At 29.8% G+C, this 115,343-nt stretch carries 89 protein-coding genes and 2 riboswitches (2 of these 91 only partly in view); of the genes, 46 read left to right on the forward strand and 43 right to left on the reverse strand.

The genetic code is table 11. The annotated features are described in order from the left end of the window. The 19 genes from ACKTTQ_RS07885 to ACKTTQ_RS07975 form a co-directional block, all read right to left on the reverse strand. Positions 1–191: the 5' portion of a T9SS type A sorting domain-containing protein gene (locus ACKTTQ_RS07885; RefSeq protein WP_299134706.1), read on the reverse strand. The gene continues 1,270 nt to the left of window position 1, outside the view; 191 of the gene's 1,461 nt are visible here — the first part of the coding sequence; its start codon is at positions 189–191; the stop codon falls past the left edge of the window. 364 nt (positions 192–555) lie between these two features. Beyond that, on the reverse strand, positions 556–1,716 hold the full coding sequence (locus tag ACKTTQ_RS07890) for a sensor histidine kinase (protein ID WP_408048869.1): 1,161 nt from the start codon (positions 1,714–1,716) through the stop codon (positions 556–558). Next, positions 1,667–2,731: a tetratricopeptide repeat protein gene (locus ACKTTQ_RS07895; protein WP_408048870.1), complete on the reverse strand. Its 1,065-nt coding sequence runs from the start codon at positions 2,729–2,731 to the stop codon at positions 1,667–1,669. The genes ACKTTQ_RS07890 and ACKTTQ_RS07895 overlap by 50 nt, the downstream gene beginning before the upstream one ends. A 384-nt stretch (positions 2,732–3,115) precedes the next feature. Further along, on the reverse strand, positions 3,116–3,283 hold the full coding sequence (locus ACKTTQ_RS07900; protein ID WP_299134710.1) for a hypothetical protein: 168 nt from the start codon (positions 3,281–3,283) through the stop codon (positions 3,116–3,118). A 14-nt stretch (positions 3,284–3,297) separates the two neighbouring features. Further along, a complete protein-coding gene (locus ACKTTQ_RS07905) occupies positions 3,298–5,544 on the reverse strand; it encodes a T9SS type A sorting domain-containing protein (RefSeq protein WP_408048871.1) in 2,247 nt (748 codons plus the stop codon). 121 nt (positions 5,545–5,665) lie between these two features. Beyond that, a complete protein-coding gene (locus tag ACKTTQ_RS07910; RefSeq protein WP_176974420.1) occupies positions 5,666–5,836 on the reverse strand; it encodes a hypothetical protein in 171 nt (56 codons plus the stop codon). Between the two features lie 10 nt (positions 5,837–5,846). Beyond that, positions 5,847–15,476 carry a M4 family metallopeptidase gene (locus tag ACKTTQ_RS07915; protein WP_408048872.1) on the reverse strand — a complete coding sequence of 3,210 codons (9,630 nt, stop codon included), beginning with the start codon at positions 15,474–15,476 and terminating at the stop codon, positions 5,847–5,849. A 181-nt stretch (positions 15,477–15,657) separates the two neighbouring features. Continuing rightward, the gene (locus tag ACKTTQ_RS07920) at positions 15,658–17,520 is read right to left on the reverse strand and encodes a hypothetical protein (protein WP_408048873.1); all 1,863 of its coding nucleotides are present in this window, start codon (positions 17,518–17,520) and stop codon (positions 15,658–15,660) included. 208 nt (positions 17,521–17,728) lie between these two features. Continuing rightward, the gene (locus tag ACKTTQ_RS07925) at positions 17,729–18,952 is read right to left on the reverse strand and encodes a MalY/PatB family protein (RefSeq protein WP_408048874.1); all 1,224 of its coding nucleotides are present in this window, start codon (positions 18,950–18,952) and stop codon (positions 17,729–17,731) included. 17 nt (positions 18,953–18,969) lie between these two features. Further along, positions 18,970–19,872 (reverse strand): phosphatase PAP2 family protein, encoded by a 903-nt coding sequence (locus tag ACKTTQ_RS07930; RefSeq protein WP_408048875.1) that lies wholly within the window; start codon positions 19,870–19,872, stop codon positions 18,970–18,972. Between the two features lie 25 nt (positions 19,873–19,897). After that, positions 19,898–20,614 carry a cytochrome c biogenesis protein CcdA gene (locus tag ACKTTQ_RS07935; protein ID WP_408048876.1) on the reverse strand — a complete coding sequence of 239 codons (717 nt, stop codon included), beginning with the start codon at positions 20,612–20,614 and terminating at the stop codon, positions 19,898–19,900. A gap of 5 nt (positions 20,615–20,619) precedes the next feature. After that, complete coding sequence (locus ACKTTQ_RS07940) at positions 20,620–21,282, reverse strand: hypothetical protein (protein ID WP_408048877.1); 663 nt, start codon at positions 21,280–21,282, stop codon at positions 20,620–20,622. 116 nt (positions 21,283–21,398) lie between these two features. Further along, positions 21,399–22,190, reverse strand: a complete 792-nt coding sequence (gene arsM, locus ACKTTQ_RS07945) for an arsenite methyltransferase (protein WP_408048878.1) — start codon at positions 22,188–22,190, stop codon at positions 21,399–21,401. Between the two features lie 77 nt (positions 22,191–22,267). Then, positions 22,268–22,813: an RNA polymerase sigma factor SigZ gene (gene sigZ, locus ACKTTQ_RS07950; protein ID WP_093871548.1), complete on the reverse strand. Its 546-nt coding sequence runs from the start codon at positions 22,811–22,813 to the stop codon at positions 22,268–22,270. Between the two features lie 116 nt (positions 22,814–22,929). Further along, positions 22,930–24,003 carry a 2Fe-2S iron-sulfur cluster-binding protein gene (locus tag ACKTTQ_RS07955; protein ID WP_408048879.1) on the reverse strand — a complete coding sequence of 358 codons (1,074 nt, stop codon included), beginning with the start codon at positions 24,001–24,003 and terminating at the stop codon, positions 22,930–22,932. 9 nt (positions 24,004–24,012) lie between these two features. Then, positions 24,013–25,266 (reverse strand): aromatic ring-hydroxylating oxygenase subunit alpha, encoded by a 1,254-nt coding sequence (locus ACKTTQ_RS07960; protein ID WP_408048880.1) that lies wholly within the window; start codon positions 25,264–25,266, stop codon positions 24,013–24,015. Continuing rightward, positions 25,232–25,621, reverse strand: a complete 390-nt coding sequence (locus ACKTTQ_RS07965) for a DUF2147 domain-containing protein (protein WP_408048881.1) — start codon at positions 25,619–25,621, stop codon at positions 25,232–25,234. Before ACKTTQ_RS07965 ends, ACKTTQ_RS07960 begins: the two co-directional genes overlap by 35 nt. 74 nt (positions 25,622–25,695) lie before the next feature. Then, the gene (locus ACKTTQ_RS07970; RefSeq protein ID WP_143032807.1) at positions 25,696–25,956 is read right to left on the reverse strand and encodes a hypothetical protein; all 261 of its coding nucleotides are present in this window, start codon (positions 25,954–25,956) and stop codon (positions 25,696–25,698) included. Between the two features lie 22 nt (positions 25,957–25,978). Then, entirely contained in the window at positions 25,979–26,272 is a 294-nt protein-coding gene (locus ACKTTQ_RS07975) for a DUF6787 family protein (RefSeq protein ID WP_408048882.1), read from the reverse strand. A 151-nt stretch (positions 26,273–26,423) separates the two neighbouring features. Here ACKTTQ_RS07975 and ACKTTQ_RS07980 point away from each other — a divergent pair, with 151 nt between their 5' ends. Genes ACKTTQ_RS07980 through ACKTTQ_RS08005 form a run of 6 tightly spaced genes read left to right on the forward strand, consistent with a single transcriptional unit; the run spans position 26,424 to position 30,104 of the window. Continuing rightward, positions 26,424–26,801, forward strand: coding sequence for a hypothetical protein (locus ACKTTQ_RS07980; RefSeq protein WP_408048883.1), 378 nt, complete (start codon positions 26,424–26,426; stop codon positions 26,799–26,801). A 16-nt stretch (positions 26,802–26,817) separates the two neighbouring features. Continuing rightward, positions 26,818–27,969, forward strand: a complete 1,152-nt coding sequence (locus ACKTTQ_RS07985; RefSeq protein WP_408048884.1) for a hypothetical protein — start codon at positions 26,818–26,820, stop codon at positions 27,967–27,969. 4 nt (positions 27,970–27,973) lie between these two features. Continuing rightward, positions 27,974–28,315: a hypothetical protein gene (locus ACKTTQ_RS07990; RefSeq protein ID WP_408048885.1), complete on the forward strand. Its 342-nt coding sequence runs from the start codon at positions 27,974–27,976 to the stop codon at positions 28,313–28,315. Positions 28,316–28,343: 28 nt separating this feature from the next. Next, positions 28,344–28,886, forward strand: coding sequence for a YceI family protein (locus ACKTTQ_RS07995; protein ID WP_093871556.1), 543 nt, complete (start codon positions 28,344–28,346; stop codon positions 28,884–28,886). Continuing rightward, positions 28,864–29,247: a hypothetical protein gene (locus ACKTTQ_RS08000; protein WP_408048886.1), complete on the forward strand. Its 384-nt coding sequence runs from the start codon at positions 28,864–28,866 to the stop codon at positions 29,245–29,247. The genes ACKTTQ_RS07995 and ACKTTQ_RS08000 overlap by 23 nt, the downstream gene beginning before the upstream one ends. Further along, positions 29,232–30,104, forward strand: a complete 873-nt coding sequence (locus ACKTTQ_RS08005; protein ID WP_408048887.1) for a DUF5777 family beta-barrel protein — start codon at positions 29,232–29,234, stop codon at positions 30,102–30,104. Before ACKTTQ_RS08000 ends, ACKTTQ_RS08005 begins: the two co-directional genes overlap by 16 nt. A gap of 55 nt (positions 30,105–30,159) precedes the next feature. Here the strand turns inward: ACKTTQ_RS08005 and ACKTTQ_RS08010 are convergent, their stop codons facing one another. The 4 genes from ACKTTQ_RS08010 to ACKTTQ_RS08025 form a co-directional block, all read right to left on the reverse strand. Continuing rightward, complete coding sequence (locus ACKTTQ_RS08010; RefSeq protein WP_093871558.1) at positions 30,160–30,720, reverse strand: Crp/Fnr family transcriptional regulator; 561 nt, start codon at positions 30,718–30,720, stop codon at positions 30,160–30,162. A gap of 36 nt (positions 30,721–30,756) precedes the next feature. Next, positions 30,757–31,638 carry a hypothetical protein gene (locus ACKTTQ_RS08015; RefSeq protein WP_408048888.1) on the reverse strand — a complete coding sequence of 294 codons (882 nt, stop codon included), beginning with the start codon at positions 31,636–31,638 and terminating at the stop codon, positions 30,757–30,759. Positions 31,639–31,708: 70 nt separating this feature from the next. Next, on the reverse strand, positions 31,709–32,209 hold the full coding sequence (locus tag ACKTTQ_RS08020; protein WP_408048889.1) for a hypothetical protein: 501 nt from the start codon (positions 32,207–32,209) through the stop codon (positions 31,709–31,711). A 229-nt stretch (positions 32,210–32,438) separates the two neighbouring features. Further along, on the reverse strand, positions 32,439–32,651 hold the full coding sequence (locus ACKTTQ_RS08025; RefSeq protein WP_093871561.1) for a hypothetical protein: 213 nt from the start codon (positions 32,649–32,651) through the stop codon (positions 32,439–32,441). Positions 32,652–32,863: 212 nt separating this feature from the next. On the opposite strand from ACKTTQ_RS08025, the gene ACKTTQ_RS08030 reads away from it, so the two are divergent. Then, positions 32,864–34,447, forward strand: a complete 1,584-nt coding sequence (locus ACKTTQ_RS08030; RefSeq protein ID WP_408048890.1) for a right-handed parallel beta-helix repeat-containing protein — start codon at positions 32,864–32,866, stop codon at positions 34,445–34,447. Between the two features lie 107 nt (positions 34,448–34,554). On the opposite strand, the gene ACKTTQ_RS08035 is transcribed toward ACKTTQ_RS08030, so the two are convergent. After that, positions 34,555–36,537 carry a GTP-binding protein gene (locus tag ACKTTQ_RS08035; protein WP_408048891.1) on the reverse strand — a complete coding sequence of 661 codons (1,983 nt, stop codon included), beginning with the start codon at positions 36,535–36,537 and terminating at the stop codon, positions 34,555–34,557. A gap of 1,280 nt (positions 36,538–37,817) precedes the next feature. Between ACKTTQ_RS08035 and ACKTTQ_RS08040 the strand changes: the two genes are divergently transcribed. The 33 genes from ACKTTQ_RS08040 to ACKTTQ_RS08200 all read left to right on the forward strand — a co-directional run bounded on the left by ACKTTQ_RS08040 (position 37,818) and on the right by ACKTTQ_RS08200 (position 82,508). After that, positions 37,818–38,147, forward strand: coding sequence for a nucleotide pyrophosphohydrolase (locus ACKTTQ_RS08040; RefSeq protein ID WP_408048892.1), 330 nt, complete (start codon positions 37,818–37,820; stop codon positions 38,145–38,147). After that, positions 38,148–40,340 (forward strand): DNA/RNA helicase domain-containing protein, encoded by a 2,193-nt coding sequence (locus ACKTTQ_RS08045; RefSeq protein WP_408048893.1) that lies wholly within the window; start codon positions 38,148–38,150, stop codon positions 40,338–40,340. Positions 40,341–40,346: 6 nt separating this feature from the next. Next, complete coding sequence (locus ACKTTQ_RS08050) at positions 40,347–42,215, forward strand: AAA family ATPase (RefSeq protein WP_408048894.1); 1,869 nt, start codon at positions 40,347–40,349, stop codon at positions 42,213–42,215. After that, positions 42,208–43,491 (forward strand): 5-methylcytosine restriction system specificity protein McrC, encoded by a 1,284-nt coding sequence (locus ACKTTQ_RS08055; RefSeq protein ID WP_408048895.1) that lies wholly within the window; start codon positions 42,208–42,210, stop codon positions 43,489–43,491. Before ACKTTQ_RS08050 ends, ACKTTQ_RS08055 begins: the two co-directional genes overlap by 8 nt. Positions 43,492–43,500: 9 nt before the next feature. Then, positions 43,501–44,451: a hypothetical protein gene (locus ACKTTQ_RS08060; protein WP_408048896.1), complete on the forward strand. Its 951-nt coding sequence runs from the start codon at positions 43,501–43,503 to the stop codon at positions 44,449–44,451. Next, positions 44,451–45,794, forward strand: coding sequence for a hypothetical protein (locus ACKTTQ_RS08065; protein ID WP_408048897.1), 1,344 nt, complete (start codon positions 44,451–44,453; stop codon positions 45,792–45,794). The genes ACKTTQ_RS08060 and ACKTTQ_RS08065 overlap by 1 nt, the downstream gene beginning before the upstream one ends. A gap of 28 nt (positions 45,795–45,822) precedes the next feature. Further along, positions 45,823–46,170 carry a hypothetical protein gene (locus ACKTTQ_RS08070; protein ID WP_408048898.1) on the forward strand — a complete coding sequence of 116 codons (348 nt, stop codon included), beginning with the start codon at positions 45,823–45,825 and terminating at the stop codon, positions 46,168–46,170. Then, positions 46,154–48,124: a hypothetical protein gene (locus tag ACKTTQ_RS08075; protein ID WP_408048899.1), complete on the forward strand. Its 1,971-nt coding sequence runs from the start codon at positions 46,154–46,156 to the stop codon at positions 48,122–48,124. The genes ACKTTQ_RS08070 and ACKTTQ_RS08075 overlap by 17 nt, the downstream gene beginning before the upstream one ends. 536 nt (positions 48,125–48,660) lie before the next feature. After that, positions 48,661–48,876, forward strand: coding sequence for a hypothetical protein (locus tag ACKTTQ_RS08080; protein ID WP_408048900.1), 216 nt, complete (start codon positions 48,661–48,663; stop codon positions 48,874–48,876). A 145-nt stretch (positions 48,877–49,021) separates the two neighbouring features. Beyond that, positions 49,022–50,485: a cobyric acid synthase gene (locus ACKTTQ_RS08085; protein ID WP_408048901.1), complete on the forward strand. Its 1,464-nt coding sequence runs from the start codon at positions 49,022–49,024 to the stop codon at positions 50,483–50,485. Then, a complete protein-coding gene (locus ACKTTQ_RS08090; RefSeq protein ID WP_408048902.1) occupies positions 50,479–51,486 on the forward strand; it encodes a pyridoxal phosphate-dependent aminotransferase in 1,008 nt (335 codons plus the stop codon). Before ACKTTQ_RS08085 ends, ACKTTQ_RS08090 begins: the two co-directional genes overlap by 7 nt. Continuing rightward, positions 51,477–52,418: an adenosylcobinamide-phosphate synthase CbiB gene (gene cbiB / locus ACKTTQ_RS08095; protein ID WP_408048903.1), complete on the forward strand. Its 942-nt coding sequence runs from the start codon at positions 51,477–51,479 to the stop codon at positions 52,416–52,418. The genes ACKTTQ_RS08090 and cbiB overlap by 10 nt, the downstream gene beginning before the upstream one ends. Beyond that, entirely contained in the window at positions 52,411–52,938 is a 528-nt protein-coding gene (locus ACKTTQ_RS08100; RefSeq protein WP_408048904.1) for an AAA family ATPase, read from the forward strand. The genes cbiB and ACKTTQ_RS08100 overlap by 8 nt, the downstream gene beginning before the upstream one ends. A gap of 11 nt (positions 52,939–52,949) precedes the next feature. Beyond that, positions 52,950–53,155: riboswitch (cobalamin riboswitch) on the forward strand. Positions 53,156–53,248: 93 nt separating this feature from the next. Further along, positions 53,249–55,540, forward strand: a complete 2,292-nt coding sequence (locus ACKTTQ_RS08105; protein WP_408048905.1) for a TonB-dependent siderophore receptor — start codon at positions 53,249–53,251, stop codon at positions 55,538–55,540. Between the two features lie 5 nt (positions 55,541–55,545). After that, complete coding sequence (locus ACKTTQ_RS08110) at positions 55,546–57,021, forward strand: PepSY domain-containing protein (protein WP_408048906.1); 1,476 nt, start codon at positions 55,546–55,548, stop codon at positions 57,019–57,021. Positions 57,022–57,074: 53 nt separating this feature from the next. Next, a riboswitch (cobalamin riboswitch) is annotated at positions 57,075–57,280 on the forward strand. Positions 57,281–57,360: 80 nt separating this feature from the next. Then, positions 57,361–59,610: a TonB-dependent receptor gene (locus tag ACKTTQ_RS08115; protein ID WP_408048907.1), complete on the forward strand. Its 2,250-nt coding sequence runs from the start codon at positions 57,361–57,363 to the stop codon at positions 59,608–59,610. 3 nt (positions 59,611–59,613) lie between these two features. After that, positions 59,614–60,414 (forward strand): (2Fe-2S) ferredoxin domain-containing protein, encoded by an 801-nt coding sequence (locus tag ACKTTQ_RS08120; protein WP_408048908.1) that lies wholly within the window; start codon positions 59,614–59,616, stop codon positions 60,412–60,414. Positions 60,415–60,416: 2 nt separating this feature from the next. After that, on the forward strand, positions 60,417–61,961 hold the full coding sequence (gene cobA / locus ACKTTQ_RS08125; protein ID WP_408048909.1) for a uroporphyrinogen-III C-methyltransferase: 1,545 nt from the start codon (positions 60,417–60,419) through the stop codon (positions 61,959–61,961). Between the two features lie 4 nt (positions 61,962–61,965). Continuing rightward, entirely contained in the window at positions 61,966–62,898 is a 933-nt protein-coding gene (locus ACKTTQ_RS08130) for a sirohydrochlorin chelatase (RefSeq protein WP_113787323.1), read from the forward strand. Next, positions 62,895–63,605 carry a precorrin-2 C(20)-methyltransferase gene (cobI, locus tag ACKTTQ_RS08135; protein WP_093871572.1) on the forward strand — a complete coding sequence of 237 codons (711 nt, stop codon included), beginning with the start codon at positions 62,895–62,897 and terminating at the stop codon, positions 63,603–63,605. Before ACKTTQ_RS08130 ends, cobI begins: the two co-directional genes overlap by 4 nt. Beyond that, entirely contained in the window at positions 63,602–64,978 is a 1,377-nt protein-coding gene (gene cobJ, locus ACKTTQ_RS08140; RefSeq protein ID WP_408048910.1) for a precorrin-3B C(17)-methyltransferase, read from the forward strand. The genes cobI and cobJ overlap by 4 nt, the downstream gene beginning before the upstream one ends. Positions 64,979–64,980: 2 nt before the next feature. Next, positions 64,981–65,622 carry a 5,6-dimethylbenzimidazole synthase gene (gene bluB, locus ACKTTQ_RS08145; RefSeq protein WP_408048911.1) on the forward strand — a complete coding sequence of 214 codons (642 nt, stop codon included), beginning with the start codon at positions 64,981–64,983 and terminating at the stop codon, positions 65,620–65,622. Continuing rightward, positions 65,623–66,822, forward strand: a complete 1,200-nt coding sequence (gene cbiE, locus ACKTTQ_RS08150) for a precorrin-6y C5,15-methyltransferase (decarboxylating) subunit CbiE (protein WP_408048912.1) — start codon at positions 65,623–65,625, stop codon at positions 66,820–66,822. It abuts the gene before it with no gap. Next, positions 66,823–68,664: a precorrin-4 C(11)-methyltransferase gene (gene cobM / locus ACKTTQ_RS08155; RefSeq protein ID WP_299134804.1), complete on the forward strand. Its 1,842-nt coding sequence runs from the start codon at positions 66,823–66,825 to the stop codon at positions 68,662–68,664. Between the two features lie 18 nt (positions 68,665–68,682). Further along, positions 68,683–69,474 (forward strand): precorrin-6A/cobalt-precorrin-6A reductase, encoded by a 792-nt coding sequence (locus ACKTTQ_RS08160; RefSeq protein ID WP_408048913.1) that lies wholly within the window; start codon positions 68,683–68,685, stop codon positions 69,472–69,474. Next, positions 69,465–70,550 (forward strand): cobalt-precorrin-5B (C(1))-methyltransferase CbiD, encoded by a 1,086-nt coding sequence (gene cbiD / locus ACKTTQ_RS08165; protein WP_408048914.1) that lies wholly within the window; start codon positions 69,465–69,467, stop codon positions 70,548–70,550. Before ACKTTQ_RS08160 ends, cbiD begins: the two co-directional genes overlap by 10 nt. Next, complete coding sequence (locus ACKTTQ_RS08170) at positions 70,547–71,263, forward strand: hypothetical protein (RefSeq protein ID WP_408048915.1); 717 nt, start codon at positions 70,547–70,549, stop codon at positions 71,261–71,263. Before cbiD ends, ACKTTQ_RS08170 begins: the two co-directional genes overlap by 4 nt. Beyond that, positions 71,260–72,903 (forward strand): AAA family ATPase, encoded by a 1,644-nt coding sequence (locus tag ACKTTQ_RS08175; RefSeq protein ID WP_408048916.1) that lies wholly within the window; start codon positions 71,260–71,262, stop codon positions 72,901–72,903. Before ACKTTQ_RS08170 ends, ACKTTQ_RS08175 begins: the two co-directional genes overlap by 4 nt. A gap of 10 nt (positions 72,904–72,913) precedes the next feature. Continuing rightward, positions 72,914–74,230: a cobyrinate a,c-diamide synthase gene (locus ACKTTQ_RS08180; RefSeq protein WP_408048917.1), complete on the forward strand. Its 1,317-nt coding sequence runs from the start codon at positions 72,914–72,916 to the stop codon at positions 74,228–74,230. Next, a complete protein-coding gene (locus tag ACKTTQ_RS08185) occupies positions 74,227–74,817 on the forward strand; it encodes a cob(I)yrinic acid a,c-diamide adenosyltransferase (RefSeq protein ID WP_093871582.1) in 591 nt (196 codons plus the stop codon). The genes ACKTTQ_RS08180 and ACKTTQ_RS08185 overlap by 4 nt, the downstream gene beginning before the upstream one ends. A gap of 64 nt (positions 74,818–74,881) precedes the next feature. Then, the gene (cobW, locus tag ACKTTQ_RS08190) at positions 74,882–75,958 is read left to right on the forward strand and encodes a cobalamin biosynthesis protein CobW (protein ID WP_408048918.1); all 1,077 of its coding nucleotides are present in this window, start codon (positions 74,882–74,884) and stop codon (positions 75,956–75,958) included. A 63-nt stretch (positions 75,959–76,021) separates the two neighbouring features. After that, positions 76,022–79,768, forward strand: coding sequence for a cobaltochelatase subunit CobN (gene cobN / locus ACKTTQ_RS08195; protein ID WP_408048919.1), 3,747 nt, complete (start codon positions 76,022–76,024; stop codon positions 79,766–79,768). A gap of 103 nt (positions 79,769–79,871) precedes the next feature. Continuing rightward, positions 79,872–82,508, forward strand: a complete 2,637-nt coding sequence (locus ACKTTQ_RS08200) for a T9SS type A sorting domain-containing protein (protein WP_408048920.1) — start codon at positions 79,872–79,874, stop codon at positions 82,506–82,508. Positions 82,509–82,583: 75 nt separating this feature from the next. Here the strand turns inward: ACKTTQ_RS08200 and ACKTTQ_RS08205 are convergent, their stop codons facing one another. Further along, entirely contained in the window at positions 82,584–83,915 is a 1,332-nt protein-coding gene (locus ACKTTQ_RS08205; protein WP_408048921.1) for a leucine-rich repeat domain-containing protein, read from the reverse strand. 278 nt (positions 83,916–84,193) lie between these two features. After that, positions 84,194–86,386, reverse strand: coding sequence for a tetratricopeptide repeat protein (locus tag ACKTTQ_RS08210; RefSeq protein ID WP_408048922.1), 2,193 nt, complete (start codon positions 86,384–86,386; stop codon positions 84,194–84,196). A gap of 250 nt (positions 86,387–86,636) precedes the next feature. Between ACKTTQ_RS08210 and ACKTTQ_RS08215 the strand changes: the two genes are divergently transcribed. Continuing rightward, entirely contained in the window at positions 86,637–87,197 is a 561-nt protein-coding gene (locus ACKTTQ_RS08215) for a Crp/Fnr family transcriptional regulator (protein WP_408048923.1), read from the forward strand. Between the two features lie 119 nt (positions 87,198–87,316). Further along, positions 87,317–87,733 carry a DoxX family protein gene (locus ACKTTQ_RS08220; protein ID WP_408048924.1) on the forward strand — a complete coding sequence of 139 codons (417 nt, stop codon included), beginning with the start codon at positions 87,317–87,319 and terminating at the stop codon, positions 87,731–87,733. Between the two features lie 146 nt (positions 87,734–87,879). Here ACKTTQ_RS08220 and ACKTTQ_RS08225 read toward each other — a convergent pair whose 3' ends face one another. Further along, positions 87,880–93,567: an endonuclease gene (locus tag ACKTTQ_RS08225; protein ID WP_408048925.1), complete on the reverse strand. Its 5,688-nt coding sequence runs from the start codon at positions 93,565–93,567 to the stop codon at positions 87,880–87,882. Between the two features lie 376 nt (positions 93,568–93,943). Between ACKTTQ_RS08225 and ACKTTQ_RS08230 the strand changes: the two genes are divergently transcribed. After that, positions 93,944–94,819, forward strand: a complete 876-nt coding sequence (locus ACKTTQ_RS08230; protein ID WP_113787342.1) for a neutral zinc metallopeptidase — start codon at positions 93,944–93,946, stop codon at positions 94,817–94,819. A 111-nt stretch (positions 94,820–94,930) separates the two neighbouring features. Here ACKTTQ_RS08230 and ACKTTQ_RS08235 read toward each other — a convergent pair whose 3' ends face one another. Further along, on the reverse strand, positions 94,931–96,082 hold the full coding sequence (locus tag ACKTTQ_RS08235) for a response regulator (protein ID WP_093871597.1): 1,152 nt from the start codon (positions 96,080–96,082) through the stop codon (positions 94,931–94,933). A gap of 213 nt (positions 96,083–96,295) precedes the next feature. Here ACKTTQ_RS08235 and ACKTTQ_RS08240 point away from each other — a divergent pair, with 213 nt between their 5' ends. Both ACKTTQ_RS08240 and ACKTTQ_RS08245 read left to right on the forward strand, forming a co-directional pair. Next, positions 96,296–96,655 carry a hypothetical protein gene (locus tag ACKTTQ_RS08240; RefSeq protein WP_408048926.1) on the forward strand — a complete coding sequence of 120 codons (360 nt, stop codon included), beginning with the start codon at positions 96,296–96,298 and terminating at the stop codon, positions 96,653–96,655. Further along, on the forward strand, positions 96,656–97,051 hold the full coding sequence (locus ACKTTQ_RS08245) for a YchJ family protein (protein WP_408048927.1): 396 nt from the start codon (positions 96,656–96,658) through the stop codon (positions 97,049–97,051). 1,418 nt (positions 97,052–98,469) lie between these two features. Here ACKTTQ_RS08245 and ACKTTQ_RS08250 read toward each other — a convergent pair. From ACKTTQ_RS08250 to ACKTTQ_RS08290, 9 genes are all read right to left on the reverse strand, one after another. Continuing rightward, positions 98,470–99,081: a porin family protein gene (locus tag ACKTTQ_RS08250; protein WP_093871599.1), complete on the reverse strand. Its 612-nt coding sequence runs from the start codon at positions 99,079–99,081 to the stop codon at positions 98,470–98,472. A gap of 46 nt (positions 99,082–99,127) precedes the next feature. Beyond that, positions 99,128–100,078: a transketolase family protein gene (locus ACKTTQ_RS08255; RefSeq protein WP_093871600.1), complete on the reverse strand. Its 951-nt coding sequence runs from the start codon at positions 100,076–100,078 to the stop codon at positions 99,128–99,130. Between the two features lie 52 nt (positions 100,079–100,130). Next, the gene (locus ACKTTQ_RS08260; RefSeq protein WP_408048928.1) at positions 100,131–100,712 is read right to left on the reverse strand and encodes a Maf family nucleotide pyrophosphatase; all 582 of its coding nucleotides are present in this window, start codon (positions 100,710–100,712) and stop codon (positions 100,131–100,133) included. Next, the gene (locus tag ACKTTQ_RS08265; RefSeq protein WP_408048929.1) at positions 100,699–101,598 is read right to left on the reverse strand and encodes a UbiA family prenyltransferase; all 900 of its coding nucleotides are present in this window, start codon (positions 101,596–101,598) and stop codon (positions 100,699–100,701) included. The genes ACKTTQ_RS08260 and ACKTTQ_RS08265 overlap by 14 nt, the downstream gene beginning before the upstream one ends. After that, positions 101,598–102,056: an SsrA-binding protein SmpB gene (gene smpB, locus ACKTTQ_RS08270; RefSeq protein WP_176974423.1), complete on the reverse strand. Its 459-nt coding sequence runs from the start codon at positions 102,054–102,056 to the stop codon at positions 101,598–101,600. The genes ACKTTQ_RS08265 and smpB overlap by 1 nt, the downstream gene beginning before the upstream one ends. A 192-nt stretch (positions 102,057–102,248) precedes the next feature. Then, positions 102,249–103,499 (reverse strand): aminotransferase class I/II-fold pyridoxal phosphate-dependent enzyme, encoded by a 1,251-nt coding sequence (locus ACKTTQ_RS08275; RefSeq protein ID WP_093872071.1) that lies wholly within the window; start codon positions 103,497–103,499, stop codon positions 102,249–102,251. 75 nt (positions 103,500–103,574) lie between these two features. Then, positions 103,575–107,027, reverse strand: a complete 3,453-nt coding sequence (locus tag ACKTTQ_RS08280; protein WP_093871602.1) for a pyruvate carboxylase — start codon at positions 107,025–107,027, stop codon at positions 103,575–103,577. Between the two features lie 283 nt (positions 107,028–107,310). After that, complete coding sequence (locus ACKTTQ_RS08285; RefSeq protein ID WP_408048930.1) at positions 107,311–109,470, reverse strand: xanthine dehydrogenase family protein molybdopterin-binding subunit; 2,160 nt, start codon at positions 109,468–109,470, stop codon at positions 107,311–107,313. Positions 109,471–109,481: 11 nt separating this feature from the next. Then, positions 109,482–109,943 (reverse strand): (2Fe-2S)-binding protein, encoded by a 462-nt coding sequence (locus ACKTTQ_RS08290; protein ID WP_093871604.1) that lies wholly within the window; start codon positions 109,941–109,943, stop codon positions 109,482–109,484. A 167-nt stretch (positions 109,944–110,110) separates the two neighbouring features. Between ACKTTQ_RS08290 and ACKTTQ_RS08295 the strand changes: the two genes are divergently transcribed. Next, entirely contained in the window at positions 110,111–111,349 is a 1,239-nt protein-coding gene (locus ACKTTQ_RS08295) for a mechanosensitive ion channel family protein (RefSeq protein WP_408048931.1), read from the forward strand. A gap of 1 nt (position 111,350) precedes the next feature. Here ACKTTQ_RS08295 and ACKTTQ_RS08300 read toward each other — a convergent pair whose 3' ends face one another. The 6 genes from ACKTTQ_RS08300 to ACKTTQ_RS08325 form a co-directional block, all read right to left on the reverse strand. Beyond that, positions 111,351–111,827: a hypothetical protein gene (locus ACKTTQ_RS08300; protein WP_408048932.1), complete on the reverse strand. Its 477-nt coding sequence runs from the start codon at positions 111,825–111,827 to the stop codon at positions 111,351–111,353. An 84-nt stretch (positions 111,828–111,911) separates the two neighbouring features. Next, positions 111,912–113,099, reverse strand: a complete 1,188-nt coding sequence (fabV, locus tag ACKTTQ_RS08305) for an enoyl-ACP reductase FabV (RefSeq protein ID WP_408048933.1) — start codon at positions 113,097–113,099, stop codon at positions 111,912–111,914. A gap of 19 nt (positions 113,100–113,118) precedes the next feature. After that, complete coding sequence (locus ACKTTQ_RS08310) at positions 113,119–113,487, reverse strand: glyoxalase (RefSeq protein ID WP_299134888.1); 369 nt, start codon at positions 113,485–113,487, stop codon at positions 113,119–113,121. Continuing rightward, a complete protein-coding gene (locus tag ACKTTQ_RS08315; protein WP_408048934.1) occupies positions 113,480–114,427 on the reverse strand; it encodes a phosphoribosylaminoimidazolesuccinocarboxamide synthase in 948 nt (315 codons plus the stop codon). Before ACKTTQ_RS08315 ends, ACKTTQ_RS08310 begins: the two co-directional genes overlap by 8 nt. A 40-nt stretch (positions 114,428–114,467) precedes the next feature. Beyond that, entirely contained in the window at positions 114,468–115,067 is a 600-nt protein-coding gene (locus ACKTTQ_RS08320) for a hypothetical protein (RefSeq protein ID WP_093871610.1), read from the reverse strand. A gap of 1 nt (position 115,068) precedes the next feature. Next, on the reverse strand, positions 115,069–115,343 hold the 3' end of the coding sequence (locus ACKTTQ_RS08325; RefSeq protein ID WP_093871611.1) for a PhoH family protein. It continues 676 nt past the right edge of the window; 275 of the gene's 951 nt are visible here — the last part of the coding sequence; its start codon lies beyond the right edge, outside the window — the gene reads right to left on this strand; its stop codon occupies positions 115,069–115,071.

Here is a 115,343-nt window from a genome sequence, read left to right on the forward strand (position 1 = left end):
GTTCCTGAGGAGGTATCTTGTTTTAACATCACAATATCATTTATAACTTTATCTCCAGAATCATTTTGAGAAAAATTACCTGAAACTACATAGTCTATAACATTCTCTGTTGGGTCGAAATAACAATCTTGAGCAAAAATTGAATTCGTTATTATTAAAAAAATGCCTATTAATTGTATTCTTTTTTTCATATTATTAATATTTTTTTGGTTCTTATTTTAAAAGATTTAACTTAAATAGTATATGAAACTATAAAATGTAACCTTTTAATTATAGGAATAAAAATATAGAGCAATTACGAGTTCTAAAACAAGGAATAAATTTTTGATGATTTTGAAGTAATAAGTGATGGTTTTAAATAAAAAAGCGTTTTTATTTAAATTAATGAACTTTATTTAAGCTAAAAAATCAGATTGAAAAACTGTCTTTTATTACCATTATTTAAATGGATAATAACAGGTTTATAAAACTCACAAAACATTAAATCATATAATTCTATTAACTTAAACGAATCTTAAATCGATAATTTAGTTACTTTAATGATTCCAATTAAACTTATTCAATTTTATATGGAATCATTAAAGTAACTAATGTTCCTTCTTCTCCAAATATTTTTCTATTTTGTACTTCTATTGCTCCTTCATTTTTAAATTCTTTAGATAGCATTGCTAAACGTTCAGAAGTAATTGTAGTTGCCAAAGAATTTTTGTTGTTTTCTAATTTCTGATTAATTTCATCAATCCCAATTCCGTTATCTTCAATAGTACAAATTAATTTTTCTTCTTTAATCATTAAAGTTACCTTAATTTGCTTATTTTCTATTTTATTAGGAAAAGCGTGTTCAATAACATTTTCTATGAATGGCTGAATTAACATTGGTGGAATTTTAAAATTAATTGTGTCTATCTTAGAATCAACAGTTAATTTATATTCAAAAGGAGGGGATACATCTAAATTTTGAAGTGCCATATAGCTATCTATTGCTGATAACTCTTCAGACAACACTACTATTTTATGTCTTGAATTTTCTAAAATTGTTCGCAATAATTTTGAGAATTTAGATAAATAAGAAATCGTATTTTCTTCTTCTTTATTTAGAATCATCCCCTGTAAAACGGAGAGAGAATTAAAAATAAAATGAGGTGTCATTTGCGATCGTAATAATTTTTGTTCGATAACTATATTTTGAGTTTTAGATTTTTCGTTTCTTAATTTTAAAAAGAAAATTACTCCTACTAAGATTAATGTAGTTATTAAAAAAGCAATAACACCTAGTAATAAGTTTCGTTGTGATTTCTCTAAATTTTCATTAGTTGTCTTTACCGTTTTAGTTAATTGTAATTCTCTAATATTTGCCGAATCTATTGCCTGCTTATATTTATACTCATATTCTAATTGAGCAACTTTTTCAATATTCTCTTTATTAAAAAGACTATCATTCAATATTTTGAATTGTTCATGACTTTCTAAAGCTTTTTTGTACTTGCCTGTAGCTTTATAAATTTTAGTAAATAAATTATATGCATCTCTTTGATAGTTAAGAAGCTCTAGCTTGTCTGAAATTTCTTTACTTTTAACAACACTATTCAATGCTTTATAATGTTCTTTTTGATTTAAGTAAACTTTAGCTAACCCTAAATATGAATTACATAAAGAACGTTGATTTTTAACTTCTAATCCGTTTTTTTTTTGCTTGTTTAAAATATTGATAAGCAATACTGTATTCTTTTAAATCTAAATAAACATCACCAATATTATTTAAAGGAGAAGTTAAGTTGAATTTGTTATTCATCTCTTGATGAATTTTTATAGATTTCTTGAGGTTTTCAATAGCTCTCTGGAAGTTTTTTCTCTCTTTATGTACTAAACCTATATTATTTAAAGTAAAAGCTTTGACTTTTTTATCAGTAGTTTTTAATATTTTTTCATAATAAAATAAAGCCTTCTCATAATCTTCTTGATAATGATATATAGCCCCAATATTCCCTAGAGTAGCATTCACTAACCAATCATCCCTATTCTTTTTTGCTGTTTTATAAGATTTATTATAATGCTCTAATGCCTTAATATAATTTCCTTGATTCATAAATATCAATCCTAAATTGTTATAACAATAAGCTATTCCAATCTGATTATTAACTTCTTTATGAATTGACATTGATTTTTTGTAATATATAGTTGCATCAGGATAGTTTCCTAATTCAGAATAGGCTCTACCTATATTATTTGTAATTATAGCAACTGCCTTTTTATTACCTATTTCTTCAAAAAAATATATTGATTTTTTGTAATAGTTGATGGCTTTATTTTTATCCCCTTTATAGTAGAATAATACACCAATTCCATTATAACATCTAGCAATTTCTGATTTTGAATTAATTGTTTTATTTAATTGTAGAGCTTCGTTTATAAATTGAAAACTTTTTTCAAAGTTTGATTTATCTCTATATACCAAACCTTTTAACCTTAAACTTTTTGCTTTTCCTTTGGTATAGCCTAAAGAATCTGAAATTTTTTCAGATTCTTTAAGGTATTTTATGGTTTTATCAAAACTCCTTTTTCCGTATAATTTATTACTTAAATCATTCAATAAATTTACTCTTGTAGTGTCTTTTTTAGAATATTTTTGTAATTTAATTTTAAGACTATCTATTTTCGAATTTTGAGAAAAAGTAACTCCATCTAAAAAAAAGAAAAAGAGTAAAAAAAAATATTTACAGGTAATTTTCATATTTAAATAATAGTGTAAAATTTAACAGAAATAGTTAAAAATAAACCTCCAAGATAGTTTTAAAAAAACTATTTATTATGTGAAAATTTATTTTCAATACTTATAAACCAATAAATGTAAGAGTTAATCTGTTATTTGTAACATCTTTTCATATTATGAAAATAAAACAATAGAAAGAAAAGCCTTCCACCACTACTCCACTTCATACCGCTATAACATCTGTATTTTAAGAGATTTTACTTTCTGAACTGGAAAGTAAATTTTATAACATATTTCATCAATTAGCAAGAGCTATAAAATAAATAATAAACAAAAAAAGACAGCTTTCTTGCTGTCTTTTCTTCATTTAAACTAAATCCCCATTCAGTTTATCTATTCTCTTATTTAATCCCATCCTGGAGCTTCAGGGCTCTGAGCTTGAGCTTTTTTGGGGTTTAAAAGAATATAAGTTCCTAAGGCTGTTAATGCTGTGTATTTACCATATTTTCCTATTTTTTTTAAAGCTTCCTTTCTTGTAATTTCTTCTACTTTATTACTTAAATCTCTTTTCATCTTTCTTAAGGGAATTATTTAATTATGATTTTTTGAGTTTTCTTTCCTAATTCAGAGTTCACCTCAACAACATAAACTCCTATTTGTAATGATGGAAGAGCTATTGAATTGTTACCCAAACCTTTTACACTTTCATTTAGTAATAAAACTCCATTAACAGTATATAAATTAACCTCAAATTCTTCATCCGAAATTCCATTAACTATTAATGTATTCTTAGATTCTGTATAAATTTTAACATCATCAATATTTGTATTTACTGTTTCTATTTTACTTTGTTGGGTGTGTAAATAAAAACGACCTACTCCATTTAGTTTTTCTTTAATAACTATCGTATAAATATCATTTTTTGAAGTATCTAATTTTGTAAAAGTCTTTAACTCTCTATCTTCTATAAAAACTTCAAGTCCTTGTGGTAAACCTTGAGTTTTGATAGTAAAACTTACCTCTTCTTCTGATGATATCTTTAAACCTATTGGCAAAATTGTTGTCTCAATACTTTCAATTGGCAAACATTGAATTGTAAAATCATCACCCTCTTCATTGTTCAATAACCTTGTATATACATCAAAGTTTGATCTAGAATAGTTTCCTAAATCATATCCTGGATCTAATCCTAAAGTAGCATTCTTAAGATATTTGATATTCGTATCTATTGTTGTACTTTTTGAAGTTACCAATAATTGAATACTTGGTCGAATAGTTTTTTCTCCTCTAGCAAAAATTCCACCTGTGGTAGGCTGAATTTTTCTTTGTGATTGATTAAAAATTATATCAGTTACTCCTGTAGTTGTCTTCACAAAAAAACCTTGCCCAGGTGCTAAAGAAGCCTCTGAACTGGCTAATGATTTACCTACATATTTAGACTGAGCGTTATCCCAAACGTATACACCTACATTTACTGGATCAAACTTACTTAGATTACTATTTATAAAGTTTGTTCCTCCATTTTCATTAATTGGTAAAAAAGCTGTGTAGGGATTTCCAACAGCATTCCATTCTGAAACTGTTACTGATTTTGTTACATCTGACTTTTCTATTGTTCCTTTAAAAATTACAGTTCCATTTGCTGCTCTTGAAATAGCATACGACTTCCCTTTTTCAAAAGTTTCACTTGGATTAGCTGCTAAATAATCAACATCATAATATACCCATTTAGATCCTGTAACTTTACTGTCATCATAATAAGAAATTGCATACCTGTTTGGAGTTGTTGAAGTATTTTTACGGATAGCATTTTCTGAATTCTCAGCAAACTCCTTTATACTTTGACCATGAACAGGTGCAGAAATTATACTCCATGCATTTGCTAGCAAGCCTCCTCGCTTATAAACTACTTCACCATTTGTTGTTCCTTTTACTAATAAACTTGAACTATTACTTGCTGTAGATAACATGGTAAATGCACCATTATTTACTAAATTTCCTTCAATAGTTACTGAGCCATTTTCAGAAATATCAAACGATGAAAGTGATTCTACTGTTAAGTCATTTATCTGCACAGAAGAATTTACTTCAGGAGTATTAACTACATTAGGAATAATAATATCATTTGTAATTGTTGGCACAGTTCCACTATCCCAATTACTATTATTTAACCATGAAATACTGGTGTCTCCATCCCACACTATTTCATCTATTCTTGAGGCTCCTATTGAGTTGAAAGTAGCCCCTAACAATTGAGTTCCTTCATAGTCTACGCAATTTGCTCCATCAAATGGACCACTTGATGCTGATCCACAAGCTGTATAAAACAAATTTGTTGATTGACTTATTCCTGTTTCAAAACTAACCATCGGGTTTTCATTTATATTTACATATTTTATTTTAATATGAAATAGCTTTGTAGGTATGGAAGTAACGTTATTAGTTGCAAAAGTACTTGAAGAAAAAGTTTGTACAAATGAAACTGAAACTCTAGAGCTAATATTATCAATTACTATAAAATCTGAATAAATCTTCGCACTACTAGCAGCATCTACTCCTTGTCCACAAATATAACCTTCAGTATTTAAAGCTGTAATTTCTACTCGATTATTTGCTTTTACATTATTTCCGAAGGCTGTAGTATTATAATTAAAGTAAATTTGACCTTTACCTAATTTAAAATCAACTGTTGATGATATATAAACATCTGCTTCATAATAATCATACGTTCCATCATTAGTATTTTGTGCATTAACAAATGTAAAACTTAAATCTTGTCCTAACATTATTGTATTTATAAACAATAGTATTATTAATGGTAATTTTTTTTTCATTTTATAATTCTTTATTTTTTATTACAATTAAGCAATCAAATACTCTCTACTTCCCTTAAAATTATGGCTAATCTTAATATTTTCAAGAGTATGAGATTACTTAGGGGAATTTTTATTGATATTAAATTTTTTGAATATTTACAATACGCATCGTTATTCCATTAAATGTTTTTTCCATTTTTATTTTGGTTAACCAAAACAAATTTCCACGATGGTAAATAGGTAGGTATAAAAACTTATTTATCTCTTTTCGTACCTTGAATCTCTTGTTTTTCTTTAAAAATAATTTCATCTGACTTGTTTTAAAATTGTTGACCTTTTCCTACGTTTTTATTTATAATATTATCAACATCTGTAGTTTGTACCTGACTATTCATATCCATATCAGCTTTATGATATCCTGAAGACCCTAAAATTGAAATTACATTACTTGCATCAATCGTTTGTATTTGACCATTACTATCATAATCTCCTGATGGTATTGCATAAATGCCTTCATCCATACTTATTAAAGCATTTGTTCCTCCAGAAACTGTAGTTGTTGTGCTACTAAAGTTTATGTTGGTTATTGTTGTAGATAAGCTAACAACTGAAGCACTTTGAATAGCTAAATGATTACGATGATTTATTACAATATAATAATCGCCTTCGGTTTGTTCAAATGATACATTTGAAACGCCATCTATAGTTACAATATCTCCATCTCGTTGTAATAATGCAGATTGTTTATCTATAATAATACTTGTATCTGTAGCATCTCTTAATTCAACCCAAATCCAATCTACTATGGCGTTTTCTCCTGTAACATCAAAGACAGTGCTTTCACAGGTTAATGCATCTGAATACGGACTCGTAGTTGGTATTAAATCTGAAATTCTTAAATCATCGCGCATTAAAGTTTCTTCTCCTGAATTTGAATCTGTAAAGGCACCTTGTAAATAGGCATTTGCTGCTAATAATAAAGTAGCACTACATGATACTTCGTTAAAACTTGCCGAATCACCTTTTCCTAAACTCCAATAGGTATCACTATACGTTTGACTATCTACTAGAATACATGTTAATTCAGAATTATTTCTGGCATTAAGTACAGTAATATCAGTATTAGTACCATTTTTAACATTTAAACTGGTTAATGCATTATTAGATACTTCTATAAATGTTAATGCTATATTTAAACTAAAATCTAAACTCGTTATGGAATTATTTTGACATTGTATGCTTTCAAGGTTTACATTATTACCAAGATCTAAAGCTGTTAGATTATTATTATAAATCGTTAAGATTTTTAATACTCTATTATTACTAAAATCAACAGTTGTTAATCCACTATTATTTGCAAAAACCTCTTCTAAAGCTACATTATTTGTTACATTAAATGATGTTAGATTTGTATTATCTGACACATCTAACACTTTTAAATTAAGATTACTACTTAAATCTAATGTGGATAGTGAATTGTTAGACACATATAATTTTTCTATGGCTGTAAAATCTTCAATTCCTGTTAAATTGCTAATCGATTGTCCATGAAAACTTATTGATATAATGGTTTCAATAAGTGCTGTAGGTACTTGTCCGTCATTACTAATATCATCAAAACCTAAACTATATAACCTTGCTTCAAAATTAGCATCTGGTATGGCTGTATAACGGCAATAAGTATCTGAAAATACTGTAGTATCGTCTTTTGCCCATGTGGTATAATCATTGGTTAAATCATCTACCAAAATACAGGTTAAATTTGCGTTTCCTGTTGCATCAAAACTTGTAACATTTGCATTGTTACCATTTTTGATATTTAAACTTTCTAAATTACTATCATTAACGTCTAATAAGCTTAACGCTGTATTTAAAGAAAGGTTTAAACTTGTTAAGTTAGTTTTGTAACAATATAATTGTTCTAATAATAGATTTTTTGACAAGTCTAGCGTTGTAATATCTGTATCAAAACATATTAACCTTTTTAATAACGTATTATTGGTCACGTCTAAAGATGTAATATCTGTACCTCTACAATTTAACTCTATTAACTGTGTATTATTCGTTAAATTTAAACTTGTTATTGGATTTGCAGTACATTGTAATGCTGCTAGATTTACATTATTACTAACATCTAAAACAGCTATATTGTTTAAGTTACAATTAAAAGTTTCTAAAGCAGTAAAGTCTGCTATTCCTGTTACATCAGTAATTCCTTGATTTTTTATATCTAAACTAGTAACCACTTCAATTAATACTGTTGGTACTTGTCCGTCTCCATTAACATCGTCAAAACCTAAAGCTTCTAAACGCGCTTCAAAATTGGTATCTGGTATGGCTGTATAACGACAATACGTATCCGAGAAACTTGTTGTAATGTCTTTAGTCCATAAACTATAATCGTTATTGGTTACATCATCAACTAAAACACATGTTAAGTTCTCATTATTAGCTGCTTTAAACGAAGTTATATTGTTATTATTTCCGTTTCTAACATCTAGATAACTTAAGTTGCTATTATTCTGACATGAGAATATTGTTAATGCAGTATTATTACTCAAATCTAAACTTGAAACATCATTTTCATCAACATATAATGTGTGTAATAACAAATTATTAGTAACATCTAAACTTATTAAATCATTAGCTAAAAGATCTACACTTAACAGCTGTGTATTTTGTGAAACATCTAAAGCCGTTAATTTATTTCCGTATACAAGTAAACTTTGTAAACTAGTATTATTTGAAATATCTAAGCTTATTAATCCGCAATTAAATGCGCTTAACGATAATAAATTTGTATTGTTAGAAAGGTCTACAGAAGTAAGTGAAGCATTGTTAGCACTAACTAAAACTTCTAAAGCTTCAAAATCTTCTAACCCTGTTAAATCTGTTATATCTTGGTTTGAAACATTTAAGTTGGTTACTCCTTCAATGAATCGTGTTGGTACTTTTCCGTCTCCAGAAATATCATCATATCCTAAGGCTTCTAAACGTGCTTCAAAATTAGCATCTGGTATTAATGTATAATTACAATCTGTATCGCTAAAGTTTACATCTCCGTCTATGTTTAACCAAGTGGATGCTGCATACTCAGCATCATCTACCAAAACACAACCTAAAAGTGCATTTCCGGTTAACTGAAAGTTTGTACCACCTGTAATATTGGTGTTAGCTCCATTTTGAAGATTTAAAGTACTTAAACTATTGCTACTTGCTCTAAAGGAAGTTAATGCTGGATTATTACTTAAATCTAATGTAGTAAAGTCATTGCCACTTCCCCAAAAAGAGGTTAATGCTATATTATTACTTATATCTAGGCTTGTTAAATCATTACCAGTAACCCATAATACTCTTAAATCTGTATTTTTAGTGATGTCTAAACTAGTTAATCTGCAACTTTCAGCTTTAAACCCAACCAATAATGTATTTTTTGAAAGGTCTATAGTTGTAAAATTATTACTTCTTACAATTAATTGTCTTAACTCAGTATTATTTGTAAAATCTATCGTACTAAGTGAGTTGTAACCTACATCTAAAATTTTCAAGGCACGGAAATCTTCTATACCTGTTAAGTCTGAAATACTTTTACTTTCTACATCTAAAGATTCTAATTCTTCAATTAAATAAGAGGGTACTTTCCTGTCTCCAGAAATATCATCATAGCCTAAAGCTTCTAAAGCGGCTTCAAAATTAGTGTCTGGTATACTTGTGTAACGACAATAAGCTCCTTCGTTAAATGTCACTCCTGCATCTACATTATTTGCCCAAATAGTATTGCTATTACTATAAGCTACATCGTCTACCAGAATACAGGTTAAATTAGGATTTTCAGTGGCATCAAATTCGCTTATCAATGTATTACTACCATTCTGAATGTTTAAGTTATATAAATTGGTTTCAGCACAATTTAAAATACGTAAACTGCTAAGTGTGCTTACATCTAAATCTTCTATTGGAGTTTGATTGATGCGTAGTTGTACTATAGCTGTATTGTTACTTAAATCAATACTTGTAAGCCCCGTATCGTGTATCGCTAATTCAGTTAGTAATAGATTATTTGATACATCTAAAGAACTAATATTTGTACTACTTACAATTAATCGATTTAGCAAAGGATTATTACTTACATCTAAACTGCTTAGGTTAGCATTGGTAAATGCACTTAACTCTTCTAAGACTACATTATTAGTTAAGTCTAGATTGGAAATATTAGTCGTATTTGCTCCTAGTTTTTTTAAAGCTGTGTTATTTGAAATATCAAGAGTTGATATATTGTTGGCACTAACATATAATTCTTCTAAAAGTACGTTGTTTGAAACATCTATACTTGTTAGATTATTAAATTCACAGCTTAATTTTTTTAATGCGGTAAAATCTTGTATTCCTGTTAAATCAGCAATAGATTTTAATGTTAAATTCAAATTAGCTACATTTTCAATTAAGGCTGTTGGTACTTGTCCGTCATTTGATATATCATCATAACTTGATAAAGCAGCTTCAAAATTAGCATCTGGTATCGCTGTATAACGACAATAGGTATCTGTAAAAGATGCTATGAAATCTTTTATCCATGTACTGTAATCATTATCAAGATCATCTACTACAATACAACTTAAGTTTGAATTTCCTGATGAATTATAATACGTAACATTAGTATTGTTACCGTTTTTTACATTTAACCCTGTAATATCATTTTCCTCAAAAGCTAGTACGACCAATTGTGTATGACTACTTAAATCAATAAACCCTGTAACATTATTTCTTTCAAAGGCAAGAAAGGTTAAGGCTGTATTATTAGTAACATCTAAACTCGTTAATTCATTATCGCTTAAATCTAATAATGTTAATGCTGTGTTTTGTGATACATCAAGAGTTGTTATTGCATTCTCATCTAAATCTAATTCTTTTAAAGCCGTATTTTTAGAAACATCAATACTAGAAAGTTCATTGTCTTCAATAAACAATTCTTCTAATAAAATATTATTACTGATATCAACATTAAGAATACTATTATCCGAAATATTTAACTCTACTAAAGCTGTAAAATCTGCAATACCTGTTATATCTGAAATACTTTTATTACGTACATCTAACAAGGTTACTACTTCAATAAGTTTTGTTGGCACTTGCCCATCACCAGCAATATCATCATACCCTAAATTATATAATGCTGTTTCAAAATTAGCATCTGGTATCGCTGTATAAACACAATAGGTATCGCTAAAATTTGTTGTAATATCTTTAGTCCAAAAGGTATAATCTTTGTTTAAATCATCAACCAAAACACAAGTTAAACTAGCATTACCTGCAACATCAAAATCTGTTATATTTTGATTAAATCCGTTTTTAAAGTTTAATAAACTTAAATTATTATCTGCACATTCAAGTTGGGTTAAGGCAACGTTTGTAGTAAGGTCTAATTCGGTTAAATTATTTCCCGAAAGTCTTAATATTCTTAAAACTGTTTGATTAAATACATCTATCGTTGTTAAATTACTATCCGTTAAATTTATATTTTCTAACAACGGATTTTGTGAAATATCCAAACTTGATAGTGAATTACCGCTTATATATAAATAGGCTAAATCTGGATTATTAATTACGTCTAAACTTGTAATACCGGTTTGATTTAGATTAAGCGTTCTAAGAATTGTATTTGCTGATACATCAACAGTACTAAAGCTATTATTTCTTAAATTCAAATTTGTTAAACCTGTATTTGCACTTACAGATACACTTGTTAATTGATTATACCTTCCTGATACTTCACTTAATACTGTATTTGTTCCTAAGGATAAAGTAGCTACGTCATTATTATCAAAATTTACCGTTTCTAAATTTTCGTTATTACTTACATCTAAACTTGTTAAAGTATTATCATTTACATCTAAATCTATTAAGGCTGTAAAATCTGCAATACCTGTTATATCCGAAATCGACTGACTACTTATATCTAAATCTGTTACTACTTCTATTAAAGCAGTTGGTACTTGTCCGTCATTCGAAATATCATCATAACCTAAAGCTTCTAGAGCGGCTTCAAAATTTGCATCTGGTATAAGTGTATAATTATCACAGTATAAACCAAAACTAGAAGCTTCATCTTTATTAGTCCAATTGATAGCACTCCATTCAGGATCATCTACACGTATACAACTTACTGGAGTTCCTGATGTGTTAAAACCTGTAATACTAGTATTTGCACCATTTTGAATATTTAAACTTGATAAAGTTGTTATATCATTAGCTATTAACTTCGTTAATAATGTATTATTAGATAAATCTAATACTGTGAGGTTAGTTGAATATACATCTAATGTTGCGAGATTTATATTTAAACTTAAATCTAATGATGTAATCTCAGAATTCCATAAATCAAGAGCACTTAAATTTACATTGGCACTTGTATCTACAGTTAACAAATCACAACTTGTACAGTTAAAACGGGTTAAAGCAGTATTTGCTGATAAATCTATTGTAGTTCCTGAATATTGTCGTAATCTAAAGTCTTCTAGTGCAATATTATTACTCACATCTATTCTACTAAAAATATTTCCACTAGCTGCCCAAAGCGTTTTCAAATTTATAAGATTCGATACCTCTAAGGAGGTTAAGCTATTATTATTCAATTTTAATGATTCTAGTGCTACAAAATCCTGGATTCCTGTTAAATCAGTGATACCTTCATTAGAGACATCTAAACTAGTAACCACTTCTATTAAAGCAGTTGGAACTTGCCCATCACTCGAAATATCATCAAGCCCTAAAGTTTCTAAAGCTGCTTCAAAATTAGCATCTGATATCTTTGTATAATTACAATATGTACTACTATAACTAGCGCCACCATTATTGGTCCAAGTAGTTGTACTAAAATCTACCTCATCTACAATAATACACTCCAAATTTGAATTTCCTCCTGCATGGAAGTAAGTGAAATTAGCGTTATTTCCGTTTTTAATATTTAAACCTGTTAAGTCGTTTCCTTGAACAGTAAAATTTGTTAAAGCAGTATATGCTGAGAAATCATAATCTCCAGATAAATTACAATTTGAAAGTGTTAGTCTTGTAATAATAGATGCATCTGCTACTTTAAATGATACTAAATCAGCATTGTTATATACGATTAACTCTTTAAACGCAGTATTACTACTAACATCTATAGTTGTTAAATCATTATTATCAGCAAAAAGAGTTTCAAGCGCTGTAAAATCTTCAATCCCTGTTAAATCTTCAATATTTTCTACACGAACATTTAAAGAAGTAACACCACTAATTAACGATGTTGGAACTTTATTATCTCCTAAATAATTATCATAACTCAAATTATACAATGCATTCTCAAAATTAGTATCTGGTATTTGTGTATAAGCTATTTCATTTAGCGTATAATTCCCTATTTTTTTAGCACAAGATTCATCTCCAAATGTTGCCCAAACTTCATAAGTATCAGCAGCCAATCCTGTTAATTCACCACTACCAATACTGTCGTCAAATACATAAGGATATGAAATTCCACCATCTACACTAAATTTAATACTGGTTTGTGCTGCTTCATTAGGAAAACTAACCTGTATAATCCCATCAATTTCAGCGATATCTGGTTCAATAATACCATCTACTGTAGCAGTAATTGTAGCTACTCTAGCTACAGTATAGGTTCCTACTTCTCTTGGACAATCATCTCCTCCTCTTCTTACCCATACATTATAATTTCCTGCTGCTAAATCTGATATAGTTTGTGATTTTGAGGTATTATCATAATTATAAGGATAAGTAGTACCTCCATCAATACTAAATTCAATATTATTTAATCCTGAAACTTCATCAAAATTTACAGTTAACGAACCATCTGCATCACTTGAACAACCAGCCCCACTAGAAGTTACACTTGTTACATTTGGTAATGTTTTTACGTTAAGATATCTATTATTAGTTGTTGAAGTAGTACCACAATTATTAGAAAACAATAATCTAAAACGCACCCCATCTAATGCTTCTGTTGGATTAGTAATGGTTAACGTATTCGTTCCTACTCCTGAATATGCATCATCATTACTCAAATCTGCCCAACTTCCACTGGCATCGTTTTGCCAAATCATGCTATCTGCTTCATCTGCTTCGGCTGTAAATGTTGCTATTTCATCAGCACATACTGTTTGATCTGAGGTATCTGTTGTTATTACAGGATTATTACCACTAAATTCAGTACCTATTCCAACTGCATAAAAAGCATTCGTAACCGCTTCTTCTTCTGTAGCACAATACCCATATAAATCTTGTGCTGCTTGTATTGCTGCGTCTCTTGCATCTTCAAAATCACTAGTAGCTGTTAAATAAACCTCTTGCATTCTATAAGTAATTGCAGCTGCTTTGGTTATTCCTATTCCTGAAACATTAAAACTATTTCCTATGTCGTTAGTTCCTGAACCACCTTGAGATAATAACCAAAACCAATAGTTTAATACACCACTATTTGTATGAACACCACAATAATCATTATTTGTACCGTCTGGTGTACAAGAACTTACATCATACCAATAAGTTCCTCCATAAGTATCTGGCTGACCATAAGTATTTGGATTAGACATTGAACGAAAAGCACCACCCCCATTCTCTTCGTTTATTAATGAAATATCTTTTGATGTACCATAATTAGTATTTGAATAATTTTCAATTACCATAGCCCAAATGTCTGATAACCCTTCATTTAAAGCCCCCGACTCTAATTCATAATCTAAATTAGAGGTTGCATTATTCACTCCATGCCCTATTTCATGAGCTACTACGTCTAATGTTGTTAATGGCGTAAAAGAGCCACCTCCATCACCATAAACCATAAAACCTTGAGTATCGGTTTGTGCAACCCAACCAGCATTTGTATAATTTGTGTCATAATGTATATAAGAAGCTATAGCACCATCTGCATCATCGTAACTATTCCTACCTTGCTCATTTTTCCAGTAATCATAAACAACTTGCGCTCCCCAATGTGCATCTAAAGCATACTGATCTTCATTTGAACTCATTTCTGCTGCAGTCCAATTATTATCTGTATCAGTAAAATCAGTTACATAGTTTGAGTTATGATCTGCTAAGTTATCATGGTTATTAAAATTTACCGTTATAATTCCATTTCTTTGACCAGATCCAGTATTTTTTGATCTACCTGTGTTAGCACGTGTTTGATCATATAGAGTATAATTAGTTCCATCAAAAGTTGTTTCTATATTTTTTGTTCCAGAATATGCCGTAACTCCCGACCCTGAAACTAGTGGAGCTTTTGAGTTTGTTTTATTTTCTTTATGAGGGGTTATAATATTTTTATTTTCTTCAAAGCAAAAAAACACTTGGCTTTTAAACTTCAAAATACCCCCAGTTTGTGCGTCTATATATACATACCCCATTTTTAGTTCTCCTTCAGAACTACCAATACCGATTTTATATGCTAATTGTAATACACCATCTTTTCTTCTAGGTAGTATAATTAATTCAATACTTGGGATATTAGTTTTTGAAATTCCTTGTTCATCTAACCAAAAAACTTTTTCACTACCTATAAATTTTTTTACATTAGAAACAGCTAACCGTTTAGAAATTTTAGGAGATGTACTTATAGTATTTGTATTATAATATGCACCACTATAAGATTTAATTAATCCGTTTTGTTCATGAAACTTTACTTTTCCAAACTCTACTTTAACACCATTATAGTATTGCTGATAAGTTGTGTGTCTAAAATTCTTTTTATCTGTTTTACTTTTTACTTTTCTAAATTCAGTTCCAAATACTGGTTTTAGTTTTGATGATAATAAACTTAAAGGAGAACTTTCTCCTTGCTTTTCATCAACTTTAGTAAACCTTATTTTATGTTTTTTTTTGATAATTTGTGCATGTAATGATATAAATGCACTACAAAAAATTAAAGTTATAAGTAATCTTATTTTCATAATTTATTGATAATTAAAATCGAATTCAAAAAAATGAATTTGCTTCTAATTACTCAAAAAATCGAAAGGACAAAAAACGGACAAAAACAAAAAACCCTTGATTTACAAGGGCTTTAACAGGTCTCTATAAAATTACTTTTGATCAATAAATTTTATGATAATAAAAATATTGTGTGAAAAATTATGATGCTTCTAAATAATTCAGGATAGAAATACCTTTAGGCGCATTAATTTTTTTTCTTAATCTAGATCTACTTTTAGTCACACTATCATTAGAAATGGCTAACATACTTGCTATTTGATTTGTATCTAAAAACAGTTTTTCTAATGCTAATAAACGTTCTTCTGCTTTTGTTAAAGAATATCCTTTTTGTTTAATTTCTCTAAAAAAACTTGGGTATACATTAATAAACTTTTCTTTAAAAGTATACCAATCTTCATTGGTTAGAATTTTAACAGAAGTTAGGTTTTGAATATCTTCTGAAGAATTTATTTCTCCTATTTCTTCATTCAATCGTTCTATTTCTTTTGTTAACAATTCTTGAACTCTTCTTTTCTCTAATAATTGATTTGTAAACTCTTCTAATGATTTTTTGTTTTTGGCTAATTTCTTTGCTAGCGCTTTTCTTTTTAATTTTCCTCTTTTCCAAACAAAATATAATATACTAGCCAACGCTAGAATTATTGATATAAAAATAACTAAAAACATTTTTCGTTTACTAGCTACTAATTCTTTATCTTTTTCTAGTAGCTTAATAGCTGTTTCTTGTTTTAAAATTTCATTATCTTTTCGTTGTGTTTCAAATTGCGATTGATAATATAAAAAAGTATTATTTTTTACAAGGTTATTACTTTTTTCATCTAATTTTAAATATGCTCCTAAATGAGTAAATGCTTTTTTATACTTATTTTTTGCAGCATACACTTCAGCTATTTCTTTTTCAGCTAATTTAATTAGTTTGTCTTTACCTTCATTTTCTTTTAGACTTAATACTTTTTTAAGAACTGTTTCCGCTTTTTCATATTGATTTTTTAAAAAGAAAATTTTTGCTTCATAAGGCAATAAATTATTTAAAAAATAATTTTGAGCACTTGTTTTTCTTGCTATTTCTTTACATTTTTTTAAATATATTTCAGCGCTTTTAACATCTTTCTTTTCTAAACTATAGTCTATTCTTAAATTATTAATAAAAAGTTTTACTAGGTTTTTTTCTGATTTATACTTCATACTATCCAAACAAAAAGTAGTTGAATCTATGTAGCGATTCATCAATTCATAATTCTTATTTTCAGAATATGATTTAGCTAAATCTCCATACGCAAAGCCTATAAATTTATAATTTCTCCCTTTTTTTGCATTTTTTAGGTTCTTTTTTCGTTCTATTAATGATTTATCATGAAATCCATTTTTTGAATATAAAGCTGATAACTCACTTATAACTATATTTTTATAATCATTATCTCCAACAATATCATACAGTTGATATGCTTTTTCATAATACTTAACTGCGTTTAAAAAATCATCTATTTCATTATAAACCTGACCAGCAAAATACCTTGCATCTGCTGTGTATAATGTATCTTTTTCTTTAAAAAAAATGTCACCAGATGTATTATAATCAAGTATTGCCTTTTCATATTGATCTGTATTAAAAAAATAACTTGCCCTTTTTAAGAGTAAATGTGCTTCAGTAATTTTTTTTGTAAACTTATCTTTATCCGTAAGCATTTTATCAACAATGTACTTTGTTGAATCTAGTTTTCCTTGATTTGTATAATGTTGAATAATTGAACGAGATTTTTGTGCAGCGGCATCATATAATTTCAATTCTTTTGCTAAAAAAACATATTTATTCAGGTAGGTAAGTTTCTTTTTAGAATTCTTCTTTACTAATATTTTAGTTATATCATCTAAAATTTCTAATTGCTTTTTTTTATCTGAAGTATTTTCTAATTTTTGAATTAACTCTTCTGTTGAGTTTTGTGAAATACTTTGTCCTATTGAAAATAAAAATATCAATATTAATAAAAAAGTTTTCTGCATGGTGCTATTGTTATAATTTAAAAATTACTTACCCTAAATATATCTTTTTTTTAATAGCATTATCTTATTTTTCCTTTTTTTTAATATTAAAAACAAAAATCATTATTAAGGTATTAGTAATAATATCCAATAAATTATATCTGAAAAAAGTAGTTAACTAAATAATTAACTACTTTTTGTAAAATCTAAAAAAACTTAAATTAATCTATTAGCAAGAACAACAATTCTCAGTAGATTCTTCTTCATTGAAAGAACAATCTATCCCGTCACTCAATGCTTGCTTTAACTGATTAAATGCTTGTTTAATTTTTGACAAAGGTGAAGCAATATTCATTCGCATAAATTGTGTATGACTTCCTTCAAACCAATCTCCAGGTGTTAAAGCTAATTTGGCTTGATTAACAATTACATGTTTTAGAGCTTTATCTGATAATTTCAACCTACTAAAATCTAACCATACTTGATATGTTCCCTCGGGTTTATACATAACAACTTCTGGCAACTCCTTTTGTACATAGTTTTCAATCCAATTCATAGTTGTTTCAAGATAAACTAATAAATCATCTAACCATTTTTCACCTTTTGTATAAGCTGCTATTGTTGCATTTGCTGAAAGTATATTTCCATGATCCAAGTATAAAGATTCTACTGTTGTTTTTACTTGTTTTTTGAAATTATCATTAGATATATACAAATAACCATTAGAAATACTTTGCATACCAAATGTTTTAGCTGGTGAACCAATAACTGCAATATGGTTCTCATTATTATTTATAGAAGCTATACTATTAAATTTTGATGCTAAATACACTATATCTGAATGAATTTCATCACTAATAATAGTTACATTATACTCATTTGCTAAATTTACCAACTTTTGTAATTCTTCTTTACTCCATACTCTACCTACAGGATTATGAGGATTACATAGTATCATAGACTTAATATTTAATGTTTTAAACTTACGCTCTATATCTTCAAAATCCATTTCATAACGACCATCAATAACCTTTAACTTATTTCTTACTACTTTTCTACCTGCAGATTCAATAACTTTAAAAAACTGATGATAAACAGGTGTTTGTACCATAATACTATCACCTTTTTTAGATAATTCTCTTATTAAAACACCTATTCCAGTTAGCACACCTGAAACTTGAACAAATGATTTTGGATTTAAAACTAATTGATGACGCTTAAAATTCCAATCGGAAATTGCTTTGAAAACATCTCCTGTATTAAACTCATAAGCATAAATATTTCTTGTTACCAACTTCTGAAGAGCTTCTTGTATTGGTTTTGCTATTTCAAAATCCATGTCCGCTATCCACAAAGGCATCACTTCTGTTGTTCCAAACATCCCCTTTAAATAAGTAGGGTTATTTTTTGCAAAATTATTTTTCACCGAATGTATACTATCAAATTGACTCATTTTTTTCTTTTAATTTATTATTTTCTCCACTCAGCTTTAGCTGCTTTGAAATCTTTTTGAAACGTACTTGTATTCCACATTAGCAATAACATTCTATGTGCTATTTGCCTAGCAGTTTCATCATCACTTGGAAAGTGTACTCCCATTATTTCTCGAGATAAACCAACCTCATAAGCTAAAGATATAAACTCTTCTCTTTTTTCTGGTATCAATTCACTTAATGCGTATGCTTGTATGTATGCCCATAATGTGTGCCCGCTAGCAAATGAAGGCGTTGGAATTTCTTGTAATGGTTTTATATTTGAATCAAGATGATATGGCCTAGCTCTAATTTTATTAAACTTTAATACAAATTCTAATAATCGTGCATCATTCATTATTCCTTTTAATAATTTTGAGGTACTTGGTAAACTCTTAGCATCATATCTCTTACCAGCAATTTCTCGTATCATAAAAAATAAATCTTTTAAATTATTCTCATATCTATCATCTGTTTTAGTATAATTTTTATGAGGCCAATATCCAATTTTTGCAAGTTTCATTACTCGTACTACTTGCTTATTAGTTCTATTTTTTTGTAAATCAAGTAAAAAATCTAATTCTGCCCTAGTTTGCTCCGAACTATTTGCTGGAAAATTTACAGAATTCATAATAAAATCTATTTGACTCGAACTTAAATAATATGGTTTATTTAATGCATAAACTAATATAAAATTTAAATAATTATCTGTAGGATACACTATGGCATCCATCCACGCGAATTTAGTACGCCTATTATTACTTAATTTCTTTAACTCTTTGTAATGATTCTTTACAGGCTCTATATTATGAATGGTAGACAAAATAGAGTTCTGACTATAAACACCTATAGAAAAAGCAAATGAAAAAATTATTATAACACCTATTTTAAAAATACTCATAATTATTTTATTTATTATTACTACCTCAAAACCAACCTATTAACAACCCGAATCCTAGTATAATCATTGAAATACCGGAAATTTGACTTATAATATGTTTATTTTTTAATAATTGATTTGAAAATTTATTGAACCCAAAACCGAAACCAATTAATAAAGCTCCAAGAGGAATACTATAACCAATAGCAAACACAAATAAAGTAAACCAACTTAGAAACAAACTACCTTGTAAATAGGATGTTCCTAGTATAATTGGAAATATTGGGCTACAACCAACAGAACATGCCGTGGCAAAACCACCTAAAAGTAAACCAAACAAAAAACTTTTATTTGCTAGTTTTGAAACTCTATTCGATACTTTTGATCCTATTTTTAAACTAAAAGGAAGCATCCCTAAACTCATTAATCCTAAATACACTATTAAAACACCTGCTAATATTGTCCAATATTGACCAACCATTTTCCCTATAGATGTACTTATTAAACCTGTTAAAGCACCTACTAATGATAAAGAAATAATATTACCTACTAAAAAAGAAAAACCTGTTTTAAGATGTGAGGTTTTACTTTTTGAACTAGTTTCTGAACCTGCATAACTTGTAATTACTGCCAAAACACCAACATTACAAGCAGAACCAACTGCTGCTAAAAGTCCCAGTATAAAAACAGCTATAAAAAAAAATGGTGAGGTTAATTGATTTTCAATAACACCACTAGTCCATTGTTGTATATTTTCTAGCATACTTTCTAATTTGATTTTTTTAAACCATTACAAGTAGCTGTTTGTTTTGGTGAACAGGTAGCTCTTTGATTACTATCACACGAAACTTTACTTGATTCTATACAACTATTTTTTTCACTAGTTGAACAAGTCGCACTAGTAACTATAGCTGTATCATATGCTCTAATTAATTTTATAGAGTTTACATTTATTGCTTTTATAATTGAAGTACTTTTTCCTACAACAGCAATTGATGGTATTTCTTCTATTTTTAATTTTGATACAATATCATTGTAATTGGAAGTGTTTGATTCTAAAACTAATAAATCAGCAGAACTTTCAGTTTCATTTAACTCGTTAACTGTATTACTTACTTTAGAAATAATTTTCTTATTCTGACTGCTATCGTTTCCCTTTAGAACAATATAAACAACCTTTTTATTTGTTTTTATCCATGCAAAATCATTAATAGAAATTGTTACTAATCCTTCAGTAGTTTTACATGCATCGTTATCCGTCACTACTTCTTTAAAAGCTGTATTTAAAGCAAAAATTAATGCTAAACCCAATATAAACAAACCTATTTTTTGTTTCATACTTACGTTTCTATTTTGGGAAGTGCAACAATCAGTATTATCTTTTAATTCTTCGTTTGGTGTACAACAATTTGTTCTGTTTGATTTGTTCATTATTTTTAATTTTAAGGCTATTTTCTACCTATAGACGTCACAGTAAAAAAAAGACGCAAAAAAAATTGCTTCATACAATTATGAAGCAATTTTTCTTATCAAAATGATTCTAAAAACTATTTTTCAGCATAAACACCTAAGCTAATTACGGCATTATCACTTTCCTTAAATTTTTCGAGTTCTTCAGGACAGCATACATAATTTAATAACACCTCATCTGGCATATCTACAATTCGTTCTTTTGTTATAGTAATATTTTTAAAGCCAGCGTCCTTTATTGCTTGTATATACTCTTCTTCCTTTAATGCTCCAGAAATACATCCCGCATACATTTCAGCAGCTTCCATTATTCCTTTTGGCAAAGTTCCTCTTAAAACAATATCTGACATGCTAAAATGACTTCCTGGTTTTAAAACACGATATACTTCCTCATATGCTTTCTTTTTATCTGGAACTAAGTTTAATACACAGTTACTCACTGTAACATCAATACTATTATCTTTAAGAGGTAAATTTTCAATTTCTCCTAATATAAAATCGATATTAGTGTACTTAAGTTTTTGTTTATTCTCATTAGCTTTTTCGATCATTGCCTCCGTCATATCAACTCCTATTACATATCCAGAATCTCCTACAAGCCTTCTAGCTACAAAAACATCATTTCCTGCACCAGAACCTAAATCTAAAACAGTATCACCTTCTTTTATTTTTGCATACTCAGTTGGAATTCCACATCCTAATGCATAATCTGCATCAGCTTCATACCCTTCAACAGTTTCATAACTTTCACTTAATGTCCAATCTTGAGCTGGCGATCCACATGATGTTGGTCCACAACCACAACCTGCTCCAGAATTTGCAACCCTTGTATACGCTTCTTTTACGTGTTCTTTAATTTCTTGTGACATACTATATTTTATTTAAAGTGTTTTTATTTAATTTTCACTCTATAGACGTCAGCTAGAAAAAAGGACGCAAAAAATAGTTAATCACATTTTTTTTTACACTTTTTTTCCTTGTAATCAATAACATCTCCATACACATCTGTAGAGATTATACAGCAATCTTCATAAGCAGACTTTAGCATTTCTCTTCCCCGTTGTACTCTTGATTTTGTTCCCGAATATGAGATATTTAATAGTTTAGCAATTTCTTTCTGAGGTATATTTTCAATATCTGCTAAAATAATAGCCTGCTTATATTTATCAGGTAGTGAATTTATGAATGGGCTTAAACAACTAGTTAACTCTGAAGTAAGAGTGTCTTCATGTAAATCTTCTGAATCTATATTATCAGAAGATTCATTGTACTTCAACTTTCTAAAGTGAGAAACTATTTCATTACGTGTAATTTGATAAATCCAAGCTATTAGTTTTTCTTTATTTTTCAAGGTTTCAAACTTTGTAAACACCTTTAAAAAAACATCTTGAACAATATCTTTTGTAAGCTCGGTATCTTTAACTTTTCCATTAACAAAATTAGTTAATCGATCATTCATCGTATTCCAAACATGTATAATTTCAGTATTCATAATTACAAAAATAAATCTTTGATTTATTTATAGACGCGGAGACTAAAAAAAGACGCAGCTTTTTTTATTACTTATTTTACTTTGTAAAACATTTACTCTACTAAAACAAAACAATTCTAGTTATAAATGATCTCAATATTACTTGTTAATGGATAACTTTGACAACTTAGTACATAACCATTTTCTACTTCTTGTTCTGTTAATGCTAAATTTTTTAACATAGCTACTTTTCCTTTAATTACTTTACATTTACAAGTAGCACAAACCCCTCCTTCACATGAGTATGGTGGTGAATAATTTTCATCTAACAAGGCTCTTAAAACAGTTTTTCCTTTAGGAATAATAATTTCATTTTTTTCACCTTTTAAATTAACTATTAAGTTAGCTTCTGTAGTAGTTTCTATTTCGTTATTCATAATTGCTCCTCCAAAACTTTCAATAAATATTCTATTGAAAGGAACATCCATACCTTCTAACGTTTTTACAGTATTATCTATCATTTTTCCAGGGCCACAAACATAATATTCAGCATTTTGTGCATAAGGTGGGTATGTATTTATAAACCAATTTATACATACAGCATCGACTCTTCCTTTTCTATAAGTTTTATCAGATACTTTCCATAAATCACTCCAACTACTTTTTGGTCTACTTAATGTTTGTATTAATACAAATCTATTTTTATATTTTTCTTCAAGTAATTTTAACTCTTCTCGAAACATAATAGTTTCTTGATTTGTATTACCATATATCATATATACATAGCTCCTTTCTTCTGTATGCAATACCGTTTTTAAAATAGAAATAATAGGTGTAATTCCACTACCTGCCGCAAATAAATAATATGTTTTATAATTATCTTTATTCACCTTTGCTAAAAAATATCCTTCAGGAGGTAAAACTTCTACATAGTCTCCTTTTTTAAGAGTATCATTTATATGGTTTGAAACCAAACCATCCTTAACACGTTTTATACAAATTTGTAAATACTCACTAATAAGAGGCGAGCTACATAATGAATATGAACGACGAATTTGCTGTCCTTTTAGATTAAATTGTAACGTAATATATTGTCCTGGATCATATTTAAACACACTATATAATTCATTTGGTATTTTGAAAGTAATTAAAACTGAATTTTTAGTTTCTTCTTTCAAGTCGATAATTTTTAATGAATACACTTTACCCATAATACGTTTTTAAATATTTGCTCCGTGATTATTCATCCATTTCTTAACCTCTTCTTGAAAACGCATAACTGCATATTCTCCTCTTTTGGCCCTTGCTCCTACACTAAACATTGGCGATTTTAAAGATTTTTGCTGTTGCTCACAAGCATATACGTCTTCTTTCATAAAATCTCCAGAAGCCATTGGATCGCTTGGATCTCCTTCGTACTTCCCTTTATTTCCATATTTTAACCAAACTTTGCTCATGGAAGACCTAGTATATTGTTTGGTAAACTCCCATTCACTAGCATTTTCCATTTTAGATCTAATTACAACCAATGTTTTATCTGCAGCTAATGGTATTGCATGAAAAGTATTCCATGCTGCTTCCCCTTCAGTAATTCCTATATTAGGGAACAACCAAGGCACATAAGCTCCAATTTTTTCTCTTGGCACACTACTTATTAACGGCTGTGGTGATGCATTATCTACATCTGCTAAATACTCTGTAACCAAAGGTTCATAAAACCAATAATGGGGTCCTTTCCAACCAAATTCTGCTTTTGCATGGTCATACATATTTAGTGTTCCTTCATGTAAATGAGCTAAATGGTAATGATCTATATAGTTTTCAACAATAATTTTCCAGTTTGCATGTATCTCTTTAGTGTAAAATGCCTCCCCTTCTTTTTCCTGGTACTCTACTAATTCTTCAGGTATATGTGGCCCTAAATATGGTGTTACTTCTCCAAAAAACTCTAGTATATTCTGAGCATTCTTTTCTGGATGCACAAATAACATTCCTTTAAAAATATCAACTGAAGCTTCATGCAAATTCAAATCACATTCATGTAACTTTTTAGAGCATAAATCTGGAAACTCCTCTTCTTTTTTAGGTACACTAATTAATTTCCCTTCTAAATCATATGTCCAATCATGATACGGACAAGTAATTGCTTTTTGATTTTTTCCTACTGCACGTAAAAGTTGTGTACCTCTATGACGACACATATTATGAAAAGCTCTTAGTCGATGGTCTCGACCTTTAACTATGAAAATATTATTTAATCCAGCTTGAACAGCAATGTAATCTCCCGGATTTGCCACATCTTCTACCAAACCTGCAAATTGCCATGTAGTACTAAATAAAGTTTTCATTTCTAAATCAAACCACTCTTTAGATGTATAAGCTTCTACAGGTAATACATGCATCATTTTCTTTTGTTGTGAATCCATACTTCTACTCATATTATTTATTAATAATCCTTCTCCAAACCTCTTCATAAGGCTCTCCTTCTACCGTCATTAATACCTTTAGTATATCTTTATTTTTTAACGTAATAACAACTTCATAATAAGTTCCTCCAGGCAAATACATTTTCCCTTTTATATACTTTTTTCCTTTTCTTTCAACTCCCGTCAAAAAATAGTCTTCTTTTTTATTATTTCCTTTATATGTTTCTTTTCCGTCATTGTAGTAATGAATTTTCCCAAAGAATTTTCCTTTATATTCAACAACTTCATACACCGCTTCGTAATAGTCATTTTTCACTTTCCAAGTGCCTATAATTTCATCACTACTTTGAGCACACGAAACACAAGCAATTAAGGACACTAGAATTATTAATAACTGTTTCATTTTTTTAAATTTTATAAAATAATTACACCTTATAAGCCCTATAAAATATTTTCTGCTTATTAAAAATACTTTTGCTAGTAATACTCACTATAATCTATAAACAAAGTAGATAATGAATATATTGACATTAACACCCAACTACTAATAATTACCCAATAGAGCACTGTATTTTCTTTTTTTGATATAGGCTCAATAAAATAAGTTATTCCTGTAAACAGATCTGGAATCACCCAAAACAGGAATAAAATTCCCCATGCCCATTCCCAATTCATTAGTAAAGCGACGTACATTAAAATTAATGCTGCTATTGATCGCCATTTAAAAGATTGTTTCATTCTTAAATATAAAAAAGAAATTTTAAATTGAGATACCAAATCTTCTTAACATCTTCTTTTCTAGACTCCAAAAAAAACTAAATTGCCCGAAACCCCAACCGAATAACACTAAAAAAACTTGATAAAACACAAAGCTTGAAATCACAAAAAGTGGATAATAGATAAACGGGTTAAAATTATCTAAAGTAATTCCTAATAACTTTAAAACTGGTCTTCCAATGGCTATAGATGATGAGCCTGTAATTGAAAAAACTATACATATTATCATTAAATATTTTGGTGTTTCTACATTCCAACATACCATTAATTTTTTCATCTTAAATAAATTTGGTTCAAAATTATACAATAGTCATTTACTTTATTTTGACTTATATCAAAAACGCTTCTTTGTGATGATTTTGACATAAGTCAAAATTATTGTTTAGAAAGCTTCCCAATTTTGCCTTCGTAATTATTAAGTATTAAAAATGAAAAAATCTCTAGTTGGTGTATTCCTTTTTTTAATTAGCTGTTCTTCTCAAATTGATCATCGAGTTTTAGGTACCTGGAAAGTTCAAAGTACTTTTTATAAAGCTATTTATAAGATAGAAAAACAGCATACAAAACTTATAGGTAAAGTTCTTTACTATAATGATGACACTACTATACTTAAAAAAACAAACACTGATAAAGATATTTTTTTTAAAAACTTAGAATATAAAAATGAGGTATATGTTGATGCTATTTCTGGTGCTACAAAAACTAATTCTAAAAATTTAAAAATTAAAGTTAAACACAAGGATACACTAGAAGTTACTAGCTATATAAGTAATAAGCCTCTAGTTGAAATTTGGATACGAAAATAATACTAAACAATAAATTATGAAAAAAAGACACATTCTTTTTGGGATACTAATAACACTTTCTCTTACAAATTGTGAAGATGGAATTAGAGATATAACTGGAGGAGGAACAGCAACACCAAATCCAGATCCATTAACAGAAGTTATCCCTACAAATATTAATACCGATGGATTTGACTTTCTTGAAAAAATACAAGGCCATTGGGTAGGTAGTAATCGAGTTATTGCTGATGATTATCCCTGGTTTGGCTGGGATTATAGAGCTATTTCTAAATCACATATACACGGTATTCATGAAGGTGGTTCATTAGGTAACTTATTTACTTCTTTTTTTGTAACCAACTATAAAGGTACTAGAACAATAATGGCACGTAATGGAGGACTATTAAGTGGTATTTATAGAACAAGTTATTTTGTATTAGATAAGGTTGAAAATAGAAATACTGAAGGGAAATACTATCGTTTTGTAGATGCTATTGGTAGTGAAAATATTATGTACTTTGAGTTACGTTTTAAAAACGACAGCTTATACTTTAACTCTTATACTAGCAATTTAGGGAATCGAATTCCATCTCGCCATATGACTTTTAAAGGAAAGAAAATGCATATTGAATTAGCACAAACGGCGGCTAATACTACTAACTTCCCTCAAAATGTTATTGATACTGGTTTAGATTTTAAAAACGGGTTTAAACCTGAAAATCTATACGTAGAACAAGGAGGAGAAAGTGCAAAATCGGCAACATTCTTAGCGCAACAAACAAATAATAATGTATATGAATTAGCACCACAATCTGGAGATCCATATCAAATAACTAACCATCCTAGATTAGGTACGTTAACTGTGAATTTAACAAGAAGTAGTCAAATTAGTGAAACTGACTTGTTAGTGTATCTATCTAGAGACCCTTTAACAGATGTTAACGGCTATTTAACCACCAACATGAATGCTTATAACACATTACTACATTTTCCAAGTTTAGAAAATAAAGAAAATGATTTTTTATTTACATACCTGCATCCTGGAGAGTATTACTTAACTGTTATTGCTGATAAAAATGATGACGGAAGTCCAAATCAAGGAGATATTTTAAGTATTAGTAAAAAAGTTACAATACTTCCTTTAGAAAATAAAATTGAAAACGTAACCAATATTGATATTCAAAATTAAAAATATGAAAAAAATAGTATCCCTATTAATCATAACTATATTGATGATTAGTTGTACAACTGCAGAAATTCCTTTAGCTGGACAAGTTCCTATTACTAGAAACATAACTTATACACAAGATATCCAACCCATTATATTTAATAACTGTTTAACCTGTCATAGTTCAGTAAATCCAAGAAACGGATTAATCTTAGAAACCTTTATTCAAGTAAAAAATTCAGCTCAAAATGGAACTTTAATAGCACGAATGAACGATGCTGCTAATCCTATGCCCCAAAGTGGTCTTTTAACAGCAGATAAAAGAGCACTAATTGATAAATGGAGAACCGATGGTTATTTAAAATAATAAAAACATCCCTAAAACATACTCTAAAATGAGAAACCTAATCATACTTACAATTGTATTAATAAGTCAAACTATTAATGCTCAAAAGTACTTTACAAGAACTGGAAAAACAGATTTTAAGGCTTCAGTTGATGCTTTTGAACCTGTAGAAGCTTCGAACAATAGTACTACAGCAATTTTAAAAATAAACACAGGAGACTTTGCCGCTCAGCTATTTATTAATGCTTTTAATTTTAAAGTTGCCTTAATGCAAGAGCATTTTAATGAAAATTATATGGATAGTGACACGTATCCGAAAGCTATATTTAGAGGAAAAATAGAAAAATTCTCTTTAAATAAATTAAGTACAAAAAAAGAATTTTTGTTAAATGGAACAATAGAAATCCGTGGAATTAAAAAAGAAATTAACACACTTGTAACCGCCATTTATAAGGAACATAAAATTTTAATAAAAGGTAACTTTTCTATTACCCCTCAAGATTTTGAAATTAAAATACCTAGTGTTGTTAGAAAAAAAATTGCCCAACAAATAAACATTATAATTAATTATGAGTTGGTTGAAAAAAAATAAATTAATAGTAGTACTATTCTTTATTGCTTTGTGTGGATTTACTTCTTATAAATACATTTATAAACCACATAAAACTATTGAAAGTTTGCCACCAAATTTCACAGGAAGCTCATTATTTTTTTTACAAAAAGCTAACAAAAATTTTAACCACTGGAATTCAAAAATAGTTGTATTAACTGGTAAAGTAAGTTCTATTGATAAAGAAGGTATTACATTAAATGACAAAATATATTGTCAATTTAAAAACCCAAAAGAAGCTACTCTTATAAAAGAAAATCAAGTTGTACGAATCAAAGGTCATGTTATAGGATACGATAATTTATTAGACGAATTAAAACTAAATCAATGCATACTAAAATAACATATATCATCATCATTACTTTATCGTTATTATCAATTACAACTCAAGCACAAGATGATTTATTAAATGAACTAAATAACGAAACTAAAAACACAAAACAATTTGATTTACCTGCATTTAAAGCCATGCAAATAGGTAATTTACAATCTACTAAAATTGCCGATAAAGGAGATTTATACTTAATTGTATCACATCGTTTTGGTACTTTTAAAAACGGAATTGATGACTTTTTCGGATTAGATCAAGCAAATACTAAAATACAATTAGCCTATAGTTTTTGGGAAGGAATTCAGTTAAGTTTCAGTAGAGATAGTTTTGAAAAAACATATTCAGGTACTGCTAAAGTTCGTTTAACAAAGCAATCAAATCAATTTCCTTTGAATATAGTTGGATATGCAAATGCTGATATTAATTCAGAAATTAAAAAAGCTAACTACCCTAGTTTAAAATTTGGTGATCGTATGACTTATACTACTCAATTGTTGGTTTCTCGAAGAATTTCTAAAAAACTTTCTTTAGAAATCGCTCCTTCATTTATTCGTCAAAATTTACAAGACCTAAACTTCACTGGGGCTAGAACACATAACCAGATATTAATGGGGTTGGGAGGTCGAATGAAAGTTAGCAAACGCATGAGTATTAACCTAGAGTATGCTTATAATTTCAGTAAACATGAAAATTCAAAATATAACAATCCGTTGACTTTAGGAATTGATATTGAAACAGGAGGACATGTGTTTCAATTATTATTTTCAAATGCTAGAGGTAGTAATGATGGTGCTTTTTTAACTAAAGCACAAGGTGATTGGAGCACTGGGGATATTTCATTTGGTTTTAATGTTGTAAGAGTTTTTTAACGCATAAAACCTTCTTTTCAAGATAAAATCTTTCTTATAATTAAGAAAGATTTTTTTATTTCCCCCTAACTCTACTAAGAGTTTCTTGGCTAATTCCCAACATAGAAGCAATATGGCCTAAATTTGCTATTTGAGTAATTTTTGGAAACACATTAATTAACAATTCATACTTTTCTTTAGCTGTTAAAAAATAATACCCTTTATAAAAATCATCAATTATAGCTATCTGCTCCTCCATCATTAAACGCCCAAATCGCTCTAAAGTTGGATAATTTTGATATAATTCTTGCCAATCATTATATGAAATTGCAAAAACTAGTATATCACTAGTAGCTTCAATATACTCCAATGAAGGTTTTTTTAAAATATAACTATGCCACGAAGTAAATATTGATTGCTCCGGATAAATCCAATGTGTAATATCTTTACCCTTTTGAAACAAGTATGTTCTTACAGTTCCTTCAGATAAAAAATATAAATGTTTACATGTTTTGCCTTCTTCTACTAATAACTCATTCTTGCTATATTTCTTTTTAACAATAACATTTGTAATAGCCTTTTCTGCCTCTTCAGAAAGAAAAACATATTGTTTAATAAATTGAATAAAATCTTGCATAAAGCTAATTTAAGAAATGCTATACAAAAGTTAAAATTAATCAACACTAATTGTTTCAATTTTAACTGGAGATAGCATCCAAAACATATCTTCTGATTTTTGTTTTACATACCAAATAAAAACACCTTTTGTATGCTTATTTTGAAGTTTTCTTTTTAATACAAAAGCTGGAATCCAAAGTAATCTAACTTTTCCTGTACCATTCCAGCCAGCTTTTAATAACATTTCTCGAACTACTTTTGTATATTCTTTATAGTTTGAAATATACTCAGCAGGATCAAGGGTAACTTGAATATTATCAATAAATGTATGGCGACTAACCTTAAAGGATTTTAATTGCTCAGGAGGATAGGATATAATTGATTTATTTATAAGATTCCATTCTGAAAAATCTTCTTTATCATCTATTAAGTTCTTATATTTTTTTTGCTCACCTGTACAATAATGTTGGTACACTTTTTTATTCGTCCAATATTCAATTTCATTAAAATCATCATTGATACTACATTCAAAATAAAGTTTGTTGTTTTTATACTTTTCAAACTCTTTTTTCGAAAACACCTTCTTTTTATCTATGGTCATATTAATCTTCAGCACCGTGTCTGAAGTTATTTCATATTTAAAAATTTCTTGCTTATAAAAAGCTTGAGTAGTTTTAATAAAAAGAGTGTTATTTATCAATTTGTTTGAACAAATTTTAAAGAAAAACTGACCATCAAAATCCGATACCCTGGTATCAATCCATTTTTTATGCTCATTCATAAACTCAACAACGACTCCTGTTAAAATATCATTCGTAGTGTTATCTCTAATTAACCCCTTAATTTTATGAACACTCCTTTTTTTAAAAGGAATATTTGTTTGAGAATGAGAAACAAAACTATAAATAAACGCAATAATGATTATTTTATATTTCATAGGTTGGATGTATCTTTTTTAAACGGAGTAACAAAAAGGTTTTGACTATGAATACTACAATTTATAATTCTTAGTTTTTTAGTAAAAAAACACTCAATAGTAGTAATAAAAAGCCAAGTAACATCATAATAACACCAGCAAAATATTCTTTTGATTTATAGCTTTCATGAGTTAATAATACTTCATCTTCAGATATCAACTTCAATACATTATTTGCTACCTCATCCTGGTTTAATTTTTTATAATACACCAAAACCGTTGTACCTTCTTTTAACTTCCTTGTTAACTCGGCATAATTTTGATTGTTATTATAACTATAAAAAGCTTCATTCGTAGTATTCAACTTTATTTTTAGAATTTTTAAATTAAAATAAATTGAATATTTACCCGTAGCCTTCGTTCTTTTTAAAACAACCTTTGCATGCTCTATAATCCCTTTTTGCTGATGAATACTTTTTAGATCTCTTGAATAATTTTCTTTTAAGGTAGAAAAACCCAGCCAGATAAGTAGTATTGAAACTCCAATTGAAAAAACAAAAAAAACACTTTTTTTAATGGTTTTTATATTCATGTTTCATATTTATTAGTACCTAATTTAATTACTTAAGTTCAATTTTAAGACCATATTATCATAACACTACAAAAAATTATTATAGTTAGTATAACAATTAATACTAGAAGTTGAACTTGATACCTAATACTAGATATTACTTTTTTCTGACTGCGTTTTACATCAAACATTCTTTTTATTTCTTCCTTTTCATAGTCAATTTGATTCATTTCCCCGCTACTTTTTCACTCTATTCATCTTCATAATTTCCAAAAAAGAAATATAACAATCCCCCAACTAGTATTAATAGAAATCTAACAACCCATCCCATAGTATTTCCCCAAACATCTACCCATGCTAATAACCTTATATTGTAATTAAAAATTGAAAGCACGATAGACATAATTCCCATAGCAGCAAGAACCAATCCTCCTTTTCCTAATTTTGATTTAATAGTTTCCATAAAGTTTTATTTTTAAGTTCGGAATAAAAGTATTGGATACATAAACATCAAAAAATAGAGAATCTATTTTAGAGTCTTTAGAAGAAATAAGTGATGCGTTTAAAGAAATAAACGTTTTCTAAAAATTTTAAAAAAATAGTGTTAAAAATATTGTAGTTTATTTTTTTAGTAAATAAATTTGTTTTCAAATTAACCTAAAAATTGTTATAACTATGAAAAAAAACTATCTTTTTCTATTTTTTGTTGTGCTCTTAAGTTTTCAAACGAGCTATGCAACAAAATACTTTGTAAATCTTAAAGCTTCCGGAACAAATGATGGAAGTAGCTGGACAAATGCTTTTACTTCTTTATCAACCGCACTAGCTAATGCCTCTAGTGGCGATGAAATATGGGTAGCAAAAGGTACTTATAAACCATCTAAAGATGGCTTTATTATTTTAAGCGGTGTTCGTTTATACGGAGGTTTTTCAGGAAATGAAAACACCCTAAATGAAAGAAATTTAACTAATTTTGAAACTATCTTAGATGGTAATATTGGTGATTTATCAAAATCTACAGATAATGCTACACATGTTGTGTACATGAAGAATGTTAGTAACCAAACCAGGCTGGATGGATTCAAAATTATTAATGGTCATTCAAATAACCTCAGTAATGATTCAAAAGGTGGAGGCTTATACAATCTAGGAGGTCGTCCAACTATTGCAAATTGCTTTTTTTCTGATAATTTTTCTGAAAATTACGGAGGTGGCATTTGCTCTGAAAGTGGCTACATAAAAATAGAAAACTGTACTATTACCAATAATACTGTTGAAGGCTTTGGTGCTGGTATACATTTATCACAAAGAGGTACAGCAACCATTTCTAACTCAAAAATTAGTTTAAATAAATCTATTTATGGTAGCGGAGGTGCTATTTCTTCTGGTAACGGTTTTTCTTCGTTAACAATTGATAGAACCGAAATTTCTGGAAACACTGTACAAGATTTTGCAGGAGCTATTGTTGTAGGTGATGATACTAGTGTAACTATTTATAATTCATTAATATTAGGTAATACAGCAAAAAAAGGAATTATATCTATGCATACTACCTTTAACAGTGAAACTCATAAAATTATTAATACTACCTTTTCAGGAAATAAAAGTACTGAAAAATCTAGTAGATCTTGCACTCTTATTTTTAACGATAATACTAAAGTAGCAAACTGTATATTTTGGGATAATCTTGCTCCTGCAGGTAATATTTACAAATTTAAAACTTTGGTTGATCCATTAGTTTCTAATTGTATTATTGAAAATGGGCATGATTCTGGTACTGATAATATCACTACAGATCCTAAATTTAAAAACCCTGCTTCTAAAGATGATGCTCCTTTTTCAAGTGATGGTTATGACTTTTCTTTAGATAGTAAATCTCCTGGAATTAATACAGGTAACAACAGTTATTTATCTAGTAAATACAACTTAGATATTAATGAATTTGAAAGAAATTTTGATTCACATATTGTTGATATTGGTTGCTATGAATATCAAGCTACTTTAAGTATTAAAAATAATACGTTATTAAATACAGTTAGCTACTATAACTATAACACTAAAAGTATAATTATTAATACTTCCAATATTTCTAAAATAAAGTATCAGTTATTTGATTTAAAAGGGCTATTAGTAGCTAAAGGAACTACTCTTGGAAAATCTGAAGTTTCTATTAACAACCTAAACAATGGAATTTATATATTAAAACTAAAAGACTTTAATTCTAATTCTATAGTAAGCAAAAAATTAATCAAATATTAATTTTAACTGATATTTCTTTTAAGAATTTAAAAACAGCCTTATTCGTTTAAAATGAATAAGGTTGTTTGTTTCATCTAAAAAACAGTATATAATTAATTGTATTATTATTAAATTACTCGTTCGTCCGCTTTATACGCACCACGACGGTGTAATATCCATTGGGCTTCGTCTAAAGGATTTACCCCTTTATACTCTCGAACAACACCCTCTCCTTTAGGACAGGTATCATATCCATGGAATTGTACTCTAAGACGCGATTTACCACTCGTTATTGAATTTAATTTTCTGCTAAAATCTAAGGATGTAGCTACAGGAATTCTTCCTTTTAAATGAAACACCTCATCAATAAATACCGGAGTATCAAAGGTGGCTCTTCTTGTACTTAACTCAGAAGTTATTTTTCCTAATAACGATTCATTGGCTTTTATTTCAAAGCTTAATATAGGTTCTAACAAATGTGTACCACCAATTTTTAATCCTTGCATAATTCCCATAGGAGTTGCTAGGTTAAAATCACCAGGTCTAGAATGTACATTATGGTCTTCTCCTTTAATCAAGGTAATTTTTACATCGGTTACCTCCCACCCTAAAATTCCTTGAGCTAAAGCTTTCGGAATGGTTCGTTCTATTTCATTTTGATATTTAATATGTACATCATTCTGTGAAACAATTGAATGATAACTAACTCCTGAATTTAACGGAGCAGGCTCAATTAAAAAAGTCATAATTGCCCAACAAGGTTTTGGCATCCAATAACGAATATACCCTTCTGCTTTAGTGCTAATCGTTTCTTTATAGACCACTTGGGGATCCGTAAAACTTGCGTTGATTGAAAAACGTTCTTTTAAAACATGTTCTAAAATTTCAACTTGCATCTGTCCCATTAACAACAATTGTAACTCCTTCTCAGCTTTGAACCATTTAAAACTTAAAGAAGGATCTTCTCTATCTAATTGCTGTAAAGCATCTGCTAGTACGTTATAATCAGCATTGTTATCAGGAATCACCTGAACACTCAATACTGGAATATGCAACTGAGGTAATTTTGGAATTCCTTCTGGACTTCCTAAAACATCACCAGCTTTTGTACCTAAAACACCCGTTATTACCCCAATATCTCCCGATTGTAAAATAATATTATCAATGTACTTTGTGTTATGTAATTGTTTTGTCTGATTAATTTTAGTTTCTAACTGTTGTGTATCATTGTATATGGTAGATTTAGAAGATAATTCTCCTGAAAAAACTTTTACATGTGCCATCGTACCAAAAACCTTATAATGTTCTAACTTAAACACAAATGCTGAAAGCTCTTTGGTCGTGGTTATTTTAGAAGTTGGACAATAGGCTACTATTCCATCTAAAAGTTCAGTTACCCCTATATTATTCTTAGCAATACCAGTATATACAGGAGTTATTTTAGTATCGATTGTTAACTTGCGAATACTCTTTACATACTCTTCATCTTTAATTGATTCTGAGTTTAAAAAACGTTCTAATAAAAGCTCATCACCCTCTAAAATATGCTCAATTGACTTTTCTTTAATTTCACTATCAACTTCACTATTAAAAACTGGCATTATGGTAGCATCCGTTAATCCATCATTTTCTGAGGCGTACAACACTACTGTTTTAGTTTTTAAATCACTTTCTATCTGGGTAATTGTTCCTTCAGCATCTGCACCTTGACGATCAATTTTATTAATAAAAATAAGAGTTGGTATATGTAACTCTTGTAAAGAATCCCAAATATTTAGGGTATGTGCTTGCACCCCTTCTACAGCAGAAACTACTAACACTACCGCATCAACAACACACAATGCACGCTCTACCTCGCTTGAAAAATCAACGTGACCAGGCGTATCAATTAAATTAATCTTTGTGTCTTTCCATTCAAAGGAAGTGGTGGCTGCTTTTATAGAAATTCCACGTTCTTTCTCTAACGCTAAACTATCAGTACTTGTTGACCCTTTATCCACACTACCCAACGTTCTAATAGCACCTGAATTGTATAAAAAATGCTCGGTAAGTGTGGTTTTACCTGCATCTACATGGGCTAAGACACCTATATTAATAGTTGGTTTCTTCATTATTGAAAGTAATTTGATGTTTTTTTAAATTCCAATTGTAAAATAATAGGAATCCCGTAATAATAAGCCTTTTTTATAGATTAATACTTCTAGCTGAAAGATTTTTTATCAAACCGTCATTAGGAATGAAACAAAGTGAAATGAAGTAATCTCACCATCGCTAACTCAAAACAAATCAAAAACACTCAACAAACAGATTGCTTCAGTCGTAACCTCCATCGCAATGACCAACCCAAACCGTCATTACGAATGAAACAAAGTGGAATGAAGTAATCTCACCATCGCTAACTCAAAACAAATCACAAACTCTCATTAAACAGACTACTTCCTCGTGCCTCGTCGCAATGACAAACCCAAACCGTCATTACGAATAAAACAAAGTGCAATGAAGTAATCTCACCAACACTTACTCTAAACAAATCACAAACTCTCATTAAACAGATTGCTTCCTCCTACCTCGTCGCAATGACAAACCAAACCGTCATTACGAATGAAACAAAGTGGTATGAAGTAATCTCTCTATCGCTAACTCTAAACAAATCAAAAACTCTCATTAAACAGATTGCTTCCTCCTACCTCGTCGAAATGACCAAGCCAAACCATTATTACGAATGAAACCTAGTGGAATGAAGTAATCTCTCTATCGCTAACTCTAAACAAATCAAAAACTCTCATTAAACAGATTGCTTCCTCCTATGTCGTCGCAATGACGAACCCAAACCGTCCTCAGAAATCAATCCGAAAATTACACCGAATAAACGTAAAAAATGAAAAGCTGTTTGAATGGAATGAGTTCTTTTCATTTAGTGTTGAGGATGTTAATTTTCGAGTGAAGATTTCGAAAGACTAGATTTTTTGTTTCTTTTTCATCAATGGAAAAAGAAAAAGTAAATTCGATTAAACAGACTACTTCCTCCTACCTCGTCGCAATGACAAACCAAACCGTCATTACGAATGAAACAAAGTGGAATGAAGTAATCTCATCATCGCTAACTCAAAACAAATCAAAAACTCTCATTAAACAGATTGCTTCAGTCGTAACCTCCATCGCAATGACAACACAACTAACAAAATACTAAAAACTAACTTTTTTCTATTTCACGTATAAATAGAGAATGTTATAAACAAAACCACATTCAAACTCAATTAAATTACACCAAAAACTTTTTTACTACTTCTTATGGCTTTCCGTAGTGTTTATTGTTTGGGTTTTATTATTTTTAAACCTCGAGAAAATTGCCTTCCTAAATACAGGAATAAATTATTATCTAATATTATATATGAGCGATATAAAAGAAATAATAGAAACACTAGTAAAATTCAGAAACGAAAGAGATTGGGAACAATTTCATAACCCAAAAGATTTAGCTATTGCCTTAAATATAGAAGCAGGTGAACTCTTAGAGAATTACTTATGGAAATCACCTAAAGAAGCTAACGAAGAGAAAGTAAAAGAGGAGCTAGCAGATGTCTTCGCTTATGCATTTCTTTTAGCTGAAAAACATGGATTTGATGTAAAGGAAATCTTGTTAGATAAAATAAAAAAGAATGGAGAAAAATACCCTGTTGAAAAATCAAAAGGGAATGCAACAAAATATACTGAACTTTAAATGATTTCACCTCTAGTAAAAGTAAACCATTACGATTTCGAGAATAATCTATTTGAAAATTTTAATACAAATCATTTTGCAAAAGACCTTTGGCCTCTTGTATATATTTTGAGTGATGATAAAACCAAAACTGCTTATATAGGAGAAACAACTGATACTTATAAAAGAATGAATTCCCATTTAAAAAACCAAACAAAAGGGAAGCTTACATCAGTTCACTTTATAACCAGTGAAATATTTAATAAGTCTGCAACATTAGATATAGAATCAAACTTGATTAAATATATGTCGGGTGATAATGTATTCAATTTATTAAATGCAAACATAGGTTTAGCAAATCATAATTATTATCAGAAAAAAGAAGTTTACTGGGATGTTTTTAACTCAGTATGGAACCAACTTAGAGCGGAAGGAATAACAAAACATTCTATTGAATATATTGGTAATACTGACCTTTTTAAATATTCACCATACAAAAGCTTAACGAACGAACAAAGTCAAGGTCTCCTTCAAATATTAAATAGTTTAGTAACTGGTAAACATGAAAACACTATTGTAGAAGGCGGTGCTGGTACAGGAAAAACAATACTTGCTATATTTTTATTCAAAATTCTTTCAAGTCATTTGGAAGATTTCAGTTTTAAAGAATTCGGAACAGAAGAAAAAACATTTATTGATTTAGTCAGAGAGATTAAAACCACTTTACCTAAACCTAAAATGGCACTTGTAGTTCCTATGTCTTCTTTTAGAACTACTTTAAAAAAGGTGTTTAAAAATATAAAAGGACTTAGTGCAAATATGGTAATTGGTCCTGCTGAAGTGAGTAAAAACACCTATGATATTTTAGTAGTAGATGAATCACATCGTTTAAGAAGAAGAGTAAATTTAGGTGCATATTTCGGAGCTTTTGACAAAGCTTGTAAACTTCTTAATCTTGATAAACATAATTGTAGTGAATTAGATTGGGCAGTTATGCAGTCTAAACATACCATTTTGTTTTATGATGAAAACCAATCTATTAAACCATCAGATGCCAAGAAAGAAGATTTCGATGCCCTCAAAGATTCTAACAAAACTTCTATACTTAAATTAAAGTCTCAATTTAGAGTTAAAGGGGGAAATGCATATATTGAATTTATTGATTCGCTTCTTAACTGTAAACTTGATAAAAATACGGAAGCTTTTAATTCAAAAGAATATGAATTTACTTTATTCAATTCTTTGGAAGCAATGGTTGAACAAATTAAATTAAGAAATGACGAAAGCGGGCTTTCTAGATTAATTGCAGGATATTCATGGGAATGGAAATCGAACAAAAATAAAGAGGTATTTGATATACATATTGATAATGTGCAATTAAAATGGAATGGCACTGCTAATGATTGGATAAACTCTGAAAACTCAGTTAATGAAGTTGGTTGTATTCATACTACGCAAGGATATGATTTAAATTACTCTGGGATAATTTTCGGAAACGAAATTTCTTTTGATCCTGATACTCAGGAAATAATTATTAAAAAGGAAAACTATTTTGACAAAAATGGAAAGCAATCTATTAATGACCCAAAGGAATTAAAAAACTTCATCATAAATATTTATAAAACAATTATGCTTAGAGGTATAAAAGGAACGTATATTTATATATGTGACCCTAACCTAAGAGCTTATTTTGAATCTTTTATTCCTACATTTCAAAATGAACTAATTTCTAAAAACAACCTTTTTAGAACTGAAAATATCAAACCTTTTGAAAATACTGTTCCTCTTTACGATTTAAAAGTTGCCGCAGGTAACTTTGGAGAGTTACAACAATATGATGATGTTAAATGGATTAATATTCCTGAAACAATTCGCTCAAATAAAGATTTATTTGCTTGTCAGATAATTGGTGAATCAATGAATAAAATTATTCCTAACGGCTCTTATTGTCTTTTTAAAAAATATACTGGTGGTTCAAGAAACGGACAAATTGTATTGGTAGAACATACTACTATTCAAGATTCTGATTTTGGTTCTTGCTATACAATTAAAGAGTATGAAAGTAAAAAATATGAAGATGAGAACGGATGGAAACATCAATCTATTACTCTTAAACCTTTATCAACTGACGAAAAATACAAGAGCATTGTTTTAGCCGATGTAGAATTGGATTCTTTTAAAGTAGTTGGAATTTTTGAATGTGTATTAAAATAAAAAGAAATGAACGTATTTAAAATACAAATTTTAGATGATGACACCAAAGTAAACCATGTTGATGAATGTTTAAAAGACAATCGTATAACTACTCATATTGATTATGCAAAAGAATTAATTGAGACTTTAATACCTGGTGATATAGGTATAGTACACAAAGGAAGTTATACTGTTTGCTTAGTTAAGGTACTATACAAAATAACTAATCCTAAAGATATTGTTGGTACTTCTTTTGGTCATGATTTTAGAATAGAAATACTTCAACATTATAAAGATTTACCTGATTCATTCACTTTTCAAAAACAAGGTAAAAATGTAGGTCACAATGGCACTTACACTCTTTGGAATACTAACCCCAATAAACCAGTTTATAATTTTATTACCTCATGGTATAATTTAATAAAAACAAAAATGGAAAAAGAAAATATAATTAAAGTTTTAGAATATAAAAAACAAATAATTTTACAAGGTCCTCCAGGAACAGGTAAAACGTATACAGCAGAAGCTATTGCTAAACAGTTAACTGAAGTTGAAACTATTAGTAATCCAAATGATTTATTAAATGAGTTCTATCAAAATTTTAATACTAAAGCCCCTGAAGTAATTAAAGAACGTCAAGATCGTGAAAATTTAAGAAATCTATTTTTAACCAAATTCCCTGAAAATAACATAAAAAACTTATCCTTAGAAGAGTATTGCATTGGTACTGGAGGTAAAGAAAATTTTTGTTGGTGGATTGAGCGTGGTTTACAACCTTTAGGTTATTATTTTCCTGGTAGCTCTTTATCGTACCGTATTTATTGGTCTAAATCTAAGCATGAGTATGTTAAAAGTTCTTGGGCTAAGGAAGTAGAAGATGATAATAATGCTATGAAAATGGTTGCTAAGTCTATACATGAAATAATAAATACAAGGAAGTATAAAAATCTTGAAAATTCTTTTGGTCAAAGTTTCATTCTAAAATTACTGAACACTTATTACCCAGAAGACTATGCCCCTGTAAATGCTATAAATTATATTAAAAATGCTTTAGCACTTTTTAGTATTGACTATACTAATCTAGATTTTATTGAACTAAATCAACGTTTATTAACATTACATCAAGAAAAAAACATAGAATTTAAATCAGATGTAAAACCACATGAATTTATGATTTTTTTAGTTGATAACTTCAACTTGAAAGACGGTGAGAAACTATCCAATAATAAGGTAGTCACGAAAGGTGCATTTGAATTGGTTCAGTTTCACCCAGCTTACTCATATGAAGATTTTGTACGTGGTATTGTTGCTGAAGTTGAAGAAAAAAATCCGAATTTTGTTGTGAAAAATAAAATATTAGCAGAGTTTGCTGAACGTGCATTAAATAACCCAAAAGCAAAATTTGTACTTATTATTGACGAAATAAATAGAGCAAATTTACCTGCTGTTTTAGGAGAGTTGATATATGCTTTGGAATATAGAGGCAAACCTGTTAATTCATTATATGAATATGAAAATGAACGTGCGATAAAACTACCAACGAATCTTTATATTATTGGTACTATGAATACAGCAGATCGTTCTGTTGGTCACATAGATTATGCTATAAGACGTCGTTTTTCATTTATAGATGTATTACCTAATGAAATGTATGTTCCAGATATTGCAAAAGACATATTTAAAAATGTTAGTGATTTATTTTCTAAAGATATTTTATCTTCAGATTTTAAAAAAGAAGATGTGCAAATTGGACACAGCTATTTTATGTCCGAGAATAAAGAAGAGTTAGATATTAAGATAAAACACGAAGTTGTTCCTATTTTAAAAGAATATGTAAAAGATGGTCTACTAAATGAAAAAGCTGAAAAATTAATAGAAGAATTAGCTCGTGAATAATACAACTAAAATAATAAGGTTAGGAGAACATAAGAATAAGCGTGACATTGAAGGCAGTATTTCTTTGGAAGTATATTATTTTAAAAACAAAAAAATTGGGAAGTATGGTTCTAAAAACAAACCTTGTTTTACGATACAAAACAATGTTATTAAATCTCATTATTACATAGGTGTAGATTGGGTATGTAAAACTAGTAATCGTGCCGTTTATATTTCTCCAAAACTTAACGAAGATGGTTTTGAAACGGATTACTTAAAAATGTTATTAATTTGCTTAAATGACACTGAAGCATCAAAACATATCAACAGTATTTATGATATCAAAAACGAAGCATCGCTAATAGAAATAGATCAGCAATTGGACTTGTTATCACCATTATTAATTATCCAATTTTTAAACTTAGTAAAGCAATTAATAAAAAAAGGATTAAAGAAATCTTACTACCGTGAGGAAAAACACTTAAATGCACGAGTAAAAGGAAAATTGTTAGTTTCACAAACAATAAAGCATCACACCTTCAGGAGTGAACCATTAAAAACTATATGCGCATTTGATACTTTTGGCTTAGATCATCCAGAAAATCAAATATTAAAAACAGCGTTGTTATTTATACAAACGTATTTAAGTAAGTTTCCAGAATATACTGGTTTAACCTGTAATTTACTACAATATTGTTTGCCTGCGTTTGAAGAAGTTTCAATTCCAACAAACATATCCTCTCTAAAACATTTTAAATCGTCGCCTTTTTTCAACAGTTATAAAGAAACTGTAAATATTGCTAAATTAATATTAAAGCGTTTTGGACACAATGTAAGAAACGTAGAAGCTACAAAAATTAAAACGCAACCTTTTTGGATTAATATGCCTTTATTATTTGAGTTGTATGCTTTTACTTTTTTACGAAAAACTTATGGAAACAATATTCATTATCAATATAAATCAAATTACCAAGAGTTAGATTTCTTATTGAATACTAAATATAAACAATTGATAATTGATACAAAGTATAAAACAGTATACTGTAAAGGGAAATCAAAAAAAGAAGATATAAGACAATTGGCTGGTTATGCACGTATGAATAAAGTGTATAAGGAATTGGAAAAAGCAACAAACGAAACGATTGACTGTCTTATTATATATCCTATACGAGATAAAGATAATCAAAACAATAAATTATTTGATATAAACCATATGCAACCTATAGATAAATATGTTGGATTTCATCGCCTGGGTTTATCAATACCATACATTAAAAATAAAATTGGAGTTAATTAAATTTAAAACATGAAAAAGAAAGAATTAATTGAACATATTAACAATAAATATAATACAGCATTAAATAACCATAATACGAGTTATTCTAATATTAATACATCTAAAAATGTTTGGTGGTTTAATGTTCCTGTGTCGAAGTTTGAAGAAGACGTAAACCTTTTACTCAATAAAAAAAGCCATATGATTTGGGTCGTTTTACCAAAAGGAGTGGTTCATGACATGCCTTTTCGAATAAGAAAAGATAGAGATGCTGTCGATTTAGAAATTTCAGCAGATAATAATAATACTAAGTATTTATGCGATGTAAAATCTGGTGGTGCAGGATTTGATTTTAGTTTGTTTATAAAAGAAGAAATACCTTATTTAACGAAAAAAAAGCAACCTATTTTGTTAAGTTTGTTTGGAGCTACAATAGGTATTTTAGGTTTATTAATTTGGTGGCTTTTTGATAATAAAAAAAAGAGGGCAGTTAAAACCGATCGTATAATTAAAAAACTACGAAAAGAAAATTACGAAACAAAAACTACTTATTTAAACTTGCTAGAAAAATACATAAAATCTAAACAAAACATTGATCTTGGTATTATAGAAGAAATACATAAATTGAAAAAAGCAACAGATATTTTAGATTTTGAAGTTCATATTGAATTAGAGGAAGTTGTTAATAATTTGAGCAATGGAAAATCTACAGAAGCTGTTAGATTATTAGCTAAAGTAATTGAAAAGAAATTAAAAGAAAAAGCTGAAAAAGAAGAAACTTTCAAAGGTAGACCTATGTTACATAATTTACTAGAATTTGGAAAAAGTAGTAATTGGATTACATCACAACAATATGAAAATGCTTTAGCGTTAAAAGAAATAAGAAATAAAGAAAGTCATGAGTTAGATGTACAGGAAGAAACCAAAAACATAGGGCTTTGTATTTTTTCTGGTATCGATTTAATTTATGCATTGAAATAATGGGATACCGTATATTTTATTCGTACCAATCAGATTTAAAAAACAAATTAAATAGATATTTTATAAGAAATGCTATTAACGCCGCTATTTATAAAATTACTGAATTTGAAATAGAACCTTTAATCGAAGGATTTTATGGTATATCGGGTAATCCTCCATTAGCAGAAACAATGCTAGAACAATCTAAAGGAGCTGATATTTTTATTGGAGATATGACATTTACAATGTCTAAAGTATGGCACAATCCATCTTATAAATTCGAAGATGATAAATCAATACTAATAGAAATACCTAAAGGATTAGATTTAAAACCAGCTCCTAATCCAAATGTATTACTAGAAACAGGATATTCATGGGCTTTAAAAGATTATGAAAGAACAATTCTTATATTAAATACAGCTTTTGGTTCATCTGCAGATCTACCAGTTGATATGGGAAGTTTACGATGGCCAATAGAATATAATCTTTGCGAAGATCGTTTTAGTAATCAAACTAAACTAAATAAAGAAACTGACGGATTGGTTAATGCATTAGAAGTGGCTATTAGAGAAGCTATAAATTCTAATATAAAATATCAAATAAAATATTGGAGACCTTTTATAATCTATTCTCAATGGAGAAAAGATCATATATATCCTTATAAAATAACGGTCTCGTTAAAAACGAAAATTAAGGAGTTTAGAGAATTATTAAAGACTAAAAATAAAATAAGATTAACCGGGAAAAAAGGTAGCGGAAAAACAAGGTTTGTTCTTGAAGCTTTACAAGAGCATGAAGAAATGCGCTATGATTCTTTAGCTGAACAAATAATTTATCATGATTATGAAGGAGCTACCGCAGGAGATATATCAATACAACTGACCGAGTTGAAAAATTTAAATCAACATAAAATATTCATAGCAGACAATTGCTCTTATTTAAATCATTCAAAACTAATAGATAAATTTAAAAGAACAAATGTTAAAATTATTACTATTGCCTCAGTTGAAGATGTACAACAAACTGACAATGCGAATATATTTATTGAAGAAAAGATTACTATTGAAGTATTTGAGGAAATAATAAAGGAAAAATTTGGAACAGAGAAAGTATCAGAAATAATAGAATATTTTGATTCTAATTTAGATGAGTTTATAGATCGAATATTTGATGGTATTGGTAAAGAAAATATTGATGTATCTAATATTGAATATTTGAAATTGTTATTAGGGGAATATTGGATAGAAAAAGGTGCGCTGAAATTTTTATTTGCTCTAGCGTTTTTTAAACAAATTGGAGTTACAGGAATCTATAAAAAGGAAATAAATTTTATTAGAGAAGTTTTTATTGATTGTAGTGAATGAAGTTATTAAGTTAAAAGAGTTTTTAGAATTGAAAAGGTTTATAAAACCTAAAGGAAATTTTATAACACTGAATAGGTATGAAGATGAGCTAAAGGAATATGGGATAGAACAGTCAATAGATAATATAGAAGCTGTTGTTATTGGTGTAGGAAAAAACAATTTATGGCCTCGCTTTAAACAAACTTTTCTTAAAATTTTGAGACAACATCCTCAATTGATAGAAAACCTAAATAACGACGAGGGCTTGTTAAATCAACATGATTTTATAGACTCAGAAAAAGGAGGTCATTTTTTAAACTTATTAGCAGATGAATACCACGATATAGCATTAGATAAATTAACTAAAAAAGTAGAAAGTAATGACAGAGGTATTTAACATTGAGGAATTTGATTGGTATACTATCGAAACTCTTCAAAAATTATGTTACTATGAAACAACAGCAACTTCTGCGATAAAGTTACTTTTTAAAATTGCAAATAAAGAAAATCAACTAAAGCAAAAAGCGTACAATGCTTTTAATCATGTTTTTCAATCTAGATTAGGAGAGACCTGTTTGAATTATAACTATAGATTACAAATATTACAAGATATTGAAGACTTTACAGGAATAAACCTGCTAGTAATTTCAGCATATCAAAGAGCATTAAAAAGTCATGCCTATTCTGGTAATATTCATTCAGGAGATATTGATTATATAGAAAAACAATTTAAACCTTCAAAAAAAGAGGAATTAGATTATTTTAAGAAAGTAATAACTAAACTAAAAGCAATAGCTCTAGACTATGAAAATGATTATTCTGAGTTAGCAAAAAAGGCTTTAGTTTTTAGGCTAATGGATCAAGCTTTATATGGTGATTTTAATGGCATAATGGCTTTTGTAAAAGAAATTTCTGAAAAAGAAAGTGCTTTGTCTCAAGAAATAAGAACACCTTTGTTAGAATTAAAATCTAAGAAGTTTGACCTTAGTGTTGAGAAAAATACGACTATCAATGAAATTTTAGAGAAGTATATCCCTAATACAATAAAAGAAGAGCTTGAAACCATAGTAATAAATGCTCCTTGGGTTAATGAAAAAAATGAGAAAGGTAGATATATCAATCTTTCTGGCGAAAAAGCAAAGGAATTAGCAAGGAAGTATTTTGAAGATAAAAACCACACTTGGTTAAAACATTTAGATTTATTATTAAGTGGAGAGCAAAAGCAAACTTTCCTTTTTGCCGAAGAGCTAGCAAAGTTGTACGTCAAACCATTTATTAAATTAAATATAGTTAGAATAGTAATTACTTTAAGTAAAATTAAAAGTGAACAGCAAAACGGAATTTTTCTTAATGGAATTATAAGTGGTTGTAATAATGATGAAATTACAAGATTAGCTATTGATTTATTATTAAAATACGATACAACCAGTTTTTTTAGTCTATTAGCTACTAAATATATCAAAATACTTACGTATTCTGATTTAGAAAAAATAAAACCAATATTACATAAAAGCGATAGATATTTGTTTAACATTGAATATTTGGACTATTCAAATTTAACTAATGGAGAATTTAAAGAGTTCATAAACTGGGTAAAGGAAATAAACCAATCTTTTGCTCTACAGTTGATTTGGGAGCTTTTAAGAAAAGAAGATAGGTGGAATGATTTAAAAGATATAATTAATAATTTATTATATCAGGATAACATATTTGATTTTAAATCATCTATAAACTCTAGTTTACATATTGAAGATTTAATTTTAAAATCTTTAAACGATAATGCAGATGAAGATAAAATAGACTTCATTACTAAAAAGGTATTAGAAAAGTACCAGGATTATTCGTTTAATGATGAAGGGTTTCTGAATAATCTACTTTATTCACTCTTAGATAAATATTGGAACATAACTTGGCCAATTATAGGAGAGTTTTTGATTGATAACTCTATAACTAGCTTTGGATTACGAACTTTTCTTGATAGGATAACTTTTAAGAATGAACAACTTTATCTTTGGGCTCTAAAAGATGATAAGCATACTTCAATAGCGATAAAATACATGGAAGTATTTGATGAGAGCGAAAACGGAAGTTTATCATGGGATATTTATGCTAAAAAGCTAATAGATGAAAAAGGAAATACAAATAAGTTTCTTGAAAATTTACATAGTAAGTTTATAAACTATAGCATAATTGGTATTTCAGCTGAAAATTTATATAAAAAAAGAAAACAATTAATTGAGGAGCTTGAAAAGCACAAAATAAAGGAAGTACAAGAATTTGCATTTAATATGAAAGAAGTTTTGGTTAAAAACATAGAGCAAGAAAAAATACAAAGAGAAAATTACGAATAAATGGAAAGATAAAATAATAAAACATTAGATGAATTAAAGAGAAAATGATTTGGTGGTAGAGAGGCGATTAATCGCCTCTCCACCAATATCAGTCTCCACCAATACCATCCAAAACAACAACCATAAAAATGGACAAATTCAAAAATAAATACCGCATCTCCTCTACCCGATTACAAAATTGGGATTATGCTAGCAATGGTGCTTATTTTATAACCATTTGTACCAAAAACCGAGAACATTATTTTGGTGAAATAAAAAACAAAGAGATGCAGCTTACCGAAACAGGAAAACTAGCAGAAACCTATTGGATGGAAATACCCGAACACTTTCCCTTTGTTACTTTAGGCAACTTTGTAATAATGCCCAATCATGTGCATGGTATCTTGATAATAGATAAGCCTACTTCACAAGTAAAGACGTTGCAGTGCAACGTCTCCACAATACAGGACAACAGCTCCACAACCAATGACAAAGCAAAGAGACTGCAATGCAACGTCTCCACAATGCAGGACAAGATCTCCACTAAAAACCAACAGATGTCAAAAATTGCCCCGAAAGCAGGCTCAATTTCAACCATTATAAGATCCTATAAATCTGTAGTAACCAAAAATGCCCGAAAAATAGACACCAATTTTGCATGGCAATCACTATTTCATGATCATATTATTAGAAATGCAAAAGCATTTGACAACATTCAAAATTATATAGCCAATAATCCTTCAAAATGGGATGAGGATACATTTTTTGAATAGCTTAGAAAATAATATCTGCATTAAGTACAGACGTTGCAGTGCAACGTCTCCACAAGACTATCCACCACCAATAATAAAAAACAGCAATTCCCCTAGACAAACTATATAATTCAATATTTTTGTTTTTCTAAAAAATAAAATTAAAATGCAAAAACTACAACCTATCATGTTGGTTGGCACTGGATCAGATGTTGGAAAGAGCTGGATAACAACAGGTATTTGTAGATGGCTTAAACAAAAAGGATATACACCTGCTCCGTTTAAAGCCCAGAACATGTCATTAAATAGTTTTTCTACCCCTGATAATTTAGAAATTGGAAGAGCGCAGGCCGTGCAAGCAGAAGCATGTGGTATTCCGCCAACGGTAGCAATGAACCCTATTTTATTAAAACCCTCATCGGTAAATAAATCGCAAATTGTATTACATGGAAAACCAATTGGCGACCAAACTGCCAAGGAATATTTTTTAGGAGACAATAAAAAACACCTATTTGAAGAAGCTAAAAAATCGTTTCATCAACTAGCTTCAAAACAGAATCCTATTGTAATGGAAGGTGCTGGAAGTATTAGTGAACTAAACTTAAAACATAGAGACATTGTAAACATGCGAATGGCTGCTGCAGCTAATGCCTGCGTATATTTAGTAGCAGATATTGATAAAGGAGGCGTATTTGGTAGCGTGTATGGTACTATTGAATTGTTAGAAGAGTGGGAACGTAAATTAGTAAAAGGTATTATTATTAATAAATTTAGAGGAGATACTGCTTTATTTATTGATGGAAAAAAGAAACTAGAGGAGCTCACTAAGATTCCTGTTTTGGGTGTTTTACCCTATGCAAAAGATATTGTAATTGAAGAAGAAGATTCAGTTGCTTTAAACCAAAGAGCAACAACGGCGATTGAAAACAAATTAAACGTAGCCGTAGTGAAACTACATTACATGTCTAACTACACCGATTTTCAATCGTTAGAACAAGAACCGTTAATCAATTTATATTTCACTAGAAATTCGGAAGAACTAAACAAAGCAGATGTACTGATTATTCCGGGTACAAAAAATACGATTGAAGATTTAATAGCCTTAAAAAAAGACGGTTTGGATACCATTATCAAAAAGCAATATGCACACATTCCTGTTATTGGGATTTGTGGAGGCTATCAAATGTTAGGAAACACTGTAAAAGATCCTTTTTCAGTAGAAAGTAATAATTTACAAGAAGAAGGATTAGGATTGTTTGATATTGAAACCACCCTAACAAAAACGAAACAAACGATACAGCGTAATTTTCAGTTTAAAAACTTTAAACAACTTTGTGAAGGTTATGAAATTCATATGGGAGAAACGATTGTACCTAAAAACAAGCATTTAAATCGTATTAATAATAAAGAAGAGGGCTATTTTGATGGAAATAAAAGTTGGGGAACCTACTTGCACGGTATTTTTGACAATCAAGAAATTGTAACAGAACTACTACAAGTAAAATACCCAAATGCTGAGGCTATCAATTATAAAGTTTTTAAATCGGCACAATTTGATAAATTAGCTGATTGGATTGATGAAAATTTAGACATGGAAACCATCGTAAAAAATAGCGCACAAGAATGTTAAACGGCCATGGTGATGACCTTCATTTGATAGAAGGAGAAATTAAGCACAACTTTAGTTCAAATGTGTATTATAAAGGATGCCCAGAATCGTTACTTGATGAAATTTCAAAAAATATTAAAGAGATTCAAAGCTACCCCTCTCCTATTGCCAATGAGTTGAATGACTTAGCAGCAAAAAAGTTTCAACTTCATAGCAATCAATTTTTGTTTACCAACGGAGCAACAGAAGCCTTTTATTTAATAGCGCAGTTATTTTCAGCAAAAAAAGCAGCTATTGTAGCACCTACTTTTGCTGAATACGAAGATGCTTGTAGTATTTTTAAGTTGGACTACCAGTTAATTTCTAGAGCAGCAATAAAAGATACGAACGTAGATCTACTGTTTATATGCAATCCTAACAACCCAACTGGAACTTCTTTTTCTAAAAAGGAACTGGAACTTCTTTTTAAGCAAAAACCAGCAACTACATTTGTAATTGATGAAGCGTATATTGAATTTACAGATAACTTAGAGTCTGTTTCTTCATTAACTACTAAGCATGCAAATTTAATTGTCGTTCGGTCATTAACAAAAACATTTACGATTCCTGGATTACGATTAGGCTATATCATTTCAAACCCCTCAAACATTAGTACACTATTAGCACTAAAGATGCCTTGGAGTGTAAATACGTTAGCTATAAAAGCGGGGGAATTCATTTTTAACAATTATAAAACACTTCAATTCAATGCCTCTGAATTGTTAGAAGAAACTACTGTTTTTAAGAAAGAGCTTAAACGAATAAAAGGTATAAAAGTTTGTGAAAGTAATACTTCTTATTTTTTAGTTGAATTACTGAATAGACCGGCAAAAGAGTTAAAAGAGTATTTAATAGAAAAGCATCAAATTTTGATTAGAGACGCCACAAACTTCAACAATTTAGAAGGAGAACACATTCGTCTTTCAACACAAAATAAAGCCGCTAATCAGCTACTTATTCAAGCATTAAAAGAATGGATTTAACTTCAATTTACATACTAGTTATTGCATTTGGTTTGGATTTACTTTTAGGAGATCCTAAAAAACTACCGCACCTTATTATACTATTTGGTAATAGTATTTCTTTGGGTGAGAAATGGCTTAATAAAAATAAGCACCAACTTTTAAAAGGAGCCTTTTTAACCATCACTTTAGTTAGTATTTCTTTTACGGTACCGTATTTAATTATAAAGTGGCTGCATGCATGTAATTTTAAAAGTATAGCCACTGTGTTTTCGGTTGTAATGTTGTTTTACTGCCTAGCCAACAAAACATTGGTAAAAGAAGGCTATGCTGTTTTTAATACACTTAAAAACGAAGGATTAGAAGCTGGGCGTAAACGTTTATCGTGGATTGTTGGTCGTGAAACAAATAATTTAAATGAACAGCAAATTAGAATCGCTACTTTTGAAACCATGTCTGAAAATTTAAGTGACGGTGTCATTGCTCCACTTTTTTATTTTTTAGTATTAGGAGTTCCTGGTGCTATGGCGTATAAAATGATTAACACCTTCGACTCTATGATTGGGTATAAAAATGATCGATATCTATTATTTGGTCGGTTTGCTGCAAAACTAGATGATGTTGCTAACTATATTCCATCAAGAATTACTGCACTATTAATGTTACTTGTTCAGTTTAAAATACATGGAATTTCTTTTGTTTTCAAAGAAGGAAAAAAACATAGTAGTCCTAATGCTGGATACCCAGAAGCCTCTTTAGCATTTATTTTAAATTGTCAATTTGGTGGTCCTAATTATTATCATGGAAAATTAGTTGATAAACCTTTTATAGGAAACAATAACAGGAATATAGAACATGATGAAATTAAAAGAGTTGCTACCATTAACTATAGCTCAAGTATTCTTTTTATTGCAATTATAATAGGATTACTCGTATTTTTTCAACATGTATAACCTACCTAAAAAACATATCATTACTGGGGCTCCAGGCACTGGAAAAACCACTTTAATAAATCTTTTAAAAGATACAGTTCCTTGCATGGATGAAGTTTCTAGAAGAGTTATTATTGATGAGCAAAAAAATAATAGAAACGGAATGCCATGGGAAGACATCCACCGATTTACTGATCTTGTTTTCGAATTAACAACTAAAGAATTATTAAATTCAAACACGCTAATTTGTGATCGGTCTTTATTAGATTTAGAAGCCTATTTAACGGTAGCAAATAAACCAATTCCTAATTACTTACGAAATTTTCCTTATAAAAAAAACTACCACACAACTGTTTTTTTTGCACCAACTTGGTTTGATATTTACTGTAAAGATGCACAAAGATTACAAGAATTTGAGTATTGTTTAACCCTAGAAAAAGCACTACTAGAACAGTATACCAAAAAAGGATTTGAAATTATAATGCTTCCTAAAACTTCTGTTACTACAAGAAAAAAACTGGTTTTAGAAACTATCGTATAATAAAATACTATATATTCGCTTCGATTTTTGGTTTCTTATTCTTTCATAAAATTTTTGAATAAGAATTAAAAGGGAATTTGGTGCAAATCCAAAACTGTTCCCGCAACTGTAAAGCTTATTAAAGGCTTCATTAACAAAAACCACTGTAGGTAAAACTATGGGAAGGTAAATGAACGCTAAGCTAAGTCAGGAGACCTGCCTAAATCAAAACATAATTTAAACTTTCGGGAATAAAAGTTAACGTGTTCGATGGCCTATTTTTTGTAGGCTTCTTACTCTTATATTTTAATTTCTGAGCAAATAAAACTTAATGAAATTAAAATTAGTTTTCTTTTTTCTACTTAGCAGCAATTTATTGATTGCTCAAAAAACAAAATCTGTTCAACTTTTAAATAAAGTAAACAAGCATCCTATTCAATTTTCTTCTATTGTAAATAATAATACTAAAAAAGGAACAACATCAAATAATAAAGGTTTTTTTAATATTGTTGGGAAACCGAACGATACTATTAACATTTCGTACATAGGGTATAAATCAGTTAATTTTCTGTTTAAAGACTTACCTACTATCATTTATTTACAACCAACATCTTTTGAATTAAAAGCAATAGATATTTCTGCTAACAGCAGAAAAAGTGTTGAGTTAAATAAACTTCAGATAAAAAACTTAGATGCACCACTAACTACAAATAATGTAAGTTCGAAAATATTAAAACTTAGAAATTCAAATGATTTAGGGAGTGCTGTTAAAAGTGCTACAGGAGTTAGACCAATAAACAGGTATGGTGGTTTTCAAACATTTAGAATTAGAGGATTTAATAATTTCGTACTCTTAAATGATGGAGTAAGAGACGAGCGTCATAACCTTTCAACAAGTGCGCCTAGTACCAACTTAGCAAATGTTAGCCATATTGAAGTACTTAAAGGCCCTGCTGGTGTTATGTTTGGACATTCTGCTTTGGGTGGTATTATAAATATAGTGCGAAAAAAACCTACCTCTACTTTTACTGGCGAGTTTAGTGCTACTTATGGTTCTTTTGACACCTATGAAATGTCTGCAGGTATCGGAGGTCCAATAAATAAAAAATTAAAATATAGGGTAGATTTTGGGCTTACTAAGTCAAATGGCTGGAGAGATTATCGGGTGAACACTAATAATGCTTCTTTTTCACTTAACTATACGCCTACTAAAAAAGATATTTTAGAAGTATCGTTCCAAACCAATAATGATATATATGATACCGACACAGGTATTCCAGTTGATGAAAATGGAGATATTGTTGCAGGAATGGATCCGAAAACAAGGTATAACGATCCTCAAGATTATTTAAAGCACAAACGTTTTGATTTACAGATTAAATACAAGCATAAATTTAATGATAAGGTAAAATTAAGTAATAATTTATCGTGGTCTGATGATGATATCAATTACCTATCTACAGAATGGCTTTATTTTAATACTGCTAAAGATTCGATAACTAGAGGGTTTCCTTTTTACTTTAACCATACAACAAATACAATTCAGAATCAATTAGATGTAAGTTATCAATTTAACACAGGTAAAATAAAGCACAAATCTATTTTTGGTAATTCTATAACTTTTTTAGACAGAAAATCATTTAGAGGAAGCGTAATTGGTCCTGGTGTAAAAACTACTATTTCAGTAATAGATCCGATTTTAAACCAAGGACACATAGAAGCTGTTGATGAAAGAGTACAAATAAGAGATGAATTTAATAGTGGATTTTATTGGCAAAACTGGTCAGATATCTCTAATCAACTTAAAGTTTTAATTGGTATACGTTATGATATTTTTGAAGGAAGCTATGCTACTGATAAAATTAATGCAGATAGATCACTTATTGAAGCTGGTAAAGAAACAAAAATTCCTTCAACTGCTTTAAGTTATAGAGCTGGTTTAGTGTACCAACCTTCTAAAAACTTTAGTATTTTCTCTTCATATTCTAACTACTTTAAACCTTCTAGAACAATATCACCAAGTAGTCAAATTTTTGATCCGGAAGAAGGCTATCAATTAGAAGGAGGTATTAAATTTGAAAAACTGAATAAGCTAAACATTACCCTTTCTAGTTTTTACATTTTAAAGCATAATATAGTAGAACGAAATAAAGTTAATGAATACCGTCAAATTGGAGAGGCTGATTCTAAAGGAATAGAATTAGATATAGAATATACACCACTTAAAAACATATACATTAAAGCTGGATACGCTTTTACAGAAGCTAAAATACGTGCTTATGATGCAAGTGATTCACAAACAAAAAAAGAAGGTAATGCACTACCTTTTGCACCAAAACATTTAGCAAATATGTGGCTTAACTATGAGCTAAAAAATGGGCTAGGCTTTGGTATTGGTGGTAATTATACGAGTGATAATTTTACAAACTCTAATAATTTATACAAACTGCCTTCATATGCTCTTCTTGATGGTGCCATTTATTATCAAAAAAACAATGTTAGAATAGGCTTAAATATAAATAACATTACCAACAAATTATATTTTACTGATGCTATTTATGAGTATCAATTCTTCTCTGGAGCAGAAAGAAACTTTAGACTTAATCTAAGCTATAAATTTTAACCCTCTTGAAAAAACTTATAACTATACATCATTATTTAGGCACTTTATTTTTTATGCTATTCCTTGTTTGGTTTCTTTCAGGGTTTGTAATGATGTATAAAAGTTTTCCTTTTTTAGGTAAAGAAGAGAAAATACATCGTAAAAAAGAAACTAGCTTAGCTTCTAAAAAAATTCTACCTCCTACTGCTATATTCGAGCAAGACACCATCAAAACGATACACAAACTAAGAGTTAACTCGATTCTTAACAATATCGTTTACCATATAGAAACTGGCTCGGGAAATCTTATTTCAAGATATGCTAAAAATGGAGAACTTGTAAAACTTACTAAAAATAAAGCGTTAGGTATTGCACAAAATGCTACTAATTTAAAAAGTACAGCTCAAGTCAACGTTCTTAAAGAAGTAGATCAATGGATTCCTAGACCCAAATACATTAAACATTTACCTATTTATAAAGTAACGTTTACAAACCGAGAAAACACATGGGTTCATGTATCTTCTCTTACTGGTGAGGTTTTAAATATTACCACCTCTCATGATCGTTTTTGGGCATGGGTTGGTGCCATACCACATTGGATTTATTTTAAAGACATACGCATACATAGTTATTTTTGGCAACAACTTATTTTATGGTTGGCTGGATTAGGTTTACTAATGACACTTACCGGAATAGTTACGGGGTTAATTCGCTATAAAAAGAAACCCAAAGCAAACTTTAAAAGGTTTAAAAATAAATGGTATAACCTACATTATTATTTTGGTTTAGGTTTTGGCTTATTTATTTGCACATGGGTATTTAGTGGCTTCATGAGTATGACTCCTTTTAATTGGGTGCCTAGCTCCTCTTTAAACCAACACGACAAAAACGTTTGGCAAGGACAAAACTTCACCTTAAAAAGTATTACTAATAAAGATTGGGATAATTTTAAAAAAGTTGCTTCCAAATCAAGTTTTAAAGAAATACATTTTTCTTTATTTAATGATAATGTCTTTATTGAAAAATTCAACAAAAACACTGTTAAAAATTATTGCATTACAAATAGTAATTACAAGGCAACAAACCAGCAATATATTGATAAAATAAACGAATTTAACATCAAAGAAAAAGTAACTGAATTAGTAGTACTTAATAAATATGACGCCTATTATTATGATCGGAAAAATATAAAAACACTTCCTGTTGTTAAAATTTTCACCAACCAGGATAACTATTATTACATCAATCCAAAAACAAATAGGGTACTTCTTAAATCTGCTCCTAAAAACAGAACAGAAAGATGGTTATATCATGGCCTACATAGTTTAGATTTTTCATTTCTTACAAAAAATCGACCACTTTGGGACATAATACTGATTTTCTTACTCATTGGAGGAACTATTACTTGCGTAACTGCTACTGGTTTGGGAATTAAATTCATTAAGCGTAAAATCAAAAAATATTCAAAAAAAAGAAAAGCTAAAAAAGTATCAAAGTATTGAGTTAAAAAGAAGAAAAACTAATTATAGACTCAATCCTGTAATAAAAAATCTATATATTCGCTTCGATTTTTGGTTTCTTATTCTTTCATAAAATTTTTGAATAAGAATTAAAAGGGAATTTGGTGCAAATCCAAAACTGTTCCCGCAACTGTAAAGCTTATTAAAGGCTTCATTAACAAAAACCACTGTGGGTAAAACTATGGGAAGGTAAATGAACGCTAAGCTAAGTCAGGAGACCTGCCTAAATCAAACCAATTTATAATAATAACTCTCGGGTAAAGAGTTAGAAAATTATGTTATTCATATTTTCTTTCCCTACCTGCTTAATTTCTTTTTTAAATGCAAAAATTGATTTTATGCAGTCTATGGACACTGTGTTTTTCACTATCCATATTCGCACAAAACAATACCGTTCAAGGTAAAGTAACTGATCAAGAAACTCAGTTAACAATTTCACAAGTACGTATTACAGCGAACAAAGTTTCCAAAGGAACAACTAGTGAAACAGGTAATTTTTCTATAAGAATAGAAAATTTCCCTGTAAAATTAACCTTCACTTCGGATGGCTATTTACAGAAAACAATTCTACTAAAAAAAGAAACCTCAAATTTAAATATTACACTAGAAAAGGAAGTTATTCAACTTTCAGAAATTGTCATCAATTCTAAAAACCAAAAAAAATTAGGAATTCAAAAGGTTTCTAAAATTTCATTACAATTAAGACCTATAAACAGTGCTCATGATTTTTTAAAAACAGTACCTGGTTTATTTATAGCGCAACATGCTGGAGGTGGAAAAGCTGAACAGATATTCCTTAGAGGATTTGATAATGATCATGGTACTGACTTTGCTGTTCTTGTAGATGATATCGGTATTAATTTAAGTTCTCATGCTCACGGACAAGGGTATGCCGATTTACATTTTTTAATTCCTGAAACTGTTCAAACTGCAGATTATTATAAAGGGCCTCATGAGGTTTCACTAGGTAATTTTGCGGTTTCTGGTGCAGCTAAATTTTCTTCAAAAAACAAACTACATCGTAACGTAGCTAAACTAGAATATGGGCAATATAACTTTGTTAGAGCTTTAGCAATGGTTTCTCTTTTAAATGAGAGTAGTTTTTTAACGAATAATAATGAGAATGCTTATGTTGCTATAGAAGGAACCTACAACACTAGTTTTTTTGAAAGTGATCAAAAACTAAGACGATTAAATACTTTTGCTAAATACACCCTTCCTCTTTCTGATGCTCACGAACTAAAAACTTCTTTTTCTACATTTCATAGTGATTGGAATGCTTCTGGACAAATACCTTTACGAGCAATTAAAAGTGGACTTATAACTAGATTTGGTGCTATTGATGATAAGGAAGGTGGTGATACTAAAAGAATTCATTTTAATGTACAATTAAGTTCTCGCCTTTCAGAAAACACTCAACTTACCAATCAATTGTATTATGTTTCTAACAAATATAACTTATTTTCTAATTTTTCTTTTTTCCAAAACGATCCTGTTAACGGTGATATGATTCACCAATACGAGAATCGTAACGCATATGCTTACAAAGGAAACTTATCAATAAAAAATCTATTACAAATACCAAATAGCACAACTTCTATTGGTTGGTCTTTTGAACATAATAACAATACGATTGGATTAAACAATGCTATTGGACGAACATTTTTAAAGGCAATAAATAAATTTGATATTGAAGAAACAAATATTGCTTTATTTTTAAAAGAAAGAATTCAAATAACCCCTAAACTAACAGCTTTAGGTGGTCTTAGAGCTGATTACTTCAATTTTAATGTAAATGAATTAGTACCAACACCTCAACAAGGAAACACTACAGCCTTTAGAGTTAGCCCTAAAGTTAGTTTATTTTATGATGCTACAAATAACATTCAGTTATATGCTAAAGCTAGTGTTGGATTTCATTCAAACTATGCGAATGCTGCAGTAAAAAACAGTGATGTAAATCCATTACCAAAAGCAATTGGATATGATGTTGGAACAGAATTTAAAATAGGAAAAAAGTTTGTAGGAAATCTTGCTGCTTTTTATTTACAAAGTGATGCAGAGTTTGTTTTTAGTCCTGATGGTTTTGAATTTGAAAATAAAGGTAGATCAAAACGAATTGGTAGTGAAGCTTCTTTTAGATACCAACCCTTACCTAACTTTTGGTTAGATACCGATTTAAATTATAGTTTCGGTACCTTGTTAGACGCTCCTAAAAGTGAGAATAAAATACCAAGTGCTCCAAGATTTACTTCAACAGGAGGTGCTACTTTACGCTTACAAAACGGGATTAATACTTCATTACGCTATCGTTATTTAGGAGAGCGTCCTCTGATTGAAGATGAATCAGTACTTGCTCAAGAATACTTTATTACAGATTTAGTTATTAATTATACCAAACCTAAATATCAAATAGGGTTGTCTATTGAAAACCTATTTGATACTAGCTGGAGAGAAGCTGTTTTTTACGACTCCTCTCAACTACAAGGAGAACCTCAGCCTGTTGATGATATTCATTTTACACCTGGAACTCCTTTTTCAACAAAATTAAGTATAACATATTTCTTTTAAATCATGGGAAAAAACATCGCCAATACCACACACACTTTTTTCTTTTGCGACGGAGGGTCATGCCAAAAAGCAGGTAGCGAAAAAGTTGTTAGAGAAGCTAGAGCTTATTTGAGAAACAATGAGCTTTGGGATAGTACTCATACTATAAAAACTAGATGTAATGGTAGATGTGAAGATGCCCCTACTTGTATTGTAAGTCCGGGAGAATTTTGGTATAAAGAATTAACTCCCGAAAAAATAACGCATATCGTAAAAGGACATTTAAATAATGAATGTCCTATAGAAACTGAATTATTATATAAAAAAGGATGGGATAAGCAAATTTCTAACAACGAAAGAGCCCCAATAACACCAAAGCCTTTTGAACTAAAAAATGATACAGAATTAGGTGAGTGTTTTATTACCAAAGGATTTAGTTCAGATCAGTATTTGTATCCGTTATTCTTATTTCTTAGAGAAAACCCAGATGGTGTAACTCTTTCTATGACAAATCAAAATTCTATTGATTTTAATGATATTGAAACGTTAGAATATTCTAAAACACATACACTTGAATTATTTACTAAAACAACTTGCATTCCATTAACTATTGCAGCTGTACCAAAAGATAATAAAGAGTTACAACAAGCTAAAATTTCTAGCACGGAATATTTTTATCAAAAGGAATCGCAACAAGTTGGTATACGTTTTAAAAATAAATTTGGTGACGTTTTAGGAAAAATAGCATTCGATTCCATAGCTAATAAAGGCTGGGAATATTGTAGAAAAATACAGTTAAAAAACGCAATTTTAAATTTAACATAACAATGAAAAAAGGTGTTTCAATACTAGGTTTAGGTTGGTTAGGTTTACCATTAGCTTTACAACTTCAAAAAAGTGGTTATGCTGTTAATGGAAGTACTTCAAGCCTCAGTAACTTAAAATCATTAGCTACATATTCTTTTCACACCTGTAGAATAAAAGTTGAGGCTGATACCATTATTGGCGACTGGGAATCTTTTATCCATGATACATCTACGTTAATTATAAATTTTCCTCCCAAGCGAATTGAAAATATTGAAACCATTCATCCGCTTCAAATTAAACAAATTATAAAACATACACCGAAAACAACAAAAATTATATTTGTTAGTTCCACATCGGTATATCAAAACACCAATACTCTTGTAAATGAATCTCTACATTGCATTCCTGAAAAAGCTTCTGGTAAAGCTCTCATAGAAGCTGAAAAATTATTACAACAACATTTTGGAAATAACTTAACGATTCTTCGTTTAGCGGGATTAATAGGTCCAAAACGTCATCCAGGAAGATTCCTTGCTAATAAAAAACAATTAAAAAACCCGAATGTTCCAGTTAATTTAATTCATCAAAAAGATGTAATTAACCTGATTAAAAAAATTTTAGAACAAGATTGTTTCGGTGAAACTATTAATGGCTGTGCAGATATTCATCCTAAAAGAAAAGATTTTTATGAAAATGCAGCAATTAAATTAAACATGTCTCCTCCAATTTTTGAGATACCAATTAAAGAAAATTATAAAATAGTTGATAATTCAAAATCAAAATCAGTATTAAATTTTGAATACCAATTTTCAAATCCTGAGTGGATTTTCACAAAAGAATATTTACCTGAAGTTTCTATAGTAGGTTGTGGTCCAGGTAACAAAAACTTGTTGACTTTAAAAGCTTTTGAAGCCATTGAAAATGCTGAAATTATTTTACACGATAATTTAATTTCTGATGAAATATTAGCCATAAATACGCAGGCTGAACATATTTACGTAGGTAGAAAATATGGTGATAAAGGAGATCAAGAAACGCGTCAGAACAACATCAATGTATTGATGAAAAAACACTGTGAGCAAGGAGATAATGTAGTTCGCATAAAATCTGGAGATCCATACATCTACGGAAGAGCAGCCGAAGAGGTTCGGTTTTTAAAACAGCATAATTTACCTTTTACTGTGGTTCCAGGAATTTCTGCTGCGTTAGCCGCTGCTAGTTCTGTAAACATACCTATTACGGAAAGAAGACAGTCGAACGCTATTTTAATTTGTACCGCACATACGGCAGATTATTCTACCGCGCAGCTTAAAGGAATTGCTGAAATGCTAAATGCTGGTAACACACTAGCTTTGTATATGGGCTTGAAAAGTATGGATAAAATTGTTCCTAAATTAATGGAAGTATGTAAGAACCCTGATATTCCTATTAATGCGGTTTCAAATGTATCAAGAGAAAATGAAGTGCTACTTTCTTCAACATTAGGTGAGATAGAAAACGATATAAAAAAACAAGAACTACAAATGCCTGTAGTATTTTTAATAGGAGTAAAACCAATTAATTAAAAGAATGAAAAAAGGAATTTTACTTTGCGGACACGGCAGTAGAACCAAAACTGGAACCGATGCTTTTAAAGAATTAGTTTCCATTTTAAAAGCCCGTTATACAGATTATGAGGTTGATTATGGCTTTTTAGAGTTTAATCACCCAGTTTATGAAGCTTCTATTGAACGTATGTATCAAAAGGGTATTCGTGAAATTTATGCGCTACCAATTATACTTTTTGCGGGTTCGCATGCTAAGAATGATATTCCTTATGAAATGAATACCATACAAAGCTATTATAGCGATTTAACTATAAAAATGGGAAAACACCTTGGTGTAAATTCATTTTTATTAGAATTAGCTCAAAAAAGAGTTTTGGAAGAAGAAAGCAAACATACACCGATGGATAGAAAAGAGGTGTGCTTAATGGTTGTAGGTAGAGGAACAACCGATACTGACGCAAACTCTGATGTTCACAAACTGGCTTGTATGTTGGGAGAAGGAATGGGATTTGGTTTTACAACAGTATCCTATAGTGGTACCGCCTACCCTAATGTTACTAAAAGCTTAGAATTAACAAGTAAAATGGGCTTTAAACGTACTATTGCGATCCCTTTTTTCTTTTTTACAGGTATACTATTAGAGCGTATTTATAATCAAATTCGAACATTTAGTGAAACTTCTCCTTATGAATATGTGTACACCAAAGCTTTTGGTAGCGATGAGCTTATTTTAAAAGCTTTTGATGAACGACTAGACGAAGCTATCAATGGTACGGCAAACATGAATTGTCAATTGTGTAAATACAGAAAACAAATTGTTGGTTTAGAATCGGAAGTAGGAAAAGAACAAGTAGGACATCATTTAGGTGTAAAAGGTGTTTTGTTTGAAGAAGATGAAAAAGTTGGTCAAAAAAACAGCGTATTTACTAAAATTAAAAAAGGTTTAGGAATATGATAAAAGGTACAATATACGGTGTCTCTTTAGGTCCTGGTGATCCTGAATTAATTACTTTAAAAGGATTAAAAACCTTACAGAAAGTAGATAAAATATATTACCCTGGCTCTTTATTTAAAAATGGCAGAAAAGCTAGCTATTCACATTCTATTTTAAATAACTATAATTTAGATTCACAAAAACTCGAAGGATTTTATTTAAAAATGGATTTAGAGAGAGCGCAAGCAAAAGTTATTTATGAAACAACCTTTCAACAAATACTTTCTGAGTATAATAAAGGATTATCTATAGCAATTGTTAGCGAAGGAGATATTAGTACTTTTAGCTCTTTTTCTTATCTGTTAGAAAAAATACAAGCGCATAATTTACCTATTAATTTAATTCCGGGTATTAGCTCTTACTTGCATTTAGCATCTGAAAGTAAAACTCCTTTATGCTTACAAAACGAAAAAGTAGTAGTAATTCCTCGCATACAAACCAAAGAAGAACTACAAGAGGCTATTGCTAATTTCGACACTGTAGTATTAATGAAAATTATATCGGTTGTTGATATAATTACTGCTGTAATCGACACTAAAAAACATAGCGTTACTTATGCCGAACGCTTAGGAACGAATCAACAATTTATAACTAATAACTGGAGTACTGCCAGTACAAGAGAAACACCTTATTTTTCTCTTATGATTATTAAAAAAATAAACAAATGAAAATAACTATAGCAGGCTTAGGTCCTGGAGATATCAATTATATGTTACCCGTAGTTAAAAATGCTTTAGAAAAAGCAGACGTAGTTATTGGTTACGATTATTATTTTCAATTTGGAGCATCTCTTTTTAAAGAAAATGCTGAACTTATTTCAATGCCCTTAGGTAAAGAAGAAGCAAGAGCTCATAAAGCTATTGAAAAAGCAAAAGAAGATAAATATGTAGTAGTTATTGGTTCTGGAGATGCCAGTATTTACGCCATGGCTGCCATTGTTTATGAAGTGGTATCTAAAGGAAATGATGATGCCATTGAATTAGAAACACTTCCTGGTGTTTCGGCATTTTTAGCTGCTGGTAGTAAATTAGGTGCGCCGCTAGGTCATGATTTTTGTTGTATTTCATTGTCTGATTTAATGACACCTTGGAACAAAATTGAGCAGAGAATTAAAGCTGCTGCAATGGGAGATTTTGTAACCAGTTTATACAACCCAAAAAGTAAAAAAAGACATTGGCAGTTAGGTAGATTGCAGAAAATATTTTTAACAGAACGCTCACCTGCTACCCCAGTTGCAATTATAAGACATGTAACACGACCAGAAGAAGAACTTAAAATTACCACTTTAGGAGAATTTAACCCTGAAGATGTAGATATGTTTTGCTTGGTAATGATTGGAAACTCGCAAACCTATCGTTTTAAAGATTATTTGGTTACTCCAAGAGGTTATTTAAATAGAAAACCACATACAGGTAAAGAAATTCAACAAGAAAGTTTTAGAATTGTTACCGATCATATTAAAGGAATCCCTTTTTCTATTGCTGATAAATGGGCAGTAACGAGAGTTATTCATACTACAGGAATTTTAGAAGATTTTAATCATTATTCAGCAACACCGAATGCTATTGAAAATTGGCATACGCATCTTAAAAATGGTGGAGAAATTGTTACTGATGTTACCATGGTAAAAGCAGGAATCACAAAAGCTTTTATAAAAGAATACGGAAATCAAATTCACTGTTTATTAAATGATGAAGATGCACAAGCGCTAGCTAAATCGGCAAATATTACGCGCTCACAAGCTGGAATTCGAAAAGCCATTGAAAAACACCCAAATGCTTTGTATGTAGTAGGAAATGCTCCAACGGCTTTATTCGAAATTGTTGAACAATTAAGAGACAATGATACTTTTAAACCTGTTGGTATAATTGGAGTGCCTGTTGGTTTTGTGAATGTTTTAGAATCAAAAGAACAATTATCACAAATTGCAACTACCGATTGGGTTATTATTGAAGGAAACAGAGGTGGTAGTAATGTTGCAGCAGCTATTACAAATGCAGTTTTTACGTTACCGGAAGCTTCAACTTATTTTAAATCTTAAAAATGAGCAAATTCACTCCAGAAAATATAGAAACCTTAGAGCAAATAATACTTGCTCGTAGAGATGTTAGAGGTAATCGTTTTATAAACACACCTATTCTTCAAAAGGATTTAGATAAAATTCTATTTGCTGGAGTAAATGCACCTTCTGTTGGATTTTCTCAACCATGGGAATTTGTAGTTATTAAAGATTTAGACATTAGAAATAAAATAAAAGACAGTTTTTTTGAAGAGAACGAAAAAGCAAAAACTCTTTTTGAAGGAAAAAAAGCCGATGCCTACACGCAATTAAAATTAGAAGGAATTGTAGAATCGGCATTAAATATCGCTGTTTTTTATAAACCAAGTGAACACCCTGTTTTAGGGCAAACTACTATGAAAGAAGCCGGTGTTTACTCAGTAGTATGCGCTATTCAAAATATGTGGTTAATGGCAAGAGCTTTAAACGTTGGTTTAGGTTGGGTAAGTATTTTAGACCCAAACAAGATTAAAACCATTTTAAATGCTCCTGAAAACAGACAATTAATAGGCTATTTATGTTTAGGACACGTAGATAAATTTTATGAAAACCCTGAATTAGAACGTTTACAATGGGAAAAACGTAAAAATATTAACGATGTTGTTATTAAAGAATGTTATCAATAAATGAAGCAAATACATTCACATATCGATTTTTATTTAATTGGAATTAGCAATCATCCTAGTCCGAAATTGAATGATGATGTCTTGAAATTAATTAAAGAAGCATCTGTTTTTTCTGGTGGAAAACGACATTATCAATTAGTAAAATCGTTCCTACCCGAAAACCATACTTGGATTGAAATTTCAGGTAAAATAGATGCGCTGATGAATCAGTATAAAAAAATTACGACAACGATTGTGGTTTTTGCCTCTGGTGATCCTTTTTTCTATGGCTTCGGAAATACGTTACAACGCTTATTACCCAATGCTAAATTAAGCGCTACTCCTTATTTTAATAGTATTCAATTGTTATGTCATAAAACACAAACGAACTACAATACATTAAAATCGGTATCTATACACGGTAGAGATTGGTCAGCACTAGATGAAGCACTAATTCATAGAAACGAATTAATCGGCGTATTAACCGATAACAAAAAAACACCTGCCGAAATTGCGAAACGTATGCTGCAATATGGTTTTGATAATTACTCAATAACCATTGGAGAAGCTTTAGACGGAGATAATGAACATATTGAACAACTAGATTTAGTTTCTTGTTCTAACAAAACACATGATAATTTAAACTGTGCATTATTAAAACAAACAGCACCTAAACACAAACCTTTTGGTATTCCTGATGCATCCTTTGTTCCATTAACGAATAGAGCTAACATGATTACTAAAATGCCTATTCGTTTAAGTACAATTAATGCGTTAGAATTACAAAATAAAACGGTGTTTTGGGATGTAGGAGCTTGTACTGGATCTGTTGCTATTGAAGCGAAACAACATTTTCCGCATTTACAAGTCGTTGCCTTTGAAAAACGAACTGAATGCGCATCTATAATTCAACAAAATACAGAACGTTTTTCAACACCTGGAATTGCTATTATTATTGATGATTTTTTTAATCTCAACTTAAATGATTTTGAAATTCCTGATGTTGTTTTTATTGGTGGTCATGGTGGACGCTTAAAAGAACTACTCCATTTAATCCATAAACAAAACCCGGCAGTACGATTCGTTACTAACGCTGTAAGAGAAAGCAGCACTAAAATATTTACAGAAGAACTTACAAAATTGAATTACATCGTAAATACTAGTGTTATTCAAGTAAACCAACATAATAAAATTAGCATTCACACAGCTGAACTAAAATAAATGAGAAAAATAGCCATCATAGCAGTCACTGAAAAAGGAATAGAAAAAGCCCTTATTATTCAGAAAGAATTTCCAAAATCATTAGTCATAACTACTTTACAGTCTAGTAATGAAAGTGTATCAACTATTACGTCTATTTCTGACTATTTAGCTGATAATTTTATGAAACTAGATGGTATTTGTTTTGTAACAGCCTTGGGTATTTGCGTACGCTTAATTGCTCCGTATATTCAAGATAAAAACACCGATCCAGCAGTAATTTCTGTTGATGATTTAGGGTTACATGTGCAATCTGTATTAAGCGGACATAAAGGTGGAGCGAATGATTTTGCATCAAAAACAGCGAGTGTATTAGGAGCAAATGCTGTAATATCGACCTCAAGTGATGTACAAAATATTTGGGCTTTAGATACTCTTGGAAGTCAATTTAATTGGCAAACAGAAAGTTCAATAGCTACAAATAAAATAATGGCATTGTTTGCTAATAACAAACCTACTGCATTACTTTTAGATATTAAAGATAAAGGCACACAGCATTTAGAAAAAACAGTTCCTAGTTTTGTGACTATTTTTTATAATGAAAAAGATATTGATTATACACAGTTCGAATTATTTATTGCGGTAAGTTATAAAGTTTACGAAGCAAAAATTCCTAGTTTATTTTTAATTCCGAAAGTATTATCTGTTGGTTCTGGATGTTCTAAACAATTAGATTTCGAGTTATTTCAAGAAACCTTAAAATCAAAACTAGCCGCTGAAGGATTATACTTTTCTGCCATCAAAAACTTTGGTTCTATTGATATTAAAGCGGAACAGCAAGCTTATTTAGATTTTAGTGAGTCTAACAATATTCCTTTCAGCACATTTACTTCTGATAGAATAAACACTGTTACGATACCTAACCCAAGTGCAATGGTACAATCAAAAATTGGTGTTAATGGTGTTTCAGAATCTTGCGCGATGTTACTTTCTGGAAATAATGATTTACTTGTTGAAAAACAGAAAATTCATTTAGAGAACAGTGAAAAATTCACTTTTTCGGTTGCTTTAAGCGCTGAAGTAGCTCGTAAAACAGCGGTTGCTATTATTGGTGCAGGACCTGGTGATGAGGAATTAATAACCGTAAAAGGAAAACAATATTTAGAAGAAGCAGACTGTGTGTTATATGCTGGAAGTTTGATTCCTGAAGAAATGACCAATTGGTGTAAACCAGGAGCGGTAGTTAGAAACTCTGCAATGATGACTTTAGAGGAGCAAGTATCTTTAATGCAAGAACATTATAAAAAAGGAAACGCTATTGTTCGTTTACAATGTGGTGACCCTTCTTTATATGGTGCTATTCAAGAACAAATGACCATTTTTGATGAATTGGAAATGGATTACTTTATTGTACCTGGTATTTCTTCTTTTAGTGCAGCAGCAGCAGTATTAAAATCGGAATTCACCATACCCGAAGTAGTACAATCTATTGTATTAACTCGTGGTGAAGGAAAAACTCCTATGCCATCAAAAGAAAGTATTTCAGCATTTGCAGCAACAAATTCAACCATGTGTATCTTTTTAAGTGTTGGTATTGCTAAAAAAGTAGAAGCACAACTATTAGAACATTTTGATGCCGATACACCCGTGGCAGTTATGTATCGAATTTCTTGGAAAGATGAAGAAATATTTCAAGGAAAATTAGAAAACCTGGCACAAATTGTAAAAGAGAGTAAAAAAACTAGAACTGTATTAATTGTAGTAGGTCATGCTATTGGAGCTCGTAAAAACAGATCGCAGTTATACAGCCCTGAATGGAAACATATTTTTAGAACTAATAAGAAATTTGTAGTTACAGAATAATTCATAAATAAGAAGAAAATGATATTAGTATTTGGAGGAACAACAGAAGGTAAAAAAGTAGCAACATTGCTTCAAGAGAAATCGATGCCTTTTGTGTACTCAACAAAAACAAATATTCCTTTTCAAGAAAATGATATTGCAAATTATAGATATGGAGCTTTAGATCAAAAACAGTTAGAAAAATATCTGCTAGAAAACGATGTGAAAATTATTATTAATGCTTCTCATCCTTTTGCTGAACTGCTCCATAATACAATTGCTAACGTAGCAGAAAGTTTACAAATACCAGTTATTCGATTTGGTAGAAAACTACTTCCAAGAACAATAAACCCATTAGTATCGTATGTAAATACTTATGATGATGCTTGTGAGTTATTAGAAAAACATCAGGTAATACTGGCTTTAACAGGTGTTCAATCTATTAAAAAATTAAAACCTTGGTGGCAAAAACAATCTATCTTTTTTAGAATACTGAACAGACCAGAATCCTTAGCTATTGCTGCTGAAAGCAACTTCCCTGAAAAACAATTGATCTTAGGTTTGCCTTCAGATAATTTGGAAAAAGAAATAGACTTAATTAACACAAAGTCTATCGATTTAATCTTAACAAAAGAAACAGGAAACAGTGGTTTTTTAAGCACAAAAATTAATGCTGCTTTAAAAACGGATACACAAATCATCATCATCACACAACCAGAAATCCCACCTTACTTTCAACAAGTATTTAATGTAGTTGAGTTAGAAAACTTACTTACTAGTACGCAACGTTCATTATCGCTAACTAATAACACTACTGTAAAATGGGATTAAGAAAAGTACCTGAAGGTCCCTTAAGAGAAGGTTTTACAACCGGAACTTCTGCAACTGCAGCTGCTAAATCAGGATTGATGGCTATTATTCATCAAAAAAAGATTAATACAGTTAGTGTTCATTTACCTATTGATAAAGTTCTTGAAATACCAATTCATCATTGTGAGTTTACTGAAAACACCGCTAAATGTTCAGTTATTAAAGACGCTGGTGACGATCCTGATGTAACAAATGGAGCCGAAATTGGATGTATTTTAAAGTTAACGCAAGAAAAAGAAATTCAGTTTATCGCAGGTGAAGGTGTTGGTACTGTTACGCTTAAAGGTTTGGAACTTGCTATAGGAGAGCCTGCTATTAATCCTGTACCTAGAAAAATGATTACTAGTGCTATTCAAAAGTTATTGCACGATTATGATTTAGAATGTGGTGTATCGGTAACCGTATATGTTACGGATGGCAAAAAGTTAGCAAAACGTACACTTAATGAACGTGTAGGAATCATGAATGGTTTGTCTATTTTAGGTACAAGTGGTATCGTAAAACCCTACTCTTCCTCTTCATATATAGCAAGTATAGAACAAGGTATTGATGTTGCAATTGCTAATAACATTTCAGAGTTAGTTATTAATTCAGGCGCAAGAAGTGAAAAGTATTTATCTAATAAATTCAATCATTTACCTGAATATGCTTTTATCCATTACGGAAATTGGATTGGTGAAACACTCACTAAAATAAATAAATCTCCCATTAAAAAAGTTAGCATTGGTATTATGCTAGGAAAAGCTGTAAAACTAGCTGGAGGAGTTACAGATACGCATAGTTGTGTTTCCAGCTGGAATAAAGATTTTGTCGTTGATTTAGCTCGTCAAGTTGGTTTTTATGAAGCTGATAAAATCAAAGAATTAAACATGGCTGGGAGGTTAATTGAATTATTTGATTTTGAACAAAACTCCCCTTTCTTTCAATTATTACTAGAACATTGTTACCAACATACACATACAAAAATTAAACAGGTAGAGTTAACTATTTACCTTATACATAAAAACGGAACCCTTATTAAACATATTAAAAAATGACTTTAACTTCTTTAATTAGGCCTTTAATGGCTGGTATTTTACATTCATTTGAACCAGATCATGTTACAGCTGTTTCAGTACTAGCAACTGAAAACGCTATTAACAAAAAAAAGGTCAGCTTCAAAACTGTATTTAAAGCATCACAATGGGCTTTTGGTCATTCTGTAACCTTATTACTTTTTGGAGGAATTGCCTTACTATTTAAAAGCATGGCAACCCTTTTTGTAAATGATATTTCTTTCTATGCTGAGTTAGCAGTTGGGCCTATTATGATTTGGTTGGGAGTTGTAGCCATTAAAAGAAATCATGCTATTAATGAAATGGTAAATGATCATAAAAAGATTGAGCCACATGAGCATGAACTGTCTAACCCTATACATTTACATGGTACTAAAGGAGAAGAAATAGCTGTTAACCCAATGAATAAATCATTCTGGATTGGTATGTTACACGGTCTTGCAGGTACTGGAGGTGCATTAACATCTGCATTAGTTCTAAGTAGTACAACAGTAACAGACGCTATTCTAATTCTAGTAGTTGAATCATTAGGTATTATTATAGCAATGGGAGTTTACAGCTATGTATTAATAGCAGTAATGAGTCGTTTTTTAGAACGAAACTTAGCTATTTTTAAATGGATGAATGGTATTGCAGGAGTTGCTTCTGCTATTATTGGAGTTATATGGTTGTATAATAGTATTTCTGGATTATGATAAAAGATCAAAAACATACTAATTTTCCTTTTTCAGCTATTGTTGGTCAAGATAATTTTAAACTAGCCCTTATTTTAAATTTAGTTGACCCTCTTATTGGCGGAGTACTAGCTATTGGAGATAAAGGAACTGGAAAGACTACATTAATTCGTTCGTTAACCAATTTAATGGGAGAACAACAAAATTATCCTTTTATTAACTTACCTATTGGTGTTTCTGAAGACCGACTTATTGGAAACATCGATCTAGAGCAATTGATAAATGCTAAAAAGGAAATCATTAACCCTGGTTTAATGGCAAAAGCACACCAAGGAATTTTATATGTTGATGAGGTTAATTTATTACAAGATTACCTTACTGATATATTACTAGATGCTGCTGCTTCTGGTAATTATTATTTAGAAAGAGAAGGTGTATCACATTATTTTAAAAGTAGGTTTTGTTTAGTAGGCTCTATGAACCCAGAAGAAGGAAATCTAAGACCACAACTAAAAGATCGTTTTGGCTTGAGTGTTTTAATAGAAACACCAACCGACTCAAAAATACGTCAACAAATCATAAAGCAACGTTTTCAATTTGATGATAATCCTTCGCAATTTATTGATTCATACAAAGAGCAAAATGAAAAAATAGCTACGCGAATTAGCAATGCTAAAATAAAATTGAAATCTATAAAAATAGAAGATGCTATTATTGAGTATTGTAGTGAATTAGCGATCAAACATCAAGTAGAAGGGCTACGTGCTGATATTTTATTAGTAAAAACAGCTAGAGCTTTTGCTGCATATCAAAACATTTCTGAAATAACTAAAGAGGCTGTCGATACTATTGCTGATTTCGTATTAAATCATCGAAAATCACAAACACCCCCTAATCAACAAAACGATTCTCAAAAACAAGAAAATAAATCTCAAGAACAATCTTCTGAAAACAATCCTTCAAAAGAAGAAAATATACATATTCGTATTCCTAAAAACACGTTTCAAAAACAAAAAGAAACTACAACCAATACAATTGAGCAAGGAGTTAAAGCTGGTTTAAACAAGGAAGGTACTATACTAGAAACCGATACAAAAAAAACGGTAAGTCAATATTTAGCAACTGATAAATTCGAATTGAAAACGAAACGAAAAAATAGCCTTTTAAAGCAACATCATATCTTTTTAATAGATTCTAGTGGTTCAATGTTAAAAGAGCAAATCATAGCTTATGCTAAAGGAGCAGTCAATAAAATCGCTGAAAACTCGAAAACTCAAAACACACAGTTTTCTATTGTGTCTCTATTTAATGGAGGAGCTCAATTAATTTTAAGTTATACTAGCATTTTACAAGAATTAGAAAACGTGTTAACAACACTTAAAACTGGAGGTAAAACAAGTTTAAAAGCCGGTTTTAAACAAGTTAAATCAATTTCTACTGACATAGATTACAACCACAATCTTCATATAATTACTGATGGTAAACTAAATACTGGAGACGATCTTGAAGCTACAGTATTGGCTTTTCAAACATTTTGTAAAGGAATAAAGAACACACAAGTAATAGATGCAGAAAAAGGATTTGTTAAAATTGGAGAAGCTTTAGAATTTTCAAATAGAATTAATGCAAACTATGAAATTTTAATTACTGAAACCTTATAATTTATATTTTTTGACCAAACAATTCATCATATCAGCACCCAATAGTAACGCAGGAAAAACAACTATTACGTTAGGTTTATTACGTTTAATTAAACGTAAAAACATAGAAATACAACCTTTTAAAGTTGGTCCTGATTATATTGACCCAAAATTCCATGAATTAGCTTGTGGTAAAGTTGGTGTTAATTTAGATTTATTTATGATGTCTCAACAAGATATCAATAATAACTTATCTCATTACGGGAAAAAAGCTGATATTAACTGTATTGAAGGTGTAATGGGGTTATTTGATGGGGCTAAAAAGGATAGCGGTAGCACTGCCGAATTAGCAAAAAAACTCAAAACACCAGTAATACTTGTTGTAGACGCAAAAGCTGTTGCGTATTCTGTTGCTCCTCTCATTCAAGGTTTTATAAATTTTGATACCGATGTTAAAATAATTGGAGTTATTTTTAATCGTGTAGGTTCAGAAAGACATTATAGAATGCTAAAAGAAGCTTGTGATGACATCAATGTAAATTGCTTTGGTTATTTAGCTAATCTTAAAAATATTGAAATTCCATCAAGGCATTTAGGGTTAAATATTCAACAAATAGAAAAATTTGACGTTATTATTGATGAGATTGCTACCGAGCTAGAAAAAACACTAGACTGGAATGCTATTTTGGAAATTTCTAAAAAAGTGGAACCTATTCTTACTTCAACGCATAAAACAGTAGCTTCTAAAAATATAACATTTGCTATTGCTAAAGATGAAGCTTTCAATTTTATTTATCCCCATAATATAAATGCTATGAAACAATTGGGCGAAGTTATTTTTTTTAGCCCTATTCATGATTCTGAAATTCCAAAATGTGATTTTATATTTCTTCCAGGGGGCTACCCTGAATCTTACTTAAAAGAACTTTCTTCTAATACTTCGATGTTAAAAAGCATCAAAACATTCGCTGAGAATAATGGCCAAGTTTATGCAGAATGTGGTGGAATGATGTATTTAGGGAAAGCTGTTATTTCTGAAGAAAACAAATCTTTTAAAATGGTTAATTATTTTGATTTTGAATCGACCATAGCAAATAAAAAATTGCATTTAGGCTATAGAACAACCATAACAAATAACCACATTTTTAAAGGACACGAGTTTCATTATTCTAGTTTACAAAACGATAATGAAACTACTATAAATGCAACAGTTTTGAACGCTAGAGATAGTAAAACTGATACTAAAATTCATAAGAAAAATAAAGTAATAGGTTCATACATACATCATTATTTTGGTACACCTGAAATACTATTACAATTAATTAACCAACTAAATAACGACATATGAAAATTTACACAAGAAAAGGAGACAAAGGAAGTACCGGCGTTTTTGGAGGAAAAAGAGAATTTAAAAACTCTGCTCGAATTGAATGTATTGGAACCTTGGATGAGGTAAATTCTACCATAGGTTTATTACGCTCTAAACTAGGAAATGACCATGAATGGCAACCAAATTTACATCGTATTCAAAAAGATATGATGAATATGATGTCGCATTTAGCACGCCCGTCGGATTCTAAAAAAGTAAATCCAAATCCTGAGCCTAAAGACGGTGCTGAATTTTGTGAACAATGGTTAGATGAAATGGAAGACAGTATCAGTTCTCCTTCTGACTATTTTTTACTACCTGGAGGAAATGAAATATCTGCACTTTGCCATGTTTGTAGAACGCAAGTAAGAAGAGGAGAACGACAATTGGTTACTTTAATGCAAGAAGATCCTGAATGTGTACATGATTATATTATGAGTTATGTAAACAGAATGTCTGATTTATTCTTTACCATGGCAAGAGCTGAAATGGACAAGCATGGTGTAGCTGAAGAAAAATGGAATCTTTTCTTATACAAAAGAAAGAAAAAAGCAGTTAAAAAATAGTTCTGAACTTATTTCAGAATCAAATAAAAAAACAATTCAATAGTAACAATTTATATTTTTAAAAATGAATAAGAAAATACCAATTACCATCGTTACCGGATTTTTAGGTGTAGGAAAAACTACCTTAGTACATAACATGTTAAGAAATGCCAATGGAAAGCGTATTGCTGTGTTGGTTAATGAATTTGGAGAAGTAGATGTAGATGGGCAATTAATTGCATCCTCAGAATGTGGTGATGACGATTGTAATTTAGTACAACTACCAAACGGTTGCATTTGCTGTACTGTACAAGAAGAGTTTTTACCTTCTATGTTACAATTATTAGAACGTAAAGAAGAAATTGACCACATCGTTATTGAAACTTCAGGTTTATCAATGCCTAAACCTTTAGTAAAAGCTGTTAATTGGCCAGATTTAAAACCTCATATAACTATAGATTCAGTGATTACAGTAGTAGATGCTGTAGGAATTGCAACAGGTGAAATTTGTGACAGAGAACGTGTGCAAGCACAACGTTTAGCAGATGATTCTTTAGATCATGAAACACCTATTGAGGAGTTATTTTTAGATCAATTATCATGTGCTGATTTAGTTTTAGTAAGCAAAAGAGATTTAGTTGACGATAAAAAATTTGAAGAGATAACTAAAATAGTAACCGCTAAAGCAAGACCAAATACTAAAATTATACCTGTAGAAAATGGAACGTTAGATAATAGTTTATTGTTAGGTATTGAAGCTTCTGCTGAAGATGATGTAGATAATCGTCATTCTATTCACGAAGAGCATCATAAGTCAGGAAATCACCACCATCATAATGATGATATTAAAACTATTTTGTTAGAGTATTCTGAAACAGCAGATATTAAAGCTTTAGTAAATGATTTAAAAGCATTGGTAGAAAAACATGAAATTTATAGAATTAAAGGTTTTGTTAACATTCCTAACAAACCTATGCGCATGGTTTTACAAGGTGTAGGTTCTCGTTTCGATTATTATTTTGAAAGACCTTGGGGAGCTAATGAAGAGCGTAAAACAAGTATCGTTGTTATTGGTAAAAATATAGAATTGACTGAAAAAAATGAAGTGATTACTCATGTTCATTCGGATAGTCATAGTCACAGTCACGGGCATTCTCATTAATAAATAATTTGCTTTTCTATTATATCAATAAATAGTATTTAGGTTTCATAAAAAATATAAAGCGTGCATTTAATTTCTACCATACCGGGCGGCTGGAATCCTAACGATGAAGGAGTATTTTACATCGATCAATCTCCTGGAGATATTGTTTTTTTATCTTCAGCAGATTCTGATTTATTTATGATGAATAATGCCTACAAATTAGTACATAATTCTGTAGAAAATGCACCTTCATTTCGGTTTGCTAATCTTAGTTACTTTAAACAAGAATTAACTATAGATACGTATGTTGATGAGGTAATTTCTTCCGCTAAAATTGTTGTACTTAAACTTTTAGGAGGAAAAGCCTATTATAATTATTTATGTGAAGCTGTAACTGATTGTTGTCAAGAAAATAACATCAAATTAATATTCTTACCTGGTGATAACAAACCAGATTTAGAGTTAATGCAATCTTCTAACATTCCGTTAAAAAATGTTGATTTAATTTGGAAATACATCCAGTCAGGTGGTATAGAAAATTGTCAATCCGCTTTACAATTAATTAGTAATAGAATTAGTGATGTAGAAATAATACCTAATGCTATTAAAACGATTCCTGATTTATTTTTATATCACCCTAAAGAAGGAATTTATACTACAATAAAATCAAAAAGTAACCAAAAACAAGTCATTATTTTTGGATACCGAAGCTACTATTTATCTAATAATTTAGCACCTATACACAGTCTTATTAATGCATTAGAAACACAAGGCATTTCAGCTGTTGTTTTAATGGCTGCTGGCTATCGTGAGCATGATATTCAGCAACAAATATTCGACTTACTTAAAAAAAATCACCTAAAAAACCCTCAGGTTATTATAAATACTACTGGGTTTAGCGTACAAGGATTTCATGACACCACACAAAGTTTGTTTGCTATTTTTAATGTTCCTGTTATCCAAGCAATCATGGGAAGTTGTAATCGTGAAAGTTGGTTAGAAGGAAATTTCGGCTTACCTCCTACTGATATTGCAATGAATATTGCCCTACCAGAAGTGGATGGTAAAATTATCTCTAAAGTTATTTCATTTAAAGAATCCATAGAAAAAGACACTTTAACCGATTCTGAAGTTGTTTCTTATGTACCACATATTGAAGGCTGCCAATTTGTTGCTAAAATGGCAAAAGCTTGGATAAATCTTCAGAATAAAAATAATTCAGAAAAGAAAATCGCTTTAGTTTTACCAAATTATCCTAATAAAAATAGCCGTTTAGCAAATGGTGTTGGTTTAGATACTCCACAAAGTACTTTGCAAATATTAGCGCAATTAGCTAATGAACATTACGAATTAGCTGCTAATTACCCCACAACAACTAACGAACTTATAAATAAATTAACCGATGCTGTTACCAATGATGTAGAGACTATAAATACTTTAAATGAGCGTAAAACAATTCGTTTAGAAGAAAGTGTTTTTTATGAATATTACAATCAATTATCTCCAACACTTCGAAATACTGTAGAAGCACAATGGGGACAACCAAATGAATCTCCTAATTACAAAGAAGGCGCTTTTTTAATTCCTGGGTTTTTATCTAAAAATATTTTTGTTAGTATTCAACCTAGTAGAGGTTATAATTTAGATTTACAAGCAAGTTATCATTCACCAGACTTACCTCCTCCTCCAGCTTATTTGGCGTATTACATTTGGTTACAACACCATTTTAAAGCAGATGCTTTAGTGCATATTGGTAAGCACGGAAACTTAGAGTGGCTTCCTGGAAAAAGCGTTGCCTTGAGTAAAGAAACGTGTTTTCCAGCTGCTATTTTAGGGCCGATTCCTCATTTTTATCCTTTTATAATTAATGATCCAGGAGAAGGAACACAGGCTAAAAGAAGAAATCAAGCTATAATATTAGACCATTTAATTCCGCCAATGACACGAGCTGAGAATTATGGTGATTTACTAAAGTTAGAGCTTTTAATTGATGAGTTTTACGAATCGGCCTTAGTTGATAGAAAGCGTGCTACATTGATTAAAACTAAGATTGAAAACCTTGTAAATGAAACCCATCTAAAAACTGATTTAAATCAAGATGGAAAAGATATTGACGCTTTATTAGAGGTTATAGATGGTTATTTGTGTGAATTAAAAGAATCACAAATTAGAGGTGGTTTACATATTTTAGGAAAATTACCCCGACAAGAAAAATTAGTCGATTTAATTGTTGCCTTACATCGTTTACCTCAAGGAGGCTTAAAAGGAATTACACAATGTTTATCTGAAGATTTACAACTTAATTTCGACCCAATTAACGTTACCTATTCTGATATATTTAAAAAAGAGATTTTTGGTATTTCTTGTAGAACCTTCGGGCAAGCTGTTGAACTTTTAGAAAATAAATCTAAAAACATCATTAGTCAATTAATATGTGGAAATACCATTCCTAAAATTGGAGAATCTACTCATGAATTGATTAATTATATAAAATTACATACTCTACCAGTATTACAGAAAACAAGTAATGAAATTGGAAATTTAATTAAAGGGTTAAATGGACAGTATGTTCCTGCAGGTGGCTCTGGTGCGCCAACCAGAGGTAGATTAGATATTTTACCTACTGGAAGAAATTTTTATTCAGTTGATGTACGTACTATTCCTTCTGAAACCGCGTATCAATTAGGTCAAAAAAGTGCTCAGAATATTATTGATCGTTACTTACAAGAAAACGGAGAATACCCTACTTCTATTGGTTTATCTGTTTGGGGAACGTCTACCATGCGAACTAGCGGTGATGATATTGCACAAGCACTAGCTTTAATAGGAGTTAAACCTATTTGGCAAGGAAGTAACCGACGGGTTAAAGACTTCAAGGTGCTTTCAATTCTAGAACTTAAAAGACCAAGAATAGATGTAATGTTACGTATTTCTGGCTTTTTTAGAGATGCTTTTCCTGATATAATTTCCCTATTTAATGCTGCTATTGAAAAAGTGGCAGAATTAGATGAAACTGATGAACAAAACCCTATAAAAAAACGTGTAGCTGCTGAAAGGAAAGAATGGCAAAACCAAGGATTAGATGACAAGCAAGCCAATGAACGAGCTTTATATCGTGTGTTTGGTTCAAAACCTGGTGCATATGGCGCTGGATTACAAGGCTTAATTGATGGAAAAAACTGGACGACTTCAGATGATTTAGCCCAGGCTTATATCAATTGGAGTGGTTATGCTTACTTTGGTAAAAACAACAGTGGTAAGTCTGCTCATGAAACTTTTAAAAAACGATTATCCTCTATTGAAGTGGTTATGCAGAACCAAGATAATAGAGAACATGATATTTTAGACTCTGATGATTATTATCAATTTCAAGGAGGAATGACAGCTGCTGTTAACACCATAAAAGGATCACAACCTGAAACTTATTTTGGAGATCATTCCCGACCTGATAATCCGAAGGTAAAATCTTTAAAAGAAGAATTATTAAAAGTCTTTAGATCTCGAGTAGTCAATCCAAAATGGATGCAAGGTATGCGAGAACATGGCTATAAAGGTGCTTTTGAAATGGCAGCTACTATGGATTATCTTTTTGCTTATGATGCTACTACCAATTTAATAGAAGATTTTATGTATGAACAAATTACTGAAAATTATTTGTTTAATGATGAAAATAAAGCTTTTATAGAAGAACATAATCCTTGGGCTTTAAAAGATATGTCTGAACGAATGTTAGAAGCTGTTCAAAGAGGAATGTGGGAAAATCCTTCAGAAGAAATCGTACATGAATTAAAGGAAATTTATAAAAAATCAGATGCTATCACTGAATAAAGAAGTTATTTATATCAATACATATTATTCGATAAACAATTTATTAAAATAGTTATTAAAAAATAAATTACCTTTATTGCTTTAACCCCTATCCCCTTTTATTATGAGACAATTAAGTATTTACTTACTTACTTTGATGATTATTTTCTCTTGTAAACTTGAGAAAAAAGACTCCGTAAGTATTCCTCAAAAGCATAAAAAAGAAAAAAAAGAAGAGAACCCTGATAAATATGCCATCTGGACAGAGGCTCAAGCTGCTAGGCATCAAAAGATATTACAAAAGCTAACTACTTCTGCTAAAAAATTTAACCATAAAAAAGGAAGTTCTACTAGTTATGCGAATGGTAATTTAAACGGTTCTTGGATAAATAGAGGTCCTAAAAATATGCCTGGCGCCTTTAAATTTGCTGAGATGTTAGAAGGTACCGATATTATTTATGGAGTAACTCACAATCACTACGCTGGTGAGTTTAATTCAAAAGCTTATATTTTTAAAGGAACTGTATACAACCCAAAAACAGGGAAAGGCGGTGACGATTTTACATTACTTACTGCTAATTGGCCAAACAGGTATCAAAACTTATTTGCTTTTAAAATTGGAGCTACTACCCGATTAATAGCACACATTGAAAATGGTCCTTTATACTATTCAGATGATGAAGGAACCACTTGGGCTCGCTCTAATGGATTACCTGATGCTAATACAAGTTCTGCTATTAACAGACAAGACAATCATACTATATATGTAACTAATGGTCAAAAAATATACATATCTACCGATAAAGGAATTAACTTTACTCTACTAAAAGATTACGGTTCTCCTAAAAAAAGTAGTTTTTTATATACTCCAAGGTTTTCAGCACAACCAAATTCTAATACAGTTTATTTAGCTAGAAATGGTTCTTTTTATCAATTAAACAACGCTAAAACTGATTTTACATTATCAGGAACTTATATAAATAGTCATGGTAATCGTCAATTTAGTATTGGAGGTGATAGTAGAGTTCTTTATATTACTGAAAACAAAAACTATTGGGTATCTACTGATCATGGTAAAACTTGGACTAGTAAATCACCGAAAGGAAATTGGTACGGAGATAGAACTGGAAAAATGTCACCAGGTAAATTCTTTGCTGTACACCCAGAAAATCCAAATATTTCTATTGCAGGATATGCACAACCAGTAATTTCTTTAGATAAACTAGATACCGATTTGTCAACAACCAGTGGCTGGGGAAGATATCAAAATGGAACACATTTAAAGGCTGAAGACTATTATAATAGGATTCGATTTAATTATCATCCAGATTTTCAAGCTTCGCACTTTTTTTACAATAGCTCTGGCGATTTGTTTTCTGCTAGATGTTCAGATGGCGGTATTTTTATTTCTTATAAAGAATGGAAAAGCTTTCCTAATGAAGGTACAGCATTTGATAATTCAGGATATGCCAATGCTCACTACATTAATTTAAATGTATTAAATACCATAAATCCTTTAATTTATAGAGAAAATATTTTTACAGGCGCTAACAATCCAAATCACATTTACTATAGCACTCAAGATCAAGGAAGTGGAAGTATTATAAGTGATACGAACAATGAAACACTAGATTTTTACCAAAGTATTGGAGGTGATGGACCTCCAATAGATAGTTATGATGGTAAACATGCTTGGAAATGGCAACGAGAAGGTAAAAAAGTATATGCTCCGGTAAAGATATATAGTAATACTGGAAGTTTTCAATCTATAGGAAAAATCAACTCCCTTTTTAAAGAAGAGAATTCTGTTAGTTTTACCAAAAAATCAGAAATGGGTTGGGTACAAACATATATAGACCATGCTGATTCAGATAAAAACATGTGGATTTTAGCTCAAGATTTAAATAGAGTTACTTGGGATGGTACAAATATTACTTCACACATAATTAATAAAGGTAATAACCACGTAGCTGCACTTGCTCAAGCTACAGGAAATCCAAATAAATTATACATGCTTCAAGATAGCAAAGTATTTATTTCAACAGATAGGGGGACTTCATTTAATACCTCAGCCGACACTCCTTTTTCTTTAACAAATGAATCTTGGGGAAAAGGTGATATAGGTAGTGGAGTTGTATTACCTACTAACGATAATTGGATTTTATTTTGTGGCCCAAGTACCAATAATGTTGGTGCTATTTTATCAAAAGATGGAGGACAAACTTGGATTGATGTTACAGGAGATTTTCCTAGTGGAATTGATGCACAAACTGGAGGAATGGTAGCTACACCTAATGGTAAATTTGTATTTGCAGGTACAGATATTGGTCCTTATGTTTTTGATGTTACTAATGAAAAATGGTATTCTTTAGCGGAAGGTATTGGTTTTTTCAATGCAATGGATGTTGATTACATTCCCGCTATAAATACGGTTCGTTTTGCTTCATGGGGATCAGGAATTTTAGATTTTAAAATTGAAGCGAAATCATTAGGTGTAAATGATCATACTTTAAATACATTGACACTTTTCCCTAACCCTGCTAAGGATTTTGTAACAATCAATTTAGAATCTTTATTAATCAATAAAGTAACCATTGAAGTTTTTACCCTTCAAGGAAAAAGAGTGATTCATAAAAAAGAAATTTCTTTCATTAATAAAAAAACCACACTAAATACTTCTAAACTTGTGGCTGGAATATACCTAATTACTATTACTGATGAAAACAATAACAAAGCGACTAAAAAAATAATTATAGAATAGCTTTCTTCTAAATTTAGCAATAATTAAAAAACACAAGTAACTTAAATAAGTTACTTGTGTTTTCTTTTTTTAATATTATTGAACAAGTACTCTCTTTGTACAAGTGCCTTCTTTAAAATTTAGTTTTAAAATATATACACCACTAGTAATAATATTTGTAGCTATTTTATTGCCTCTGCCTTTTGTAACAATAATACCGTAAATATCATACATAGTGTATCCAAGTAATTTGCTGTTTTTTGGGTATTTTACTGTAATCTCTTCTGCTGTAGTAATTACTTTTACAGCATTTGATATGTCACCACCTGCTACAAAATTTTCTGTAACGGAATTAAACCCAGTCCACAAAGCCCCAGGGTCTGTAACATATGCTCCTATAGTACCCGATGGTATGTGCAAATTTATTGTATTACGATTGTAACCAAAAGAATCTCCTAAACCTGTAACTATTGTTGGTGGTACTGTAGCTAATGAGGTCACACTTGCTAAAGGGTTTGAAGCAAATGCTCCACCTTGGATGGTATCTACATTACTTGGTATGGTTATATTTGTTAATTCATTACCACTAAATGCCCACATCCTTATTTGTGTTACAGAACTAGGAATTACAATACTAGAAAGATTATTACTTTGAAAAGTAGCACCACCTATAAATGTAATGGTATTTGGAAGAGTTACACTAGTAAGTTGGTTACTTTGAAATGCCCCATTACCTATATACGTTACACTATTAGGAATAAAAATACTTGATAAATTATTACTATTAAAAGAATTAGCACCTATACTCGTTATAGTGTTAGGAATAGTGATACTTGTTAATTCGTTATACTTAAAAAGTGTACTTGAAATACTTGTCATTCCACTAGAGATAGTTGCACTCGTAATTTCATTATTTTCAAAAGCTCCGTTTCCAACAGTTATAATATTATTTGGAAGTATTACACTTGCAATTTGGTTATTTTTAAAAGCTTCATAACCAATAATTGTAAGAGCAGAAGAGAAAGAAATGTCCGTTAATAAATTATCCTTAAAAGCCTTATAACCAATACTAATTACACTATCAGGAATTAGTACATTTGTTAAATAATTATCTTCAAAAGCTCCATTTCTAATACTAATTACGCTATTAGGAATTGTTACATTTACTAATGAATTGTATTTAAAAGCATTTGCTCCAATTTCTGTAACACTATAAGTTATACCAATACCTCCGGTGCCCAATATATGCCTAGTAACTGAACTAGGAATTACAACTGTTGTTCCACCAGTTGTATTATAATCTATAACTTTTACTTTATTGGGTTGAGTAGATATTACTTCATAAGTTAATTTTCCTGAAATAAAAGTTTGTGAATGCCCTACTATAGATATAAACAGTAAGGTGACAATAAGTAATGTTTTTTTCATAAGATTTGTTTTAGTTATTATTTATCATAAAACTATATCAAACCAATGAAGAGAAAAACAGAAAAACTATTTCGGTTAACTCTAAATAAATATATGTAATACTAGAAGTAATATGCGTAAAATTGAAATATTAATGTTATTCCTCTTAAAAATATTTAATATTTACGAATCATTTTTAAAAGTAGCTAGTCTTTATTTGGTTCTATATAATTAATCAAAAATGATTAACTCAAACTTATATATTAAAAAACTTATTCTTTATACAATAAACCTTTTCTTTAATTACTAACTCTTTCTTTTATATATGGTATTTTTAAAATAACTTGGGTTCCCTTCTTATTATATTTACTTCTATCTTCTAAAGTTACTGTTCCTTTCATTTTAAAATATTTAGATAATATTTTTAATCTTTCAGAAGTAATCGCTGTAGATAATGACTTTTTATATTGATTATTATTTTCCGTTTGTGAACTTATTCCAATACCATTATCTATAATTTTACATATTAATTCTTTATTTAAAAATTCAAGATTAATAGTAATAGTTTTATTTTCACTTTGATTTATAAACGCATGTTCTATGGCGTTTTCAATGAACGGTTGAATTAACATGGGCGGTATTTTAAACTCAGAAGTATTTAAAGTATCATTTATAGAAATGGTATAATTATAGGTTTCATTTTCTAAATTCTGAAGTATTAAATAGTTTTCTATTGCAGTTAGCTCTTGAGATAATAAAACTGTTTTGTCTCTTGAATTTTCTAAAATAATTCGAAGTAGTTTTGAAAACTTTGACAAATAAGAAATTGATTTTTTCTGTTCTTTATTCAATATCATTCCTTGCAATACAGAAAGCGAATTAAAAATAAAATGTGGTGTCATTTGTGAACGTAATAATTTTTGTTCTATAACTATATTTTGAATTTTAGATTTTTCATTTCTAATTCTTAAAAAGAAAATTACGCCTCCTAAAGTTAGAATTGTTACTAAAAAAGCTATTACTCCAAGTAATAAATTATGTTTAGAGTTTTCTAAATCTTGAGAAGTAGATCTTACTCTTTTTGTTAATTTTAATTCTCTTTTTTCTGCAGATGCTAATTCGTCTTTATATTTATACTCATATTCTAATTGAGTAATTTTCTGAATATTTTCTTTGTTAAAAAGACTGTCATTAAATATTTTGAATTTTTTATGACTTTTAAAAGCTCTTTTATAATCACCAATATTATTATAAATCACTGAAAGTAATTCGTAAATATCTTTTTGAAAATAAAGTATTCTTAATTTGTTTGAAATATTCTTACCTTTTAAAGCATAAAACAACGCTTTCTTATATTTTTTTTGATTTATATATGAAATTGTCATTCTATAATACGAATTACATAAACCTAACTGATAACCAAATTTTAAACTAATTACTTCAGCTTTTTCAAAACACCTAATAGCTTTAATTTCATTTTTTAATTCTCCATAAACTCTACCAATGTTATTTAAATATCTAGTTTGTCCAATTTTATCATTAATTTCTTCACTAATTAGTAATGCTTCTTTATGATAATTAAGTGCAGTTTTATAATCTTTTTTATTTATATAAATAACCCCTATATTATTTAAAGCTTTTGAAATATTTTTTTTGTTTCCAATCTTTCTTTGGTATTCTAATGATTTCTTATAATTCTCAATCGCTTTGTCATAATTTTCGTAATTCTTATAAACTAACCCTAAATTATTTAACGCTTTTGAGACCCCTAGCGAATCTTTAATTTTTTCTGAAGTTTCAAGTGACTTGTTGTAATTTTTTAAAGCAAAAGGATAATTTGCTTTTTTTAAAAAGATACTTCCTATACTTAAATAACAATTAGATAATTCTAATTCATTATTAAGTTTAATATTTAAACTTTTCGCTTTATTATAGTATAAAAGTGCTTCATTATATTTTCCAGTATCAAAAAAAGAATGTCCTACATATTTTAATTTAATTGCAGTTTTATTAGTGTTTCTTGTTTGATTATCTATAGCTATAGATCTTTTAAAATTTAAGATTGCATTATTAAAATCATAATTATAAAAAAACATAAACCCAATTTTTGCATAACATTCAGAGACTTTATTCTTACGATTTATTTTTTCATACAATAAAAGTGCTTCACTATAATAATTGATAGATTCATTATAATTTAACTTTTTTGATTCTATTAGCCCATTAATAAAAAAACTACGTGCCTGACCTTTAATAAATTCTATTTCAGTAGCTATTTTTTTTGCCTCTTTAACATATATTAATGCTTGAGTTGGATTCTTTTTATAATAATAAAAAGCTAAATCGTTTAATGTTTTAACACGGTTAGAATCTTTTTTAATATTATTATTTAGTTCCTTTTTTAAACTATCTTTTTTAAAATTTTGAGCTTGTATACTTCCTATAAAAAGAAATAATAATAAGTAAAAAAAGCGTGAATTTGAGTAACTCATTTAAAATGAATATTTTTTGAATTTAATGTTTCCTATAAAAGTCAAATAAATTATGAATATAATTACTACTCATTTTATTCTAGAAAAATAATAAATGCTAAAACTACTGATTTTAAAATTAAAAAAACTTGATGTTTTTAACACAACTTTTCATTTTTAAAAACCTAATAACTAATTTTACCACTTCTTATTTCTTTAAAAATAAAGAAGCATATTTGTATACTCTTTTTTGTCAAAATACTACTAAACAATGCATATACTTAGAAAGCATATAGAAGAAATAATTTCACTTACAGATGACGAATTTGATTTTATTTTAAGTCATTTTGAGCAAGTAAAAAAACGTAAACATCAATATATTTTACAAGAAGGTGAGGTTGCGAATAAAGAATATTGGATAATTAGAGGTTGTTTAAAAAGTTATTTTTTTGATGAAAAAGGGAAAGAACATATAGTTCAATTTGGTATGGAAAATTGGTGGATTACAGATTATGAATCATTTGTAAAACAAACCTCCTCTAAAATTTATATCGATTGCATAGAAGATAGTCAGTTATTATATATTACCTATGAAAATAGAGAAAAACTAACTGCAGAAATGCATAAAATGGAACGCTTTTGGGCTAAAAAAAGCAAATATGGTAGAATTGCCTTACAAAATAGAATTCTATCATTGTTAAAAAACTCATCTAAAGAACGATACGAATTACTCTTAGAGCAACACCCCACATTATTTCAACGAGTACCTAAAAAACTAATTGCGGCTTACCTTGGTGTTTCTAGGGAAACATTAAGTAGGTTAAACTCTTAACTAAACTTCTTTTATAAAATGTGATATTAATCACAAATTAATAGTGACTTTAGTCCTGTTTAATGTCTTTTAATACCTTGAATTTTGTATCACAATAATTCATTAAAAATTGAAAAGACATGAGCATTTTAGAAAAAATTCAAAACACAGAAATTGGAACATTAATTCAAAGAGTTAGTATAGGCTTACTTATATTATTTCACGGTATTGCAAACATGAATTCTAATTATTCATTTATTAAAAGTTTATTGAATGGCTTGAGCTTACCTGAATTCTTTTCTTATGGTGTTTTCATTGGAGAGGTAGTTGCCCCTGTACTTATAATTATAGGTTACAGAGCTAAATTAGCTAGTTTGTTTTTAACCTTAAACATGTTCATTGCCATTTTAATGGCACATGCTTCTGAAATATTTTCCATTAACCAATATGGTGGCTGGGCTATAGAATTACAAGCATTATATTTATTTGGAGCATTAGTTATAGTGTTTTTAGGTGCAGGAAAATATGCCATATCAACAAATTCTAAATGGGATTAGTGTCTTTACAAAAAAGTCAAATTAATATGCTTAAAATTTTTGAATAGTTAGGTATAAAACCTTCTATTTATTTTAAATAAAAAGGCAACTAATAAATTAGTTGCCTTTACTATGATCAAAATATTTTGATTTTATTTATTAAGTGATTAACGTTTCATAATACATCTAACCTTCTTAACTTTTCCATCAACAATTACTTTTAAATAATAAAAACCTCTTCTTAAATTAGATAATTGTAATTTGTTCTTTGTTTGTCCTTCAGTAACAGAAATAGTTTTTTCAAATACTTTTCTACCTCTAAAGCTATAAATAGCTATTGTAGCATCTGTATCAGCTGTACTATTAAATTGAACATTCAAATTATTTCTAAAAGGGTTAGGAAATACATTTAATCTAGTAATTCGAACTGGTTGATTAGTAGTACCGTCACAATCGCCTAAAGTACTTCCTCTTTTTAAGTAATACTTCACTGCCCAAGTTGGAACACAAATTGTACGTCTTCCTTTAAAGCAAATCTTTACACGATTGTAGTGCCCAAATTTCCCACAAGTTACATCTTCTACATTTACTACTGTTTCTGATGCTATTGAACATCCTCTTGCATCAGTAATAGTTACTGAATATGTTGTTGTTTCAGTAGGGCAAACATTGATAGTTTCAGTTGTTTCTCCTGTACTCCATTCGTAACTATAAGGAGCTTCTCCTCCAAGTACCTCAAGTACACCGATAGAAGTACATGATTTTGGAGCATATCCTAAATACACTTTTGCTCCTTTTGTTAATGCAGCAGTCATTGGTGTTCCTTCAGTAATTGTAAAATTTTCTACTACTGAATTATTTAATGCATCCGTTACTACTACATTATAGGTACCTGCAACTAATCCTGCTAAACTATTTTCTGTAATAGCTATACCGTTATTTAATGTATAAGTATATGGCATACAACCTCCTGAAACATTTATCACAGCAGTTCCATCGGCAGTTCCATTACATGTTACATCTGTAGTTGTTACACTATCTAAAGTAAGCGCTTTTAATTGTAATTGTACAGAAACTGGGAAGTGATCAGAAGATGTTTTTGTATAATCACTATCATAAAACTCATAATGTACACGAGCAGAAGCATTAATATACTCATCAAATAATTCATTTGAAAGAGTAATATGATCAATCATATTTTCTCTAAATGCATATGATCTGTATCCTTGAGCGCTTAATGTTGATGATACTACATTATAATTTGTAGAATCACTTACATATGCTTGATATGTTGAAGCAGTACTTGAAACTCCATCAGCAACAGTAACATCTACATCATCATTATAATCTCCTAATACAATTAAATTTTTGTCTGCGTATTGAGTATCTAATGAATCTTTTAATACTTCAACATCAAATTTACGCATATCATATCGTTGCTGAGCCCCAGTTCCTCTATTCGCTCTAGCATGTAAGTTAACAACATTAACTTGTTGTGTGCTACCATTTACAGTAACGTTTGCCGTTAACATAAACGGTAAACGACCACTTGCATAAAAACGAGTTTTATCTGCTTCAGGGTATCCTGATAATGCTGAATCATTACCTCCATTATAATAAGGATGAATTGATTTTAATAACACTTTAGCATCAACTACTTCAACAGTTTGTGTTTTATAAATAAAACCTATTTGTTGTTTTGTTCCTGAAGTATCATTTGGATACGATGTTGCATCAGATAAAATAAAACTATACCCAGGTAATTCACTTACCATTTGAGTAAACAAAGCTGCATCTGCAATTTCTTGCACTGCATAAATATCTGCATTTAAAGTTTTTATTACCGTTTTTACACTATCCTTTTGGATTGCATCTGAATTTGTATTTCCTGCAGCTGGAGAATTTTTTTCATCTCCAAACCATTCTATATTCCAAGTTACAACATCTAATGCCTTTTCTTTATCAACTTCTACTACCGTATCTGGAGTTGTATATTCACCAGCACATGACAAGTCTTCTCTAATTCTTGGTAATAATTGATATGTTGTAAAAAATCTTCCAACTACACCAGTAATTCCAGAACATATTTCTGGTTGCCCTAAACCTACTAATGAGGTAACATCATTGTCAATACGTAATTGTGCAGTACCACTCGTATCTGTTAGTGTATAGTTAGAATTTCCAAAAAGAATTCCTCCTGGTGTTGGGAAACTTGGGTTAATAACACGAACTAACTCAGCTGGATGATCAGCTAATTGGCTCAAAGTAACCGTTGCTGGCACTATTGGATTATTAGGTAATCCGTTATTTGTAGCCTCAGTTACAGGGTTAATTTGAATTTGATCATTAAATGCGCTACGAGTTCCTGTTACAGTAATTGAATCTCCAATCGCAAAATTACCATTACCATGAACTAACTCATCAAAAATAGCAATACCTCCAGTAGCGTCTTGAATATAAGCAGAACCTCTAAATTGATCTGATACTGTTAAAACTCCACTTACAGTTACTAACTCTCCAGTTGCTGTAGTACGAGCAGCTGCAATTGAAATAGGATCTGGTGCTGGTATCACTGCTCCATTTTCTGTTCCAGGTGTTGGTGTTGCTTGTGTATAAGTACTTGTGTTTCTTACTCCTCCATCTCCATTTGGAATTCTTTGTGAAGAATGACCATCTTTATCACCTAACTGGTCTTCATTAATTTGTGCTTGTCCAGTATTTAATAATACTAAAAGTTCAGCATCATCCGAATCATTTGTATCATATACTAAAGCATCTATTAAATCGGTGGTAGTTACTGATGTTCCATTTGCAAATGAAGTTGCATTTCCTCTATATAAAGCTACTGCATCTGCTCCATTTTGTAATCCATTACTTGGAAGAGTCATATTCACATTAGCTACTGCAGTATTTCCTAATACAAAATATCCTTCAGCATTTGTTGTTTGACCAGCTAAATCATAAGCACCATAGCTTAAATTATTTGACCCATTATACATTACAATTACAAAACCATCTAATGAAGTATTTCCTTTTCCTCCATCATAGATTTCAACAAACTCTAAAGTATCTGATCCAGCTGTATCTGCATCTACTTCATTTATTACTAAATTAACTTGTTCAGTTGCATTTGTATTTGCACTTCCTGGTGTAGGAATTGCTTGTGTATAAGTTGATGTATTTCTTAAACCTCCAGATCCATTAATATAACGCTGTAAAGAATGTGTATTTTTATTTCCTTTAGCATCTTCATTAATTTGTGCTTGTCCACTATTCATTAACACTGCTAATTCAGCATCATCAGCATCATTTGTATCATATACTAAAGCATCTATAATATTAATGGTAGTAACAGAAGATCCATTAGGGAAATCTGATGCATTCCCTGAATATAGCGCTACTCCATCTGCTCCATTTTGTAATCCATTACTAGGAAAAGTAATTGACGAAACATTTGGTACAGCAACATTTCCTGCAACAAAATATCCATTAGCATTTGTTGTTTGTCCATCTAAATCATATGCCGCATAACTAGTATTATTTGATCCATTATAGAATACTAATACCAATCCATCTAATGAAGTATTTCCTACTCCTCCATCAAATAATTCAACAAACTCTTGTACATCTGTACCTTCAGTATCAGCATCTACTTCATTAATTAAAACAGTAGGAGCTACTACTACTTCTCCATTTTGCTCACCTGGTGTTGGTGCTAATTGAGCATATGTAGCTGTATTTCTTGTACCTCCTTGTCCATTAGGAATACGTTGAGAAGAATGACTATCTTTATTTCCTGCTCCGCCTTCATTAACTTGAGCCTCACCAGCATTTAACAATACTAAAAGTTCAGCATCATCAGAATCATTTGTATCATAAACAAAAGCATCTACTAAATTATCAGTTACAATGGCAGAGCTATTAGGGAAATCTGACGCATCTCCTGTATATAAAGCTACTGCATCAGCTCCATTTTGTAAACCATTACTAGCAAAAGTAATTGATGAAACATTAGGTACCGCTACATTTCCTATTACAAAATACCCATTAGCATTTGTTGTTTGACCATCTAAATCATAAGCTGCATAACTAGTATTATTAGATCCATTATAAAATACTAATACCAATCCGTCTAAAGAAGTATTTCCTGCTCCACCATCATATAATTCAACAAATTCTTGAGTATCAGTTCCAGCAGTATCAGCATCAACTTCATTAATTATAATTGAAGATGTAGTTGCTATAGTTTTACCTGTAAGTTGAATATCATCAATTCCAGCGTAATCACTACCTCCGTTTTGTTTAACAGCAATAGTTATTGAAACTTTTTTAACAGTGTTAGGAACTGTTTTTGAAACGGTAATCCAACCAGCTGTACTAAAAGGACTAGCATCAGTTACTGTAACAACACCTTGTGAAGTTGTATCATGGAAAATTTCATAACTCAATGTATCTCCATTTGCTACATCATAACCTACTATATTTAATTTAAAAGATAAAACAACATCTTCATAAGATTCTATATCAATAGAATTAAAAGTAAGCGTACCACCATCAGCAGTACCACAATTACCATTAAGATCTCTTACTCCAAAAAAATTAGATCCAGTACCTGCTTGGCTAATAGAACCAACACTAGAAACTACATCCCATACATCATTACCTCCATCATTACATACTACTGGTGAAACTGAATAATTCCAAGTATCTGTAGCACTAGTTTCGTACCCTTGAAAAGCAATAACTCCATCTGTTGGACCAGGGTTTGTTGTATCATCTAAAGTTGTTATACTAACTGCATTACTAATTACTGATACATTACTAGCAGCATCAATAGCTTTTACTGTAAATGTATATGCAGTACTTGCTGTTAAACCAGTTACATTATATGTTGTTCCAGTTACAGAAGCTATTTGTGTAGTTCCGTTAAATACTTGGTATGCTAAAACACCTACGTTATCAGTAGAAGCATTCCATCCAAGAGTTGTACCTGTTTTAGTTGTATTTGTTGCTAAAAGATTTGCTGGAGCAGTTGGCGCCTCTGTATCAGTGGTTCCTGAATTAAAACGATTAGCAGCTTGCGGACCTCCCCAAATAGAAGTTGCAAAAGCAGGATTATCAATAAAAGGATTTCTATTTCCTTGTATTCCTTCTAATAACGTATTTCTATTTATTTCATATTGAGATACTGGATCTTGTGCATTCCACTCTAAAAAAATATCCATCATATCTGGATGGTAGTTTTTTGTTCCTGTACCTACTGCAGTTGCTAAACATTGGTTACCGTAACGTAAATACATATACATCATCATACGAGCTACATCACCTTTCCATTCATCTCCAGGATACCAGTTTCCACTTACATTTCCAGCTGTTCCTGAACCATTTCCAAAACGAAGGTTTCCTCTATTTGAATTCATACGTACATCACTTGATCGTACATGATGGGCATCTGATCCAGGTCCAGTACTTCCTAGATTTGGGTTTCCTAAAGATCTTGGATATGTATGCTCTCTATTCCAATCTCCCTGATTACCACCATTCATAGTTTTAGAGCGAGTACGATCAGTTGTAGAGTTATTATCACCATCATTATAACCATATATCAACAAAACATTATTATTATTTGTTGGATCTAAATCTGTTTGACGTAAAGCATCCCAAACTCCTGGAGTATAACTAAGGTTGGTAGTTTGTGTATTAGTTATTAATACTGCTAAGTCAGTTTTTAATGCATCTCCTGTTTTAGTCAGGTCAAATCCATTATAATAAGTTGGCACTTGTGAAAATGACAAACAACTCATTAGTAAAAAAATAGACAATAAAAATTGCCTTTGAAGGATATTTTTGTTCATGAAAAAAATTGTGTTTAAATTAATCCTCACAAAGATAGTGTAACCAAAACATTAATTGTTAACACAATATTAATTGTTAAAAGACTCTTTCTTTTCAAGAAAAAACTTATTAACAATCACTAAAATAAAACATAAATAATTAATAATCAGCGATTTAAATCATATATATTTACACAAACACAAGTAATAAATCTTCAAAAAACTTAAGGAGTATTATGTTTTTCACTTGTTTAAAAAAACAACAAAAACCCAATTTTTGTTAAAATTTTACATTTTATATGTTTTTTTTATTAATTTTTTGGGATAAGTTATTTTAAACTATATATTTGGCGACGAATTAATCAATCGCACAAACCTTTCTAAACCTTCTAAAAAAATGAAACAAGTTTTAAGATTAATGACGTTGGCTGTTTTAGTCTCGTTACAAAGTTGTGACAACAATGAAATAGACAAAAACACAGCAAAAGACCCAAATTCTCCAGAAATTGGACTTTTACCTAGTCATTTAAACAACGCGGGTACAGCACATGATTGTGCTACAGTATCACAATTTGGACCAAATTCTTACTGGTCAAATACTATTGTAAATAGTACAGAAACAAACTTTTTAAAACAACAAAATAATAGTGCATCTAGCCTTTTTGGTTTAAATAACGTGCCACTTTATTTTGCCGCAGGAAGCGGTACTTTCAATGCACTTTCATACGGACCTCCAGCAAATTATATTATATGGGGTGAAGAAATGTTAAGTGGAGCATTAAACTACGGAAGAATTGCAGTAGGATATATTGCAGCTCATGAAGTAGCTCATCAAGTACAATTTAGACAAGGATATCCTTCAGTAACTGGAGCTTCTAATACTGAATTAGAGGCAGATGGATTTGCTGGATATTACTTAAGAAAAAGATATACTACTAACTGGACTGAAGTTGACCCAGCATATAGATTTGCTCAATCAATTGCAGGAGCTAGTGGTTCTTCTCATGGTAGTGCGCCACAAAGACGTTCTGCTTTAAGGTTAGGATGGTTATTAGGTCAATATAACTTATCAAATAGTAACCTTGATTATTATTTCTTTTATTACTATAACAGTTATGTTCTTCCTGGTAATGGAAAATCTACTAACATGGTAAAACCAAAAGATATAGATAGTAATGTACATAAATACATGTTATCAAAAATGGATGAGTTAAAAGATATCAATTCAGGTAAAATATCTGAAGATGAATTCGCTAACTTAAGCAACAACTAATAATACACATTAAATAGCGATTGATTATTTATAAAAGAGAGGCTCTAATCAAGCCTCTCTTATTTTTTTTAATATATATCTAATGTTTATTTCTTATTATCTATTAATTATTTACACAGTTTTACCTCTATATCCAAAAAATATTTGACCTAATTGAAAAACAATTTTTATCGAATCTTTCATTGACAATTTAGAACCATCAACATGAACCCATCTTTTTAAAGGCATTTCTGATATCATTTGTTTTGCTTTTGCTAATGTAAATTTTTTCCTCATTCTCATAAATATTTCTACATCAAACAACCATTTAGTCATAAATTTTTTACCAAAGAGTAACTGAACAACATCCTTATCAAAAATTTTAGCACCGCATTGAGTATCTTTAAAGTCCATTGACAATATTTTTCTTATTATAAAATTGATAGTCATACTTATAATTGCCCTAGCTGAATCTTTAGCTATATTAGCTCCCATTCTCTGAATTCTTGACCCACTAACAATTTTAAAGTCAGACCCTTCAATACTAGCTACCAGATCTTCAAAATCATTAAAATCTGTTGATAAATCAGCATCTAAGAATCCAATATAATCTAACGATTTATTTTCAGACAGATACAACATTCCTTGTCTTACTGCTTCTGCTTTACCTCCATTTTGTTCACAATTATATACAGTTATATAGTCTTCTCTTCCTACTTTTAACCTTTCTAATGCCTCTAATGTTTTATCAGTGCTACCATCGTTTACAAAACATAAATAATACCCCGTATACTCATCTATAAAACTTAAAAATTCTTCTTTTAAAAGTCTTTCTTCTTCATTGTAACACGGAATTACAACTCCTACTCCTCTTTTTTGAATAATAACTCTATTGCTATATGTAACTTCTTTTTTATTTATTTGTGGAGCTCCAATTAAATGCTTAGTTCTTGCACAAATTTCATTTAAACTTAATGGTTTTTTCATATAATCATTAATTCCTAACTCAAACCCTTTGATTATATTATTATCATCTACACTACCTGATAAAACCATTATTGGTGTTGCTGATCTTGCTTCTTCTCTTATGTACTCAACAATATCTAACCCTGAAATCTCAGGCATATTAATATCTATAATTACTAAATCAGGATTAAAAGAATCAAATAGTTTTTTACCTTCTATTCCATTAGTTTCAACCTTTACATTATACCCCATTGCTGTTAACCTCTTTTCTATAGGGAGCAACACTAATTCTTGATCATCTATTACTAGTACTTTCATTTTATAAGTTTTTGGAGTTTTGATATAACAAAAATAGATTACAAGTCTATATTAAAGCTTCGTATATCGTTGGTTCTCTAAACACTTACGTTTAATCGTTGTTTTTTATAGATAAATGGTGAATCGTATGTTTTCAAAAAAACTAAAAATACTTCTATTAGTTATTTTTCAACCATAACTAAAAAAGTAACTTTACTTCTTTAAAAATTATACATGACAATTAAAGATCTAGTCGGAAATTATAATATAATTGGGAGTAATCAAGACGCAGAAGAAATCACCTATAAAGGCATTCTCAGCTTAAGTTTAGATGATAATAATAGAATTATTGCTAAGTGGATTATTAATAATGATCAAGAGCAATATGGATCAGGTTTTTTTAAAGATTCTATTTTGGTTATTAACTTTAATTATCTTGGAGAGAATCAAATTATTTATAAAGGAGTTGTGGTTTACAGATGTATAAACAAAGACATACTAGATGGTTTTTGGTCTGAAAAGCACGGAAACCCATTATATTTAGGTGAAGAACGATGTTTTAGAATAAAAGATGAAAATGAACTTTTAAATTAAATGAATACGATGCAATGTCCATGTAATCCATCTATAAAATATAAAAATTGTTGTCAAAAAGCACATCAAAATATTAACTTAGCTATATCTGCTGAAAATTTAATGCGCTCAAGATACAGTGCTTTTGTACTAGGTAATATTGATTATCTACAAAAGAGTCATCATAGCAGTACAAGACCAAATAAAAAAGAGAAAAAAGAAATTTTAAAATGGTCTAAATCGGTTCAATGGATTAAACTTGAAGTTTTAAAAACATTTAGAGGTACTTCTATCGATAGTGTTGGAAATGTAGAATTCAAAGCTTTTTTTATGGAAAATGGGAAAATAGAAGCTATCCATGAAAACTCTCTTTTCCATAAAGAAAATAATCACTGGGTTTATGTAGAGGCTGTATAAAACACTCATTTACAAAGAGCTTAATATAATTTAACATTTTAAGTTGTAACAATTTTAAGTTTCATTCTTCTAACTTATATATACGTATTACAATATTATGTTGAGAGGAGAGGTTTTCTTATTGAAGTTGGCCTTTCCTCTTTCCTTTTTTAATACACTCATGCATACTAAAAAATTACAACTATCTAGTTAACCACATTTAACTTTACATGGATAAAAACAATCATAAACACTATTAATTCAACTACTTATACTAATTTTAACATTTAAGTTGTAACAATTTTAGGTTTCATTCTTCTAACTTATATATACGTATTACAATATTATGTTGAGAGGAGAGGTTTTCTTATTGAAGTTGGCCTTTCCTCTTTCCCTTTTTAATATTTTCATATTAACTAAAAAACTACAACTATCTAGTTAACCACATTTAACTTTACATGGATAAAAACAATCATAAACACTATTAATTCAACTACTTATACTAATTTTAACATTTAAGTTGTAACAATTTTAGGTTTCATTCTTCTAACTTATATATACGTATTACAATATTATGTTGAGAGGAGAGGTTTTCTTATTAAAGTTGGCCTTTCCTCTTTCCCTTTTTAATATAGTCATATTAACTAAAAAACTACAGCTGTCTATTCAATCACTTTTAAATTTACAAGCAGAAAAAAAAAAAATAAACACTATTAAATCAACTACTTATATTAATTTTAACATTTAAGTTGTAACAATTTTAAGTTTCAATCTTCTAATATATATACGTATTACAATATAGCGTTGAGAGGAGAGGTTTTCTTATTAAAGTTGGCCTTTCCTCTTTCCCTTTTTAATATAGTCATATTAACTAAAAAACTACAACTGTCTATTCAATCACTTTTAAATTTACAAGCAGAAAAAAAATATAAACACTATTAAATCAACTACTTATATTAATTTTAACATTTAAGTTGTAACAATTTTAAGTTTCAATCTTCTAATATATATACGTATTACAATATAGCGTTGAGAGGAGAGGTTTTCTTATTAAAGTTGGCCTTTCCTCTTTCCCTTTTTAATATAGTCATATTAACTAAAAAACTACAACTGTCTATTCAATCACTTTTAAATTTATAAGCAGAAAAAAAAATATAAACACTATTAAATCAACTACTTATATTAATTTTAACATTTAAGTTGTAACAATTTTAAGTTTCAATCTTCTAATATATATACGTATTACAATATAGCGTTGAGAGGAGAGGTTTTCTTATTAAAGTTGGCCTTTCCTCTTTCCCTTTTTAATATGTAATGTTTATTGAAAAAGTAACAGCCAATTATTTTATAATTATAAATTAAAAAAGCTGAATAATTTTAAATTATTCAGCTTTTTATAAAAATTCTATATTTCAGTTAAAGAGATTTTTTTGTGCTCTTTAAAACCTATATGATAATCCAACTATAATTTGGTTTACTCTTGTATCAAAATTAACATTTGGAGCTCCATTACTATTAATTAATTGTGATTCAGTATCTGAAAAAGCTCTTTCCCATCTTACATCTAATCCTATCTTACCTAATTCAACACCAGCACCTAATTGAAGTCCAACTGTAAAACCACTTACATCAGTTTTTACATCGTTTAAACTTTTTAAACTAAAATCCCCATCAATAATGTATTGAAAAGATGGACCTACAAAAACATGGGCTACCTTTAAAAATTTTTTACCTAATAATACAGGTATATCAATTTTTTGAAAATTATAACTAGCTATTTCATCTGAATTTTTAGCTGATATTTCACTTTTTAAAGATGTATATACCAACTCAGGCTGAACATACAAACCAATTACAGGAATTTTTATACGTGATAAAACCCCAATATGAAATCCAGTTTTACTCTTAGCACCGTCTAAAACATCTGTTTTTACCTCTTGAAAAGAATCAGAATTGTAATTAATCCCCCCTTTAATACCAAACTGTATTTGTGATTGAGAAACTTGAACAACTCCTAATAAAAACAAAACTAATATTGCTATTTTTTTCATAATCTAAATAATTTAAATTTATTTGTTTAACGAATTTTAATTTATATTATTTTCTTTTGATTACTTTTTCTACGGCAGCAATGATAGCCACATCATTTAATCCGTACTTCGCCATTAACTGATCTGGTGTTGCAGATTCACCAAAACTATCATTAACAGCTACAAATTCTTGAGGTGAAGGATTATTTGTAGCTAAACAACGTGCTACACTCTCTCCCAAGCCTCCATATTTATTATGTTCTTCTGCAGTTACTACACAACCAGTTTTAGCTACAGATTCTAAAATAGCTTCTTCATCTAAAGGCTTTATAGTATGTATGTTTATAACTTCAGCAGATATTCCTTTTTCTTCTAGTTGTTCTGCAGCTTGTAATGCTTCCCATACTAAATGACCTGTAGCTACTATTGTAACATCAGTACCTTCAGTAAGCTTAATTGCTTTCCCAATAACAAATGGTTCATCTGTCATAAATACAGGTACTTTTGGTCGTCCAAAACGTAAATATACAGGGCCTTCATGCTCAGCTATAGCAAGAGTAGCTGCTTTAGTTTGACTATAATCACAAGTATTAATTACTGTCATACCTGGTAACATTTTCATTAATCCAATATCTTCTAATATTTGGTGTGTAGCTCCGTCTTCTCCTAAAGTAAGACCTGCATGCGATGCACATACTTTTACATTTTTATCAGAATACGCTATAGATTGACGAATTTGATCGTATACACGACCTGTTGAAAAGTTAGCAAAGGTTCCTGTAAATGGAATTTTTCCTCCAATAGTAAGCCCAGCTGCGATTCCCATCATATTTGCTTCAGCAATTCCAACTTGATAAAAACGTTCTGGATGATTTTTTTCAAAATCATTCATCTTTAACGAACCGGTTAAATCGGCACATAGAGCTACGACATTAGGATTTGTTTTTCCTAATTCAGTTAACCCATCGCCAAATCCTGAACGGGTATCTTTTTTTTCAGTGTAAGTATATTTCTTCATTAGTATGTGTTGTAAATACGGTTCAAAAATAATCTTTTAAAAAATAATTAAGTTATAATTTCATTAATTCTTTATAAAGTTTATGAACAGGGAAACCCATAACAGTAAAATAACTACCTTCAATTTTAGTTATTCCTATTTTTCCTATCCATTCTTGAATCCCATAAGCTCCTGCTTTATCATACGGTTTGTATGTAGTAATGTAATAATCAATCTCTTCTTTTGTTAATTTTTTAAAATATACTTTTACTGAATCGTTAATTACTTTCTTAAAATTTTTATTTAAAATACAAACAGATGTAATTACCTCGTGCACATTATTTGATAACCTGCTAAGCATATCAAAAGCATCTTCATAATTTTTAGGTTTCCCCAATGCAATACCATCTATCCATACAATAGTATCAGAAGTAATAATTAATTCTTCTTTTTCTATACTTTTCTCAAAAGCTTTAGACTTCAATTCAGCTAAAAAATCAGTAATTTCATACGATTTTAAATTATTTGGATACACTTCATCTACCTCTTTAAGTTTAATTGTAAAATCGACATCCAAATCTTTCAAAAGCTCGTGCCTTCTAGGTGAACCTGAAGCTAAAATAACTTTATAGTTTTTTAATTTATTTGATAACATATTTAAAATAGTAAGCAATAATAGGAATACTCATAACAGCTAAAGTGTAAACTATATTAGATTTTTTTAGCAAAGCCTTATAATCATTATCACTTCTTGCACTTAATAAATAATAAATGAAGTATAATTCAGGAAAGGTACCTAATAATAAAATTGTTGAGAGTATAAATTTATTTTGAATAAATGAAATTGCAAATCCCAATACAACTATACTTGTTAAAATTGAAATAATTAAAATCATTGTTTTTGTTCTTCTTCTCCCTAAAACTATTGGAATTGTTTGGTGATTATAAGTATAATCATGATTAATATTTATAATATCTTTTATACTTTCCCTAACAATATTCCCCATAAATGATAGCGAAATATAGAATATCGTTATAAGTTGAAATTTAAATAATAAGTCCCATTGTTCTGTTGTTAAATTCACGGGTAAATCACACCACCATACTAAAAGCACACTATATGCCTTAATAAATGAATTTATAATGTTGGTGAAAATTGTTTTTTTTAAAACATACAAAGAATATAAAGCAATTACACACATATTAAAAACACCAATAAAACCATAATAAGGTTTATTGATATTAAAAGACAATATAAAGCCTATGAAAACACTAGCAAGAGCTATAATAATCCCTGTTTTTTTTGCCTTCTGAATTGGGTATTTTGGGAATTTAACTTCCTTCTTTCTTGCGTAATAGTTTATTAAAAAACCGGCTGCTAATACTCCAACTGTAGATAATTGTAGTAAAAATAAATCAAAAAAAGAAAGTTTGGTTTTAAAACCATAACCATGTAAAAAAAACATTTTAAATAAAAACTGAATAAATGCTATGTACAATAGATTTTTCCATTTTATAATATTTAAAAAAGTTTTAGTCATTAATTAAAATTCTTTTTTATTCTAGCTAAATCTCTTTTGCTATCACGATCTTTCATCGTTTCCCTTTTATCATGTGTTTTCTTACCTTTTGCTAAAGCTACGTCTAATTTAGCCCAGCCATTTTCATTAATAAAAAGTCTTAAAGGAACAATTGTATTCCCTTTAGCTTCAACTTCTCTAGCTAATTTTTTCAACTCTCTTTTATTCAATAACAAACGCCTTTCACTTTTAGGATTGTGATTAAATTGATTACCGAAAGCATACTCTTCAATATACATATTAATAACAAAAAGTTCTCCTTTATCATTAAATTCACAAAAACTTTCTGTAATTCTTGCTTTGCTATGACGTATCGACTTTATTTCCGTTCCAGTAAGCTGAATTCCTGCAGTATATTTATCTATAATCTCGTATTCAAAACGAGCCTTTTTATTCTGTATGTTTATATTTTTTTGCATAATCAAAAACAAATATACTTATAAATTTAAGGTTTAAAGTAAAAATAATAAACTATGGTTAATAGGCACATTCTAAGTGTTCTTTCTCATTTTTTTAAAATTAAAAAATATATAATAAATCTTATTTTAAAAGCACAAAAAATGCTCTGAAATAAATTCAGAGCATTTTAAATATTCACATATGTTTTATGCTTATTCAGCCATTATAGCTTCAGCCACTTTTTTATATGTACCATTTTCAAGTTTCTCTCTAATTGCAGAAAAAGCTATTATAGTTTCTTCTACATCTTCTACTGTATGACGAGCTGTTGGTATTAATCGTAATATAATCAATCCTTTTGGTATTACTGGATACACTACTATTGAACAAAATACTCCATGATTTTCACGTAAATCTTGAACCATAGCCATAGCTTCTGGTATTTCTCCTTTTAAATACACAGGAGTAATACATGTTTGAGTAGTACCTAAATCGAAACCAGCGTTACGTAAGCCAGATTGTAATGCATTCGTTATTTTCCATAAGTTCTCTTTCAACTCTGGCATTGTACGAATCATATCTAAACGTTTTAATGCTCCTTTTACCATTGGCATTGGTAATGATTTTGCAAACATTTGAGATCGCATATTGTATTGAAGATATTGAATTACATCTTTATCTCCTGCAAAAAATGCACCTATACCCGCCATAGATTTTGCAAATGTTGCAAAATAAACATCAATACCATCTTGTACACCTTGTTCAAAACCAGTACCTCGACCTCCTTCTCCTAAGGTTCCAAAACCATGAGCATCATCTACTAATAAACGGAAATTATATTTTTCTTTTAAGGCAACTATCTCTGCTAAACGACCTTGTTCTCCTCTCATTCCAAATACACCTTCAGAAACTAACAAAATTCCTCCTCCAGTTTTTTCTGCCATTTTAGTTGCTCTCATCAAATTCTTTTCGCAACTCTCAATATCATTATGTCTATATACAAAACGTTTTCCTGCATGTAAACGAACTCCGTCAATAATACAAGCATGAGTATCCATATCATACACAATAATATCATCTTTTGATACTAAAGCATCAATAGCTGAAACCATACCTTGATATCCAAAATTCACTAAATAAGAAGATTCTTTCCCTACAAATTCAGCACACTCTTGCTCTAATTGCTCATGATATTTTGTATGCCCAGACATCATACGCGCTCCCATAGGGTATGCCATTCCGTCTTTAGCTGCAGAATCACCATCTACTTTCAATACATCAGGATGATTTGCTAAACCTAAATAATCGTTAATACTCCAAGTAATTACTTTTTTTCCATTGAAAGACATTCGGTTTGATATTGGCCCTTCTAATTTAGGAAACACATAATATCCTTCTGCAATATCAGCCCATTTTCCTAAAGGTCCTTTATCCCCTTTTATTCTTTCAAATAAATCTTTAATCATTTTTACCTTTTGTTTTATATGTTGCGAAAGTAAACTTTTTTAAGAGCATATCAAAAAAACTTAACTTATCTCTTACTTCAGTTTCACTACTAAATCACTAGCATCAACCAAGGATCCTGCTTCTAATAGAACTTTATCAATAATACCTGAAGAAATAGCTGTTACTGTTGTTTCCATTTTCATGGCTTCAATAATAAATAACGGCTGATTTTCTTTTACTTCTTCTCCGTTTTTAACTAATACTGTTGACAATAAACCCTGCAAAGGAGCTCCTATTTGTTTTTCATCTTCTGCATCTGCTTTCACATTTTCTATTTTATCAACTTTTACGGAATTATCTTTAATAGATACATTTCTCATTTGTCCGTTAATCTTAAAGAAAACATTTATAAAGCCATTCTCATCTGGCTCACTCTTTTGCATTAATGAAATTAACACTTTCTTTCCTGATTCAATATCAACCATAATTTCTTCACCTACTTCCATTCCAAATAAAAAGTTTTTAGTTGGAATATTCATTACGTTACCAAATTTTAAATGGTTGTTATAAGCATCAGTAAACACTTTTGGATACAATTTAAATGATAAGAAATCAGTAATTTCTAACTCTCTTCCCATTCCTTTTCCAAATTGTCTTTTGAAATCTTTAAATTCTTTTTCAAAATCAATTGGCTCTAAATGCGCGTTTGGCCTATCTGTATACGGTTCTTCATTTTTTAAAATGATTTTTTGAAGTTTATCAGGAAAACCACCAACTGGCTGTCCTAAATCTCCTTTAAAGAAACTAATTACAGATTGTGGGAATGAAATAGTATCTCCTCTTTCCATTACATCTTTAACTGTTAAATCATTACTTATCATATATTGAGCCATATCACCTACCACTTTTGAACTAGGTGTTACTTTTACAATATCTCCAAACATTGTATTTACCTCTCCATACATTTTCGTTACCTCTGTAAACTTATCTTCCAACCCTAAAGCAATAGCTTGCCCTTTTAAATTTGAATATTGCCCTCCTGGAATTTCATGTTCATAAACTTCACCAGTTCCTGATTTTAATCCTGATTCGAAAGGATAGTAATATCCTCTTACTGCTTCCCAATAGTTCGAGTATTCTGATAATTTCTCGGTGTTTAAAAGATTTTCTCTTTCATTAAATCGTAACATTTCAACCATTGAGTTAAAATTTGGTTGTGATGTTAATCCAGATAATCCTCCTAATGCTACATCAACAACATCTACACCAGCTTCTATAGCCTTTAAATACGTTGCAGATTGAACCGAAGATGTATCGTGAGTATGTAAATGGATAGGAATATTAATTTCTGATTTTAATGCACTTATTAATTCATATGCTGCTTGTGGCTTTAATAACCCAGCCATATCTTTTACTCCTAAAATATGTGCTCCTGCGTTTTCTATATCTTTTGCTAATTGCAAGTAATATTTTAAATCATACTTAGTTTTATTTGGATTCAAAATATCCCCAGTATAACAAATAGAAGCTTCTGCTAATCCATTGGTTCTATTTCTTACATGTTTAATACATGGTTCTATAGATTTCATCCAGTTTAATGAATCAAAAATTCTAAAAACATCTACTCCAGTTTCCCATGATTTTTCTACAAATTTTTCAACTAAATTATCTGGATACGCTGTATATCCAACTCCATTAGACCCTCTAATTAACATTTGTAATAAAACATTAGGCATTGCTTTTCTTAATAATGCTAATCGTTCCCATGGATTTTCCTGTAAAAATCGTAAACAAACATCAAAAGTTGCACCTCCCCATACTTCCATACTAAATATCTCTGGATGATTCTTTGCATATCCTTCAGCTACTTTTAGCATATCTGTAGTTCTCATTCGTGTTGCCAACAAACTTTGATGTGCATCACGCATAGTTGTATCTGTAAAATGAATTTTCTTTTCATTCTTTAACCACTGTGCAAACTTTTCAGGTCCCAGCTCAGTTAATAAATCTTTGGTTCCTTTCGCATAATTTTCTGTTTTTGAAAACTTAGGAACCTTAGGTACAGTAAACTGATGACTTTTATTTATTTTTTTAACATCAGGGTTTCCATTTACAATTACCTCTCCTAAAAAATTAATAAGCTTATTAGCTCTGTTTTTAGGTTCTTTAAATTCAAATAGTTTGGGTTCATTTTTTATAAAATTAACTGTAACCTCTCCTTTTCTAAATGTTTCGTGATGTAATATATTTTCAAGAAAAGCTATATTTGTTTTTACACCTCTTACTCTAAACTCAACTAAAGCTCTTAACATCTTCCTACAAGCACCATCTAATGTTCTACTTCTTGCAGATACTTTCACTAACATAGAATCAAAGAATGGCGATATTTTCACCCCTTGATATATACTTCCAGCATCTAATCTAATTCCAAATCCAGATGCACTTCTATACGTTGAAACTGTTCCATAATCTGGTTTGAAATCATTTGCAGGGTCTTCCGTTGTAACTCTACATTGTAATGCATATCCTGTAATTACAATTGACTCTTGACTTGGGATTTTTATTTGTTTATCTGCTAATTTATAACCTCCAGCTATAAACAGTTGCGTTTTCACTAAATCAATATTCGTTACCATTTCAGTAACAGTATGCTCTACCTGAATACGTGGATTTACTTCTATAAAATATACACTACCATCGTCATCTACCAAAAATTCAACAGTACCTATATTGTTATAGTTTACTGCTTTACAAATATCAATAGCATAAGTATATAAATCATTTTTAATTTTATCTGTTAAACCAAATGAAGGGGCAAATTCTATAACTTTTTGGTACCGTCTTTGTACAGAGCAATCTCTTTCATATAAGTGCACAATGTTTCCATAAGTATCTGCAACTATTTGAATTTCTATATGCTTTGGGTTTTCAACATATTTTTCCAAGAAAACAGTATCATCTCCAAAAGCATTTAATGATTCTCTTCTTGCCTCTGGAAAAGATTTTTTCAACTCTTCATCACTTCTAATAACACGCATACCTCTACCTCCACCTCCAGAAGCTGCTTTTAACATAATTGGATATCCAATTTTTTTTGCTTCAGATAATGCTATATCAATTGAGTTTAAATCTTCTTGACTGCTTTGAATAATTGGCACATTATTAGCAACTGCAACTTCTTTTGCTGTGATTTTATCTCCTAAAGCTTTTAATACCGACACTTTTGGTCCAATGAAAATAATTCCATTCTCTTCACATTTCTGGGCAAATTCAGCATTTTCAGATAAAAAACCATATCCAGGATGAATAGCATCTACATTATTTTCTACAGCTACTTTAATAATAGCCTCAATATCTAAATAAGGCTTTAAGGGCTCATTATCTTCACCTATTTGATAACATTCATCTGCCTTATAACGGTGTAAAGAATACCTATCTTCATAAGTATAAATACCAACAGTTTTTATTCCTACCTCAACGCAGGCTCTAAATACTCTAATAGCTATTTCTCCCCTGTTAGCTACTAGTACTTTTTGAATTTTCATTGTGCTTTGTGTTTGTTAATGTGTTTGTTAGCGTGTTTTATAAATTGCCCTCCAAATTTAGTTTTTAATTTACATTTTTATAAGTAAAATCGCGATTTTACTTATAAAAAAATATTAATTTAACACATTATCAAAATAAGTGTAATAAAAAACTACTTTATCATTTTTTTATTAAATAATTATCAATTTTACAATTAAAATTCAATACTATTTTAACAATCTTCTCAAAATTCTATTTTTAACAAAAAAAAGGAAGCTTAATTTAGCCTCCTTCTTATATATTCTATCCTAGAACTTTACTTTTTTCTCCAACTTCATCTATAAAAGGTTGTTTATACAGTCTGGTATTTAATGCTCTATAAATAGCATTAGAAACCGCCCCTCCTGCCGGAGGTAGCCCAGGTTCTCCCAATCCAGTAGGAGACAACTCATTTTGAACAAAATGCACTTCTACTTTTGGGGTTTCATTCATTCTTATTAAACGATAAGTATCGAAGTTTTTATTTGATGGTTTTCCATTTTCAAAAGTCAAATTTCCATACATAGCATGTCCAATTCCATCTATAACTCCTCCTTGAATTTGGTTAATTGCTCCTGTTGGGTTTACAACTATACCACAATCTACAGCTGCAACAACTTTAGTAACAACAGGTACACCATCTTTTAATTCTACTTCTGCTAATTCTGCCACATGGGTATTATGACTATAATAAGCCGAAAAACCTTGAAAAACACCTTCTTTAGATTTTCCCCAACCACCTTTTTCAGCAGCTAATTTAATCGTACTCTCCATCCTCTCTCCAGAATACTCTATTTTTTCATCTGCATTATCTTTTACATTCTGCAATAGCTCAATTCTTAACTGAACTGGATCTTTCCCCATTTCTTGTGCTAATTCATCGAAAAAACTTTGTTCTGCAAATGCTAAAAAGTTAGTGTAAGGAGCCCTCCATGCACCTGTAGTAATATTACTTTTATAATTACCACTAGACACTTTGTAATTTGAAATACACCCTGCAGGAAAAAAATGTGGAATTAATCCATACATATTACTGTTTATCGCTGCTTCTTTTAAATGATATCCAGTAATTTCTCCATCCTTTAAAGATGCTGAAATCCTATATTTTATTGCTGGTCGATAAATACCATCTGTCATATCATCTTCTCTAGAAAAAATGACCTTTACTGGTTTTTTAGCCAAACTTGAAACTTCAGCAGCCTCTAAAGCAAAATCCCCATATAAGCGACGTCCAAATCCGCCACCCATTCTTGTCATTTCTAATTCAATTTCCTCTTCTTTTCTTTTTAGTAAATTAGCAACTCTTCCTACCGTCCATTGTGGAGTTTGAATTGGCCCTACTAAATGTACTTTTTCATCAGTTACATTTGCATAAAAATTCATTGGTTCTAAACAATTATGGGGCAAAAAAGGAGAATGATAAGTTCTTTCTATTACTTTATCAGCCTCTGCAAAAGCTTTTTTAACATTCCCATCTTCTCTACGAACATCTAACTTTTCATTATCAAGAATTCCATTTAAAATCTTATCATGTTCTAAAGTGCTTTCTAACTCTCCAGCATCTTTCCAAACAGCTTTAATTGCTTTTTTCCCTTTCATTGCTGCCCAAGTATTTTTACCCAAAACTGCAACTTTATCACCAAACCTTAAAACTTCAAGTACTCCTGTTACTTTTTTTGCTTCACCATCATCAAAACTTTCTAATTTTTGACCAAAAGCAGGTGGACGCAAAACTGATGCATATAACATATTTTCAGCTTTATAATCTAATCCGAAAAGTGGTTTCCCTGTTGTGATCTTATCTAAGTCTACATTTACAGCATCAGTACCTATAATTGTATATTCAGAAGGTTTCTTTAATTCTACTTTTTCAGGCACTTCCAATAGAGCTGCTTCTTTAACAACCTCTCCATAACCTATAGTTTCTTCTTTATCATTTGTAATAATTCCCTTAAATGCTTTACAAGTAGAAGAATCAACTCCCCACTTTGTAGCAGCTGCATTTATTAACATCTGTTTTGTAGTAGCTCCTGTTTGTCGTAAAGCATCCCAACCTTTACGTATAGATTGACTCCCTCCTGCTACTTGACGTGTATATTCCTTTTTATTGTACTTTGCTTGTACTACATGTACTTTATCCCACTCAACATCTAATTCCTCTGCAATAATCATTGGCATTGATGTTTTTACACCCTGGCCTATTTCTGGATTAGGAGAATAGATTGTGACATAACCATTATCTGATATTTTTATAAATGCATTAAAGTCATTAAAATTTAGATTTTCTATATCAATAGAAGGCTTTACATTTGGTTTACACGCTGTAAATAAATTAAAGCCTATCATAATCCCTCCACTTGCTAAAGCAGATGTTCTTAAAAAATTCCTTCTACTAAATGTTAGTTTATTTTCTTTTGAGTTCATCTTGGTAGTATTTATGACATTTTTTCTGCTGCTATAGCAATTGCTTTTTCTATTCTATTGTAAGAAGCACACCTGCAAATATTTCCATGCATTGCTTCGCGAATTTCTTGTGTATTGGGGCTTGGGTTTTCTTTTAAAAAAGAAGCGGCTGTCATTATTTGACCTGCTTGACAATAACCACACTGAGGTACATCAACTTCTTTCCATGCATTTTGCAAAGGATGAGTTCCTTCTTTAGAAAGCCCTTCAATAGTTGTTATCTCTTCTTTATCTATAGCAGAAACTTGTAATTGACAACTTCTCATAGCTTTTCCATCAACATGAATTGTACAAGCGCCACATTGAGCTATTCCACAACCGAATTTGGTTCCTACCATATTTAATTCATCACGCAATATCCAGAGTAAAGGTGTATCAGAATCGGCTGTAACAGTAACCAATTCTTCATTAATTTTTAGAGTATAAGTTGGCATTTTTAAGTAGTTTTTGTTTCGTTGAGTGTAAGTTACAAAAAAATTGCTGTTTTATATTTAATTGCATAATTTTAAGAAAACTTTAATCTACTTATATAAATAATATCTTTTTTTACAAGAAGCTAGTACTATTATAAGTTATAAATTTGCAACTTACTTTTATTATCATGAGTTTAAACAAGCATTTATTTTATAATTATTTACAGGAACTTGGTTTTTCAATTAATACTTCTAAATATTTAAATCTATTTATTTTACTAATTTTATTTTTAATTGCTATTTATGTTATTGATATAATTACCAGAAAAGTATTTCAAAGTATTTCAGTTCGAATTGCTAAAACATCAAAAACAAATTTTGATGATATATTATTAGCTAACAAGCTTCCTACTAATATTGCACATCTTATTCCTGTCTTTTTATTTTTTGAATTGATTCCTATTCTTTTTTATGATTTTGAATACATCAGAAACCTAATTATTAAATCTGTTCAAATAATTAGTATCGTTTTAGTTATTAAAATTGTTAGAAGTATTTTAAACTCTATAAAAGATTATTTAAAAACATTACCAAAATTTAAAGACAAACCAATTGATAGTTATATACAAGTATTTATGATATTTGCTTGGTTTAGTGGTTTCATTTTGTCTTTTGCTATTATAACCAATCAGTCTATTTTAGCCTTTTTTACAGCTCTAGGTGCCGCTTCTGCAATTATAATATTAATTTTTAAAGACACTATTTTGGGGTTTGTTGCCAGCATTCAAGTATCTGTAAACGATATGGTTCGAATTGGCGATTGGATTACTTTTGAAAAATTTGGCGCAGATGGTGATGTAATAGAAATTTCACTTGCCACAGTAAAGGTTCAAAATTTTGACAAAACAATTACTACAATTCCTACATATGCCTTAATTTCTGACTCTTTCAAAAACTGGAGAGGAATGGTAAACTCTCAAGGAAGAAGGATTAAAAGAGCTTTAAATATTAAAATAAACAGTATTAAACACTTGTCGAATGAAGATATCGATAAATTAAAATCTGTTCAATTGATTGAAGAGTATTTAACTATGCGTCAAAAAAAGGTTAACAACTTTAATAAAGAATACAATATTAATAAAGGCCTTCTTTTAAACGGACGTAATTTAACTAATATTGGTGTTTTTAGAAAATACGCTCAAACCTATATTGAAATGCATCCCGCTATCAACAATGATATGATGATTATGGTTAGACAGTTAGCACCTACTTCTCAAGGTTTACCTTTAGAAATATATGCTTTTAGTGCTGATAAAAACTGGAAGAACTACGAATATATTGTATCCGATATTTTTGATCATTTACTGGCTTCAATTAAACATTTTGATTTAGAAATATTTGAATTACCAACAAACACAAACTTTTAGGTTATAAGTCAAGTTCTATTAGTTTCTCATTGTAATCAAATTGTAGATCTTCATGTAACTTATCAATACCTTTACGTATTAACCTTACTTGAGTTATCAGTACATTTTGTATGCGAGGGCTCTTTTTTATCGACGGTTTAACATTTTTTAGCTGTAAACAGAAGTACAATAATAACTCAATTTCTGTTTCTTTATTTTTTGAATATCGAATGTATTTCTTTGTTGTTGTAAGTATTTTCCGAACACTTTTTCTTATATAAAAATAACTCTTTGTATTAACCTCACTAAACAAAACATCTATTTCCTTTTTCACAGTTTCTCTATACTGTTCTTCATTATGCGCCTCAAACAACAAATAAGTTAACAACTCTTTATTTTCTTTTTTAAACCTAATTAACTTTAAGCATAACTCTAATAATTCTTTAGAATTCTGATGCTCCAACTCATCCTTTAAAACTTTAATTGTAGCTGTTTTCATACATTATTAATCTATGGATGGAATATAAATAAAAACCTCATAGATTCAGAATCTATGAGGTTTTTATTTATCTATATTTTTTATCTATGAAATACTAGGCACTTTTACTACTTCATTTACATCTGCATTATAATCAACTCCTTCAACTTTAAATCCGAATAAATTAAAGAAATCATTACTATACCCTTCTAAATCTCCTATTTCTGATAAGTTTTCAGAAGTTGCTGTTTTCCATAATTCAGCGATTTCAGATTGAACATCTTCTCGCATTTCCCAATCATCAATACGAATTCTACCTTTATCATCTAGAGCTATATCTCCTCCATATAGTCTTTCACTATATAAACGTTGAATTTGCTCAATACAACCTTCATGAATTCCTTTTTCTTTCATTACTTTAAACAACAATGAAATATATAATGGAATTACTGGAATAGCAGAACTAGCCTGTGTTACTAAAGCCTTATTTACAGAAACATAAGCTTTACCTCCTATAGATTTTAAATCATCTGAAATTGTAAAAGCAGTTGCTTCTAAATGATCTTTAGCAGCTCCAATTGTACCTTTTCTATAAACAGCCTCTGTTAAAGATGGTCCTATATATGAATAGGCTACTGTTGTTGCTCCTTCAGATAATAAGTTTTCTGCTTTTAAAGCATCCATCCACATTTTCCAATCTTCTCCTCCCATTACAGTTACTGTATTTTCAATATCCTCACCCTCAGCTGGCTTTATAGATATTTCAGATACCTTACCTGTATGGAAATCTACTGTTTTATTTGAAAACTCTCCACCTATCGGTTTTAATACCGATTTAAATCTTTTTCCACTTACTGGATGTGTTCTCACCGGAGATGCTAAACTATAAATAACTAAATCAATTTGACCTAAATCTTCTTTTATCAAATTAATAACTTCTTCTTTTATTTCATTTGAAAAAGCATCTCCATTTATACTTTTTGCATACAAACCGGCAGCATGGGCTTCTTTTTCAAAAGCTGCTGTATTATAAAACCCTGGTGAACCTGGTCTACCTTCAGTTCCTGGCTTATCAAAAAACACTCCAATTGTAGCTGCATCTGATCCAAATGCACTTGTTATTCTTGACGCTAAACCAAAACCAGTTGAAGAACCTATTACTAATACTTTTTTAGCTCCTTCTATTTTACCTTTTGACTTTATATATTCAATTTGATTTTTTACATTCTCCTCACAACCTGATGGGTGTGATGTTAAACAAATAAACCCTCTTGTTCTTGGTTCTATAATCATTATTGTTTGTTTTAAAATTTTATATTTCTGATTGGTTATCTTTTATTCTTTGACCAATCATTGTTAAAATTCGTTTGTTTACTTCTGAATCATTTTCTTTATAAAATTCAAATTCTTTTACTGTAAATTGACCAATAATCAAACCTAATAACTGATTTCTTAAAGTTATATTTTTTCTAGTTATTGTATTTACTGTATTATTGAACTTTTCTCTTTTTATGTTTAAAATTTCTATTTTTTGTTTAGCACAAAAAAACATAAATAGTTCTACTATTAATTCATTTTGTAATTTTAAGATTGGACGTACAGTTCTATTTTGAAAATCTTCAATAGGAATTGATGATGACAAATTTAAAACGGGTCTAATACTTATTTTTTTACTATCCATTTAAGAAATCAACTACATTATCATTTATACGCTTTAATACATTATCTGTATTTGCTTTGATAAAAGTTTCTCCAGTAATTTGCTCAAATAACTCTATATATCTATTAGATATTTCAATAATTTTATTATCTGACATTTCAGGAATTTGTTGTCCTTCTTTTCCTTGAAAACCATTTTCAATTAACCATTGACGTACAAATTCTTTAGATAATTGCTTTTGCTTTTCACCTTTTTCTTGACGCTCAGCATACCCTTCTTCATAAAAATAACGAGATGAATCTGGAGTATGAATTTCATCAATCAGTACAATTTTTCCTTCTTTAGTTTTTCCAAATTCATATTTAGTATCAACTAATATCAATCCACGTTTTTTAGCTATTTCAGTACCTCTTTGAAATAATTTACGTGTATAATTTTCTAATACTAAATAATCTTCTTCAGAAACAATTCCTTTAGCTAAAATATCTTCTCTTGAAATATCTTCGTCATGTTCTCCATTATCAGCTTTTGTAGAAGGTGTTATAATTGCTGAAGGAAACTTATCGTTTTCTTTCATCCCTTCAGGCATATCTACACCACAAAGTGTTCTTTTACCAGTGTTATATTCACGAGCTGCATGACCTGACAAATATCCTCGGATTACCATTTCAACCTTAAAAGGTTCACATAAATGACCAACAGCTACATTTTCATCAGGGTTTGCTATCAACCAGTTTGGAACAATATCCGCAGTATCATTCATCATTTTAGTTGCAATCTGATTTAATATTTGCCCTTTAAAAGGAATTTGACGTGGTAAAATAACATCAAATGCTGATAATCTATCTGAAGCTATCATCACTAATAAATCATTATTAATGTTGTACACCTCTCTTACTTTACCTTTATAAACTGCTTTTTGATTAGGAAACTGAAAACTAGTTTCGTTAATTGTATTCATTATAGTTATTGTTGTGTTGTAGTGTGCAAATGTAAGTTTTTTACTTTTCTTTTTTTATTCTTTTTATTTGTTTAATATTATCTAAAATTGGTGTTGCAGTTACAACACTATCTTTTTCTTCCACATAAAAGATATAAGCACTGTTCTGACCTATTTTCTTAACCTTTAATTTACTATTATCTTTAAAAATTAATAAACAATCACTTTTAAATTTAATATTGGTCAATTTCTTTTTATAATTAATTCCTGCACCTAATCTAAACCCTAAAAGTAAAGCAAACAAAAAGTACAAAACAACAAATACAAAACCACTTTTCTTACTTACCTTAATTCCTTTTTTATTAGCATCTTCTTTATATAATTTACGATACCATTTTTTATCTTTATTTTTTTCATGAATTTTGGGAAATCTAACAATCCAGAAAAAAGTTAATAACATAAAAAAAATAAAAACTCCAAATAACAATTTATTATTAATTAATAAGGAAATAGGAGAAAAAAGAGCATCTAAAATAGATACATATTCTAAATAATTAATATCTAAAAACCCATAAAAAATCGCTTCAGAAACAAGACCTAAAACAACTAAAAATAAGTATCCTAAAGATAAATGTTCTTGAAAACTTAATTTATTTAACATCTTATTCTGTTTCTATACTTTTATAAGCCTTAATAATTTTCTTTATTAAACGATGACGTACAACATCTTTATCATCTAGGTATACTTGCGCTATTCCATTAATATCTTTTAAAGCCAATAATGCTTGCTTTAAACCTGATATCTGCTTACGGGGCAAATCAATTTGTCCAGGATCTCCAGTAATAATAAACTTAGCATGCACTCCCATTCTTGTTAAAAACATTTTCATTTGGGCATGTGTAGTATTTTGTGCTTCATCTAATATAACAAAAGCAT

The organism is Tenacibaculum halocynthiae, assembly GCF_964512825.1.
In the GTDB taxonomy this organism is placed as follows: Bacteria; Bacteroidota; Bacteroidia; order Flavobacteriales; family Flavobacteriaceae; genus Polaribacter; species Polaribacter halocynthiae.

What these genes read in the sequence shown, in the direction of transcription:
- ACKTTQ_RS07990 (WP_408048885.1), top strand. Translation starts at nt 27,974, where the DNA reads ATGAAAAAAATAGTATCCCTATTAATCATAACTATATTGATGATTAGT.
- ACKTTQ_RS08230 (WP_113787342.1), top strand. Translation starts at nt 93,944, where the DNA reads ATGAAACAAGTTTTAAGATTAATGACGTTGGCTGTTTTAGTCTCGTTA.
- ACKTTQ_RS08075 (WP_408048899.1), top strand. Translation starts at nt 46,154, where the DNA reads ATGACAGAGGTATTTAACATTGAGGAATTTGATTGGTATACTATCGAA.
- ACKTTQ_RS08290 (WP_093871604.1), bottom strand. Translation starts at nt 109,943, where the DNA reads ATGCCAACTTATACTCTAAAAATTAATGAAGAATTGGTTACTGTTACA.
- ACKTTQ_RS08100 (WP_408048904.1), top strand. Translation starts at nt 52,411, where the DNA reads ATGTATAACCTACCTAAAAAACATATCATTACTGGGGCTCCAGGCACT.
- ACKTTQ_RS08210 (WP_408048922.1), bottom strand. Translation starts at nt 86,386, where the DNA reads ATGAGTTACTCAAATTCACGCTTTTTTTACTTATTATTATTTCTTTTT.
- bluB (WP_408048911.1), top strand. Translation starts at nt 64,981, where the DNA reads ATGAGCAAATTCACTCCAGAAAATATAGAAACCTTAGAGCAAATAATA.
- ACKTTQ_RS08170 (WP_408048915.1), top strand. Translation starts at nt 70,547, where the DNA reads ATGACTTTAACTTCTTTAATTAGGCCTTTAATGGCTGGTATTTTACAT.
- ACKTTQ_RS08115 (WP_408048907.1), top strand. Translation starts at nt 57,361, where the DNA reads ATGCAAAAATTGATTTTATGCAGTCTATGGACACTGTGTTTTTCACTA.
- ACKTTQ_RS08300 (WP_408048932.1), bottom strand. Translation starts at nt 111,827, where the DNA reads ATGAAAACAGCTACAATTAAAGTTTTAAAGGATGAGTTGGAGCATCAG.
- ACKTTQ_RS08175 (WP_408048916.1), top strand. Translation starts at nt 71,260, where the DNA reads ATGATAAAAGATCAAAAACATACTAATTTTCCTTTTTCAGCTATTGTT.
- cobI (WP_093871572.1), top strand. Translation starts at nt 62,895, where the DNA reads ATGATAAAAGGTACAATATACGGTGTCTCTTTAGGTCCTGGTGATCCT.
- cobW (WP_408048918.1), top strand. Translation starts at nt 74,882, where the DNA reads ATGAATAAGAAAATACCAATTACCATCGTTACCGGATTTTTAGGTGTA.
- cobA (WP_408048909.1), top strand. Translation starts at nt 60,417, where the DNA reads ATGAAAAAAGGTGTTTCAATACTAGGTTTAGGTTGGTTAGGTTTACCA.
- ACKTTQ_RS08225 (WP_408048925.1), bottom strand. Translation starts at nt 93,567, where the DNA reads ATGAACAAAAATATCCTTCAAAGGCAATTTTTATTGTCTATTTTTTTA.
- ACKTTQ_RS08315 (WP_408048934.1), bottom strand. Translation starts at nt 114,427, where the DNA reads ATGAATACAATTAACGAAACTAGTTTTCAGTTTCCTAATCAAAAAGCA.
- ACKTTQ_RS07995 (WP_093871556.1), top strand. Translation starts at nt 28,344, where the DNA reads ATGAGAAACCTAATCATACTTACAATTGTATTAATAAGTCAAACTATT.
- ACKTTQ_RS07955 (WP_408048879.1), bottom strand. Translation starts at nt 24,003, where the DNA reads ATGGGTAAAGTGTATTCATTAAAAATTATCGACTTGAAAGAAGAAACT.
- cobJ (WP_408048910.1), top strand. Translation starts at nt 63,602, where the DNA reads ATGAAAATAACTATAGCAGGCTTAGGTCCTGGAGATATCAATTATATG.
- ACKTTQ_RS08050 (WP_408048894.1), top strand. Translation starts at nt 40,347, where the DNA reads ATGAACGTATTTAAAATACAAATTTTAGATGATGACACCAAAGTAAAC.
- cbiB (WP_408048903.1), top strand. Translation starts at nt 51,477, where the DNA reads ATGGATTTAACTTCAATTTACATACTAGTTATTGCATTTGGTTTGGAT.
- ACKTTQ_RS08040 (WP_408048892.1), top strand. Translation starts at nt 37,818, where the DNA reads ATGAGCGATATAAAAGAAATAATAGAAACACTAGTAAAATTCAGAAAC.
- ACKTTQ_RS07920 (WP_408048873.1), bottom strand. Translation starts at nt 17,520, where the DNA reads ATGCAGAAAACTTTTTTATTAATATTGATATTTTTATTTTCAATAGGA.
- ACKTTQ_RS08015 (WP_408048888.1), bottom strand. Translation starts at nt 31,638, where the DNA reads ATGAAATATAAAATAATCATTATTGCGTTTATTTATAGTTTTGTTTCT.
- ACKTTQ_RS07940 (WP_408048877.1), bottom strand. Translation starts at nt 21,282, where the DNA reads ATGAACAAATCAAACAGAACAAATTGTTGTACACCAAACGAAGAATTA.
- ACKTTQ_RS08035 (WP_408048891.1), bottom strand. Translation starts at nt 36,537, where the DNA reads ATGAAGAAACCAACTATTAATATAGGTGTCTTAGCCCATGTAGATGCA.
- ACKTTQ_RS07985 (WP_408048884.1), top strand. Translation starts at nt 26,818, where the DNA reads ATGAAAAAAAGACACATTCTTTTTGGGATACTAATAACACTTTCTCTT.
- ACKTTQ_RS07930 (WP_408048875.1), bottom strand. Translation starts at nt 19,872, where the DNA reads ATGAGTATTTTTAAAATAGGTGTTATAATAATTTTTTCATTTGCTTTT.
- ACKTTQ_RS08255 (WP_093871600.1), bottom strand. Translation starts at nt 100,078, where the DNA reads ATGAAGAAATATACTTACACTGAAAAAAAAGATACCCGTTCAGGATTT.
- fabV (WP_408048933.1), bottom strand. Translation starts at nt 113,099, where the DNA reads ATGATTATAGAACCAAGAACAAGAGGGTTTATTTGTTTAACATCACAC.
- ACKTTQ_RS08240 (WP_408048926.1), top strand. Translation starts at nt 96,296, where the DNA reads ATGACAATTAAAGATCTAGTCGGAAATTATAATATAATTGGGAGTAAT.
- ACKTTQ_RS08205 (WP_408048921.1), bottom strand. Translation starts at nt 83,915, where the DNA reads ATGAAAAAAACATTACTTATTGTCACCTTACTGTTTATATCTATAGTA.
- ACKTTQ_RS08000 (WP_408048886.1), top strand. Translation starts at nt 28,864, where the DNA reads ATGAGTTGGTTGAAAAAAAATAAATTAATAGTAGTACTATTCTTTATT.
- ACKTTQ_RS07910 (WP_176974420.1), bottom strand. Translation starts at nt 5,836, where the DNA reads ATGAAATTATTTTTAAAGAAAAACAAGAGATTCAAGGTACGAAAAGAG.
- ACKTTQ_RS08185 (WP_093871582.1), top strand. Translation starts at nt 74,227, where the DNA reads ATGAAAATTTACACAAGAAAAGGAGACAAAGGAAGTACCGGCGTTTTT.
- ACKTTQ_RS07925 (WP_408048874.1), bottom strand. Translation starts at nt 18,952, where the DNA reads ATGAGTCAATTTGATAGTATACATTCGGTGAAAAATAATTTTGCAAAA.
- ACKTTQ_RS08220 (WP_408048924.1), top strand. Translation starts at nt 87,317, where the DNA reads ATGAGCATTTTAGAAAAAATTCAAAACACAGAAATTGGAACATTAATT.
- ACKTTQ_RS08010 (WP_093871558.1), bottom strand. Translation starts at nt 30,720, where the DNA reads ATGCAAGATTTTATTCAATTTATTAAACAATATGTTTTTCTTTCTGAA.
- ACKTTQ_RS08090 (WP_408048902.1), top strand. Translation starts at nt 50,479, where the DNA reads ATGTTAAACGGCCATGGTGATGACCTTCATTTGATAGAAGGAGAAATT.
- ACKTTQ_RS07935 (WP_408048876.1), bottom strand. Translation starts at nt 20,614, where the DNA reads ATGCTAGAAAATATACAACAATGGACTAGTGGTGTTATTGAAAATCAA.
- ACKTTQ_RS08285 (WP_408048930.1), bottom strand. Translation starts at nt 109,470, where the DNA reads ATGAACTCAAAAGAAAATAAACTAACATTTAGTAGAAGGAATTTTTTA.
- sigZ (WP_093871548.1), bottom strand. Translation starts at nt 22,813, where the DNA reads ATGAATACTGAAATTATACATGTTTGGAATACGATGAATGATCGATTA.
- ACKTTQ_RS08200 (WP_408048920.1), top strand. Translation starts at nt 79,872, where the DNA reads ATGAGACAATTAAGTATTTACTTACTTACTTTGATGATTATTTTCTCT.
- ACKTTQ_RS08005 (WP_408048887.1), top strand. Translation starts at nt 29,232, where the DNA reads ATGCATACTAAAATAACATATATCATCATCATTACTTTATCGTTATTA.
- ACKTTQ_RS08265 (WP_408048929.1), bottom strand. Translation starts at nt 101,598, where the DNA reads ATGACTAAAACTTTTTTAAATATTATAAAATGGAAAAATCTATTGTAC.
- ACKTTQ_RS07965 (WP_408048881.1), bottom strand. Translation starts at nt 25,621, where the DNA reads ATGAAACAGTTATTAATAATTCTAGTGTCCTTAATTGCTTGTGTTTCG.
- ACKTTQ_RS08260 (WP_408048928.1), bottom strand. Translation starts at nt 100,712, where the DNA reads ATGTTATCAAATAAATTAAAAAACTATAAAGTTATTTTAGCTTCAGGT.
- ACKTTQ_RS08245 (WP_408048927.1), top strand. Translation starts at nt 96,656, where the DNA reads ATGAATACGATGCAATGTCCATGTAATCCATCTATAAAATATAAAAAT.
- ACKTTQ_RS07970 (WP_143032807.1), bottom strand. Translation starts at nt 25,956, where the DNA reads ATGAAACAATCTTTTAAATGGCGATCAATAGCAGCATTAATTTTAATG.
- ACKTTQ_RS07915 (WP_408048872.1), bottom strand. Translation starts at nt 15,476, where the DNA reads ATGAAAATAAGATTACTTATAACTTTAATTTTTTGTAGTGCATTTATA.
- ACKTTQ_RS08160 (WP_408048913.1), top strand. Translation starts at nt 68,683, where the DNA reads ATGATATTAGTATTTGGAGGAACAACAGAAGGTAAAAAAGTAGCAACA.
- ACKTTQ_RS08065 (WP_408048897.1), top strand. Translation starts at nt 44,451, where the DNA reads ATGGGATACCGTATATTTTATTCGTACCAATCAGATTTAAAAAACAAA.
- ACKTTQ_RS08060 (WP_408048896.1), top strand. Translation starts at nt 43,501, where the DNA reads ATGAAAAAGAAAGAATTAATTGAACATATTAACAATAAATATAATACA.
- ACKTTQ_RS08085 (WP_408048901.1), top strand. Translation starts at nt 49,022, where the DNA reads ATGCAAAAACTACAACCTATCATGTTGGTTGGCACTGGATCAGATGTT.
- ACKTTQ_RS08105 (WP_408048905.1), top strand. Translation starts at nt 53,249, where the DNA reads ATGAAATTAAAATTAGTTTTCTTTTTTCTACTTAGCAGCAATTTATTG.
- ACKTTQ_RS08130 (WP_113787323.1), top strand. Translation starts at nt 61,966, where the DNA reads ATGAAAAAAGGAATTTTACTTTGCGGACACGGCAGTAGAACCAAAACT.
- ACKTTQ_RS08080 (WP_408048900.1), top strand. Translation starts at nt 48,661, where the DNA reads ATGTCAAAAATTGCCCCGAAAGCAGGCTCAATTTCAACCATTATAAGA.
- ACKTTQ_RS08250 (WP_093871599.1), bottom strand. Translation starts at nt 99,081, where the DNA reads ATGAAAAAAATAGCAATATTAGTTTTGTTTTTATTAGGAGTTGTTCAA.
- ACKTTQ_RS08295 (WP_408048931.1), top strand. Translation starts at nt 110,111, where the DNA reads ATGAGTTTAAACAAGCATTTATTTTATAATTATTTACAGGAACTTGGT.
- ACKTTQ_RS08120 (WP_408048908.1), top strand. Translation starts at nt 59,614, where the DNA reads ATGGGAAAAAACATCGCCAATACCACACACACTTTTTTCTTTTGCGAC.
- ACKTTQ_RS07900 (WP_299134710.1), bottom strand. Translation starts at nt 3,283, where the DNA reads ATGAAAAGAGATTTAAGTAATAAAGTAGAAGAAATTACAAGAAAGGAA.
- ACKTTQ_RS08235 (WP_093871597.1), bottom strand. Translation starts at nt 96,082, where the DNA reads ATGAAAGTACTAGTAATAGATGATCAAGAATTAGTGTTGCTCCCTATA.
- smpB (WP_176974423.1), bottom strand. Translation starts at nt 102,056, where the DNA reads ATGCAAAAAAATATAAACATACAGAATAAAAAGGCTCGTTTTGAATAC.
- ACKTTQ_RS08030 (WP_408048890.1), top strand. Translation starts at nt 32,864, where the DNA reads ATGAAAAAAAACTATCTTTTTCTATTTTTTGTTGTGCTCTTAAGTTTT.
- ACKTTQ_RS08320 (WP_093871610.1), bottom strand. Translation starts at nt 115,067, where the DNA reads ATGTTAAATAAATTAAGTTTTCAAGAACATTTATCTTTAGGATACTTA.
- ACKTTQ_RS07980 (WP_408048883.1), top strand. Translation starts at nt 26,424, where the DNA reads ATGAAAAAATCTCTAGTTGGTGTATTCCTTTTTTTAATTAGCTGTTCT.
- cobM (WP_299134804.1), top strand. Translation starts at nt 66,823, where the DNA reads ATGAGAAAAATAGCCATCATAGCAGTCACTGAAAAAGGAATAGAAAAA.
- ACKTTQ_RS08310 (WP_299134888.1), bottom strand. Translation starts at nt 113,487, where the DNA reads ATGGATAGTAAAAAAATAAGTATTAGACCCGTTTTAAATTTGTCATCA.
- ACKTTQ_RS07975 (WP_408048882.1), bottom strand. Translation starts at nt 26,272, where the DNA reads ATGAAAAAATTAATGGTATGTTGGAATGTAGAAACACCAAAATATTTA.
- arsM (WP_408048878.1), bottom strand. Translation starts at nt 22,190, where the DNA reads ATGTCACAAGAAATTAAAGAACACGTAAAAGAAGCGTATACAAGGGTT.
- cbiD (WP_408048914.1), top strand. Translation starts at nt 69,465, where the DNA reads ATGGGATTAAGAAAAGTACCTGAAGGTCCCTTAAGAGAAGGTTTTACA.
- ACKTTQ_RS08025 (WP_093871561.1), bottom strand. Translation starts at nt 32,651, where the DNA reads ATGGAAACTATTAAATCAAAATTAGGAAAAGGAGGATTGGTTCTTGCT.
- ACKTTQ_RS08280 (WP_093871602.1), bottom strand. Translation starts at nt 107,027, where the DNA reads ATGAAAATTCAAAAAGTACTAGTAGCTAACAGGGGAGAAATAGCTATT.
- ACKTTQ_RS07895 (WP_408048870.1), bottom strand. Translation starts at nt 2,731, where the DNA reads ATGAAAATTACCTGTAAATATTTTTTTTTACTCTTTTTCTTTTTTTTA.
- ACKTTQ_RS08045 (WP_408048893.1), top strand. Translation starts at nt 38,148, where the DNA reads ATGATTTCACCTCTAGTAAAAGTAAACCATTACGATTTCGAGAATAAT.
- ACKTTQ_RS07960 (WP_408048880.1), bottom strand. Translation starts at nt 25,266, where the DNA reads ATGAAGAGGTTTGGAGAAGGATTATTAATAAATAATATGAGTAGAAGT.
- ACKTTQ_RS08020 (WP_408048889.1), bottom strand. Translation starts at nt 32,209, where the DNA reads ATGAATATAAAAACCATTAAAAAAAGTGTTTTTTTTGTTTTTTCAATT.
- cbiE (WP_408048912.1), top strand. Translation starts at nt 65,623, where the DNA reads ATGAAGCAAATACATTCACATATCGATTTTTATTTAATTGGAATTAGC.
- ACKTTQ_RS07905 (WP_408048871.1), bottom strand. Translation starts at nt 5,544, where the DNA reads ATGAAAAAAAAATTACCATTAATAATACTATTGTTTATAAATACAATA.
- ACKTTQ_RS08215 (WP_408048923.1), top strand. Translation starts at nt 86,637, where the DNA reads ATGCATATACTTAGAAAGCATATAGAAGAAATAATTTCACTTACAGAT.